We start from the raw sequence: 111,955 nt of genomic DNA on the forward strand, positions 1-111,955 counted from the left end.
CCTGGGACGCGACGATCTCGGTGCGGCGGGCGTCGCCGAACTCGGCCTTCACCTTTTCCAGCTCCTCGCGGATGACTTCCATCAGGCGCTCGGGGTTGGTGAGGATGCGGATCAGCTCACCGATCAGGGTGAGGATTTCCTGGTACTCGGCCAGCAGCTTCTCGTGCTCCAGGCCGGTCAGGCGGTGCAGGCGCAGTTCCAGGATGGCCTGGGCCTGCTCTGGCGACAGGTAGTACTTGCCTTCGCGCAGGCCGTATTGCGGGTCCAGGTCTTCCGGACGGCAGGAGTCGGCACCCGCACGTTCGACCATGGCCTCCACGGCACTGGATTCCCAGGCAGTGGCGATCAGGCGCTCCTTCGCTTCGGCCGGAGTCGGCGAAGACTTGATCAGTTCGATCACCGGGTCGATGTTGGACAGGGCTACGGCCTGACCTTCGAGGATGTGCCCGCGTTCACGGGCCTTGCGCAGCTCGTAGACGGTACGGCGAGTCACCACTTCTCGGCGGTGACGGATGAACACTTCGAGCATGTCCTTCAGGTTCAGCGTGCGCGGCTGGCCATCGACCAGGGCCACGACGTTGATACCGAAGACGCTCTGCATCTGGGTCTGGGAGTAGAGGTTGTTCAGCACCACCTCGCCCACTTCGCCACGGCGCAGCTCGATCACTACGCGCATGCCGTCCTTGTCGGACTCGTCACGCAGTTCGGTGATGCCTTCGATCTTCTTCTCTTTCACCAGCTCGGCGATCTTCTCGATCAGACGCGCCTTGTTCAGCTGGTAGGGCAGCTCGGTGACGATGATCTGCTGGCGACCACCGCCCTTTTCCATGTCTTCGATCTCGGCGCGGGCGCGGATATAGATGCGGCCACGGCCGGTACGGTATGCCTCGATGATGCCGGCGCGACCGTTGATGATGCCTGCTGTCGGGAAGTCAGGACCCGGGATGTACTGCATCAGCTCGTCGACCGTGAGGTCGGCGTTGTCCATCAGCGCCAGGCAGCCGTCAATGACTTCACTCAGGTTGTGCGGCGGGATGTTGGTGGCCATGCCAACGGCAATGCCGCTGGAACCGTTGACCAGCAGGTTGGGGATCTTGGTCGGCATGACCGCGGGAATCTGTTCGGTGCCGTCGTAGTTGGGCACCCAGTCCACGGTTTCCTTGTCCAGGTCGGCCAGCAGCTCGTGTGCCAGCTTGGACATACGCACTTCGGTGTATCGCATGGCCGCGGCGTTGTCGCCGTCCACCGAACCGAAGTTGCCCTGGCCGTCCACCAGCATGTAGCGCAGCGAGAAGGGCTGAGCCATACGTACGATGGTGTCGTAGACCGCGGTATCACCATGCGGGTGGTACTTACCGATCACGTCACCCACCACACGGGCGGACTTCTTGTAGGGCTTGTTCCAGTCGTTGCCCAGTTCGCTCATCGCGTAGAGAACGCGACGGTGCACTGGCTTCAGGCCGTCGCGCGCATCCGGCAAGGCGCGCCCGACGATCACGCTCATCGCGTAGTCGAGGTAGGACTGTTTCAGCTCGTCTTCGATATTGACCGGGAGGATTTCTTTGGCCAGTTCGCCCATGAGAAGCCTGGTTCCTTTTTCTGATGAAACTCCGCCCCTCTCGTCCTGAGCGGCGCGAAGCTCGTCACTGCGGCCAGATGCTGCAGCGACTCACGACAAATCAACGAGTTAAGCCAAGGATCTGTGCAATTGGGCCGCCTCAACAGAGGGGCGGCAATAACTGCCGGAGCTTACCACAGTCACCGTCTCGCACCTACCCCGCCGGGCGGCCTGCCGGCAGGGTGAAATAGCCGCCCTGATGGCTCAATGAAGGCGCTTGCGACACATGAGCTGAGCCATCTTGGCGGCGTCGGGACGCTCGACCACTCCCTTCTCGGTCACAATGGCATCGATCAAGTCCGCCGGAGTCACATCGAATACCGGATTGACCGCATGAACTTCCGCTGCGACGCGACGACCACCCAGGTCCAGCAGCTCAGAGCCATCGCGCTCTTCGATCGGGATGTCATCCCCGCTTTCGAGGGACATGTCGATCGTGGAGCTAGGCGCGACCACCATGAAGCGCACACCGTGGTGCATGGCGTTGACCGCCAACTGGTAGGTACCGATCTTGTTGGCCACATCGCCATTGGCGGTAATGCGGTCGGCACCGACGATCACCCAGGTGATCCCGGCGGTTTTCATCAGGTGAGCTGCAGCGGCGTCGGCATTGAGGCTCACGGGCACACCTTCGTTGGCCAGCTCCCAGGCCGTCAGGCGTGCGCCTTGCAGCCAGGGACGGGTTTCGTCGGCATAGACCCGCTCCACCAGACCATCCAGATGGGCCGCCCGAATCACCCCGAGGGCGGTGCCGAAACCTCCGGTGGCCAAGGCGCCAGTATTGCAGTGGGTCAACAGCGCCTGCGGACTGCCCTGGTGCTTGCGAATCAGCTCCATGCCCAGCTGCGCCATGGTCAGGTTGGCTTCGCGATCGCTCAGATGGATGGAAATGGCCTCGGCTTCCAGCGCCTGCAGCGGGGTTTCGCCCTCACGCACGCGCTCCAGACGCTCGCGCATGCGGTTCAGTGCCCAGAACAGGTTGACCGCCGTCGGCCGCGATTCGGACAGCACCTTGAAGTCCGCTTCCAGCGCCGCGCGCCAATCACCACCGGCGGCGATACGCGCCCGGGCGCCCAGCACCACGCCATAGGCGGCACTGATACCGATGGCCGGCGCACCGCGCACCACCATCTGGCGAATGGCCTGTGCGACGCCTTCGGCGGAATCGTAGGACAGCCAGACTTCCTCGGCAGGCAGCACGCGCTGGTCGAGCAGATGAAGTACGCCGTCACGCCAGTCGATCGCCTTGACCTTCTCGGCTGCTAACAGTTGTTCACGCATCGACCACCTCGCCACCCCGTAACTCGCGGAAAAACCGCAGATTATAGCGAGCCGGAGGTCTTCTGGCTCGGGTATACTGCCGCCACTTCGATTTGCGCCCAGGATGCGCCGCCATGCCCAGCTCCAATGCCCCGCTCGACCTGCTCCTGCTCCCATCCTGGATAGTCCCGGTAGAACCCGCCGGCGTGGTGCTGCGGGATCACGCGCTAGGCATCCGCGACGGTCGCATCGCCCTGCTCGCCCCCCGGGACGTGGCACTGCGCGTTGAGGCGCGCGAGCGCCGTGAACTGCCGGGCATGTTGCTGGCTCCCGGCCTGATCAACGCCCACGGCCACGCTGCGATGACCCTGTTCCGTGGACTGGCCGACGATCTGCCGTTGATGACATGGCTACAGGAACACATCTGGCCTGCCGAGGCCAAGTGGGTCGATGAGACTTTTGTCCGCGACGGCACCGAACTGGCCGTGGCCGAACAGATCAAGGGCGGCATCAGCTGCTTCTCGGACATGTATTTCTTCCCGGCCCAGGCCAGCGCCGTCATCCACACGACAGGCATCAGGGCACAACTGGCCATTCCGGTGCTGGATTTCCCGATTCCCGGCGCCGCCGACTCCGCCGAGGCCATTCGCCGTGGCGTCGAGCTGTTCAGCGATCTCAAGCACCACCCTCGCATCAAGGTCGCCTTCGGCCCTCACGCACCCTATAGCGTCAGCGATGACAAACTGGAGAGCATTCGCGTACTGGCAGAGGAACTGGACGCCGGCATTCATATGCACGTTCAGGAAACCGCCTTCGAGGTCAAGCAAAGCCTGGAACAACGCGGCGAACGCCCCATGGCCCGCCTGGCGCGCCTCGGCCTGCTGGGCCCGCGCTTCCAGGCCGTGCACATGACCCAGGTGGACGATTCCGACCTGGCCATGCTGGTGGAAAGCAACAGCAACGTGATTCACTGCCCCGAATCCAATCTCAAGCTGGCCAGCGGCTTCTGCCCGGTAGAGCGTCTGTGGCAAGCCGGCGTGAACGTCGCCGTCGGTACCGATGGCGCGGCCAGCAACAATGACCTGGACCTGCTCGGCGAAACCCGCACAGCCGCCCTGCTGGCCAAGGCGGTAGCTGGCTCGGCCAGCGCCCTGGATGCCCATCGCGCGCTGCGGATGGCCACCCTTAACGGTGCGCGGGCCCTGGGAATTGAGCAGGACACCGGCTCCCTGGAACTGGGCAAGGCCGCCGACCTGGTAGCCTTCGACCTTTCCGGGCTAGCCCAGCAACCGGTCTACGATCCGGTTTCCCAACTCATCTATGCCACCGGGCGCGATTCGGTGCGGCACCTCTGGGTCGACGGCAGGCAACTGCTGGACGACGGCCGCCTGACGCGCCTGGACGAAGAGCGCCTGGGCGCCACTGCCCGCGCCTGGGGCGAACGCATCGCCGGCCGCTGAATTCTGTTTCGAGGACATTCCATGACCAACGTCGATCACGTCGAAATCGCCAAGTTCGAGGCCCTCGCCCACCGCTGGTGGGACCGCGAGAGCGAGTTCAAACCCCTGCACGACATCAATCCCTTGCGAGTCAACTGGATTGACGAGCGCGTCAAGCTGGCCGGCAAGAAAGTGCTGGACGTCGGCTGCGGCGGCGGCATCCTCAGCGAATCCATGGCCCAGCGTGGCGCCACCGTGACGGGCATCGACATGGGCGAAGCGCCTTTGGCGGTCGCCCAGTTGCACCAGCTGGAATCCGGCGTACCGGTGGAGTACCGCCGCATCACCGCCGAAGCACTGGCTGCCGAGATGCCTGGCCAGTTCGACGTGGTCACCTGCATGGAAATGCTCGAACATGTGCCGGACCCGGCCTCGGTGATTCGCGCCTGCTACACCCTGGTCAAGCCGGGCGGACAGGTATTCTTCTCCACCATCAACCGCAATCCCAAGGCCTACCTCTTCGCCATCGTCGGCGCCGAGTACGTCATGCGCCTTCTGCCGCGCGGCACCCACGACTTCAAGAAGTTCATCCGCCCGTCAGAACTCGGCGCCTGGAGCCGCGCCGCCGGCCTCTCGGTGAAGGACATCATCGGCCTGACCTACAACCCGCTTACCAAGCACTACAAGCTGGAAGCAGACGTCGACGTCAATTACATGATCCAGACCCTGCGCGAGGAATGACCGGCATGCGTCTTCAAGCGGTACTTTTCGATATGGACGGCACCCTGCTCGACTCGGCGCCGGACTTCATTGCTATCTGCCAGTCCATGCTCGCTGAACGCGGCCTACCAGCCCGGGACGAGAAGGCGATCCGCGACGTGGTTTCCGGCGGCGCCCGCGCCATGGTCGCCTGCGCCTTCGAGATGGACCCGGAATCCCCGGAGTTCGAACCCCTGCGCCTGGAATTCCTGGAGCGCTACCAGAAGCATTGCGCCGTGCTCACCCGTCCGTTCGACGGCATCGACGAGCTTCTGGCGGATATCGAACAGGCCAAACTGATCTGGGGCGTGGTGACCAACAAGCCGGTGCGATTTGCCGAACCCATCATGGAGCAGCTCGGCCTGGCCGGACGATCCGCCGTGCTGATCTGCCCCGACCACGTAAAGAACAGCAAGCCGGACCCGGAAATGCTGCTGCTCGCCTGCAGCAAGCTGAACCTGGACCCGGCTGCAGTACTCTTCGTTGGTGACGACCTGCGCGATATCGAATCCGGCCGCGCCGCCGGCACCCGCACCGCTGCGGTCAGCTACGGCTACATCCACCCCAGCGACAACCCCGCGCACTGGGGCGCCGACGTTGTAGTCCACCATCCGCTCGAACTGCGCGCAGTGCTCGACCGCGCGCTGTGCAGCTGCTGAAACCCGGAGCGCCCCGTAGGAGATTCAAATGTTCCAGTATTCCGCCCGCCCCGATCTGCTCAAGGACCGGGTCATCCTGATCACCGGTGCCGGTCGCGGCATCGGCGCCGCCGCCGCCAAGACCTTCGCTGCCCACGGTGCCACCGTGCTTCTGCTGGGCAAGACCGAAGCCAGCCTGAACGCGGTGTATGACGAGATCGAGGCCGCCGGCCACCCGCAAGCCGCCGTGATTCCCTTCAACCTGGAAACCGCCCAGCCGCACCAGTACGACGAACTGACGGCAACCCTGGAAACGGAATTCGGCCATATCGACGGCATTCTGCACAACGCCTCGATCCTTGGTCCGCGCACGCCCATCGAGCAGCTCTCGGGCGACAACTTCATGCGCGTCATGCAGGTCAACGTCAACGCCATGTTCATGCTGACCAGCACACTGCTGCCGCTGCTGAAACTGTCCAAAGACGCCTCGGTGGTCTTCACCTCCAGCAGCGTCGGCCGCAAGGGACGCGCTTACTGGGGCGCCTACGCGGTCTCCAAGTTCGCCACCGAGGGACTGATGCAGGTCCTGGCTGACGAAGTTGACGGCATTGCCAGCGTGCGCTCCAACAGCGTCAATCCCGGTGCTACCCGCACCGATATGCGCGCCCAGGCCTATCCCGGTGAAAATCCTGACAACAATCCGGAACCCGCCGAAATCATGCCTGTCTACCTCTATCTCATGGGGCCAGACAGCGCTGGTGTTAACGGCCAGGCTTTCGACGCGCAATGACCTCCCTCCGCGGCGGTCATCCGATCGCCGCAGCCTCCGCCAGTTTTCCGGCGGCGCTTCCCTGTGACCGGCATCACATTGCCATGATTTCGCCACCAGGCCGGCAATGGCTTGCCGCACGACATGGCAGATAACAGCTAAACACCTGAAATTAAAGCAATTTTTAATAGCCAGAAACTCCTGGCACGAAAATAGCTCTACCCCTGGTGTCGTCGCACATAGCGTCAGAGGTTCAACTCAATGGTTCCTCCCTCCCAGTCCAACACCATCGATTTCGACGCCGCCAAGCTGCAGCGCCTCGGCTTCTCCAGCAAGCGCCAACCCAAGCTGCGTCCAATCAGCCTGGCCGAACTACGTCGCCAGCTGAACCTGCAGTTGCAGACCAGCCTGGAGGTGGAACGCATCGTCAGCCTGTTCTTCGCCGAAGTGCAGCGCCTGGTCTCTCTCGACGCCCTGGGCTATCAGCACCAGAGCAGCGATCTGCGCCTGGAATACGGCAACCGTTCCAGCCACTCCGCGGGCTATCGCCTGACTCACGAAGGTGAGTACCTGGGGGAACTTATCTTCCGCCGCAATCAGCGCTTCGACGAACACGAACTCAACCAGCTCGAGTCCCTGCTATCCACCCTGCTCTTCCCGCTGCGTAATGCCCTGCTCTACCGTGCGGCGGTCCAGAGTGCCCTGCGCGATCCGCTGACCGACACCGGCAATCGCATTGCCATGGAGCAGACGCTGCAACGCGAAGTGGACCTGGCCCGTCGCAACCTGCAGCCGCTGTCAGTGCTGATGCTGGACATCGATCACTTCAAGCGCATCAACGACGAGTTCGGTCATGGCACCGGCGACGAAGTATTGAAAGCGGTGGCCAACACGCTCAAATCGCGCCTGCGCAACGTCGACATGGTGTTCCGCTTTGGCGGCGAGGAATTCCTCGTGCTGCTCTCCGGCACCTGCCGCGACGCAGCGGCGATAGTGGGCGAACGCCTGCGAATGGGCATCCTCGAACTACAATGCCTGGCGCAAGGTCACCCGCTGGACCTATCCATCAGCCTGGGCTGCGCCACCCTACTGCCTGCGGAATCGGTGGAAAGCCTGCTGCGTCGTGCGGACAACGCCCTCTATGTGGCCAAGCGTGAAGGCCGCAATCGGCTGTCCATGGCTGGCTGATCGACGTGCTCGCCGCACAATAGACAGACAAAAAGAAGGGGCTCAATCGAGCCCCTTCTTCATTACACCGTCAATCAACGCTTACGACCGAAACCCGGACGCTGGCCGTCACCGCCAGCGGGCCCACTGCGCTTATGCTGCGGACGCTGGGGCTTACGGGCCGGACGGTCGGCCAGCTCAACGGCCGGACGCTCACCCTGGGGCTTGGCCGGGCGCTTCTTGTTCACGTCACGCGGACGGTCGGCCACCGGCGTGCCACGGGGAGCACGAGCCGGGCGTTCATCACCGTCGCGACGCGGACCACGGGCGGGACGCTCGCCACCTTCGCTACGCGGACCACGAGCGGGACGCTCATCGCCTTCACGGCGAGGACCGCGGGCGGGACGCTCACCACCTTCGCTGCGCGGGCCACGAGCCGGACGCTCATCGCCCTCACGGCGCGGACCGCGAGCCGGACGCTCACCACCCTCGCTGCGCGGGCCACGAGCCGGACGCTCATCGCCTTCACGGCGCGGACCACGAGCCGGACGCTCATCACCCTCGCTGCGCGGGCCACGAGCCGGACGCTCATCACCCTCACGGCGAGGACCACGGGCCGGGCGTTCGTTGTCATCACGACGCGGCGCGCGAGCACCAACAGGCTTGGCGGACTTGCGCTGCAGGCGATCCAGCTTTTCGCGGAACTTGCCTTTCATGGATGGGAGGGCCACCGGCTTGAGCCCGACTTCGGTGCTGAGGATATCCACTTCGTTCTGGCTCATTTCGCGCCAGCGCCCCATGGTCAGGTCGGAAGTGATGAACACGGGACCGAAACGCACTCGCTTCAGGCGGCTGACCACCAGCCCCTGGGATTCCCAGAGACGGCGCACTTCGCGGTTACGACCTTCCATCACCACGCAGTGGTACCAGTGATTAAGTCCTTCGCCGCCTGGGGCTTCCTTGATGTCGGTGAACTTGGCTGGGCCGTCGTCGAGCATTACGCCCTTCTTGAGGTTCTCCAGCATTTCCTCAGTGACTTCGCCACGCACACGCACCGCATACTCGCGGTCCATCTCGTAGGAGGGGTGCATCAGGCGGTTGGCCAGCTCGCCGTCGGTGGTGAACAGCAGCAGGCCGGTGGTATTGATGTCCAGGCGACCGATGTTGATCCAGCGACCGGCCTTGAGGCGCGGCAGGCGCTCGAACACCGTGGGACGGCCTTCCGGATCGTCACGGGTGCAGACTTCGCCTTCGGGCTTGTTGTAGATCAGGACGCGGCGGACGCTCTCGACCTCTTCTTCGCGCTTGAGCAGGCGACCATCGACGCTGATCGCGTCATGGGTATCGACGCGCTGGCCAAGGGTAGCGGCCTCGCCGTTGACCTTTACCCGGCCTTCAGTGATCCACGCTTCGATATCGCGGCGCGAGGCCAACCCCATACGGGCCAGGACCTTCTGCAGTTTTTCCCCTGCGGGGCTGAATTCGACTTCACTCATCTGGGCACCTCCCGGTGTATCAGTAAAACGGCCGCGCATCATACGCGGCCGGTGGCACTCAGGCTAGTTGAGCAAAGTCCCGACGTCAGCCCTTCCGCTGACCGGTGGTGTCAATGCAGGGTTTCGTCCGGCAGCGACTCTCCGTCCTCTTCAGCGGCAACGGTGTCCGCTTCATCAGCCTCGGTGCGCAACAGGTCGTCGAAGTCGGTCTTCAGGCCCTCTTCCATGATGTCCAGCTCGGCCAGCAGGGAACGGAAACTGGTTTCTTCACGCGGCTCGGTCGGCTGCTCGGCATCAGCGCGGGCCTGCAGACCATCGGGCACCGGCGCCTCACCGTCCTCCAGAGCCAGCACCGGCTCGGGCTCCAACTCGCGCAGGGCAGCCAGCGGTGGAAGTTCTTCGAGGCTTTTGAGGTTGAAGTGGTCGAGGAAAGCGCGGGTTGTAGCGAACATCGCCGGTTTTCCGGGTACGTCGCGATAACCGACTACGCGGATCCACTCGCGCTCCAGCAGCGTCTTGACGATCTGGCTGTTGACCGCGACGCCCCGGATGTCCTCGATCTCGCCCCGAGTGATGGGTTGCCGGTAGGCCACCAAAGCCAGGGTTTCCAGCATGGCGCGGGAGTAGCGCTGCGGGCGCTCCTCCCAAAGTCGGCCGACCCAGGGCGAAAATCGCTCGCGCACCTGCAGGCGATAGCCGGAGGCCACTTCGCGCAGTTCGAACGCACGCCCCTCGCAGCTCTTGGCCAGAATCGCCAGGGCGGAACGAATCACCGACAACTCGGGCCGTTCGGCCTCTTCAAAAAGTTCGGCCAGGCGCTCCAGCGACAAGGGCTTGCCGGACGCCAGGAGAAAGGCTTCCAGCAGCGAGGCGAGGTCGTTGGGGTCGTTGAGATTCATCTACTCGGCCCTGGCGCGCACGTGGATGGGGGCAAAGGGCTCATTTTGCACGAGTTCCACCAACTGTTCCTTGATCAGTTCCAGCACGGCCATGAAGGTGACCACGACTCCGAGGCGGCCCTCCTCCGCAGTGAACAGCATGACGAAGGGTACGAAGGCGCCACCCTTGAGCTTTTCCAGCACTTCGCTCATACGCTCGCGAGTGGACAATGCCTCGCGGGTTACCTGGTGACTTTCGAACATGTCGGCGCGGCGCAGCACTTCAGCCATGGACAGCAGCAGCTCTTCCAGTGCGACGTCCGGCAACAGCTTGCGCGCCCGCGCCTCTGGAGCATCGATCCGCGGCACGGTGACGTCACGCCCTACCCGCGGCAACTGGTCGATGCCTTCGGCCGCGGCCTTGAAGCGTTCATATTCCTGGAGACGGCGAATCAGTTCGGCACGCGGATCGTCTTCCTCTTCCTCCGCTTCGTTCGAGCGCGGCAGCAGCATGCGTGACTTGATCTCGGCCAGCATGGCGGCCATCACCAGATATTCGGCGGCCAGCTCCAGGCGCACCGACTTCATCAGCTCGACATAGGCCATGTACTGGTGGGTGATGGCTGCCACCGGGATGTCGAGGATGTCGATGTTCTGCTTGCGTATCAGATACAGCAGCAGGTCAAGGGGACCTTCGAAAGCCTCGAGGAAAACCTCCAGGGCATCCGGCGGAATATAGAGGTCCTGCGGCAGCTCGGTCACCGCCTGGCCGTACACCAGGGCAAAGGGCAGCTCCTGTTGAGCACCCGCCTGGGGATCTGGCGACTCGGATGGCGGTGTTTCGTGCATCTATTGCTCTCGCTGCGGCGCTACTTCCGGGGGGTGAGGCCCATCGACAAGGACCGGTGGGCGGGAAAACGGGCAAGTTAGCACCATGTGCCAGACTTAAAAAGTGTGACGCAGCACCCCTGGTCAGGTCTGGAGCCAAAGGCTCATGGAGGTTCCGATGAAACTCTTTACCCTGATGTTCAGTGCCTTCCTGGTGTCCCTCTGCCTCGCCGTCGTGCCCGTAACTACGGCACAGGCGGGCATGATCGGCACGGACGAAGCAGTCTCCGCCCAGCCGCAATCCACCGATCACGCAAGAATCGATGCTTTTCTGAGCAAATCCGAAGTTCAGGACCAAATGCGCGCAATGGGCGTGGATGCCGCTACGGCCCGTGCCAGGGCGCAGGCCCTGACCAGCGCGGAGGCGGCCCAATTGGCGCAGAAGATGGACTCAGTGCCCACAGGCGGGAACATCAGCACTACCGACTTCATCATCATCCTGCTGGTGATCATCCTGGTGGCGATCCTGCTTTGAGCGACGCCGTCACTCCTCATCGAGGAAGGGCTGCGGGTCACCGCAGCCCACTCGTACCACGTCTGGCTTGCCTTCCGACAGGTTGATGACAGTGGAGGCGGCCATGCCACCGTGGCCGCCATCGATGATCAGGTCCACCTGGTGCTCGAGGATCTGCCGCATCTCGTAGGGATCACTCATCGGCAAATCTTCCCCCGGCAGGATCAGGGTAGTGCTCATCAGCGGCGCACCCAGCTGTTCCAGCAACGCCAGCGTGATGGGGTGGTCCGGCACCCGCAGGCCAATCGTGCGCCGCTTCGGATGCATCAACATGCGCGGCACTTCACGGGTGGCATTGAGGATGAAGGTGTAGGGCCCCGGCGTATGTGCCTTGATGAGACGGAACGCTGTGGTATCCACCTTGGCGAACACACCGATCTCGGAGAGATCGCGGCAGAGCAAGGTGAAGTTGTGCTTTTCGTCCAGTCGGCGCAGTCGGCGAATGCGCTCCACTGCGCCCTTGTCACCAATCAGGCACCCCAGGGCGTAAGAGGAATCGGTGGGATAGACGATCACCCCGCCCGCCTTGATGATTTCCACGGCCTGCCGGATCAGGCGCGGCTGTGGATTCTCCGCGTGTACCTGGAAAAATTGACTCACAACGTCTCCCTGTTCAGAGGGCAGCAGTAGGGCTGTGTGCATGGCGGAAGCGCCCCCAGATCGGCGGCAGATCATCCGGCAAGGGTCGGTACATGCCCAGCTCCGACCAATCGCAGGGTGCATGGAAGTCACTACCGGCACTGACCAACATGCCGAATTCGCGCGCGAGCACGGCCAGGCTTCCCACCTGGTCCGCCGGTTGCAGGCCATTCACGACTTCCAGTGCGTGACCGCCGGCCTGAATGAAGTCCGCCACCAGCTTGCGTCGTTTCGCGCCGGTGAAGTTGTACTGCCAGGGGTGCGCCAGGCTGATCCAGGCGCCGGCGGCACTCAAGGTGCCCACCGCTTCGGCGAGGGTCGGCCAGTGCTGTTTCACATCGCCCAGCTTGCCGGCTCCCAGCCATTTGCGGAATGCCTCGGCGCGGTCGCGCACATGGCCCGCTCGAACGAGGAACTCAGCGAAGTGCGGGCGCGCCGGTGCATTGCCGCTGTCGCCCAGCTCCTGCTGCACCGCGCGCGCACCTTCCAACGCTCCCGGCATGCCTTTGGCGGCGAGGCGTCGGGAAATTTCTTCTGCCCGAGCCCAACGCCCGTGATGCAGGCTGGCAATGGCCTCCAGTAGAGAAGGCGCATCAGCGGCAAAGGCGTATCCCAGAACATGGATGGTGGCGCCCCCCCAGGTGCAGGACAGTTCGATACCGTTGATCAGCTGCATGTCCAGCGCCACGGCCGCTTCGCGGGCTTCGTCCAATCCCTCCAGGGTGTCATGATCGGTCAGCGCCAACAGGCGAACCCCCCGCTCATGGGCGCGGGCGACCAGGGCCGCGGGGGCCAGGGCACCGTCGGAGGCCGTACTGTGGCAATGCAGGTCGATCTGCATGGGGTCTGCTTTCGCTAGGGGAATGGTTTGTTATTATGCCGCCACATCCCGCTTCTGGCTGCTGCCGTGAAACAATTCATCGACTTCATCCCGCTTGTCCTCTTCTTCATCGTCTACAAACTGGAACCGCGTGCCGTCGAACTGGCAGGGCACACCTATATGCTAGGCGGTATTTTCAGTGCCACAGCCGTTCTGATAATCAGCTCGGTGATCGTCTATGGCGCCATCTTCCTTCACCAGCGCCGCCTGGAAAAAGGCCAGTGGCTGACTCTGGTCGCCTGCCTGGTCTTCGGCGGCATGACCCTGGCCTTCCACAGCGAGACTTTCCTCAAATGGAAAGCGCCGGTCGTGAACTGGCTTTTCGCCCTGGCCTTCGCCGGCAGCCACTTCATCGGTGACAAACCCCTGATCCAGCGCGTGATGGGCCACGCCCTGAGCCTGCCGCAGGTCATCTGGGTGCGCCTGAACCTGGCCTGGATCTCATTCTTCCTGGTCTGCGGCTTCGCCAACCTTTTCGTGGCTTTCACCTTCCACGAGTTCTGGGTCGACTTCAAAGTCTTCGGCAGCCTCGGCATGACCGTGCTCTTCCTGGTTGGCCAAGGCGTCTACCTGGCCCGTCATATCCATGACGGCGAAACCGAAAAGCCTCAACAATAAGGACTGTCATGCTCTACGCCATCATCGCCACCGACGTTGCCAATTCCCTGGAAAATCGTCTCGCTGCCCGCCCCGCGCACCTCGCACGCCTGGAGCAGCTGAAGGCCGAAGGCCGCATCGTGGTGGCCGGTCCGCACCCTGCGGTCGACAGCAATGATCCGGGCAGTGCAGGTTTTACCGGCAGCCTGATCGTCGCCGAGTTCGACTCCCTCGAGGCGGCCAAGGCCTGGGCCGACGCCGACCCGTATCGCGCCGCCGGCGTCTATGCCGACGTTGTGGTCAAGCCGTTCAAGCAGGTATTCCCCTAAGCCAGCACCTTCTATCAGTCAGCCCCTGCCAGGAAAAAGGAGTTCCCATGCACGTCGGTCAATTGCCCCTGCTGTTAACCGCCGCGCTGCTCTGCAGCCTGGCCCAGGCTGAAGAACTCCAACCTGCAACACCGGAGACGGAAAGCACTCCGGTGATGACGGAAGCTGCCCGAGAGCCCATTGCCGCCAACGACGCCCTGCTCGCCCAGGTCGACCAGTTGCAGCGGCAACTGGCTGAAAGCGAGCGTCTGCGCAACGAACTGACCACCCAGGTCGAAGCTGTCGGCAATGAGCGCGAGAACGCCCAGCTCACCCGGTTGCGTCAGGAAAACCAGCGCCTCAAGCTGCAACTCAAGGAAGCACAGGCCTCGCAAGCGCCGCGCCTGCTGAGCGAGCAACAGACCTGGTTCGCGGTGGGCGGCGGCGTTGCCCTGCTCTCCCTGTTTACCGGCCTGATCGCCCGCGGCGGGCGTCGCCAGCGCCGCCAATGGATCAACTGACCGCACCATGAGTGAACTGCTGCTTATCGATGACGATCAGGAACTCTGCGAGCTCCTGATCAGTTGGCTCAGCCAAGAAGGCTTCGTCGTCCGCGCCTGCCATGACGGCCACTCGGCACGTACCGCCTTGGCGGAGCACGCGCCATCCGCAGTGGTGCTGGATGTGATGCTGCCGGACGGTAGCGGCCTGGAACTGCTCAAGCAGTTGCGCAGCGATCATCCGGAGTTACCCGTCCTCATGCTCTCCGCCCGGGGCGAACCATTGGACCGCATCCTCGGCCTGGAGCTGGGCGCCGACGACTATCTGGCCAAGCCTTGCGACCCCCGCGAGCTCACCGCCCGCCTGCGCGCCGTGCTTCGCCGCAGCCAGCCGCCGCAACCATCCAGCCAACTGGAGCTGGGCGACCTCTGCTACAGCCCGGCGCGGGGCGTGGTCACCATTGGCAATCACGAGGTGACCCTGACGCTCTCCGAAGGCCGCCTACTCGAAGCCCTGCTGCGTCAACCCGGCGAACCACTGGACAAGCAGCAACTGGCGCAGCTGGCGCTCGGCCGCAAGCTGACCCTCTACGACCGTAGCCTGGACATGCATGTCAGCAACCTGCGCAAGAAGCTCGGCCCCCATGCTGACGGGCGCCCTCGCATCCTCGCGCTGCGCAGTCGCGGCTACTACTACAGCGCCTGAGAGTCTGTTTACGATCTCGCGCAGCAGATCGTCATCAGGCTCTGCGTCTTTACCCAGCCTTTACCCACGACTGACCGCCCTTGACCTTGCCATCCCTAGACTGGGCACATCCGGCAACCGGCCGGAATCGAGACTAGGAGAACCACCATGCGCAAGACCCTTACCGCCCTGTTGCTCGCCGCTACCCTGCCGACCCTGGCCATGGCCATGCCGGAAGGCGGCCCGCGCCACGAGCGCGGTTTCGGTGGCCACATGTTCAAGGAACTGAACCTGACCCAGGAACAGCGCCATGAGATCGGCAAGCTGATGCGCGACCAGATGAAATCCCGTCACGACATCACTCAGCGCTACCTGGACAAGCTGCCGGCTGCCGAGAAGAAGGCCATGCAGGACGAACTGAAGGCCGCCGAGACCAAGAACCGCGAAGCCATCCGCGCTCAGCTCAAGCCCGATCAGCAGAAGACCTTCGACGACATCCAGAAGAAAATGGAAGAACGTCGCGCTGAACGCGCCGAGTTCGAAGCCTGGAAGGCCGAGAAGGACAAGAAGGCCCAGTAATCGCCTTGCGGCATCCGCCGCAGGCACCGACCACACACCCATCAGGCCAGCCGGCCTGATGGGTTTTGCCGTTCAGGAGCAACCCCGTGCGTTCACTCTTCTGGAGAATCCTGGCCACCCTCTGGCTGGCGCTGGCCCTGGTAGCCGGCCTGTCCATCCTGCTGGGCCGCGCCCTCAACCAGGATGCCTGGATCCTCAGTCACCACCCCACCCTCCAGGGGCTGGCCGAGCGCCTCGTGCAACGCTATGAAGGGCAAGGCCCGCACGACACGCAGCGATACCTGGAGCACTTCCGTCATCGCGCACGGATCGACATTCAGATACTCAACGACACCGGCCAACCGGTAGTAGAAGGTACGTTCCCTCCGCGTGCTGCAGCCTTCGAGGCCCGCCAGCAGAACTCGCGCCGACTGCCCTGGCGTCGCCTGACCGAGGAATACACCAGCCCAGCCAGCGGCGAGTCCTATCTGCTCATCTACCGCATTCCCTACCGCGAACTGGATGCCTGGCACCGCGGCAGCCTGCTGTGGCCCTTTAGCGCGCTGGGCATCGCCCTGGTAGTACTGACGCTGTTCAGCCTGGCCCTCACCCTGTCCATCACCCGGCCGCTGGACCGCCTTCGCCGCGCCGTACACGACCTCGGCCAGACGGCTTACCAGCAAGACAGCCTGGCGCGCCTGGCACGTCGACGGGATGAGCTAGGCGTGCTGGCCGGCGACTTCAACCGCATGGGGCAACGCCTGCAAGGCTTGATTGGCAGCCAGCGCCAACTCCTGCGCGACGTGTCCCACGAACTGCGCTCGCCACTCGCGCGTCTGCGCATCGCCCTGGCGCTAGCCGAGCGCGCAGAGCCCCATCAACGGGACGCCCTGTGGCCACGCCTGGGCCAGGAATGCGACCGCCTCGAAGCCCTGATCAGCGAAATCCTCGCCCTGGCCCGGCTCGATGCGGAACCTGGCGCTCACCGTCCGATCACAATGCGGCCACTGCTGGAAAAGCTGAAGGACGACGCCCGTCTGTTGGCGCCGGACCAGCAAGTCCGCATCGATTGCACCGGCGACCCAAAAGTCGAGGGCTGGCCCGACATGCTGGAACGCGCGCTGGACAACCTGCTGCGCAACGCCCTGCGCTTCAATCCCCTAGGGCAGCCGGTGGAAGTAACGGTCAAGGAACAGGAAGGAAGCCTGGTGATCCAGGTCCGCGACCACGGCCCAGGTGCCGCCAACGAACACCTGGCATTGCTGGGCGAACCCTTCTTCCGCGCCCCCAATCAGACCGGAGCTGGCCATGGCTTGGGACTGGCCATCGCCCGTCGGGCAGTGGAGCGCCACGGCGGCAGCCTGTCCTTGGGCAATCACCCCGAGGGCGGCTTCATCGCCACCCTGGAGTTACCCACTGTATTGAAGGCCTGATCAGCCCCAGGCCTGAACGAAGTCTGCCGAAGCCAGTTCCGGCGCTGCACGGCGCTCACCCTCGACACTGCCCAGGTAGAGGAAACCCACCACCCGCTCGTTCTCGGCCAGCCCGAGGCCGGTGGCGACGGTGCGGTCATACGCCATCTCGCCGGTACGCCAGATGGCCCCCAGTCCAAGCGCATGAGCGGCCAGCAGCATGCCGTGAGCGGCGCAACCGGCCGACAGCAATTGCTCGACTTCCGGCACCTTGTGGCCGGCCTGCAAGGTAGCGATCACCACGACCATCAGGGGTGCCCGCAGCGGCATATTGCGCGCCTTGGTAGTAGCGGCTTCCGACGCCTGGGCATCCTTGGCGAGCACAGCGGACACGAACAGCTCACCGAGCTTCTCGCGACCTTCGCCTTCGATGGTCAGGAAGCGCCAGGGACGCAGATAGCCATGGTCTGGTGCACGCAAGGCCGCGCGGAACAGCACCTCGCGCTGGGCGGCGTCCGGGGCGGGTGCCTGCAGGCGAGCCAGGGATACGCGGTTAAGCAGAGCGTCGAGAGCCTCCATCGGCCACCTCCATAAATCAGGGAGCCGGCATTCTAGCCGATAACGCGACTCAGTCCCGGATCTGCGGTAATCAGTCTGACTTCCAGCGATGGCAACAGTCCATCGAACACTACGTACCTGGAACCGCGCAAGGGCAACTATCCAGTTCTGCACCAGCTCCCTGAAGCGGCTTTGATCTGGGCGTTTCAGGGGGGGCAAAGGCCGGATAGAATGCCGCGTCCGAACACCGTCCAGAGAGCTCCATGTCCCTGCCGACACTGCGCACTATCGGCTTCATCATCGGCCTGTTTCTCATCACGCTGGCAGTGAGCATGGTCATTCCCATGCTCACTCTCCTGCTCTTCGAGCGCACCGACGACATCTTCGCCTTCCTCTGGTCGAGCCTGATCACCTTCGTCGTCGGCCTGGCACTGGTCGGTCCCGGACGCCCGGAACACATCAACCTGCGGCCGCGCGACATGTACATGCTGACCACGGCGAGCTGGGTGATCGTCTGCTGCTTCGCGGCACTGCCCATGGTGCTGATCCAGCACATCAGCTACACGGACTCGTTCTTTGAGACCATGTCCGGCATCACAACAACCGGTTCCACAGTGCTCACCGGCCTGGACCATGCTTCGCCTGGTCTGCTGATCTGGCGCTCCATGCTGCATTGGCTTGGCGGTATCGGCTTCATCGGCATGGCGGTGGCGATTCTGCCGCTGCTGCGGGTCGGCGGCATGCGCCTGTTCCAGACCGAGTCATCCGACTGGGGCGAGAAAGTCATGCCACGCTCACACATGGTGGCCAAGTACATCGTGCTGATCTACACCGGGCTGACCATCCTCGGGACCGTCGCATTCTGGCTCGCCGGCATGACGCCATTCGAGGCCGTCAACCACTCGATGTCGCTGATTTCCACCGGCGGCTTCTCCACCTCCGACGCCTCGCTGGCCAACTGGAGGCAACCCGCTGTGCACTGGGTGGCAGTGGTGGTGATGATACTTGGCAGCCTGCCCTTCACGTTGCTCGTCGCCACGCTGCGCGGCAACCGTACCGCCCTGCTGCGCGATCACCAGGTCCACGGCTTCGTCGGTTTCCTGGTGGTCACCTGGCTATTTGTCGGTACGTGGCTTTGGGCCAACTCCGACAACGCCTGGCTCGACGCCGTAAGGATCGTTGCACTGAACGTTACCTCGGTCGTCACGACGACGGGGGTGGCGCTTGGCGACTACACCCTCTGGGGCAGTTTCTCGGTGCTGCTGTTCTTCTACCTGACCTTCGTCGGCGGCTGTTCGGGCTCAACGGCCGGTGGACTGAAGATCTTCCGCTTCCAGGTGGCCTGGCAATTGCTGATGGCCAACCTGCAACAACTTGTGCACCCGCGCGCGGTGATCAAGCAGCAGTACAACGGCCATAACCTCGACGACGACATCGTCCGTTCGCTGATCACCTTCTCGTTCTTCTTCACCACCACCATTGCCATAATCGCTCTCGGCCTCTGCCTGCTGGGCCTGGACTGGGTCACCGCCCTTACCGGAGCCGCCACGGCGGTGTGCAACGTCGGACCGGGCCTGGGGCCCATCATTGGACCGGTGGGCAACTTCTCCACCCTGCCGGATTCGGCCAAATGGCTGCTGACCATCGGCATGCTGCTCGGCCGTCTCGAGATTCTCACGGTACTGGTGCTGTTCACACCGAAGTTCTGGCGGCACTGAAGCCGTCATGCCCGGTTTTACAGGATGCGGCGCAGGGTTAGAATTGCGCCTTTCGCCCCTTGTCTGAAGCGGACCCCATGGCCCTGCCGACACTTCGCATCATCGGCTTTCTCAACGGTATCTTCCTGATCACCCTGGCGGTCAGCATGGCCATTCCCGTGCTGACACTGGTGACCTACGACCGCACAGGCGACATCAATTCCTTTGTCTGGTCGAGCTTGATCACCTTCATCGCGGGACTGGCGCTGATCATTCCCGGGCGCCCCGAACACGTCCACCTGCGCCCTCGCGACATGTACCTCCTGACAGTGTCGAGTTGGATCGTCGTTTGCGTTTTCGCGGCCCTGCCCTTCCTGTTCACCCAGCGCATCAGCTACACCGACGCCTGGTTCGAGAGCATGTCCGGCATCACCGCCACTGGCGCCACGGTACTGAGTGGCCTGGACAACATGTCGCCAGGCATCCTCATCTGGCGCTCGCTGCTGCACTGGCTCGGGGGCATTGGCTTCATCGGCATGGCGGTAGCGATCCTGCCACTGCTGCGCATTGGTGGCATGCGCCTGTTCCAGACCGAATCGTCCGACCGCTCGGACAAGGTCATGCCGCGCTCCCACATGGTGGCCAAATACATCGTCGCCATTTACGTGGGCTTCACATTGATTGGCTCCCTGGCCTTCTGGGCCGCCGGTATGAGCCTGTTCGATGCGGTCAACCACGCCATGTCGGCTATCGCCACCGGCGGATTCTCCACGTCCGATCAGTCCCTGGCCAAGTGGGACGCGCCGGCGGTGCACTGGGTAGCGGTGGTCGTGATGATCCTCGGCAGCCTGCCCTTCATGCTCTACGTGTCGGTCCTGCGGGGAAATCGCAAGGCCCTGATCAAGGATGAACAGGTACGCGGCTTCATCGCCCTGCTGCTTGCGACATGGCTGGTGCTAGGCACCTGGTACTGGCTGACCACCGAACTTCACTGGCTGGATGCGCTGCGCCACGTGGCGGTGAACACCACATCCATCCTCACCACTACCGGTTTCGCCCTGGGCGACTACAGCCTCTGGGGCAACTTCTCACTGATGTTGTTCTTCTACCTGGGCTTCGTCGGCGGCTGCTCCGGCTCGACCGCCGGCGGCATCAAGATCTTCCGATTCCAGGTCGCCTACATCCTGCTGAAAGCCAACCTGACGCAACTGGTGCATCCGCGCGCGGTGATCAAGCAGAGCTACAACGGCCACCGGCTGGACGAAGATATCGTCCGCTCGATCCTGACCTTCTCGTTCTTCTTCACTCTAATCATTTGCGCCATCGCCCTGGGCCTTTCGCTGATGGGGCTGGACTGGATCACCGCACTCACCGGCGCCGCGGCGACGGTTTCCGGCGTAGGCCCCGGGCTGGGCGAGATCATTGGCCCGGCGGGCAACTTTTCCAGCCTGCCGGACGGCGCCAAGTGGCTGCTGACTCTCGGCATGCTGATGGGCCGCCTGGAGATCCTCACCGTCCTGGTCCTGCTCACGCCTTATTTCTGGCGGCACTGAGGCTCAGTGCGCTAGCGGTTTAACTGTGGGAGCGATTTCAATCGCGAATGAATTCGCTCCCACAGGCTTTCGTAGGTTGGTGCGGGCGGCGTTCCGCTAGAGCGCAGCGAAAGGCAACGCTTCGGCGCCTGTAACTGACTGCGTTGGGCCTCATAGACTCGGACCAACCCACGGGGCCGCTAATTTCCCACGGCGGGCGCGGATCAGACCTCTTCCAGGCGCGCTCGGTATTCTCCCGGTGTGCTGTCGAACCAGCGGCGGAAGGCACGGAAGAAGTTGCTCGGATCAGCGAAACCCAACAGGTAGGCAATCTCCAGCAAGGTCAGGTTTGCCTGTGCCAGGTACTGCTCGGCCAGCTCGCGGCGCGTGTCGTCCAGCAGTTGCTGGAAGCTCACACCCTCTTCCTGCAAGCGCCGTTGCAGGGTGCGTTGCGAAAAGTGCATCAGGCTCGCAACCACCTCGCGCTTGGGCTCGCCCTGGGGCAACAGGCGGCAAAGCACCTGCCGCACCTGGTGGGTGACGCGGGTACCGGAGAAGCGCGCCAGGTAGTCACCGGCGAAGCGATCGTGTAGCTGGGCCAGAGATTCGTTCGCGGTGGGCAATGGCGTATCCATGTCAGCGCGACTGAACAGCAAGGCGCAGTGCTCGGCATTGAAACGCAACGGGGCCTGAAACACCTGGCGATAGGGTTCGAGGTCCGTGGGCGCCGGCCCCTGGAAACGAATCTCCAGCGGGTTGATCGGTCGCCCGGTCATCCACCGGCAGAATGCCAGGCAATAAGCCATGGACGCCTCGGCGCTCTGCCGCGCCGGCGGCAGCCGATCGCCATGGATCGACAGCCGCAGCTCGTAGCCTTCCGGCGTGCCGCCGAAGCTGAGGTCGGCGCCCTCGGCGATGATTCGCTGGTAGCGCACCAGCCGCGCGAACCCCTCCTTGAGAGTGCGGCTGGACATCAGCGCATAGCCGACCACGTGGAAGGATGCCGGCCGTACGACCTTGGCCATGTTCAGGCCGATGGCCGGATTACCGGACAGCTCGACCGCGCGCAACCAGAGGCGTGTCATGCCGTCCTGGGGGAAACGGGCTTCAGGATCATTCAAGGCCTGGTAGTCGAGACCGAGTTCGGGAAACAGGTTGCGGCAGTCCACACCGCCCATTTCCAGGGCCTGGACTATCCCCAGGGCCCAGCTCGAAGAAGTCGTGCGTTCGCTCATGGCGCCTTCTTGTTCTGAAGTTCAAGGCAGCCGCCAGCAGGGCGGCGTGCCGGCAAGGATACTAAAGTGGCGCCCATTGTCACTGGCCCCCGGAGACAGCCGTCCTACACTGCTCCAGACAACAAGAACCTGGAGCAGCCACCATGCCCGCCGAGTCCGTCCATCGCTTCCAAAGCTTCGCCGAGTTCTACCCCTACTACCTGCAGGAACACAGCAACGACACCTGCCGCCGTCTCCACTACGTCGGCAGCCTGCTGGTGCTCAGCATCCTCGGCTATGCACTGGCTACCCAGCAGTGGATCTGGCTGCTGGCCATTCCCTTCGCCGGCTACGGCTTTGCCTGGGTTGGCCACTTCGTCTTCGAGAAGAACAAGCCGGCCACGTTCAAGTATCCGCTTTACAGCTTCATGGGCGACTGGGTGATGCTGAAGGACGCGCTGACCGGGCGCATCCGTTTCTGAGCCCGGAAACTCGGAGGGACTGGCGCCAGCTTGGCCGCCAGTCCCTCGCTTGGTTATGATCCCGCACCAGCCAAAGCCATGGCCCAGGACTTGCAGCATTTCGCTAACGCTGCAAACCCGCGTCAAGAAAGCACCAGGGACAGACCCAAGCCATGAAGCCTGCCATGCTCGATCCTTCCACAGCGACGCCCGTCCTGCGTGAGTACTACTCGCGTGTGCTGGCCTATATGGCCATCGCCGCCAGCATCGCTGCCGGCACCTCAGTCCAGCATTTCGGCTTCGACATCCTCTGGATGGTGCCCTACGCCCTGCTCTATCCACACCTGGCCCACCATCTGAGCCTGCGCTTCCCAGGCAAGCGCACGGACCGCATCCTCCTCGGCATCGACACCTTCCACGCTGGCGCCGCCGTCGCCCTGCTCGGTTTTTCCGTCGTGCCTACGCTGATGGTCGTGCTGACCCTCTGCTTCAGCGCCATGATCCTCGGCGGGCTGCGCCAGATGGCCCTCGTGCTGGGCGGTTCACTGATCAGCATGACCCTCGTCGGCCTGGCGCTGCAGCCGGCCATCAAGGGCGGCACCCCAGCCCTGGTGTCCGTGGTCAGCGTGTTTTTCACCACTCTTTACATCTGCATCACGGCCTATTTCGTGCACCAGCAGGGCCTGCGCCTGGCCCAGGCACGCAGTGAGATCAAGCGCGAGCAGGAAAAGGCGGCGCGACTGGCCCGCAACCTCGCCAAATACTTGTCGCCCCAGGTTTGGGAAATGATCTTCAGCGGCAAGAAGAGCGTGCGCCTGGAGACTCAGCGCAAAAAGCTCAGCGTGTTTTTCTCCGACATCAAGGGCTTCACCGAGCTCTCCGAGGAACTCGAAGCCGAAGCCCTGACGGACCTGCTCAACAACTACCTCAACGACATGTCGAAGATCGCCCTCAAGTACGGCGGCACCATCGACAAATTCGTCGGCGACAGCGTCATGGTGTTCTTCGGCGACCCCTCCACCCAAGGCGCCAAGAAGGATGCCGTGGCAGCCGTCTCCATGGCGGTGGCCATGCGCAAGCACATGAAGGTTCTACGCCAGCAGTGGCGCGCCCAGGGCATCACCAAGCCGCTGGAAATCCGCATGGGCATCAACACCGGCTACTGCACCGTGGGCAACTTCGGCGCGGACACGCGCATGGACTACACCATCATCGGTCGCGAAGTGAACCTGGCCAGCCGCCTGGAAACCGCGTCGGAAGCTGGCGAGATCCTTATTTCCCACGAGACCTACTCGCTGGTGAAAGACGTGATCATGTGCCGCGACAAGGGCCAGATAAACGTCAAGGGCTTCACCCGTCCAGTGCAGATCTACCAGGTGGTGGATTTCCGTCGCGACCTGGGCGCCGCCTCCAGCTACGTCGAGCACGAACTGCCCGGCTTCTCCATGTACCTGGATACCAACAGCATCCAGAACTACGACAAGGCCAAGGTCATCCAGGCCCTGCAACTGGCCGCGGAAAAACTGCGGGACAAGATCATTCCCTGATCAATCACCAACTTGTAGGGGCAAACTCATTCGCCAAGCAGGCCGAAGGTCTGCCCATAGAGTTTGAAAGGGAGCAGCTGCGCTGCCCTTGGCGAATGAATTCGCCCCTACAGTTCGGGAACCGCGTCCGGGAAAGATTCGCCATCCAGTAATGGTTGCCGCGCCAGGAATTCCAGGGCCGAAGCCCGCCAGGAAAGCCGTCCCGCCCTCTCAGCGCATAGTTCGCGATCCAGCTCCAGCGCTGCCAGGCAGGCCGTTTGCAAGTCTTCGTCCATGCAACCGGTCGTGCCGGACTCCAGCACATCCAGCGGACCGGCCACCGGAAAGGCCGCCACCGGCGTGCCGCAGGCCAGGGCTTCGAGCATCACCAGGCCATAGGTATCGGTCAGCGAGGGAAACACCAGGACGCTGGCCTGGGCATAAAAGCGCGCCAACTCCTCGCCCTGGCGGAAACCAAAGAAGCGCGCAGCGGGATAGCGCGATTCAAGCTCGCGCCGCAACGGGCCGTCTCCTACCACCCATTTCTCGCCAGGCAAATCCAGTCCGAGGAATGCCTCGACGTTCTTCTCCGTGGCCAGTCGGCCAACGTAGAGGAACACCGGCATCTCCGGCTGGGGCAACGCCACGGGGCGAAACAGCGCCGTGTCCACGCCCTTGCGCCACAAGTTGAGCCAGACCAGGCCATGTTCGGCGAACGTCTCGCGCATGCGCTCGGTAGTCACCAGTACCGCCTGGCTGGGACGGTGGAACTGGCGCAGGAAGGCATAGCCCCAGGAGAGGGGCAGCCAGGGCCAGCGGCCATGAACGTATTCAGGGAAACGCGTGTGGATAGCGCTGGAAAAGGCCAATCCGCGCTTGACCAGCCAGTGCCTTGCGGCCCAGCCGAGAGGCCCTTCGGTGGCCAGGTGCACACAGTCGGGCTGGAACGCCTCGATCATCGGCCCCACCCGCCAAAGGTCCCAGGCCAGAGGGATTTCCGGATAGCTCGGACAGGGCCGGCAACGAAACCCCTGGGGAGACAGCAACAGCACTTGGTGCCCAAGGCCTTCCAGTTCTCCCACCAGCGCCTGCAGGCTGGTGACCACGCCATTCACTTGGGGCAACCAGGCATCGCTGACGATCAGTATCCTCATGCCGCCGGCTCGACCAGCCCCACGGCGCGCTCTTCCAGCTCCCGCGCCTGTGCGTCAGCCAGTCGGTAGAGTTCGATGCTGCCGTCCCAGTGCTCGATCAGTGCCGTGCAGGACTCCACCCAATCACCGCAGTTCAGGTACTCCACCCCACCCACCTTGCGGATTTCCGCGTGGTGGATGTGGCCGCAGACCACGCCATCCAGGCCACGCTTGACGCATTCGTGGGCGATGGCTTCCTCGAAGTCGCTGATGAAGTTCACCGCGCTCTTCACCTTGTGCTTGAGGTAGGCCGACAGCGACCAGTAGCCGTATCCCCAACGCTCGCGCCAGTGGTTGAGCCAACGGTTCAGGGTAAGGGTGAACTCATAGGCGGAATCACCGAGAAATGCCAGCCACTTGTGGTAGCGAGTGATCACGTCGAACTGGTCGCCGTGGATCACCAGCATGCGGCGGCCATCGGCGGTCTCGTGTACCGCCTCGTCCACCAGCTGGATGTTGCCCAGCATCAGTGCCGAGTAGCGCCGCAGGAATTCGTCGTGGTTGCCGGTGACGTAGATAACCTCCGTGCCACGCTTGCTCATGGTCAGCAGGCGGCGGATCACGTTGGTGTGCGCCTGTGGCCAGTAAATGCCGCCCCTGAGCTTCCAGCCATCGATGATGTCACCGACCAGATAGATTCGGTCGGCGTGGTACTGCTTGAGGAAGCGCGCCAGGTGCTCGGCCTGGCAGTCGCGGGTGCCCAGGTGGACATCGGAGATCCACAGGGTACGCACGCGTTGCTTGCGCGGCTTGGTCTTGTTGACGGGTTCCAGGCGTTCGACGCTGCTCATGGGCGACCTCCGGCGGGGTTTCGCCGATGGTGAGCTTTCGCGGTGAACCGGGAATGAACGCTAGGTTGCAGGCCTGTGACAGGCGCCGCGCAACAGGGAGTAGAATGGCCGCCTGCCCGAGGTAAGCGCCATGCATTCGATCCTGTCCCTGCGCCAGTACAACCACGACCTGCTGGTCCACAGCCATGACTACGCCCAACTGGTATTTGGCCTGACGGGCAGTCTGGACTTCGAAGTGGATGGTCTCGGCGCAAGGGTCGAGCGCCAGACCCTGGCGGTGGTACCGCCCGAAGCCAGGCACGCCTGCGGCAGCCCGGGTGGCAGCCTCTGCCTGGTTGTAGATGTGCCCGACGACGACTGGCTGCGGCACACCCTGGGCCGTCATTTCGATGCCGGCCGACGCTTGCTGGAGCGCCCAGGTGCGCTGAACCTGAACCCGGCCCAAAGTCAGCTGGTCAGCTGGATCGCCGCCTGCCCCCTGGCCGATGAAGTGATTTCTGGCCAATCCGCCGGATTGCTGCTGGCCAGCCTCGCCGCTCCCGGCATGCAAGTGGAGGACAGCAGTGTCCTACCCCTGGTCGCACTCGACGCCCATATCGACCAGCATGCCGCCCACCCCTTGCAAGTCGCCGATCTGGCGCGCCTCTGCGGCCTTTCGGTGGCACGTTTCCACACCCGTTTTCTCAGCGAAACCGGGCAAACGCCCATGGACTACGTGCGCGCCCGGCGTCTTCATCTCGGCCGCCAACTGCTGCTGGAAAGCCGTCTGGCCGTGGGCGAGATCGCTGCACGAGTCGGTTACAGTTCCCAGAGCGCCTTCACCGCGGCCCTCTCCCGCGAATTCGGTCTCACCCCTCGTGCCCTGCGCAGTGGTCGCGAGTAACGCGACAAAGCCCGCGAGCCTGACGACAGACAAGGCCGTTCGTCGTCACTAGACTGGTGCGACTGCCAACAGGGAGAACCCTATGTCCACCATCGAATGGGCCGACTTCGAGCGCGTCGAGTTGCGCGTCGGCACTGTATTGTCCGCCGCCCTCAACACCAAGGCGATCAAACCGGCCTACGTGCTGGAAGTGGACCTGGGCGAACTCGGCGTGAAAACCTCCAGCGCCCAGATCACCGCCCATTACCAGTCTGAAGAGCTGGTCGGCCGCCAAGTGCTCTGCGTCTGCAACTTCGCGCCCAAGCGCATCGCCGGCATCCGTTCGGAGATTCTCGTCACGGGTGTGCATGACGACGAGAACAAGGTGGTGTTGGCCAGCTTCGACAAGCCGCTGCCCAACGGGGCACGCTTGGCATGAAGGAGCGTAACGCGTTGCTGGCCATTCACCTGGGCGCCTTGCTGTTCGGGCTTTCGGGCATCTTTGGCAAGCTCGCCAATACCGCGCCGATGATCATCACCTTCGGTCGCGGGCTGTTCGCTGTGATCGCCCTGGCGCTCTTCGCCCAGCTCATCACGCGTGGCAAGAGCCCGAATCCAAGCCTGCGCCAACTGGCCATGCTGGCGCTCGGCGGCCTGCTGCTGGGCGCTCACTGGATCACCTTCTTCCACGCGGTGCAGGTGGCCGGAGTGGCCATCGCTACCCTTGGCTTCGCCAGCTTCCCGGCCTTCACCCTGCTGCTGGAAGGGTTGCTGTTCCGCGAGCGCATTCGCGTCCAGGAATTTCTGATAGTCGCCCTGGTAAGCCTGGGCCTGGTGCTGGTAACGCCCAGCTTCGACTGGGGCAGCGCGGCCACCCTGGGTCTGTTGTCGGCGATTCTTTCGGGCCTGCTGTTCTCGCTGCTGTCACTCCTCAATCGCGTCAGCGTGAAAGGCCTGGACCCGGTGAAGGCGGCGCTCTGCCAGAACCTGACCATTGTGTTGTGCCTGGCGCCCTTCAGTTGGCCACTGCTACATGCGGTGCAGCCAATGGACTGGTTCTGGATCGCCCTGCTCGGGGTGTTCTGCACCGGCCTCGCCCATAGCCTGTTCGTCGCCAGCCTCAAGGTGCTGAAGGCGCGTACCACGGCGGTCATCTTCGCCCTGGAGCCGGTCTACGGCATCGCCTTCGCCTGGTGGTTGTTCGACGAGCAGCCCGGTCTGCGCATGCTGGCCGGCGGCGCGCTGATCATCTTCGCCATCGCCCTGTCGGCGCGCAAAGGTGCGGCTGTCGAGGCAAAGCCCGCTACAGCCTGAGGATCGCGGAACTGGGCGGGCGAGCGCTACCCGCAGCCTGCCGTCTGGGGAATGGCAACACCCGCCCGGTTCCGCGAAACACGTTCAGGCAGCCTGCCCCACTTCCGGCAGCCCGCCGCCCGATTCCTGTTCCAGCAACCAGCGGCAATAGCGTTCCACGCCCTGCTGCACGTCCAGCATCGGCTGACGGAAGCCGGTTTGGCGCAAGCGGCTGATATCGGCCTGGGTGAAACACTGGTACTTACCGCGCAGGGCATCGGGAAACTCGCTGTAGGACAGCAGGCCTTGCTCGCACATCGCCGACAGGCTGAGCGGCGGCAGGCCTTCATCGGCGCGCAAGGCGTTGACCATGCTCCAGGCCACATCATTGAATGGCTGGGCCCGTCCGCTGCCGAGATTGAAGATGCCGGAGCGCTGTGGCTGGTCGAGAAAGTGCAGGTTCACCCGCGCCACGTCCTCCACTGAAACGAAGTCCCGCAGGTGCTCGCCGCCACCATAGCCTTCGTAAGTACCGAACAGGCTGACCTTGCCGCTCACGCGGTACTGTCGAAAGCAGTGAAAGGCCACCGATGCCATTCGCCCCTTGTGGCACTCGCGCGGGCCGTAGACGTTGAAGTAGCGCAGGCCAACCACCTGGCTGCGTGCCTTTGGTAGCAAGCGCCGCACTCGCTGGTCGAAGAGGAACTTGGAATAGCCGTAGACGTTCAGCGGCCGTTCCGCCTCGCGTTCCTCGCGGAAGACTCGATTTCCACCGTAGACAGCTGCCGACGACGCATAGATGAAGGGCACGCCCTGGGCCAGGCAGGCCTCCAGCAGCTCGCAGCTGTAGCGATAGTTGTTGTCCATCATGAAGCGTCCATCGCCTTCCATGGTGCTGGAGCAGGCACCCTGGTGGAACACTGCGCTCGGCCGACTCAGACGCCCCTCGCGCAGAAGCGGGAGCAGATCCCGCTTGTCCAGGTAGTCGGCGATCTCGCCATCGGCAAGGTTGCGGAACTTGTCGCCCTCGGTCAGATCGTCGACGGCGATGATGTCGGTCTCACCGCGGCCGTTGAGTGCCTGAACCAGGTTGCTACCGATGAAGCCGGCTGCACCGGTGACGATGATGCTCATGACGGACTGCCTCCACAAAGATGGAAATGCCGTCAGGCTATGCCTCGAAAGGCGCCATCCCGTTGATCTGAGGCAAACGCGGAAGGATCAGGAACGGTCGTTGTGACCGAGGTCCCGCGCCGGGTCGATCTGGTCACGCACACGCTGCTTGAGCACCTTCGCCTCGGGGAAACCGCCATCGACCTTGCGCTCCCAGATCTGCACGCCGTCGCAGGTAATACGGAACACGCCGCCGGTGCCAGGCTCCAGGCTCACCCTGCCGAGGTCGTCGCCGAAGGTGCTGAGCAGTTCCTGGGCCAGCCAGGCGGCACGCAACAGCCATTGGCACTGGGTGCAGTAGGTGATGACGATTTCGGGCTTGCTTGCGGACATGGCTGGGCTCGGCGACAGGTTGGACGCCCTATAATAGCCGGCTTCGGATCTTCGCCTGACCAGGGATGCGTTATGCGCCGCCTTCTGCTTTGCCTGCTGTTTTTCCCCCTCCTTTGCCTCGCCCAGCCCGAACCTCGCATCGGTCTGGTGCTCTCCGGCGGCGCCGCCCGCGGCCTTGCCCATATCGGCGTACTCAAGGCGTTGGAGGAACAGGGCATCAAGGTCGACGCCATCGCCGGCACCAGTATGGGGGCGGTCATCGGCGGGCTATATGCTGCTGGCTACCCGGTGGAGGAGCTGGAGCAGATCGCCGTCAACATGGACTGGCAGCAAGCGCTGTCCGACGACCCGCCGCGCCAGGAAGTCCCCTTCCGCCGCAAGCAGGACGACCGTGATTTCCTGGTCAAGCAACGCCTGAGCTTCCGCGACGACGGCAGCCTCGGCCTGCCGCTGGGTGTGATCCAGGGCCAGAACCTCGCCCTGCTGCTGGAGAGCTTGCTGGTACACACCAGCGACACTCGCGATTTCGACCAGTTGGCCATTCCCTTCCGCGCTGTCGCCACGGACATTGCCACCGGCGAGAAGGTGGTATTCCGCAAGGGCCACCTGCCACAGGCGATCCGCGCCAGCATGTCGATACCCGCAGTTTTCGCCCCGGTGGAAGTGAACGGGCGACTGCTGGTGGACGGCGGCATGGTGGATAACATCCCGGTGGACGTGGCGCGCGAGATGGGCGTGGACCGCGTGATCGTGGTCGACATCGGAACGCCGCTGCGCTCACGCAAGGAACTGGCCACGGTGGTGGACGTCCTCAACCAGTCGGTCACCCTGATGACCCGCACCAACTCCGAAGCCCAGCTGGCCACGCTCGAGCCCACTGACGTTCTCATCCAGCCGCCGCTCGCCGGCTACGGCGCCACCGATTTCGGCCGATCCCACGAGATGATCGACGCTGGCTACCGGGCCACACAGATACTCGCCACCCGGCTGACAGAGCTGCGCCCCCTGTCAGCCAGTCGCGACCAGGAACTGGACAGCGCGCGCCTGCCCAGTGAGCGCACGCCGGTGATCCGCAGCATCCTCATCGAGAACGACTCGAAGATCGGGGACGCGGTCATCCGTCGCTACATTCGCCAGCCCCTGGGCCAACCTCTGGATCTCGACCGTCTGCAGAGCGACATGAGTACCCTGTATGGCCTGGACTACTTCGAGCAGGTGCATTACCGGGTGGTCAAGCGCAAGGACGGCAATGCCCTGGTAATCAATGCACGCGGCAAGCGCGCCGGGACCGACTACCTGCGCCTGGGCCTGAACCTTTCTGACGACATGCGTGGCGACAGCGCCTTCAACCTGGGTGCCAGCTACCGCAAGAACGGCATCAACGAACTGGGCGCCGAATGGCTGACGCGTCTGCAACTGGGCGACCATCAGGAGCTCTATAGCGAGTTCTACCAACCGCTGGACGCCGGCTCGCGCTATTTCGTCGCCCCCTATCTGTTCGGCGAGGCACAGAACGTCGAAGCCATCCTCGACAACGACCCCATCGCCGAATACCGCCTGGAGCGCTACGGCTACGGCCTCAACCTGGGCCGGCAGATTGCCAACAACGGTGAAATCCGTTTCGGCGTCGGCCAGGCCTGGGGCCAGGCGGATGTGCGGGTGGGCGAGCGCGACCTGCCCAGCTTCGAGTTCACCGAGGGCTACTACGAGCTGAAGTACTCCTTCGACACCCTGGACAATGTGGACTACCCCCACGAAGGTGAGGACATCAGCCTGACCCTGCGCCAGTTCGATCCCGGCCTGGGTTCCGACGAGCGCTATCGGCAGTGGCAGCTGAGCCTCGACAAGGCGCTGGGCGCAGGTCCGGACACCTTAGTCCTTGGTGGCCGCTACGGTCGTACCCTGGATGATGCCGAAGTGATCACGTCGAGCTTCCTTCTGGGCGGTGCACGCCAGCTCTCGGGATTTCGCCAGGACTCCATCGCAGGACAGAACATCGGTCTGGCGCGGGCGGTCTACTACCGCCGCCTGACCCAGCGCTCCTTCCTGCCGCTGGACTTCCCGGTGTATGTCGGCGGTAGCCTGGAGCGTGGCCGGGCCTGGAACAACGACAACAGCTTCGACAGCGGCTACATCAACGCCGCCAGCGTGTTCATCAGCTTCGACACTCCCTTGGGGCCCCTGGACTTCAGCTACGGCCTGAATGACGAAGCCGAACGCGCGCTCTACCTCAATCTCGGCCGAGTGTTTTGATGAGCTGTCGCAGGTTGGCGCAGAGCGCGGCGAAGCCCAACATTGCAAGCCTCGGCTTCGCGTGTCGGGCCTCGCACAGCTCAGCCACAACCGACAAGAGCTGACTGCGCGAATGGAAATAACCAAATGACCTTTTAGTATTAAAAGCCCATAAGGCCATCAGCTATAGTCGCCCGCTCACACTGCCTAGAAGGAACGCCCTGTGAAACGACTGTTCTCCGCCTCCCTCCTTGCCGCCGGCCTCGCCCTGGCCAGCGCTGCCCAAGCCGCGCCGACCCTGCTCAACGTTTCCTACGACGTGATGCGCGACTTCTACAAGGACTACAACGCCGCCTTCCAGAAGCACTGGAAAGAGGAGAAAGGCGAGAACATCACCCTGCAGATGTCCCACGGCGGCTCCAGCAAACAGGCCCGCGCGGTGATCGACGGCCTGCCCGCCGATGTCATCACCATGAACCAGGCCACCGACATCAACGCCTTGGCCGACAACGGCGGCCTGGTGCCGCAGGACTGGGCCGCCCGCCTGCCGAATAACAGCGCGCCGTTCACTTCGGCCACCGTATTCATCGTGCGCAAGGGCAACCCCAAGGGCCTGAAGGACTGGCCGGATCTGCTCAAGGATGGCGTGCAGGTCGTGGTCCCCAACCCCAAGACCTCCGGCAACGGCCGTTACACCTATCTTTCCGCCTGGGGCTACGTTCTCAAGAACGGCGGTGACGAGAACAAGGCCAAGGAGTTCGTCGGCAAGCTGTTCAAGCAGGCGCCGGTGCTGGACACCGGCGGCCGCGCCGCCACCACCACTTTCATCCAGAACCAGATCGGCGACGTGCTGGTGACCTTCGAAAACGAAGCCGAGATGATCGCCCGCGAGTTCGGCCGTGGTGGTTTCGAAGTGGTCTACCCCAGCGTTTCCGCCGAGGCCGAGCCGCCGGTGGCCGTGGTCGACAAGGTAGTGGACAAGAAAGGTACCCGCGTTGCCGCCGAGGCCTATCTCAAGTACCTGTGGAGCGACGAAGGCCAGACTATCGCCGCCAACAACTACCTGCGCCCGCGCAACCCGGAGATCCTCGCCAAGTACGCCGACCGTTTCCCGAAAGTGGAATTCCTCTCCGTGGAGAAGACCTTCGGAAACTGGCGTGACGTGCAGAAGACCCACTTCAACGACGGCGGCATCTTCGACCAGGTCTACACCGGTCAGTAAACCTCCGGCCTGCCCGCATCAGCGGGCAGGCTTCCCCCTCCAGCCCTGTACCTTCAAAGCCTCCAGCAGGGTCTCCCCGTCCAGCGCCGGAACTCGCCGGCCGTCCGCGCAGACCATCTCGCGCCCGGCCAATAGCGCATTGATGATGGCCTCCTCCACCGCCTCCGCAGCCGCCGCGAACAATGGCGAGATGTGATCGTTGTTGACCATGGCGAGCGGCGTGCTGAACGGCAGGCCTTTGCGCGCGTAGTCCGCCGCAGGCATGTCCCGGTTGCCGGTGGCGAAGGCGAGGAAGATGTCGCCGCTGGAGTCCTCGGTACCGCCACCGGTGCGGGCGATTCCGATGGAGGCACGCTGGGCCAGGCGCTGGCATTGGTGCGGCAGCAGCGGCGCATCGGTTGCCAGAATGACCACAATGGAACCCATACCGGGGGTATCACGCTCGGCGAAGGGTGACTCGATTTCCCGCAGCGCGCGGCCGACCGGATAACCATCCACGCGCAGCTCCTGGCGCACACCATGGTTCGCCTGTACCAGGGCACCCACGGTCCAGCCCCCCTGCTCCGCGGCGAGACGCCGGGAAGCGGTTCCGATACCGCCCTTGAACTCGTGGCAGATCATGCCGGTACCACCGCCCACCGGACCTTCGCTCACCGCACCGGAGCGAGCCCCGACCAGCGCCTCGGTCACCTGTTCCGGCCCTACATGCTGACCCCAGATATCATTCAGCAGGCCATCGTAGGTTTCCATCACCACCGGCATGCACCAGTACACCGCATCCCTGGCCCCGTCCCGCTCGGCAGCCACGAGCGCATCGCGCACCACGCCGACGCTGTGGGTATTGGTAATGGCGATGGGCGTGGTCAACAGGCCTGCCTCGCGAATCCACTCCAGTCCGGTGGCATCCCCATTTCCGTTGAGCACATGGCAGCCGGCGAAGCAGGGCTGCTCGCGCGCCGAACCGTCACGGGGCTGCACCACCGTCACACCGGTGCGCACTGGCTTGTCGTCGCGCTCCTCGCAGATCGTGCTGTGGCCGACCCGCACACCCGGCACATCCGTGATGGCGTTGAACTCACCCGGCGTACCGAGTCCGATGGTGATACCAAGTTGACGCGCGCGCATAGCGACTCCTGTGAATCAGAGTTTCTGGAAAGCTGGGCTGAGTTTGCCGTAGGTGCCATAGAGGATGGCCGATACAGCCAGCAGCCCGAAGATGATCAAAAGATCCCGGCTGGATGCTTCCTGGGACAGGTTGAGCAGCAAGTACCCCGCACCGGTGACTGCCAGCAGCGCAGGCAGCGGCCAGAGCGGCATGCGGTATCCGTGCTCGACATCACGCCGCAATACGCGACTGAAGAGCGCACAGAGGCCGACGATCAGGTAGACCAGGACGATCAGCAACACCGTGAAGGAGGTCATCTCCGCCAGGTTGGAACTGAAGCTGAGCAGCGCCGACGGCACGGCCAGGAACAGCGTGGCCAGCCAGGGCGACTCCCAGCGTGGATGGATGCGGGTGAAAGCGCGATTGAGGGAAGGCATCCACAGCTCGTCGCGGCCGCTGCTGAAGATCACTCGGCCGATCTGGATGACGATGGCGATGATGGCGTTGAACACGGAGAGGAAAATGCCGGCACTGACCAGTCGCGACAGCGTCTCGTTGCCATGGCTCGTGAGCAGGTAACCGATGGGGTCGGGGCTGGCGATCATTTCCGAGAGCGACGGTGCGCCGATGAGGATGGCGGTGAGCGGGATCAGCTCGATGGCGACCACCAGCAGCAGCGACCAGAGCACAGCACGGGGAACCCCACGACCGCCACATTTCATGTCTTCGGCCATGAGCACCGCCCCACCGAAGCCGTTGTAGGAGAACAGCGCCATGCCGACTGCACTCAGCACCAGCGCCATGGGTGCCACGCCCAGTACGCCGTTGTCGACGATCTGCGGATGCAATAGCACGCTGGCCGGCTGCGAGGCATTACCGAAACCGAGCGCGACTATCACCAGCAGGGCCGCCACTTCCAGAAGCAGGCAGGCGCCAGTGACCCAGGCATTGAGCTTGATGTTGAGGATACCCAGCAGGTAGCTGGCGGCCACGACCACCAGTGCGACCACTTGCGAGTCGAGCTGCGTGCCGAGCGCGACGTTGAGGTAGGTCGCAGCCCCGGTGGCCAGCACCGGCGGGATGAACAGCAGCATCGCCAACACCAGGAGGAAGGTCGCGTAGCCGGGCAGGCCGCCGAACACGCGCTTGGCGTAGACGTATTCGCCACCGGCAGACTTATGGGCACGCCCCAGCTCCGCGTAGGACCAGGCGAACATCAACGCCAGCACGCCGGCAAGCGCGTAGGAAAGGAAGGCACCGCTACCAGCCTGCTGGATGGCGAAGGGCGCGATGACGAAAACTGAACTCGCGGGGGTGACACTGGAAACAGTGATGGCAACTACGTCAGCGGTGCTCAGCCTGGGCTTGAGCACGCCGTTCTCCGGGGTGGGGGCGGGCATATCCTGATCCTCTGGTTGTTATTGGTGGTTGAGGCAGTAGGAATTGGTAAGGTGCGTCGCGTGATGGGGACGCTGTCGTTGTGGGCAGATTCTCGGCAGACCTCCCGGAAACGCCAATCACCCTATTGGAGTACGCCCCTTGACGATGCCCGCCCCGGATCAGCCAAGCTTGGGTACCCCTTCCCCTCATATCGATAGGAGAACCGGATGGACAGTCTGTTCAGGGAAGCCGCCCTGCACGCCGGCCTGGGCCGCACAATCGGACAGCTCGGTGGCGACCGCTTCTGGAAACAGCTCATCCTGCTGCTGCACCAGTGGCTGCCCTTCGACAATGCGCTGGCGACCTTCTACCCAAGCGACGGGGCGCCTCAACCCCAGGAGGAGTACGACGCTGAACCGCAGGCCGGGCCGGCCTCCATGCCTGTCTACCTGGACGGTTTGTACCTGCTCGACCCGTTCTACCAGGCTTGCCGCGAAGGCCTACCCAATGGTTTCTACCGGCTGGAAGAGATCGCACCTGACCATTTCCGCCAGAGCGAGTACTACCTGAACTACTTCCACGACAACGTTCTGGAAGACGAGGTGCAATTCATCGTCCAGCTGGAGAGCCAGGGCAGCCTCTCATTGTCGCTGGGCATGCGTCGCCGCTTCAGCGCCGAGGAGTGTGGATTGCTGGGGTTGCTGTCGGGATGGGTCTTGCCACTGATGAAACAGCACTGGCTGCAGCGCACCCATGTTCCGTTGCTGACACGCCAGGATGAAGTGGCCTCGCAGGTGCGCGACGCCCTGAGCCAGTTCGGCGCCGGTGTGCTGTCGGATCGGGAGCTGGAGATCGCCCGACTGATCCTCCGGGGTTACTCGTCCAAGGCCATGGCCGAGCGACTGGCGATTTCACCGGAAACGGTGAAAGTGCATCGTCGGCATCTCTACGCCAAGCTGGACATTTCTTCCCAACCGGAGTTGTTCTCGCTGTTCATCCAGGCCCTGGGACACGACCCGGAAAACCCCTGAGCTCTACTTGAAAGTCTCGGCCCACTCGGCGAACTGCATGCACTGGCCGAACGTCAGCACGTCCTGCGTATCGGCCAGGCAGTCGATGGAAACCCGGCTCTTCTCGCTGGCAACGTACTCGCTCACGCATTCACGCTCGTTGCGCTTCAAGCCCTTGTAGAAGTCGTCCATCTTGAACATGGCCTTGTCCAGCTGGTTCTGGGTGATCTTCTGCTTGCGCACTGCATCGCGACCGAGCTTTTGCGTCTCATTGATCAAGGTGGGCATACGCGCGATAGCCGTAGAGCACTGCTGCATGCCCTTTTGCTGGAGCTGGGCGGGTGTGAGCGATGGTGACTGCGCCGCGGCGTCCACAGCAGGTTCCGGCTGCTTGGGCGGGAGCGCATCCATGCTGTTCACCTGGAGGTTGTCGCTCTGTACGGCGCGGCTCTGGGGCGGCGGAGTGTCGGTGAAGTGCAGCTTCCCATCGGCATCGCGCCACTGGTAGACCTGGGCGGTAAGGGGTTGCGCCAACAGCAGGGCAATGGCGGCAAAAGCAAGACGGGGCGGCATCCTCGGCCTCCTAGATAGCGCAGTGCCAGCACACTACATAAGGTGCTCGTCGAGGGCAACTGGCGGGGGCAAGGATGTGTAGATCTTCTCTTATGGCCCGGCGCGGCCAGGGGACGTGGAGCGGGCAGCGGGCTCGCTCCACAACGCCGGAATCAGTGGAAATGCCGGCCTAGACCTGCCGGAACGCCGCTGGCGTCGGTGGGCTGCCAGGGTCCCTGCGGGCTATTGGAGTAGCTCCAGCCATTATCCCAGCGATAGTAAACGCGCTCGCGATAGAAGACGTTGCGCTCACCTTCGAGCACATAGACGCCCAGGCCGGTATCCCAATAGCAATTACCACCGGGTGGCGGAGCGAAGCGCGGGTGGGCCTTCATGCGCGGGGCCTGCTTGGGAGGCTGCGGCTGCACCGGCGGAATGGGGCGATTCTGCGGCGGCGGAGTCTGAACCGCTGGCGGCTTGCGGGAAGGCTCCCACTCCGGCTCATCGGGTTCATGGTACGGACCCTGGCCAGCACAGCCGGCCAGGGTCAGCAGGAGACAGATCAGGGGCAGGCCGAAGCGAGTGCTCGGCGCTGCCGAAAGTGCAGTTTGGATGGTCATTTCTTGTCCGGGCTGTCGATGGTCAGTCGTTGGGTATCCGACGTACCAGTAGACAGCGGCGAACTGCTTCCTATCCATTCACCTGCGGTCGCATTGCCACTACGGGAGATCCGGGCGACCAGTTGCACCTGTGGGAAGTTGGACAGCTTTAGCTGCGGCATCATCGCGTCCGCGTCGCTCAGGCTTACTTCCACCGGCAGGTCGGCCACAGTCATGCGCTTGACCGCCAGTGGCATGGGCGGACCGGAGGTGGCGCGGGCGAAGATGAACACACTGTCGCCCGGCTGCACCTTATCCTTCAGTGCTGCCGCCAGATCGACATGGACCTTGAGCTGGGCACCGGTTGGAGCCGGGGCTGCGGCGGGCTCTTCTACTGCCACACCGCTTTCCTTGAGCTTTTCGCGCGCCTTGTCGATACCGCCCTGCAGGGCAGCGCGGGACGGGTCGTCAGCCGGAAGCTGGGTGATCAGGCGCTCCCAGTAGGTGATCGCATCCTGGAAGCGGCCTTCCTCGAAGCCTGCAATACCAAGCAGTCCGAGACTGGTGATTTCGTTGGGGTCGGCCTTCAGGGCCTCTTCAGTGAGCGCCTTGACCTCGGGGGTCAGCTTCTTCTGGCTGGCGAAGTACAGGGCCTGTGCCCACTGGCCAAGCAGCTCGGGCTCACGGCCCCCGCGCTTGACCGCCTGCTCGTAGGCACGCGCGGCGTCCGCCGGCCGATCCTGGGCCATGTAAGTACGACCAAGGAAGTACCAGCCTTCAGCGGATTCCGGCTGTGCCTCGACCACCCGCTCCAGGCGCGAAGTCATTTCTTCGATGCTGCGCGGCTGCTCGCGCAGTTCACGGGCCAGCTCCACCTTGTTGCTGGCGCCCCAATGCAGGTACAGGCCAAAACCGAGTGCCGGTGCAAGGATGGCGGCCACCAGCGGCAGGGCCTTGCCCAACCGGGAAATGCGGTTGATGTCGGCACCTTCGGTATCGGCCAACAGCTCACGGGCTGCTTCTGCGCGGCCAGCCTCGAACTGCTCGGCCGTCAGGGTGCCGGCGGCGTGCTGGGAGTCCAGTTCGTCCAGGCGCTCCTGATAAAGGGCCACGTTGAGGGCGGTGCGGTCTTCCTCGGTCTGGGCCTTGCGGCCGCGGAGCACGGGGATCAGCAGGAAAGCCAGGGCGACCAGCAGAAGCAGGCCGGCGGCGAGCCAGAAATCGATCATGAGTCTTTCTTGTCCTGGTTCTCGGAGTTCAGCAGGGCATCGAGGCGGGCCTGCTCATCGGCGGAAAGCAGCACCTGCGCAGGGCTGTTCTCTACTCGGCGGCGGCGGACGACGATGATGCCCAGCACCACCAGCCCTCCTATCAGCAGGCCAGCGGGGCCATACCAGAGCAACACGGTGCGGGCGTTGACCGGCGGCTTGTAGCGCACGAAGTCGCCGTAGCGCGCCACCAGGTAGTCGACGATCTCGTCGTTGTTCTTGCCCTCCTCCAGCATGCGGAAGATTTCCCGGCGCAGGTCGGTGGCAATCGGTGCGTTGGAGTCGGCGATATTCTGGTTCTGGCACTTCGGGCAACGCAGTTCTTCGGTCAGGACGCGGAAGCGCTCGCGCTCGGCCTCATCCTTGAACTGGTAGGTATCGATGGCGGCCTTGGCGACACCGGTAAGGGCCAGCCCCAGCAGGGCAGCAGCGATCAGACGCTTCATTTGCCGCCCTCATCCGCCAGGGACTGGTACAGAGGGGCCAGTTGCTCGCGCCAGACCACTTCGTCGATCACGCCGACGAACTTGTGGCGAATGATGCCGTCCTTGTCGATCAGGAAGGTTTCCGGCGCGCCATACACGCCCAGGTCCAGACCGAGGCTGCCCTGTTCGTCGCGGATGTCCAGCTGATAAGGGTTGTGGAATTCCTTTAGCCATTTCAGCGCGGCGGCGTTGTCATCCTTGTAGTTGACGCCGTAGATGGTCACGCCCATCTGTGCCAGCTTGTTCAGCACCGGGTGCTCGACGCGGCAGGAGACACACCAGGTGCCCCAGACGTTAACCAGCGCCGGCTTACCTTTGAGATCGGCCTCGGTGAGGGTGCGCTCGCCGGTTACATTGGGCAGCGAGAAGGCCGGGAACGGTTTGCCGATCAGGGCCGAGGGTAACTCGGCCGGGTCAAGGAACAGCCCGCGATAAAGGAATACCGCGATGGCAAGGAAGCCCAGCAGCGGCAGGACGAGGATCAAACGCTTCATGCTTGGGCTCCAGCCATCCCCAGCGCCTCACGGACGCGGGTCTTCACTTTCACGCGGTAGCGGCGGTCGAAGGCCGCCAGCAGGCCGCCAAGGCCCATCAGCAAGCCGCCCAGCCAGATCCAGCGGACGAAGGGTTTGACGTGAACGCGCACAGCCCAGGCGCCATTGTCCAGGGGTTCGCCGAGCGCGACGTAGAGATCGCGGGTGAAGCCAGCGTCGATGCCGGCTTCGGTCATCACCGATTGCTGAACGGTGTAGAGCCGCTTCTCCGGGTGCAATACCGTCACCTGGTTCTCGCCCTCATAGACGGTCACGGTTCCCTTGTCGGAGGTGAAGTTCGGGCCTTCATGATGCGCAGCGCCCTCGAAGAGGAAACGATAGCCGCCCAACTCCACCGACTCGCCCGGAGCCAGCCGCAGGTCGCGCTCAGCGCTGTACTGGCTGGATAGCACTACGCCCAGGGCACAGACGGCGATACCGGCGTGGGCCAGTTGCATGCCCCAGTAGCTACGGGTCAGGCCAGCGGCGCCTTTGAGCAGGCCCTTGTGACGGGTCTTGTCGAGCAGATCGCGAACACCGGCCAGCACGACCCAGGCGGACAACGCGCCCACAGCCAGCACCGCCCAGTGGAAGTCGCCATAGAAGAAGGCGGCCAGCACACCCAACAGCAGGCTGCCGATCAGCACCGGACCGAGCATGCCCAGCAGCCATTTCACCGGCGTATCCTTCCAGCGCACCAGCACGCCGACCGCCAGGGCCAGCATGACGAGGCCCATCAACGGCAGGAACAGGGCATTGAAGTACGGCGGGCCCACCGACAGCTTGGCGCCAGACAAGGCATCCAGTACCAGCGGGTAGAGGGTGCCGAGCAGGATCATCGACGCCGCCACCACCAGCACCAGGTTGTTCACCAGGAGCAGGGTCTCGCGGGACCAGAGAGCGAAGCCCACCTGGCTCTTCACAACGGGAGCACGCACCGCGAACAGCGCCAGCGAACCGCCCACTACCAACAGCAGGAACGCCAGGATGAACACACCGCGCTCCGGGTCGGAGGCAAAGGCGTGTACAGAGGTCAGCACGCCGGAACGGACCAGGAAGGTGCCCAGCAGGCTGAGGGAGAACGCCGCGATGGCCAGCAGCACGGTCCAACTCTTGAACACGCCGCGTTTCTCGGTCACTGCCAGGGAGTGAATCAGCGCAGTGCCCACCAGCCATGGCATGAAGGAGGCGTTTTCCACCGGATCCCAGAACCACCAGCCGCCCCAGCCCAGCTCGTAGTAGGCCCACCAGGAGCCGAGCACGATGCCGACGCCAAGGAAAGCCCAGGCGATGATGGTCCATGGCCGCGACCAGCGCGCCCAGGCGGCATCCAGCCGTCCGCCGAGCAATGCGGCGATGGCGAAGGCGAAGGCCACCGAGAAGCCCACGTAGCCCATGTACAGCATCGGCGGATGGACGATCAGGCCGAAGTCCTGCAGCAACGGATTGAGGTCGTTGCCGTCAGCCGGCATGTTCGGCAGCAGGCGATTGAACGGGTTGGAAGTGACGATCAGGAACAGCAGGAAGCCGATGCTGATCATCCCCATGACCGCCAGCACACGAGCCAGCATCACTTCCGGCAGTTGCCGGGAGAAGATCGAAACCGCGAAGGTCCAGCCACCGAGGATCAGGGCCCACAGCAGCAACGAGCCTTCGTGGGCGCCCCAGACGGCACTAAACTTGAAGTACCAGGGCAGTGCACTGTTGGAGTTACTGGCGACATAGGCGACGGAGAAGTCATCCACCATGAACGCGTAGGTCAGGCAGCCGAAGGCAAAGGCCAGGAAGGTGAACTGCCCCCAGGCAGCCGGCTGAGCCAGGCTCATCCACTGGCGGTCACCACGCCAGGCGCCGATCAGCGGCAAGGTCGCCTGCACCACAGCCATGCACAGGGCAAGAATCAGGGCCAGGTGGCCGAGTTCGGGAATCATCAGGTCACCCCTCCTTCTTCGGGAGTTGGCCACTTTCCTTGAGGGCCTTGGTCACTTCCGGCGGCATGTAGTTCTCGTCGTGCTTGGCCAGCACTTCGTCAGCCACCAGCACGCCATCGGCATTCAGCTTGCCAAGGGCGACAATGCCCTGCCCTTCACGGAACAGGTCGGGAAGAATGCCGTGGTAGCGGATGGTCACGTTCTTCGCGAAATCGGTCACGACGAACTGCACGTCCAGGGAGTCGCCGCTGCGTTGCACCGAGCCCTTTTCCACCATGCCGCCAGCACGAATACGGGTGTCCTGCGGGGCCTCGCCATTGGCGATCTGAGTGGGGGTGTAGAACAGGTTGATGTTCTGTTGCAGCGCGGACAGCGCCAGCGCCACGGCGATGCCCACACCCGCCAGGATGGCAAGGATGATGAACAGGCGCTTCTTGCGAACCGGATTCACTTCGACTCCTCCCGGCGCAAACGACGCGCCTCGTCTTGCAGGTAACGGCGCCGCGCGATCAGCGGCATGGCGACGTTGATGGCCAGTACCACCAAGCTGATGCCGTAGGCGGTCCAGACATACAGGCCATGGTTACCCATGGCGAGAAATTCGGTGAAGGAAGAAAAACTCATCAGACCTTACCCACTTGTGCCTGAATCTCGGCCTTGGCCCAGCTGGCGCGGGACTCGCGCTTGAGCACTTCCAGGCGCATGCGCATCAGCATCACGGCGCCGAAGAAGCAGTAGAAGCCGAGCACCATGATCAGCAGCGGCACCCACATTTCCGCCGGCATGGCCGGCTTCTCAGTGATTTTGAAGGTGGCAGGCTGGTGCAGGGTGTTCCACCACTCCACCGAGTACTTGATGATCGGGATATTGATCACGCCGACGATCGCCAGCACCGCACAGGCCTTGGCAGCACTGTCACGATTGCTGATCGCCTGCCCGAGGGCAATGAGACCGAAGTACAGGAAAAGGAGGATGAGCATCGACGTGAGGCGGGCATCCCACACCCACCAGGCGCCCCAGGTCGGCTTGCCCCAGATGGCGCCGGTAACCAGAGCCACGAAGGTCATCCAGGCACCGATAGGCGCGGCGGCCTGCAAGGCGACATCGGCGAGTTTCATCTTCCAGACCAGACCCACTACCCCGCACACGGCGAGCATGATGTAGCAGGACTGGGCGAGGAAGGCCGCCGGCACATGGATGTAGATGATTCGGAAGCTGTTGCCCTGCTGGTAGTCCGGCGGCGCGAAAGCCAACCCCCAGACCAGGCCGAGGGTAATCAGGATCACCGCTCCCCAGGCGAGCCAGGGCAGCCAGCGACCGCTGATCTCATAGAACCACTTCGGCGACCCGAGCTTGTGGAACCAGGTCCAGTTCATCGGGGCCACCTGCTCGGCGCTGCGGCCTGTTCGGACATCGGCAGTTTTCTCATCAGGGCAACTCTATTTCTTATTCGCCGACGCTGATGGTCAGGCCAGCGGCAATGGCAAAGGGTGTCAGGGTCACCGCCAGGGCGGTGAGGCTCGCCAGCCACAACAGGTGGCCGACGGTCGGCAATCCTTGCAAGGCCGCCTGCAACGCCCCGCTGCCGAGAATCAGCACCGGGATGTACAGCGGCAGGATCAGCAGCGCCAGCAAGAGGCCACCACGCTTGAGACCGACAGTCAGCGCGGCGCCGACGGCGCCCAGCAGGCTCAAGACCGGGGTACCCAGCAACAGCGAAATCAGCAGGACGGGCAGGCATCGTGCCGGCAGGCCAAGCATCAGTGCCAGCAACGGGGCCAGCAGCACCAGGGCCAATCCGGAAAAGAGCCAGTGTGCCAGCACCTTGGCCAGGACCAGAAGCGGCAGGGGGTGCGGCGAAACGACCCACTGTTCGAGGGAGCCGTCTTCGAAGTCACTGCGGAAAAGCCCGTCCAGCGAGAGCAGGACGGCCAGCAGGGCCGCTACCCAGACCAGGCCGGGGGAAAGGCTTTGCAACAATTGGGTCTCGGGGCCGACGGCCAGCGGAAACAATGCGACCACTATGGCGAAGAACACCAGCGGGTTGGCCAATTCCGCCGGACGGCGTACCAGCAGGCGGGCTTCGCGGGCGACCAGCAGTGTGAAGACGTTGCTCATGCGCGGCGCTGCCCCAGGTCGAGTTCACGGTAGCCGGTGGGTACCTGGCCCATGGTGTGGTGAGTCGTGAAGACAACCAGGCCGCCCTGCTCGCAATGGCTCGCCAGATGAGCCTCTAGCTGGGCAACACCCTGCTTGTCGAGGGCGGTGAAGGGTTCATCGAGAATCCACAGCGGTGGCGCGTCCAGGTACAGGCGTGCCAGCGCGACGCGGCGCTGCTGCCCGGCAGACAGGGTGTGGCAGGGTACATCTTCAAAACCACGCAGGCCGACCGCTTCCAGTGCCCGCCAGATGGCGTCGCGCTCGGCGGGCTGGTGCAAGGCGCAGAGCCAGCGCAGGTTTTCCTCCGGGGTCAGCAAACCCTTGATACCGGCGGCATGACCGATCCACAGGAGGTTGCGCGCCAGCTCGCTGCGCTGGCTGGCCAATGGCTTGCCGTTCAGGCGAACTTCACCGGCAGTGGGCTGCATCAGACCGCAGAGGAGACGCAGCAGGCTGGTCTTGCCACTGCCATTGGGGCCGGCGACCTGGAGCATCTCGCCACGGGACAGTTGCAAGTCCAGCCGCTCGAACAGCAGGCGCCAATCCCGCTCGCAGGCGAGGGCCACGGTCTCGAGATAGGGACTGGTCACGGCATGAGTACCCGGGATGTATTCAAGTCAGGAAGGTGCCGGCCGCTATAATGGAGAACTCCAAGGCTCGCAGCCGGCCCGGACGGGGCGGCATTATACATGCCATATCCCCCCCCCGAAGCGAGCTTTTTCGACAGGTTGTAACCCCTTCATGACCGAAATCAGCGGCGCGCGCCCTCTCCCACCCAGCCAGCCCGTTTCCCGCCCCGTGCAAAACGCGGCGGACATGGCGCTCAAACTGCTTCAGCCCCTGGACGGACTGCTGGCCGCCGGTGAAAGCGCCGACGCCGAAGTCATCGCCCTGAAGGAAACCGCTCAGAGCTTCCAACTGCTGCTCAAGCTGACCCTGGCCAATGGCACTCAGACCACGCTTGAGGCCAGCAGCACGCGCCCTTTGGCCCAGGGAAGCCTGCTCAACATCACTGCCCTGTCGGATACCCGCCTGGCCATGGCACTAAAAGGCGGCGAACGTGCCCTCGGCAGCCTCGATCTCGACCTGCTGCCGGTGGGCACCCTGGTCCAGGGCAAGGTCGTGGCAAGCGAACTGGCCACCCAGGGCAAGGCCCAGTCGGCGGTCTACAAGGTACTGGTGAACGTGCTCAACACCCCGCTGGCCGGTAGCCAACTGAACATCGAAAGCCCGCGCCCGCTGGCCATCGGCAGCCTGCTGAGTGCCCAGGTCCAAGGTAGCCAGATGCTGCAGTTCCTGCCCCTCGCCGCTCAATTGGACCAACTCGAACTCACCCAGCAACTGGCCGGGCAGCAAAGCCGCCAGGGCTCCCTCGACGCCTTGCTCGGCGCTCTGCAAAGCACCGGCCGGGAGAGCCTGCCGGAAAACCTGCGCGCGGCCATGGACAAGCTGCTTGGCGCATTGCCCGACATCCGCCAGCTTGGCGACCCCAAGGTCCTGGCAGCCGCCCTGGAGAACAGCGGTGCCCTACTGGAGTCACGACTCCTGGCCGGGCAGTCCGGCTCCCTGGCCCAGGACTTCAAGGCCAACCTGCTGCGCCTGGTCGCCCAGTTGCTGCCGTCTTTGCCTACCGCCACCAGCCTGCCGACCATCGGCACCAGCAATGCCATGGCCCAGGCACTGCCGGCGTTCATCCGCAACGCTCTGGGTGCCCTCGGCCAGGCCAATGCCCGCCAGCAGGCGCTGAGTTTCCCCCTGCCCTCGCGCCTGGCGCAGGCCGCCGAAGAAGAAGGCGACCTGGAAACACTGCTCAAACTGGCCGCCGCTGCCGTTTCCCGACTGCAGACGCATCAACTCTCCAGCCTCGCCCAGACCCAAGTGACGCCAGAAGGCAACCTGCTGACCACCTGGCAGCTCGAAGTGCCGATGCGCAACCAGCAAGACATCGTCCCGCTGCAGATCAAGCTGCAACAGGAGCAGGAAGGCCGGCAGGAAAAGAACGAGCGCAAGGAAAGTCTCTGGCGTATCGAACTGGCCTTCGATCTGGAGCCCCTAGGGCCACTGCAGGTCCAGGCGCAACTGGCACAGGGCAGCCTGTCCAGTCAGCTATGGGCGGAACGCGCCGGTACCGCCGGATTGATAGATCGCGAACTGCCGAACCTGCGTGAGCGCCTTCAGGCCGCGGGCCTTACCGTCGGCGAACTGGCCTGCATCCAGGGCCAGCCACCGCGCGGGCACCGCACCACACTCGAACAACGCTGGGTGGATGAGACCGCATGAGCAAGAGACCGCGCCAGGCCATTGCCCTCTCCTACGACGGTACAAGCGCCCCCAACCTGACCGCCAAGGGCGACGACGAACTGGCCGAAGCCATCCTCGCCATCGCCCGCGAGTACGAAGTGCCCATCTACGAGAACGCCGACCTAGTACGTCTGCTTGCACGTCTGGAACTGGGCGATGCCATCCCCGAGCCGCTCTACCGCACCATCGCTGAGATCATTGCATTCGCCTGGTACCTGAAAGGCAAATGCCCGGACGGCTTCGACCCCGATGCCGAACGTGATGTCACCCCTGCCCTGCCACTGCTCAACGGTCCGGGTTACTGAGTACCAGGCGTTCCCCCGCCAGTCCCTTACCCTGGGGGAAGTCCTGCAATTGCCACGCAAAGTACCCTTCGCGGAAATAGAACACCTGCCGATAGCCCCAGCTGACGGCCATCTTCACCGCCTGAGCACCGTGGGGGCAGACCTCGCTGTCGCAATAGATCACCAGGGGTATCTGGCGCGGCCATTGTGGCTGGGCCAGGTCACTGAACCGATCGAGCAGGTCAAGGTGCAGGGCGCCATGAATATGGCCCCAGGTCCACTCGCGCGTAGGCCTTACATCGATGAAGATCGCGCCGCGCTCATACAGGTAACGTGCCTGCAACACGTTGACCGTCATTGCGCCCTTTACTTCCATGGGGGCTTCCTGGGCCTGCAGGCAGGACATCAGGCATAACAACAGAACTGGAAGCAGACGCATCGCCGGACCTCCCCGGAGAGAAGCCCCGGAATTTCAGCTTAGGTCAAGCGCATAGCCAAGAATTGGAACGATTGGAACGGACGGCGATAGCGCTAAGAACAGCTCGCGCTAAAGCAGCTGACGGAAAGTGAGGTTGCCCGTGCATGAGTGGTGGCCAGCGCAACCCTCGCTGCCGGTATCAGTCATGCTCCGACTTTGCCTGATGGAGCCTGCTCACCAGTTCGGCTTCGGCCTTGGTCAGCCCACAGGAATGGGTGAGGTCATCGACGCTGGCGCCGAGACCTACCAGACGCGCCGCCTGGGAGAAGGAAAGGCTCGTGGGGTCGCGCTGCTCCATCCGGCTCAGTTTGTCCGGCAGCGGAGCCACTACGCGACGCAGCTCCTGAAGGTCTTCGCCCATACGCACGCTGCCGTCGAAATAGGCTTCGAGACGGCGCCCCAGCTCCTTGATCTTCTGGTCGCGCACTGCGTCGCGCTTGGCCTGCGCCTCCACTTCCTGGCGCAGGCGCTTGGCCAGCCAGTAGCAAGTCGCGCCCAGGCCAGCGCAGGCCAGGGCCAGAACCACCGCGAGCAGTGCAATCCAGATCAACTCAGATGCTCTCCAGCTCGGACCACTCTTCCTCGCTCATCATCTTGTCCAACTCGACGAGGATCAGCAGTTCGCCGTTCTTGTTGCAGACGCCCTGGATGAACTTGGCGGATTCGTCGTTACCGACGTTGGGGGCGGTCTCGATCTCCGACTGGCGGAGGTAGACGACCTCGGCCACGCTGTCGACGAGGATGCCCACCACCTGCTTGTCCGCCTCGATGATGACGATGCGGGTGTTATCGGTCACCGGCGCCGGGCCAAGGCCGAAACGCTGGCGGGTGTCGATCACCGTCACCACGTTGCCACGCAGGTTGATGATGCCCAGCACGTAGCTCGGGGCCCCCGGTACCGGAGCGATTTCGGTGTAACGCAGAACTTCCTGCACCTGCATTACGTTGATGCCGTAGGTTTCATTGTCCAGGCGGAAAGTCACCCATTGCAGGATGGGATCTTCGGCACCTTGAGCGGACGATTTCTTCATGTTCCCTAGCCTCTCTTGAGCCACCCTGGGCGGCGTACGCGGGTTAACCCGCTGTTGTGTTCATGGAGCTCCGTACGGCACGGAGCCACCCCTCAATTAAGTGACATGCGCTTGATGGCGCCGCTGGCGATCAGCTCGGCGAGGGCCGAGACGTCCAGCAGCGCACACATGTGTTCGATTACGGTACCGGCCAACCAGGGCCTTTGGCTACGCTGGCTGCGCCATTTGATTTCGTTCGGGTCCAGGCGGATGGAACGGCTGACCTGATGAACCGCCAGCCCCCACTCGTAACCCTGCACCGAAATCACGTACTGCAGGCCCTCGCGGAAGTCGTCACGGTAGCGCTCGGGCATGACCCAGCGCGCGGTATCCAGCACTTTGAGGTTGCCCGCCTGGCACGGCAGTATGCCGAGGAACCAGTCCGGCTGTCCGAACAAGGGCGTCAGCTCCTGACCGGCCAGAGGGTAGATGGAGCCAAGCGACACCAGCGGAACGGCCAGTGTCAGTCCGGCGACATCGAACAGCAGGCACTCGAAAGGTTCTTCACCCCACGCGGGCCGCCCACCGGCAACGAGCGCGGGAACATCTGAATGGAGCGCGCCCGGCATGCCGAGCTCTACCAGCGGCTCGACGCGCGCCTGCGCGAGTTCCGGCGCGGTCACAACCTCAGCCGGCACAAGCACTTCGGGCTCCAGGACCAGCAGCGGCTCTACTTCCAACTCCGGCGCAACCGGGATCGGAGTAGCCAGCGGCGCCGGCGCTGCCTCCAGCACGTGAGTCAGGCGTGCGTCACGTACCTGTTCTTCCAGCACCGCGGCTTCGAACTCTTCCCGGCTGATGCTTTCCGCCAGCTCGACTGAAGCCTCTTGCAACAGCGCATCCAGGTAGGACTGCAGAGCCAGTTGCGGGCGGGTAGCTGTGGCGAGAGGACGACTCATGTTGGGAACCCACGGAATTGATCTGTAGAGCCTATCGGCAGGCGGCACACTTCACTTGAGCTCCAGCAGTCGGCGTTGCAGCGCATCTCAGGCCACCTGGGTGGCCAGTTGCTGGCTGAGCAGGTGCTTGAGCAAAGCGCGGTAGGCAATCACGCCGCGGCTGTTGGAGTCGTACTGCGACGGCGTGACGCCGGCGCGACTGGCATCGCGCAGTCGGGTATCCACCGGAATGTAGGCCTGCCAGAGATTCTCCGGGTAGTTGTTGCGCAGCACTTTGAGGGTATTGAGCGACGCCTGGGTCCGACGGTCGAACAGCGTCGGCACGATGGTGTAGGGCAGAGCCTGCTTGCGCGAGCGGTTGATCATGCTCAGCGTGCTGACCATGCGTTCCAGGCCCTTCACTGCAAGGAATTCGGTCTGCACCGGAATCACCAGCTGCTGGCTGGCCGCCAGGGCGTTGACCATCAGCACCCCGAGCAGCGGCGGGCTGTCGATGATTGCGTGGTCGAACTGCTGCCAGAGCTGCGCCAGGCTCTTGGCGATCACCAGACCGAGGCCATTCTGCCCCGGCGATTGGCGCTCGAGGGTCGCAAGTGCGGTACTGGACGGTAGCAGCGAGATGCGCTCGTTGCTGGTCTGCAGCAGCAGCTCGCGCGGCAAACCATCGGGCACGCTGCCCTGGTTGAGGAACAGGTCGAAGCAGCTGTGTTCCAGCGTGTCCGGATCATGCCCGAAATAGCTGGTCATCGACCCGTGGGGGTCGAGGTCAACCACCACGACGCGCTTGCCGGCATCGGCCAGCAGACCTGCCAGGGCGATGGACGTGGTGGTCTTGCCGACTCCACCTTTTTGGTTGGCTACTGCCCAGACTCTCATCTTCTTCATCCTCCCGGCTGCGCTGATGCACCGAGACTTTCAACCTGCCCTATGGGGCAGGTGACGGGGAATTGACGGCACCCGCTGCAGGGGCCTGTGCTGGCGCTGCTGGTGCAGGTTGCGTGCCAGCCCTCTGCAGCGCGGCATCCGGCTTGGCATTGGCGCTACCGACGCCGCTGACACTGCGGCGCACATCGAGATTGCGGGAGATCACCAGCACCACGCGCCGATTGCGCGCGCGCCCTTCGGCCGTGGCGTTATCCGCAACCGGCTGGAACTCACCATAGCCCACCGCTGCCAGGCGGCGGGGCGCCAAACCGTCCATGGCCAGCATGCGCACGATGCTGGCGGCACGCGCCGTGGAAAGCTCCCAATTGGAGGGGAACTGCGAGGTGGCGATGGGCAGGTTGTCAGTGAAACCTTCGACGTGAACAGGATTGTCGTAGGGCGCCAGAATCCTGGCGACTTTCTCGATCAAGGTGAAAGCCACGTCATTGGGAACGGCGTCACCACTGGGAAACAGCAGACTGGAGTTCATCTCGATCTCCACCCAGAGTTCGTTACCGCGCACATTCAACTGCTCGGATTTGATCAAGTCGCCGAAGGCATCGCGTACGCTCTGGGCGATCTCTTGCAGCGGATCGGCACCCGGATCGTCGATCGAGCTCTGGCTACGCTCGCTCTCTTCCACCATGCTGCGGTCAGGCTCGGTGGTACGCGGCTTTTCCTCGCCTACCGGGATCGGCTTGATCGAGCGGTCGGGCTGGTTGAACACGCCGACCAAGGTTTCCGAAAGGATCTTGTACTTGCCCTCGTTGATCGAGGAGATGGAGTACATCACCACGAAGAAGGCGAACAGCAGAGTGATGAAGTCCGCGTAGGACACCAGCCAGCGTTCGTGATTCTCATGCTCTTCCTGATGCCGCCTGCGCGCCATGGCCCGTTCCTCAATCCATGAAGCCTTGCAGCTTGAGTTCGATCGATCGCGGGTTCTCGCCTTCGGCGATGGAGAGGATGCCCTCCAGCAGCATTTCGCGGTAACGCGACTGGCGAATGGCGATGGACTTCAGCTTGTTGCCGATGGGCAGAAGCAGCAGGTTGGCGAAACCGACGCCGTAGATGGTAGCGACGAAGGCCACCGCTATACCGCCCCCCAGTTGGCTGGGGTCTGCCAGGTTGCCCATTACGTGGATCAGGCCCATGACGGCACCGATGATGCCGATGGTGGGTGCGTAGCCGCCCATGCTCTCGAATACCTTGGCAGCTTGCAGGTCGCGCCCCTCCTGGGTGAAGAGATCAACCTCGAGGATGCTGCGGATGGATTCCGGTTCTGCGCCATCCACCAGCAGTTGCAGGCCCTTGCGAGCGAATGGGTCGGGTTCGCTGTCGGCGACCGGTTCCAGGCCCAGCAAGCCCTCCTTGCGCGCGGTCATGCTCCAGTTCACCACACGAGTGATGCCACCGGCGAGGTCCACTTGGGGTGGAAAGAGAATCCAGCGGAAGATGGCCAGCGCTCGCTTGAAGATGCTCATGGGCGTCTGCAGGAAAGCCGCGCCCAGGGTGCCACCCAGAACGATGAGTGCCGCAGGTCCGTTGAGCAGGGCTGCGGCATGGCCGCCTTCGAGGTAATTGCCGCCGATGATGGCGACGAAGGCCAGGATTACCCCGATGAGGCTCAGTACATCCATTACCTGGGTTTCTCCATTACATGCACGCCTCGACCAGGTGGCGGCCAATATCGTCCAGGCCATAGACCGCATCGGCCAGGTTGGCCTTCACCACTGCCATGGGCATGCCGTAGATCACGCAGCTGGCTTCATCCTGTGCCCATATCTGGCTGCCGCCCTGCTTGAGCAGGCGCGCACCTTCGCGACCATCGGCGCCCATGCCGGTCAGCACCACCGCCAGGACCTTGTCATTGTAGGCCTTGGCAGCCGAGCCAAAGGTGATGTCCACGCAGGGCTTGTAGTTCAGGCGCTCGTCGCCGGGGAGGATGCGCACCACGCCACGCGTGTCGACCATCATCTGCTTGCCACCGGGTGCGAGCAGGGCCAGGCCCGGACGCAGGACGTCACCATCCTCCGCTTCCTTGACGGTAATCCGGCAAAGCTTGTCCAGACGTTCGGCAAAAGCCTTGGTGAAGGCCGCCGGCATGTGCTGGACCAATACCAGGGGGGCCGGAAAATTGGCCGGCAGCTGGGTGAGTACACGTTGCAGGGCAACCGGCCCGCCGGTGGAGGTGCCAATCGCCACCAACCGGTAGGCCTTACGCTTTGGGGCGGCGGAGGCTGCCGGCGTTGCCGGTGCAGCATGGCTGGGCTGCGCCGGGGCATGAGCCGGGCGCGCCGGGATGCTGGCGGCAGCTGCCGGGGCCGCATAAGCCGGTTGCGCCGGGGCACTGAAGCTGCTGTAGCGGCGGTTGCTGCGAGCGATGCTGTGCACTTTCTCGCAAAGCAGTTGCTTGACCTTCTCGGGGGTGCGCGAGATGTCCTCGAAATTCTTCGGCAGGAAATCCACCGCGCCAGCATCCAGGGCATCGAGAGTGACGCGGGCGCCTTCGTGGGTCAGCGAGGAGAACATCATGACCGGCGTCGGGCAGCGCTGCATGATGTGCCGCACTGCGGTGATGCCGTCCATCATCGGCATCTCGTAATCCATGGTGATGACATCGGGTTTGAGCGCCAGTGCCTGGTCAATGGCTTCGCGGCCATTGGTGGCAGTGCCCACCACCTGGATATTGGGGTCGGAAGAAAGAATTTCCGAGACGCGGCGGCGGAAGAACCCGGAGTCATCCACCACCAGAACCTTGACTGCCATAAGAAAAAAGCTCCTAGCGGGCGGCCGTTCCCGGCCACCCCAGATCAACCACGGCGTGCGTAATGCTTGAGCATGCTCGGCACGTCGAGGATCAGTGCGATACGGCCGTCGCCGGTAATGGTGGCGCCGGACATGCCCGGCGTTCCCTGGAGCATCTTGCCCAGTGGTTTGATCACCACTTCTTCCTGACCCACCAGTTGGTCGACCACGAAGCCAATGCGTTGGGTGCCCACGGAAAGGATCACAACGTGGCCCTCCCCCTGCTCCTCAACGGCGGCATCTCGCACCAGCCAGCGTTTGAGGTAGAAGAGCGGCAGGGCCTTGTCGCGGACGATCACGACTTCCTGGCCGTCCACCACGTTGGTGCGCGACAGGTCCAGGTGGAAGATCTCGTTGACGTTCACCAGCGGGAAGGCGAAAGCCTGGTTGCCCAGCATCACCATCAGCGTCGGCATGATCGCCAGGGTCAGCGGGACCTTGATGACGATCTTCGAGCCCGAGCCCTTCTGAGAGAACACGTTCACCGTGCCGTTGAGCTGGGAAATCTTGGTCTTCACCACGTCCATGCCGACGCCGCGGCCAGACACATCGGAAATCTCGGTCTTGGTTGAGAAGCCCGGGGCGAAGATCAGGTTGTAGCACTCCAGCTCAGTCAGGCGTTCGGCGGCATCCTTGTCCAGCAGCCCCTTCTCCACGGCCTTGGCGCGAAGTACGGCCGCATCCATGCCCTTGCCGTCGTCGGTGATCATCAGAAGGATGTGGTCGCCTTCCTGCTCGGCAGAGAGGACAACGCGGCCAGTGCGCGGCTTGCCAGCGGCCTCGCGCTCTTCGGGCGATTCGATGCCGTGGTCGACGGCGTTGCGCACCAGGTGCACCAGCGGATCGGCCAGGGCTTCGACCAGGTTCTTGTCCAGGTCGGTTTCCTCGCCCACCAGCTCGAGGTTGATTTCCTTCTTCAGGTTTCGCGCCAGGTCACGAACCAGCCGCGGGAAACGGCCGAAGACTTTCTTGATCGGCTGCATCCGCGTTTTCATCACCGCGGTCTGCAGGTCGGCGGTGACCACGTCCAGGTTGGACACGGCCTTGGCCATGGACTCGTCGCCGCTGTTGGAGCCCAGGCGTACCAGACGGTTACGCACCAGTACCAGCTCGCCGACCATGTTCATGATCTCGTCCAGGCGCGCGGTATCCACCCGTACGGTGGTTTCCGCCTCACTGGCCACTGCGGGGCCGGCAGCGCCATTACCAGCGGCGGCAGGTGCAGCGGACTGACGAGGTGCCGAGGCCGGCTCGGTCTTGGCAGCGGGTCTGGCAACTGGAGCTGGAGCAGCGACGGGGGAAGGACGGCTGACAGCGGGGGTCGCGGCCGGCTCTTCAGTAGCACCGTTGAACTTGCCCTTGCCGTGCAACTGATCGAGCAGCGCTTCGAACTCGTCATCGGTGATGTTTTCACCGCTCGCTGGTACGTCCGGTACGACGGGAGCGGCCGGGGCGATGGCAGCGACTTCAGCGGCGCCATTGAACTTGCCCTTGCCATGCAGCTGGTCCAGCAGGTCCTCGAACTCGTCGTCAGAAATTTCGTCGCCCGCGCCAGCACTCGCCAGGGCGCTCACCGGGGTGCTGGCCGCAACGGCGGCTTCCGGTTCAACCGCAGCTACGAACTTGCCCTTGCCGTGCAACTGGTCGAGCAGCGCTTCGAATTCGTCGTCAGTGATTTCATCGGCAGTGGCTGCAACCGGCTCAGCGGCACCACCAGCGTTATCGCCCAGCGCGTCGAGCAACTGCTCGAACTCGCTGTCGGTGATATCGGCTTTCGCTTCGACGGGAGCCGACTCCACGATCACCGGAGCAGGAGCTACCGAAGAAGCAACCACGGGCTCGGCGCCTGCCGGCTCAGCGAGACGCGACAAGGCAGCCAGCAGTTCCCGAGTCGCAGGCGTCGGTTCGCTGCGCTCACGTACTTCGCGGAACATTTCATTGACCGTGTCCAGGGCCTGAAGCACCACGTCCATCAGCTCGGCATCCACGCGGCGCTCGCCCTTGCGCAGGATGTCGAAAACGTTCTCGGCGATGTGGCAGCACTCCACCAGCGCATTGAGCTGGAGGAAGCCAGCTCCGCCTTTCACGGTATGGAAACCACGGAAAATCGCGTTGAGCAGGTCCATGTCGTCCGGGCGGCTTTCCAGCTCGACCAGCTGCTCGGACAGTTGCTCCAGAATCTCGCCGGCCTCTACCAGGAAGTCCTGGAGGATTTCTTCATCGGCGTCGAAGCTCATAAGTGGAGTGCTCCCTAAAACCCAAGGCTGGATAGCAGATCGTCGACGTCGTCCTGTCCGGACACTACGTCCTCACGTATATCGGCATGGATCTGCGGACCTTCACCCCTGGAAGGATTTTTTTGTTGTTCCAGCTCAACGCGTAGCGCGTCGTGGTCGTGCTCGATGCCGGCGTAGCGATCTACCTGGCTGGCCATCATCACCAGCTTGACAAGGTTGCTCTCCACTTCGGTAACCAGCTGGGTCACGCGCTTGATCACCTGGCCGGTGAGGTCCTGGTAGTCCTGCGCGAGCAGAATGTCGTTGAGCTTGCCGGACAGCGCATCGGTATCGCGCTGGCTGCGGGCGAGGAACTGCTCGATGCGGCGGGCCAGGTCACGAAATCCGTCCGCACCGATTTCCCGACGCATGAAGCGGCTCCATTCCTCACCCAGCTTCTGGGCTTCGTCGCTCAGGCCGTTGAGCAGTGGCGCGCTTTCCTCCACCAGATCCATGGTGCGGTTGGCGGCCTTCTCGGTCATTTGCACCACATAGGAAAGACGGTCAGTCGCATCGGCGATCTGCGACATTTCCTGGGCATGGGGCAGATGCGGGTCGATCTGGAAGTTGACGATGGCGTTGTGCAACTCACGAGTGAGCTTGCCGACTTCCTGGTAGAGGCCGCGATCACGGACGTGATTGAGTTCGTGGATGAGTTGCACGGCGTCGGTGAAGTTGCCTTTCTCGAGGCTATCCACCAATTCCCGCGCACGGACTTTCAGGGTCGACTCGAAGTCTCCCAGCAGGTGTTCTTTCTGGTCCATGGTGCCCTCGCGGCTGACATTCAGCCGTTGACCCGCTCGAAGATCTTCTCGATTTTTTCTTTCAGGACCTGGGCAGTGAAAGGCTTGACCACATAGCCGTTCACACCGGCCTGGGCCGCTTCGATGATCTGGTCGCGCTTGGCCTCGGCAGTCACCATCAGGACCGGCAGGTGCTTAAGGCGCTCATCGGCGCGTACCGCGCGCAGCAGATCGATACCGGTCATGCCAGGCATGTTCCAGTCGGTCACGAGGAAGTCGAAGTTTCCGCTGTGCAGCATCGGCAGGGCCGTGGTGCCGTCGTCCGCTTCGGCGGTATTGGTGAATCCCAAGTCGCGCAAGAGGTTCTTGATGATGCGTCTCATCGTCGAGAAATCATCAACGATGAGGATTTTCATGTTCTTGTCCAAGTCGACCTCCGTACAGTCTCAAACGCCCCTCTTGCCGGGGACGCCATTCAAATCCGAAAGCGGTGTACCGCTCAGCGCGCGCGCCATTCGCCCAGCCGTGCGCGCAGACGTGCCGCGCACTGGCTATGCAACTGGCTGACTCGCGACTCGCTGACCCCCAGCACTTCACCGATTTCCTTCAAGTTCAGTTCTTCGTCGTAATACAGCGCCAGCACCAGGCGCTCACGCTCCGGCAGGTTCGCGATGGCATCAGCCAGCGCGGCCTGGAAACGATCTTCTTCCAGATCATGGGAAGGCGAGAATTGGGTGACACCGGCGTCCTCGTGCACGCCGCCCTGCTCGCCGTCCTGCAACAGGTCGTCGAAGCTGAACAGGCGGCTGCCCAAGGTGTCGCTCAGGATGCCGTAGTAGTCTTCGAGACTCAATCCAAGTTCGGCAGCAACTTCCTGATCTTTAGCGTCACGGCCAGTTCTGGCCTCGATGGTGCGGATCGCATCACTCACCATGCGCGTATTGCGATGCACCGAGCGCGGCGCCCAGTCGCCCTTGCGGACTTCGTCGAGCATGGCCCCGCGGATGCGGATGCCGGCGTAGGTTTCGAAGCTGGCGCCCTTGCTGCCGTCGTATTTCTTCGAGGCCTCGAGCAACCCGATCATCCCGGACTGCATCAAGTCTTCCACCTGAACGCTGGCCGGCAGGCGCGCGAGCAGGTGATAGGCGATGCGCTTGACCAGGGGGGCATAGCGCTCGATCAACTGATGTTGCGAATCCCTTGCCTGTGCCTTGCCGTACATACGCAGCCCCGTGGCGGGTGTCATACAGGGGTTTCCGCAGACGGCTGCCGGACCAGCCGCTCGACGAAGAACTCCAGGTGGCCCCGCGGATTGGCCGGTAGCGGCCAGCTGTCGACCTTCTGCGCGATGGCCTTGAAGGCCAGGGAGCACTTCGAACGCGGGAAGGCTTCATAGACCGCGCGCTGCTTCTGCACGGCCTTGCGCACCGACTCGTCGTAGGGCACGGCACCCACGTACTGCAGGGCGACGTCGAGGAAACGGTCGGTAACCTTGGTCAGTTTGGCGAACAGGTTGCGCCCTTCCTGCGGGCTGTGGGCCATATTGGCCAGCACGCGGAAGCGGTTCATGCCGTAATCGCGGTTGAGCAGCTTGATCAGCGCGTAGGCGTCGGTGATGGAAGTCGGTTCGTCGCAGACGACCACTATCACTTCCTGCGCTGCCCGGACGAAGCTGACCACGGAATCGCCGATGCCGGCGGCGGTGTCGATCACCAGCACATCGAGGTTGTCGCTGATTTCACTGAATGCCTGGATCAGGCCGGCGTGCTGCATGGGCGAAAGCTGCACCATGCTCTGGGTGCCGGAGGCGGCCGGGACGATACGAATGCCCCCCGGTCCCTGCAACAGCACGTCGCGCAGGTCGCATTCGCCATTGATCACATCGGCCAGGGTGCGCTTGGCGGTGAGGCCGAGCAGGACGTCGACGTTGGCCAGGCCGAGGTCGGCGTCCAGCAACATGACGCGACGGCCAAGATCAGCCAGGGCCAGCGAGAGGTTCACGGACACGTTGGTCTTGCCGACGCCGCCCTTGCCGCCGGTCACCGCGATCACCTGTACGGGATGCATACTACCCATTTCAAATACCTTGCCTTAGGGGCCAGTTGGCGGTCCAGCACCGCCCCCCGAGGAGGCGGTTCACAATTCTTCAACCGGCGCGGCGCGCCGGATTCTGGTAAAGCCCGGCGAACAGGTCAGCCATGGCTTCTTCACTCGGGTCCTCCGGAGCCTGGAGGCTGACCGCACGGCTCACCAGTTGGTGGCTGCGGGGAACCTGCAGATCATCCGGGATTCGCGGGCCGTCGGCCAGATAGGCTACCGGGAGATGCTGGCCGATAGCCAGCCCCAAAACCTCGCCCAGGCTGGCCGCTTCGTCCGCCTTGGTAATGATGCAACCGACCAGGCCGCAACGCTTGTAGCTGTGATAGGCAGCCTTGAGCACCTGGCTCTGACTGGTGGCCGCCATCACCAGGTAATTCTTCGCGTTTATCGCACGGCTGGCCAGTGCTTCGAGCTGCATGGTCAGGGCCGGATCGTTGACCGGCAGACCGGCGGTATCGATCAGCACCACGCGCTTGCGGGCCAAGGGAGCCACAGCCTGGGTCAGGGACTGGCCAGGATCGACCAGGGTCACCGGCACATTGAGGATTCGGCCCAGGGTCTTGATCTGCTCCTGAGCACCGATGCGGAAGCTGTCCATGCTCACCAGGGCGACGTTTTGCGCGCCGTACTTAAGCACGTAGCGAGCAGCCATCTTGGCCAGGGTGGTGGTCTTGCCCATGCCGGCCGGACCGACCAGGGCGATCACTCCGCCCTCTTCCAGCGGTTCGGTCTGCGGGGTGCGAATGGCGTGGGACAGGTGCGCCAGCAGCATGCGCCAAGCCTGACGCGGCTCGCTGACCTTGGCCACCTTGTCCAGCAGGGCCCGGGCCAGTTCGGCCGGCAGCCCCATGCGTTGCAGGCGGCGCCAGAGGCTGGCCTGCTGAGGGCGGCGGCTCTGCATCTGGCCCCAGGCGATGGAGCCGAGTTGCACTTCAATCAGTTCGCGCAGGCCGCTCAGCTCGAAACGCATGGCATCCAGGGCAGCCTGATCCACGGCAGCGGGCTTGGGCGCGCTGACGGGCTCCGCGGCGCGGGGGACTGCGCGCGGACGACTCATGGCGGCGGCCAGGACGGATTCCGGCAGTTCGGATTCGATGGCGGTCAGCGGCTCGCCGGCGAACAATTGACGGTCCTTGCCGGCGTCAGCCTGGGCACGCGTGGTCAGCTCAGCCTGGGCTTCGGCGATGCGCGCCTGGGTCTTGCGCAATTCCGCCTCGAGGGCCGGGTTCGGCCTGCTCGGGGCTGCTGCCGGCATTGGGTAGTCCAGCGCCGCGGTCAGCTCGACACCGCCGGCGACACGGCGGTTACCGATGATGGCGGCATCCGCGCCCAGTTCATCACGCACCAGCTTCATGGCTTGACGCATATCGGCGGCGAAGAAACGTTTGACCTGCATGGCCGTTGACCTCGGTTAGTTCTGCCCCACAGTGGCAACTATGGTGACCTGCTTGTTGTCCGGTATTTCCTGGTAGGCCAGTACGTGCATGGTTGGCACGGCGAGCCTTGCGAAGCGCGACATCATCGCCCGGATCGGCCCGGCCACCAGCAGGATCGCCTGCTTGCCGAGCATCTCCTGGCGCTGCGCCGCTTCCACCAGGGAACGTTGCAGCTTCTCGGCCATTCCGGGTTCGAGGAGAACGCCATCTTCCGAACCCTGTCCGGCCTTCTGCAGGCTATTCAGCAATATCTGTTCCAACCTGGGTTCCAGAGTGATCACAGGCAGCTCCGGCTCTAGTCCCACAATGCTTTGCACGATTGCGCGGGCCAACGAGACGCGGACGGCAGCCACCAGCGCGGCGGGATCTTGACTCTTGGGCGCCATGTTTGCGATGGCTTCGGCGATGGTGCGGATGTCACGCACCGGCACCTGCTCCTGCAGCAGGGCCTGAAGTACCTTGAGCAGGGTCGAAAGCGACACCATGCCCGGCACCAGCTCTTCGGCCAGGCGCGGCGAACTCTTGGACAGGTTCTGCATCAGTTGCTGGACTTCTTCGTGACCCAGCAGCTCGTGGGCATGTTTGTGCAGCACCTGGTTCAGGTGAGTGGCGACCACGGTGCTGGCATCGACCACGGTGTAGCCGAGCGACTGCGCCTGGTCGCGCTGGCTGGCGTCAATCCACACGGCCTCCAGACCGAACGCCGGATCCTTGGCGGCGACACCATTGAGGGTGCCGAACACCTGGCCGGGGTTGATCGCCAACTCGCGGTCCGGATAGACCTCCGCTTCAGCCACGCTTACCCCCATCAGCGTCAGCCGATAGGCGTTGGGCAGCAGGTCGAGGTTGTCGCGGATATGCACCGAGGGCATCAGGAAGCCCATTTCCTGAGAGAGCTTCTTGCGAACACCCTTGATCCTCGCCAACAACTGGCCGCCCTGGTTGCGATCCACCAGCGGAATCAGGCGGTAGCCCACCTCCAGCCCCACGAGATCCACCGGAATCACATCGTCCCAGCCCAGTTCCTTGGTTTCCTGGGCACGCTGGGCCGGCAGCAGCTCCTGCTGACGTTGTTCTTCCTTCACAGCCTGATCCTTGACCTGTTTCTGCCGATGCCAGATCCACCAGGCACCGCCGCCAGCCACAAGACCCAGACCGATGAAGGAGACGTGCGGCATGCCCGGCACCAGACCCATGGCAATAAGGATGGTGGCGGACACCGCCAGCGCCTTGGGCGAGGCGAACATCTGGCGATTGACCTGCTGGCCCATGTCTTCGGAGGAAGACACTCGGGTCACCATGATGGCCGCAGCGGTAGATAGCAGCAGCGACGGAATCTGCGCCACCAGACCGTCACCGATGGTCAGCAGCGAGTAGATGCGGCCGGCGTCACTGAAGCTCAGGCCATGCTGCAGCATGCCGATGGCCATGCCGCCAATGAGGTTGATGAAGAGAATCAGCAGGCCGGCGATGGCATCGCCGCGCACGAACTTGCTCGCGCCGTCCATGGAACCGTAGAAGTCGGCTTCCTGGGAAACCTCGGAGCGGCGCTTCTTGGCCTCGGCCTGGTCGATGAGGCCGGCGTTGAGGTCGGCGTCGATGGCCATCTGCTTGCCGGGCATGGCGTCCAGGGTGAAACGCGCACTCACCTCGGAGATGCGCCCGGCACCCTTGGTGACCACCACGAAGTTGATGATCATCAAGATCGCGAAGACCACGGCACCGACGACGTAATTGCCGCCCACCACGACATCGCCGAATGCCTGGATCACCTTGCCCGCGGCGTCATGACCGTCCTGGCCGTGGAGCAGCACCACGCGGGTGGAGGCGACGTTCAACGCCAGGCGCAACAGGGTGGCGACCAGCAGGATGGTCGGGAAAACCGCGAAATCCAGGGGACGCAGGGCATAGACGCTGACCAGCAGCACCACGATCGACAGGGCAATGTTGAAGGTGAAGAACACGTCGAGCAGGAACGGCGGCACCGGCAGGGTCATCATGCCCAGCATCACCAGCACCAGCAGGGGCACCCCGAGGTTGCCACGACCCATGCCGATCAGGTTGTTGCGGACATTGCCGATCAGTTGCGTACGATCCACTGCTACTCCCCTACCCCTTTCGCGAAGCATCGCTTCGCACATCCAATCTTTTGACGCCAGGTGGCGTCGCAATCCCCTTTGTGCAAGAAGCTTTCCAACTTCGTTAAGGGGCTGAATGAAAAGGACTAATTCGGGGAATGGCCTGTAAGTGCGAATGAATTCGCCCCTACAGGATGGTGACTGGCGTCACTCATCCCGCCGCAAATCCGGCGGGATCGGCAGGTTGTTCAGCGGCGCCGGGCGCTTGCCGCGGCCGGCACGGAATTGCTTGAGTTGATAGACGTAGGCCAGGACCTGGGCAACGGCAAGGTAGAGTCCGGCGGGGATTTCCTGGTCCAGTTCGGTGGAGTAATACACCGCCCGCGCCAGGGCCGGGGACTCCAGCACCGTCACCTGGTTCTCCTGGGCAATCTCGCGGATCTTCAGTGCGGTGAAGTCATTACCCTTGGCCAGCAGCAGCGGCGCGCCGCCCTTTTCGGCGTCGTACTTCAACGCCACGGCGAAGTGAGTCGGGTTGGTGATGACGACGTCGGCCTGAGGCACGGAGGCCATCATGCGCCGCTCGGCCATCTCCCGCTGAAGTCGGCGGATACGCGACTTGACCTCAGGCTTGCCCTCGGAGTCCTTGTACTCGTCGCGCACTTCCTGCTTGGTCATCATCAGCTTCTGCTTGTTGTCCCAAAGCTGGAAGGGCACGTCCACGGCGGCAATCAGGATCAGGCCGCAGGCGAGCCAGACAGCACTCCAGCCCACTACCTGGACGCTGTGCAGGATGGCCATGTCCAAGGGCTCATGGGCAATGGCGAGAAGATCGTCACGGTCTGAATTGAGCACCGCGAGCGCCACCAGCAGGATGAGTGCGAATTTGGCCAACGCCTTGAGCAGTTCCGCCAGTGCATGCAGGGAGAACATTCGCTTGAGCCCGGAAAGCGGGTTCATGCGACTGAACTTGGGCATCAGCGCTTCGGTCGAGAACAGCCAGCCGCCCAGGGAAATCGGGCCGACGATGGATACCACCAGTAGGGTTATCAACAGCGGCAGCAAAGCGTCCAGCGCCATCTTGCCCGAGGTGAGCAGGAACAACCCCATGCTGCGCTCATCCATCAGCACCTCGCGCGGCAAGTCGAAGTTGCTGTGCATCAGCTTCATCAGCATGTCGGCAATGCCACCACCGGTTGCGAGGAGGCCACCCGCGCCAGCCAGGGTCACGGCTAAGGTATTCAGCTCCCGGGAACGGGCGATCTGTCCCTTCTCGCGGGCCTCCCGCAGCCGTTTCCCTGTGGGTTCCTCGCTCTTATCCGCCCCGCTCTCACTTTCTGCCATGGCTCACCTCAGCAGTAGGCCCGCGTAACCGCCGGGACGGGTAAGGAGTTGTTCATCGCGCCCTCGCCAGCTCACGCATGAGCTGCAGGGCGTCACTGGCCAGTACCTGGTACTGGGAGAGGATGTCGGCCATGCCGATCCAGACGATCACAAGGCCCAGCGCCAGGGTCAGTGGGAAGCCGATGGAGAAGATGTTCAGCTGGGGTGCTGCGCGGGTCATCACGCCGAAGGCCAGGTTGACCACCAGCAGCGCGGTGATCGCTGGCAGCGACAGCAGCAACCCTGCCCCCATCACCCAGCCGAGCTTGCCGGCCACTTCCCAGTGATGATTGGTCAGCAAGCCGCCGCCTACCGGCAGGGTGACGAAGCTCTCGGCGAGTATCTCGAAGACCACAAGATGGCCGTTCATGGAGAGGAACAACAGGGTTACCAGCATCAGGTAGAACTGGCCAAGCACCGGCACCGAAACACCGTTGGTGGGGTCGACCATGGAGGCGAAGCCCAGGCCCATCTGCATGGAGATGATCTGCCCCGCCACCACGAAGGCGTGGAAGAACAGTTGCAGCACGAAACCGAGCAAGGCGCCCACCAGAATCTGCTCGCCCACCAGCAGGATGTTGCCGAGGTTGATGGCGTCGACCTGCGGCATGGGGGGCAGCGTGGGCACCAGCACCACGGCAATCGCCAGCGCCAGGTACAGGCGAACGCGTGTCGGCACGAGCTGCGTGCCGATGATCGGCATGGTCATCAACAGCGCGGCAATGCGGAACAACGGCAGCAGGAAGCTGCCGATCCAGCCGCCGATCTGCGCGTCGCTGAGTTCGAGCATGGTCAGCCGATCAGCATCGGGATGTTCTGATAGAGCGTCTGGATGTACTCCATCAGTTGGCGGGTCAGCCAGGGGCCGACCCAGATCAGGGTGAGCAGCATCACCAACAGACGCGGCAGGAAGCTCAGGGTCTGTTCGTTGATCTGCGTGGCGGCCTGGAACATGGCCACGATCAGGCCGACCACCAGGCTCGGCACCACCAGGATCCCGACGATGATGCAGGTCAGCCAGAGCGCATCACGGAACAGGTCGATTGCAACTTCCGGAGTCATCGCAACTCTCCTAGACGCCGCCGAAACTGCCGGCAAGGGTGCCGATGATCAACGCCCAGCCGTCCACCAGGACGAAGAGCATGATCTTGAACGGCAGGGAGATGATCAGGGGCGAGAGCATCATCATGCCCATTGCCATCAGCACACTGGCCACCACTAGGTCGATGATCAGGAAGGGGATGAAGATCATGAAGCCGATCTGGAATGCTGTCTTCAACTCGGAGGTGACGAATGCCGGGACCAGGATGGTCAGCGGCGCAGCATCCGGGCTGGGTATATCAGTACGCTTGGACAGGCGCATGAACAGGTCGAGGTCGCTGGCGCGAGTCTGCGCCAGCATGAAGTTCTTGATCGGCACTTCAGCTTTCGCTATCGCGTCCTGGGCCGTCATCTGCTCATTGAGATAGGGCTGCAGCGCCTCGCGGTTCACCTGGTCGAATACCGGCGCCATGATGAACATCGTCAGGAACAGTGCCAGGCCGATGAGGATCTGGTTCGACGGCGTCTGCTGCAGACCAAGCGCCTGGCGCAGGATGGAGAAGACGATGATGATTCGGGTAAAGCTGGTCATCAGCATGACGAACGCAGGAATGAAGCTCAGCGCCGTCATGATCAGCAGGATCTGCAGGCTTACCGAGTATTCCTGCTGACCTTCGGGATTGGTGGACAAGGTAATGGCGGGCACCGACAGCGGATTGTCGGCGCCAAGGGCCAGGGGCGCAGCCAGCACCAGCAGCAGCGCAATGAGGAGGCGGGGCATCAATGCTTGTCCTTGCCGAGCAGTTCCATCAGTCGTTGAGCGAATTCCGGGCTAGCCGCCTCGGCGTCAGCCTGTTGCACGGGCTCTTTCAGTACATGCAGCGGCGTGATGCGTCCAGCACTGATGCCGAGCAGGATCTGCTCACCCCCCACCTGCACCAGCACCAGCCGATCACGCGGACCCAGTGCCTGACTGGCTACCAGCTTGATCACCTGGCCACCACGCGGCCCGAGTTGCTGCACCCGACGCAGAAGCCAGGCAAGCAGGAAAATCAGTCCGACCACCAGCAACAGGCCGATGGCCAGTTGCCCCAGTTGCGCAGCCATACCGCTTCCAGCCTGGGTAGCCGCCGTAGCGGATGCCGGAGTGGTCACAGCGGTTTCGGCGGCAATGCCGCTGATGGGCAGAAGCGACAGCCCGGCAAGAAGAAAACGGTGCATGGTTTCAGCGCAGCTTCTTGATGCGTTCACTCGGGCTGATCACATCGGTCAGCCGGATACCGAACTTCTCGTTGACCACCACCACTTCGCCATGGGCGATCAGGGTTCCATTGACCAGCACGTCCAGCGGCTCGCCGGCCAGGCGGTCAAGCTCGATCACCGAGCCCTGGTTGAGCTGCAGCAGGTTACGGATGGTGATGTCGGTGTTGCCCACTTCCATGGAAATGGACACCGGGATATCCAGGATCACGTCAAGGTTCGGGCCGTCGAGGCTTACCGGACCGCTGGCCTTGGGTACGCTGCCGAACTCCTCCATCGGCGCGCGTGGCGAACTGGGAGCTGTGCTGCCCTGATTCATCAGCGCGTCGATATCGTCCTGGGAAGCATCACCGGCTTCGGCCAGGGCCGCGGCCCACTCATCGGCCAGGGCCTGTTCTTCTGGGGTAGTGTCCATGTCGTTTGCCATCGCTTGACCTCGGCTGGCTCTGAATTCGTGGGAAACGCGCGATCAGCGCTGGCGTTCGATCGGTTCGAGGATCTGCAGGGACAGATTGCCCTTGTGCGATCCCAGCTTGGCCTTGAAGGCCGGCACGCCATTGGCGCGCATGATCATGTGCTCGGGCAGCTCCACCGGGATCACATCGCCGGGCTGCATGTGCAGGATGTCTCGCAATTTGAGTTGGCGACGTACTACGGTGGCGGCCACCGGCACGCTGACGTCGAGGATGTCCTCACGCAGCGCCTTGATCCAACGCTCGTCCTGGTCATCGACGTCGGATTGGAAGCCGGCGTCGAGCATCTCGCGGATGGGCTCGATCATCGAGTACGGCATGGTGATGTGCAGGTCGCCGCCACCACCATCCAGCTCAATGTGGAATGTGGATACAACCACCACTTCGCTGGGGCTGACGATGTTGGCCAGGGCCGGGTTCACTTCCGAGTTGATGTACTCGAAGTTCACATCCATCACTGCGTGCCAGGCCTCGGCCAGGTCGACGAAGGCCTGGTCCAGCACCATGCGCACGACGCGCAATTCGGTCGGTGTGAACTCACGCCCCTCGATCTTGGCGTGACGACCGTCGCCACCGAAGAAGTTGTCCACCAGCTTGAACACCAGCTTCGCATCGAGGATGAACAGCGAGGTGCCGCGCAGGGGCTTCATCTTCACCAGGTTGAGACTGGTGGGCACATAGAGCGAGTGCACGTACTCGCCGAACTTCATCACCTGCACACCGCCCACCGCCACGTCCGCGGAACGACGCAGCAGGTTGAACATGCTGATGCGGGTATAACGGGCGAAGCGCTCGTTGATCATTTCCAGGGTCGGCATGCGCCCCCGGACGATGCGGTCCTGGCTCGTCAGGTCATAACTCTTGACGCTGGCAGGGTCCGCGTCGGTTTCGGTTTCAACCAGGCCGTCATCGACACCGTGCAGTAGCGCGTCGATCTCATCCTGGGACAGCAGGTCTTGAACAGCCATGGTTGTACCTTGCCTACTGCAGTACGAAGTTGGTGAAGAGCACTTGCTCGACGGTGATCGCCCCGGTTTCCTGCTTGGCCAGCTCCTGCACGGTGGCGGTGGCCTGCTGGCGCAGCATTTCCTTGCCCACCGGGGTGACCAGGTTGTCGAAGCTCTGGCTGGAGAACAGCATGACCAGCTTGTTGCGCAGAACCGGCATGTGCACTTTGAGTGCATCCATCTCGGCCTGGTCACGGGCCATCAACGCGACGCTGACCTGCATGTAGCGCTGGCGACCGTTCTGGCTGAAATTGACTACGAAGGCTGGTGCCAGCTCTAGATAGATGGCGGGCTGTTTGGTCGGCGCTGCGGCCGCGGCTTCTTCCTTGGCCGGCTCAGCGGCCTTGTCGCCGCGACTGAGGAAGAACCAGGTGGCGCCGACCGACAGACCGATCGCCAGCAACAACGCCACGACGCCCAGGATAATGAGCTTCAGCTTGCTCTTGCCGCCTGCCACAGCGCCCTCTGCCGGGGCCTTCGCTTCTTTCTTCGCCATGCCAATAATCCGTCGCCTGGCGGGGAAAACCCGCCTTTTCCTGGGGAATGAGCAAGTGTTATGCCAGCTCGCCGGCCAACCAGCGGTTCAGGCAAATGCTTCAGGGCTGCGGATATACCAGTGTCAGGGGCGGCTGTCACGAAGTCAGGCGTAGAAGTCCACCAATCCGCGTCCACCACCCGCGCTGGCCGGGCGGATCTCGCTATGGCTCACGCTGATTTCCTCATCGCCCCCACCGCCAAAGTCGGCACGGCCACCGCCGGAGCGCCGCTCGCCGTCGCCACCCTGCCCCTGCCAGCCACGGTTGAGCGACTGGTCGGAAACGTTCACGTCGGGCTGGTTCATGCCCTGCTGGGCGAACATATCGCGCAGTCGATGCATCTGCCCTTCCAGGGCATCGCGAACGTTGGCGTTGGGACTGGCGAAGGTTACCTGGGTCTGATCCTGGGTCATATGCACGCGTACCTCGAGTCGCCCCAATTCCTGCGGATCGAGCTGGATCTCAGCGGACTTGAGGTTCTGGCTGGACAGCCACATCACGCGGTCCACGACCGCCTCGCTCCAGCCGCCCTGCTGCATGGCAACCGGCTGTCCGGGCACCAGTGCCGGCGCGCGCTGGGCCTGGGCAGTCTGCTGGCTGATGGACTGGCTCAGCGCATTGAGACGACTGGCCAGCAACTCGTTGCGCACTTCACCTTTGTTTTCGCCAAGGCCTTCCGCCAGTTCCACCGACAGCTCGGTGGATGAAAGGGCCTTGTCCAGCTTGCCCTCACCGGTCTCCAGCGGCTTGTCTGCGAAGGCCGCCAGGGCATCGGCGAAGTCCTGATCTGCGGTCGGCGCTGTCTGCGCCGCCTGGGTGGCCGCGCCTTGCGCCTGCTGGGCGGCCTGAGCGCCCTGGTCCAGTGCCATTTTCACGGCCGGCAAGCCATTGAGCTGGTCCAGGTCCGGATCGAGACTGGCTTCGGTCAGGGTCGCCGGCGCACTGCTGGTCACCTGTGGCGTCACCGGCAGTGCCGGTAGCGCTTCGCCGGAACCATCCGCCGCTACCGACGCGGCATCGGCAGCCAGTTGGCCGGTCATCGCCATGAGCAGCAACGGGTCCATTACCGACTCATCCGGTTTCTCTTGGGCTTCACCGTCTTCCTCGCCCGGCAACGGCTTGCCGCTTTCGGCAACCGCCGGCTGGTTAGTGGCAGGATCTACCGCCGGCTTTTCCTGGCCAGCTGCCTCATCCGACCTGGTCTTGGCTTGCCTTGCAGCCGCCTCGCTCCGTTCGACAGCTTTTGCCTGGCGTTCTTTCGCGTACATCTGGGCGAAGCTGGAAGCCTCGCCCTTGTTGGTTTCCGCCGGTTTTTCCGGGGCTTTTGCGGCCGGTGCTTTCGGCTTCACTTCAGGCCTGGCCTGAAGAAGCAGATCGGGGGCAACGGGCATGGGCACTCTCCGCTCGGGTTGGTTCGTGCCAGTGTGACTGCAAGGGACGGGCCAACATGTCCGACAGCGAGTGGAAGCGTTGATCAGTGCGCCAGTCCGCTTCGCGCGTCCTGCAAGAGATCACGGACGATGAGAAATTCCTGCTCGATCAGCAGGATGACGCCTGGCGCATCGGACAGCTGGTCACGGCGGGCCATGTCCTCCAGTTGCTTGCACAGGCTCGCCAGCTCAAGGGCCCCCATGTTGCTGCAGCTACCCTTGAAGCTGTGGGCGGCCAGGCGCAGGGCCTGGCTATCGGACGCGGCGTTGGCCTGACGGATCTGTCGCAAGCGCTCCGTCGAGTCCGCCAGGAAGGTATCCAGCAGCACCGGAAACTCGTCCTCCATGACGTCCCGCAAGGCGGACAGCACTGAATGGTCGAGATGGATATCGGACAAACCCGTCGCTCCCTCTACTGAACGTCAGAAAATTATGCCTTAACGGGCCAGCGGAATTCGACGCGTATGCCCCTGCCATCCTCGGCGGGCTCACAATAGGCGGTGAGCTGCCTGATCAGGGTCAGGCCGCGGCCGCAGAGGCCGTCCATCATTGGCTCACGAGCCAGGACAGTCCCCAGGTCGAAGCCTTTGCCGCTGTCTTCCACATGCACCAGCAAGCGCCCTCCCCTGCCCTCCGGGACCAGCTGCAGATTGAAGCGCACGTAGCCATCGTCCAGCCCGGCAAGGCGTTCGCTGCGCTCGCGATAATAGCGGGCGAAACCTTCGGCGTTGCGCTTGAGGGAAGAATCCAGCCCCAGTACGCCGTGCTCCAATGCATTGGAGTAAAGCTCAGCCAACACCGTATAAAGCGCTCCCCCCTGGTCGCGCAGCCCCTGGACCTCCAGCAGCAACTGCAGGAGGAAGGGCAGCGGGTTGAAGCGTTTAAGCGTCTGGGCGCGAAACTCGAAAGAGGCCGACCAGTCAAGCGGGCTGGCCTGGCCGCTGTCGGTGAAGGCCAGCTTGGCACGCTCGGTGGAGTCATCGAGCATGCGCACTTCGATCATGCTCACGTCGTCCTGGGCATGGCCCCGGAAGGCGCTCAGGGCCAGCTGGATTTCGTCGAACAGCCGGTTGCCGTCGCCATTGGCATTGAAGACTTCGCGCAAGCGCTGGTCCCCAAAGGTTTCGTCGCTGTCATTACGGGTTTCCAGCACCCCGTCCGAGACCAGGAAGATGCGGTCGCCCGTTTCGATGGGATAAGACTCGAAATGCGCATTGAAACTGCCCTGGTCAAGCACGCCCAACGGCAGGTGGCGCGACACGAGCGGCACCAGTTCGCCGCTATCGGCGCGGCGCAGATACCCTTCGGGAAGGCCGCCGTTCCATACCTCGACCAAACGCCGCTGGAAACTCAGATTGAGAAAGGTCGCACAGCAGAACACGCCAACCGGCAGGATGCGTTTCAGCTTGGCGTTCATCTCCCGCAGGATGTCGGCCATGGCATAACCCTTGGCGGTCATGCCGTAGAACACCTCGGCCAGCGGCATGGCACCAATGGCTGCCGGCAGACCATGGCCGGTGAAGTCGCCGAGCAGCACATGCATGCCACCCGAGGGCTTGTAGGCGGCCAGTAACAGGTCGCCATTGAACAGCGCATAGGGCGATTGCAGATAGCGGATGTTCGGGGCACTCAGGCAGCCGGAGTGCGCCACCTTGTCAAACACCGCCTTGGCCACCCGCTGTTCGGTGACCAGGTGTTCGTTATGCCGGGCGATCAGGTCACGCTGCTGCAGCACTGTGTCTTGCAGACGGCGCAGACGGTCGAGCGCCTTGATTTTGGCTTCGAGGATGACGCGGTTGTAGGGCTTGGCGAGGAAGTCATCCCCGCCCGCCTCCAGGCAACGCACCAATGCCTCGTTCTCGGTGAGGGAGGTGAGGAAGATGATCGGCACCAGGGCTTCGCCGGCCAGCTGCTTGATCTGGCGGGCAGCTTCGAAGCCATCCATCACGGGCATCAGGGCATCCATCAGCACCAGTTGCGGCTGTTCTTGCTGGAACAGCGCCACGGCCTCGCGGCCATTGGCGGCCGTCAGGGCCCGGTGGCCCTGGCGGTTGACAATGGTGGACAGCAGCAGCCTATCCGCTGCGTTGTCCTCGGCAATCAGGATCGTCAGCGGCGACGGCATGGCAACAGGCCTCAGGCGATCTGGAACAGTTGTTCGAAGTTGGAGATGGCGAGGATTTTGCGGACGTCGGGGTTGCAATTGGCAAGGCGAATCTGGGCACGCTCGCCACCGGCGTGGTCACGCAGCAGCAACAGCATGCCAAGTGCGGAGCTGTCGAGGTAGGTGGTGCCCTTGAGATCCACGACGTAGCGCTTGGGGGTGAAATTGACGCGCTCGTAGGCGTCGCGGAATTCCTGGTGGGCGCCGAAATCGAAACGTCCCTGGATAGTGATGGTCAGCTCCTGCCCATCGTCTGAGGGCATCGAGGTGATGGCCATGCAAAGCTCCTTGTTCAAATTCGGAATGCGCGTGGTGAAGATTTAGCACCCACCATCAGGCACGGCAACTGGAAAGCGGCGAGCCGGGAGAATTTATGGTTCTGAGATGACACGTTGAAGAATGCATTCGCTTTCGCGCTGAACGGTTGGTGTGCACGGCGCACCCTACTCCTCACCTCTGGCGGGCAAGCGTTGCACCAGTTCGTCCAGCAGCTTCTGCTCGCGCTTGTCCTCGGCTGCCCGGGCCTCGTCGAGGTAACGCTGCACCAGCTTGCGCAGCCCCTCGAGACGCGCATAGCGCTGTTGCCAGGCCGCGCGGGCCTTGTCGAGGTTCTCGCGGTGCCATTTGACGCTCTGCAACTGCTGGCCGATGGCGGATTCGAGCTGCGACAGGAAGCGCTGGTAGTTCATCAGCCATTGGCCGGAAACACCGCGCCGCCCTTCCTCGATCCATTGCTGCTGGTAGTCGGAGCGATAGCGCTCCAACTCGCCCAGTTTCATCTCCGCCTGAGTGACCTGCGCCTGACAGCGACCGAGCATGCGCGCGGCTTCACGCTCGGCGCGCTCGGCCATTTCGACCACCGGCGCCAGGCGCGCCGCCCGATTGCGTGACATGTGCTATCAGCCCTGGATACCCAGGGCTGCCGCAAGACGCTGGGCGCTCTGGGGAAGGCTCTCGCTCTCGTCGAGGCCCTGGCGCAGAAAGGCACTCATGGCCGGCTGGCGAGCGATGGCCAGGTCGGTATCAGGGTCGCCGCCTGCGACGTAGGCGCCCACGCTGATCAAGTCACGGCTCTGCTGGTAGCGCGACCAGAGCTGCTTGAAGCGCTGGGCCATCTTCATGTGTTCGGGGCTGACCACCTGGGGCATAACCCGGCTGATGGACGCCTCGATGTCGATGGCCGGGTAGTGGCCCTCCTCGGCCAGGCGGCGGGATAGCACGAAGTGGCCGTCGAGTACGCCGCGCGCGGAGTCCGCAATCGGATCCTGCTGGTCGTCGCCTTCGGAGAGCACGGTGTAGAAGGCCGTGATCGATCCACCACCCTGTTCGGCATTGCCGGCGCGCTCCACCAGCTTCGGCAGTTTGGCAAATACTGATGGCGGATAGCCCTTGGTGGCCGGCGGCTCGCCAATGGCCAGGGCGATTTCGCGCTGGGCCTGGGCAAAACGGGTCAGGGAGTCCATCAGCAACAGGACGTTCTTGCCTTTGTCGCGGAAGTACTCGGCAATTCGGGTGCAGTACATGGCGGCACGCAGGCGCATCAGCGGCGCATCGTCCGCCGGGGACGCCACGACCACGGAACGTTTGAGGCCTTCTTCACCGAGGATGTGCTCGATGAACTCCTTCACTTCGCGACCCCGTTCACCGATCAGGCCGACGACGATGATTTCCGCCTCGGTGAAGCGGGTCATCATGCCGAGCAGCACGCTCTTGCCCACGCCGGTACCGGCGAACAGGCCGAGCCGCTGGCCACGGCCGACGGTAAGCAACGAATTGATTGAACGAATGCCCACATCCAGCGGCTCGCTAATGGGGTGGCGCTTGAGCGGGTTGATGGTGGGGCCGTCCATCGGCACCCAGTCTTCAGCCTTCATGCCACCCTTGCCATCCAGGGCGCGACCGGCGCCATCGAGCACGCGGCCAAGCATGGACATTCCCATGGGCAGGCGGCCGGTATCCGGCAGTGGCACGACGCGGGCGCCCGGGGCAATGCCGGAAAGGCTGCCCACCGGCATCAGGTAGATCTTGCTTCCGGCAAAGCCCATCACTTCAGCTTCCACCTGCACCGGGTGATAGCTGTCGTCGTTGATTACCAGGCAGCGACTGCCCACTGGTGCGCGTAAACCCTCGGCCTCCAGGGTGAGCCCCACCATACGCAGTAGGCGGCCTTCCACCATGGGTTGCGAAGGCAGATCGATGACATCGTTGTAACCCGCCAGCCGCTTGGCGAAGCTGGCGCGCTCAATACGCATGATCGAGGCTGTCCGGAGAGTCCAGGTCGACCACCAGATCGGCCGATGGCGGATGGACCTTCTGCTCGCGTTGTTGCTCGAAGAGCTGCTTCATGGCCAGGTTCAGGCGCGTCTCGATGCTGGCGTCGATGCGCGAATGTTCGGTCTCGACCCGGCAGCCGCCGGGCTCAAGCGCTTCGTCTTCGAGGATGCGCCAGCTTTCTTCATGGCGTTCGCGCAGGGCCTTCACCTGTTCGAAGTCCTGCGGGTTGATGTGGATGCGCACGTTGCTGGCGCCCATCGGCAGCAGCTTCAGCGCCTCGCGCAGCACATGGCGGATCTGTCCGGAATCCATGCGCAGCTCGCGCTGAATCACCTGGCGGGTGATCAGACTGGTGAGGTGCACCAGGGACTCCTCGATCTGCCGGTCCTGCTCGGCGATGGGGTCCAGCAAGTGCCCCATCAACGCGTCGAGCTGGGCCAGTCGGGCATTCACGGCAGCCTCCGCTTCCTGACGGGCCTTGAGCTGGCCGGCATGGAAACCGTCGCGCTCGCCGGTGGCGAAGCCTTCGTTGTAGGCGTCCTGGCGAATGGCCTCGAGCTCGTCCAGCGTCAGCGGCTTGACGTCCTCGACCGGCACTTCCTCGATCTGCGATTCAGGCTCCGGCTCGGGCACCGCCGCAGCCAACGGCTCTTCCGGCTCGGCGGGTTGCGGGGCGTCCGGATCGAAACTGGGCAGCGACCAGCGATCGAAGACGTTGACGTCCTTGGCGCGGATCAGTTCGCTTGCCGAATCCTTGTTGGCCATGGGCGCCGCCTCAGATCATTTCTTCGCCGCCCTTGCCGCCGAGGACGATTTCCCCGGCTTCGGCCATACGGCGGGCGATGGTGAGGATTTCCTTCTGCGCCGACTCGACGTCGCTGACACGCACCGGGCCCTTGGCTTCCAGGTCGTCGCGCAGCAGCTCGGCCGCGCGCTTGGACATGTTCTTGAAGACCTTCTCCTTGATCGCGTCGTCCGAGCCCTTGAGAGCCAGGACCAGCACGTCGGAGGACACTTCGCGCAGCAGCGCCTGGATGCCGCGGTCATCGACGTCGGCCAGGTTATCGAAGACGAACATGAGATCTTCGATCTGCGTAGAGAGGTCCTCGTCCACTTCGCGGATGGAGTCCATCAGTTGGCCTTCGACCGAGCTGTCGAGGAAGTTCATGATGTCCGCCGCGCGCTTCACGCCGCCCATGGTGGTGCGGGTGGTGCTGGCGTTGCCGGCGAACTGCTTCTCGAGGATCAGGTTGAGTTCCTTGAGCGCGGACGGTTGCACGGTATTGAGCGACGACACGCGCAGGACGATGTCCAGGCGGACCTTGTGGTCGAAGTGGCTGAGCACTTCGGCGGCCTGGTCCGGGTCGAGATAGGCGACCACGATGGCCTGGATCTGCGGGTGCTCGTAGCGGATCACGTCGGCCACGGCACGCGGCTCCATCCACTTCAGGCTGTCCAGGCCACTGGTGCTGCCGCCTAGCAAGATGCGGTCGATCAGGTTGTTGGCCTTGTCCTCACCCAGGGCCTGGGTGAGCATCTTGCGGATGTAGCCATCGGCACCGACGCCCAGGCTGGTCTGGTCGCCGACGATCTCGACGAACTCGCTCATCACCTGTTCCACCTGTTCGCGATGGATATTGCGCATCTGTGCCATGGCGACGCCGACCCGCTGCACTTCCTTCGGCCCCATGTGACGGAGCACCTGGGCGGCGTCGGTCTCGCCCAGGGACAGCAGCAGAATGGCGGCCTTGTCGACCTTGTTCAGCTTGGCGGGAGCGCGGTTATCACTCATCGGCGTTGATCCACTCTTTGACTACCAGGGCCACACGGCCAGGATCTTCGGCCACCAGGCTCTTGATGGCGTTGAGCTGCGCATCATACCCGTCGCTCGGGCTGGGCAGGAGGATGCTTTGCGGGCCGCCCAGGCTGACGCGGTCATCCGACAGCTCGCCCGATAGCCCCATCTCGCCCAGGTCGGCATCGCCGCGACCGCCGTCCAGGTCCCTGGACTTGCCGGTGCCACTGATGTTGTTCAGCACCGGGCGCAGCACACCGAATACCAGCACCAGGATGAAGAGCACGCCCAGCACTTGCTTCACCACATCCCAGAACCAGGGCTGGGTGTAGAAGGGAATGTCGATGACTTCTTCGCCGCTGTCGTTCATGAAGGCGGTGTTGATCACGCTGACGCTATCGCCGCGGCTGGCGTCGTAGCCCACCGAGTCCTGCACCAGGCGGGTGAAGCGAGCAATCTCGTCGGCGGTCCAGGGCACTCGCGTGGTTTCGCCAGTCTGTGCGTCGACCTTCACCTGATCGTCCAGAACCACCGCGACAGAAAGCCGGCGCAGGCGGCCCTGCTGCTGCTTGGTGTAACTGATGGAACGGTCCAGCTCGAAGTTGCGGGTGGTCTGATCGCGCTTGTCTGTCGGGTACGGCGCGAGCATCGGCTTGCCAGTGGCTGGGTCGATGATCTGCTGGCCGTTGTCATCCAGCAGCGGCTGTCCCGGCTGCACGCCGGCCGTTGCTGACCCGGTGGCTTGCTGGGGTGCGGCGCCCGGCGCCGGTGGCTGGTTGGACAGCGCACCCGGCACGCCTTGCGGACCGCCGTTGTTCTGGCGCTCTTCGGCGAGCTTCTGCTCGCTGCGCAGGGCCGGTTGATCCGGGTTGTACATTTCGGAGGTGGATTCGACCGCGCTGAAATCCACGTCCGCGGATACTTCCGCCTTGTAGCGGCCATTGCCCAGCACCGGCTGCAGGATGCTGTGCACGCGCTGGGTGTACAGGGTTTCCATACGACGGGTGTAGTCGAACTGCTTGCCGGCCATAGTCAGCTCGGACAGTTCCTGCTGGTCGGACAGCAGGTTGCCTTTCTGGTCGACGACGGTGACCTGCGACTTCTCCAGTTCCGGCACGCTGGTCGCCACCAGGTTGACGATCGCCATTACCTGGCTCGGCTCAAGGGAGCGGCCCGGATAGAGTTCGACCAGAACCGAAGCGGTTGGCTTGCGCTCGTCACGGACGAACACCGAGCTCTTCGGAATGGCCAGGTGCACACGCGCACCCTTGACGTTGTTCAGACTGGAAATGGTGCGTGCCAGCTCTCCTTCCAGACCGCGGCGATAGCGGGTGGCCTCCATGAACTGGCTGGTACCGAGGCCCTGTTCCTTGTCGAGGATCTCGAAGCCGACAGTATTGTCGCTCGGCGCAACACCAGCGGCGGCGAGCTTCATGCGGGCACGGGCCAGGTCGTCTGACTTGACCAGCAGGGCGCCGGAGTTGGGCTCGATCTTGTAAGGGATGTCGGCCGCCCCCAGGGTTTCCACCACCTGGTTTGCGTCCATCCCGGACAAACTGCCGTACAGCGGGCGATAGTCCGGCTGCTGCGACCAGAGCACCACGGCAAAGCCGATGGCGACACTGGCGGCCAGGCCAACCAGGAGGCCAACCTGACGCAGCATGCTCATCTGCGAGAGGTTTTCCAGGAAGGACAGGCCGAACAGCGGCTTCTTCTCTCCCTGCGCTTCCGGCGCATCAGCCTTGGCAGGAACCTTTGCAACAGCGGCTTCAGCCATTTCTCAATCCGTCCTCAAACCGGCATCTGCATGATGTCTTGGTAGGCCTGGACCAGTTTGTTCCGCACCTGGGTCATGGCCTCGAAGGACACGCTGGCTTTCTGCGAGGCGATCATGACATCGGTGAGATCGACACCCTTCTGACCGACCTCGAATGCGGTGGCCATGTCGGTGGAAGCCTTCTGGGTTTCCGAAACCTTGTCGACCGCCTTGCCGAGCATGTCGGCGAAGCTCGGCGCACCGGCCTCGGGGGCTGCCACAGGGGCAGGCTTGGCACGGGCCATTGCGTCCATCTGCATGGAGCGCATTTCCAACATCAGGCGATTGAACTCAACACCCTGGCTCATCTCATTCCTCCAACTGTCGCGCTTTTTTGACGCTACGCGATCCGATGAAGGGGTATCTGCAACAAGGGTGCCAAAAGCTCAGGGACGGGTGTTACGGGGAAGGTTGCGAACTTGTAGGAGCGAGCTCTGCTCGCGAAAAAAACGCGCTCGGGCCGTTCGCAAGCAGAGCTCGCTCCTACGAAAGGTTTGCCGGGACTGGCCTTTCCGCCTCCGGCGTCAGCTGGCGTAAAGGTAGGCCTCTACATCCATTCCGGCGTCGCGCATCTGGGCCAGCTTGTAGCGCAGCGTACGCGGACTGATGCCGAGACGCTCCGCAGCTTCCTTACGACGGCCACGCTCGGAACGCAGAGTGTCGATGATCATCTGGAACTCATGGCGGCGCAGGTCATCGCCCAGCGCGCTTGGCGCCTCGGCAGGCATTGCGGCAACCGGTAGCGATACCACGGGGGCGGCAATCGGAAGCGACGTCACTGTCGGCATGGCCGGGATGATGGCCATGCCGATAGGCGCGGTCAGGCACAGGTCGTGGGGCTGGATGAGCCCGCCCTGCTGCAGGATCAGCGCGCGCTGCACGGCGTTGTCCAACTCGCGGACGTTGCCCGGCCAACCATGGGCCAGCAGGGCCGCATGAGCTTCGACGGAGAAGCGCACGGCAGCGTGATTCATTTTTTTGACGTGTTTCGCAAGCAGGCGCTCGGCCAGCGGCAGGATATCCGCCGGACGTTCCCGCAGCGGGCGCCAAGCCAGCGGGAAAACCGAAAGGCGGTAATAGAGGTCTTCGCGGAAACGCCCCGCCGCCACTTCCCCGGCGAGGTCGCGGTTAGTGGTGGCGAGCACGCGGATATCCAGGCTGATCGGCCTGCGCGCGCCGACCCTTTCCACTTCGCGCTCTTGCAGTACCCGCAACAACTTGGCCTGCAGGCCCAATGGCATTTCGGAAATCTCGTCGAGCAGGATGGTGCCGCCATCGGCCATCTCGAACTTGCCCGGAGCACTGGCAATTGCGCCTGTGAAGGCACCCTTCTCGTGACCGAACAGAGTGGCTTCGAGCATGTTGTCCGGAATCGCCGCGCAGTTGATGGCGATGAAGGGGCCGTTGGCACGGGTCGACTGCTGGTGGATGTACTGCGCCAGCACCTCCTTGCCAGTGCCAGACTCGCCCGAGATGAGCACTGTGGAGTCACTGCGCGCCACACGAGCGGCCAGTTCCAGCAATTGACGGCTGGCCGGCTCCAGGGCGACCGGACCATCGCTGGTGAGCTGGGTTACACGCCCCAGCGCATGGCGCGCCACAAGGTCCAGCAGGGTGTTGGGTTCGAACGGTTTTACCAGGTAGTCGGCGGCGCCCTGACGCATGGCATCCACCGCTCGCTCCACCGCGCCGAATGCAGTCATCAGCAATACCGGAAGCTGCGGGAAACGCTGGCGAACGACGGCGAGCAACTGGTGGCCGTCCATGCCGGGCATGTTGACGTCGCTCACCATCAGGCCGAAGGACTCTTCACCCAGTGCCACCAGCGCGGTTTCGGCACAGTCCACGGCGCGGAAGTCGTAACCACCGATCAGCAGCGTGTCCGCCAGGGCTTCACGCAGGGCGCGGTCATCTTCGACCAGCAGAATTTTGGCAGTCATCGTCCTTACTCCTGTGTAACCGACTGCGCCGCGGGAATCAGCGGCAGGACCAGGGTGGCGCAGGTACCGCGACCGGGTCGCGAGCGCAACTTCAGCTCGCCCTGATGGGCACGCGCCACCGCTTTGACCACAGCCAGCCCGAGGCCGGTACCGGTGGTCTTGGTGGTGAAAAAGGGTTCGCCCAGGCGCGCCAGGGTAGCGGCGTCGATGCCCGGGCCGTTGTCACTGATGGACAGCCGCAAGTCGCCGCCGCGCCTATAGAGGTGGACCTTGAGACGCAGATCACGTCCTGCGGCCTGGTTGGCGTTCTCGATCAGATTGAGCATCGCGCCCACCAGGGTGTCGCGATTGCACAGCACCTCTCCCCCGGTCAGATCGCACTGCCAGCGCACTTCCTTGCCTTCCACATGGGACTCCGCCGAGGCGCGCAGTGCGGAGAACACGGCAGATGGTGCCAGGCGATCCGGCAGCGGCAGTTCGCCGCGCGCAAACACAAGCATGTCGCGGACCTGGTGCTCCAGCTCATGCAGGCGCTCTTTCAGGCGCCCGGCAAACCGCTGCTGCTGATCCGTCGGCAAGACCTGCTGGGTCAGGTGGCTGGCATAGAGCAAGGCCGCAGAAAGCGGCGTCCGAATCTGATGGGCCAGGGAGGCGACCATGCGCCCCAGGGCGGAAAGACGCTCATGACGGGACAGCTGATCCTGCAGGCGACGGGTTTCCGTCAGGTCTGTGAGCAAGACCAACTGGCCGGGTTCGGCATTCAGGGAGCGAGTGGCAATGGAAAGGCGGCGGCCGTCCTTGAGGGAGATTTCATGGCCGTCGTCTTCACGCGGGGCAAAGTTACGAGCGATCACTTCGCGCCAGAGCATGCCGACCAGGGGCTGGCCAAGCAGGTTGCGCGCCACCGGATTGGCTTCCCGCACCACACCCTGCCCATCGATCACGATGACGCCACCCGGTAGCAGGTCCAGCAGGCTTTGCAGGCGGTTGGCCAGGCGTTCCTTCTCCGCCAGCTCCTGCATCCGCTGGGCACTGACCAGGGCCAACTGCCCCTTCAGTTCAGTGACTCGCGCCTCCAGCATGCTGTAGGACTCACTGAGCTGAGCCGACATCTGGTTGAACAGCGCGAACGCCTGCTCAAGGCCGGCGCGGCTGGCCTGCTCAGCGGGGGCGTTTTCCGGATTCTGTGCGGGGGTTACTGCCTGGCTCATTGCTCTTCTCTCGCTCCATCGACCGTCAGCAGACGGTCGGTCGAGGGAGAGATAGCAATACTCGTGCCTAAAATTTAGTCCTTCAAAAACAAGGACTTGGAAAAAGCGGAATTATTCTTCCGCCAATTCCTCGTCGCGACGGCTCATGCCGTACTTTCGCATCTTCTCCACCAGGGTGGTGCGGCGGATACGCAGGCGCTCGGCGGCACGGGCCACTACGCCGGAGGCGTCGTCCAGCGCCTGCTGGATCAGACCTTGCTCGAGGTTGCCGAGGTAGTCCTTGAGATCCAGCCCCTCGGGCGGCAGCAGCGCCGGCGAGGCAACGCCGGGCAGGCCGGCGCCGATGGCCGAACGCTCTTCGATTTCCTCGCGCAAACTGGCCTTGAGCTGCTCATCCTCGTCATCCACATGGCGGAATTTCTTCGGCAGTTCGCTGACGCCGATGACGCCATAGGGATGCATGATCGCCATGCGCTCCACCAGGTTCGCCAGTTCACGGACGTTGCCCGGCCAGTCGTGGTTGCACAGGGACATGATGGCGGCGGAATTGAAGCGAATCGAACCGCGCTTCTCGTGCTCCATACGCGAGATGAGCTCGTTGATCAGCAGCGGAATGTCTTCCACCCGCTCGCGCAGCGGCGCCATCTCGATGGGGAAGACATTGAGACGGTAGTAGAGATCTTCGCGGAAGCTGCCCGCCTCGATCATCTGCTCGAGGTTCTTGTGGGTGGCAGCGATGATGCGCACATCGACATTCTGGGTCTTGTTGCTACCCACGCGCTCGAAGGTACGTTCTTGCAGCACCCGCAGCAGCTTGACCTGCATCGGCAGCGGCATGTCGCCGATCTCGTCGAGGAACAGGGTGCCGCCGTTGGCCAGCTCGAAGCGCCCTGCCCGGCTGGTGATGGCGCCGGTGAAGGCCCCCTTCTCATGACCGAAGAGTTCGCTTTCCAGCAGCTCTGCCGGAATGGCGCCGCAATTGACCGGTACGAACGGGGCTTCGCGACGCTTGGAATGGTAGTGAAGGTTACGCGCCACAACTTCCTTGCCGGTGCCGGACTCACCAAGAATCAGCACGCTGGCGTCGGTATCGGCCACCTGCTGCATCATCTGCCGGACTTGTTGAATGGCGCGACTAGTGCCAACCAGGCTGCGGAACAGGTTGGGTTCGCGCTGGCGGCCACGCTCGCGGGCGTGATCGTACATTTCGCGATAGACCTGGGCGCGATGCAGGGAGTCGAGCAGCTTGTTGTAGCTGGGCGGCATCTCCAGGTTGGTCAGCAGGCGACGGCGCAAATCTTCCGGCCAATCCATCTGGGGCTGGTCACCGATCAGCAGCACTGGCAGGAACTCGTCCCAAGCCAGCAACTGCTTGATCAGCTCGAGCACGCCACCCTTGGCACTCACCTCGCCGAGCATGACGCAAAGAACGTCACGGCTGGAGTTCAGGGAACCCGTCACGTCGCGCCAGTCGTGGCTGGCACAGTCCAGGTACTCTTCCCCGAGGAAATTCAGGATCACCGCGAAGTCGCGGCGGCGATCGCTATTGTCGTCGATCAGCAGAATCTTGGTTTCACGCCACATTGTCTAGTTCTTGCTTTTAGGGCTGAACGCCGCGCTCCGCGACGCATGGACAGACGGTGCTTCCCGAAGGTGGGTTTGACCGGCAATTGGCCACTAGTAAAGTGAAAAACCCTTGCCGAGTCAATTTTATGGCGTGCTTTTTTTGGTCGAGCCGACGGAATGGCTAAGCGGTTGTCGGAGCAATATCGAACTAATGGCAGATGGGAACTGTCCAGCCATCAGCCGAACAACTTGTAGACCTTGGCGCCCTGCTGAGCCTGATTGATCTGAACCAGCTCGCAGGCAATGCGCTGCTGTTCGGCCTGGCAGATCTCCACCAGTTCACGGTAGAGCGACAGCAGCTCCTGCATGCGAGCGCCGAGTACCTCGACATCGTCCACGGCATCGACCATGGCGTCATCGACGGCCTGGCGGCAGAGCTGGTCCAGCTCACCGATGGCTGCCCAGTCCTGGCGAGCCAAGGCATCGCGCAGGGCGCTGCCGGTTGCTTCAAGACGCTGGACTGATGCATTCATTGGAATTCTCCTGCCAACCCGGACGGCATCACTGGGCAATGCCATCCCATCCGGTTTTCACGTTACGCAGCAACCCTGCCACTTCGTCCACCAGCGCAGCGTCGCTTTTCAGGTTCGCTTCGAGCAGGCGGGACACCATGTACTCGTAGAGTGCATCGAGGTTGGCTGCGATATCGCCGCCCTGCTCGAAGTTCAGGCCATCACGCAGACCGCCAATGATAGCGATTGCTTTGCCGATCAGCTCGCCTTTTTGCGCGAGCTGACCACGCTCGATGGCGCCGCGAGCCTGGGCCAGGCGAGTAAGGCCACCTTCCATGAGCATCTGGATCAGCCGGTGGGGGCTGGCATCCACGGCCTGGGCCTGGGTGTTCACGGATTGGTACTGCTTGAGGGCCGCCATCGCGTTCATGGTGTTTTGCCTTGATGTCTGACTGAATACCTTGTGTATCGGTCAGCCCAGGCAAAGCTTTAGCCAGGAATTACATCAATCTCATGACTTTCATCCTGGCTGATGGCATCCCAGGCCGACTTGATTTCGCTAAGCAAGGACTCGACTTCATCCAAGCGGCGGGACGTTGTGTCAAGAGCGACACCAGCGAGCCGGCGTGTCATGTAGTCGTAGAGCGCATCCAGGTTATCGGCGATCTCACCACCCAACTCCCTGTCCAGGCCGGATTGCAAAGCAGCGATAATGCTAAGTGTGCTGCCCACAGCCAGCCCACGAACCTCGGCGTTGCCTTCCTGTAGCGCCAGGCGCGCCAGCGATACACGCTCCAAGGCACCGCCCAGCAGCATCTGCACAGCCTGATAAGGCGAGACGCAAGAATTAGCCTTGACCTGTTTGTAGGTCTCGATTGGATTGCTCACGAACTTTTCACCAGGCCGGGGAGGCTCTTGAAGGCCTGCTCCATGCGACTACTGGTCTGATTCAACTGGCCAACCAGGCTGTCCATGGCGTTGAACTGCGCAAGCAGGCGAGTTTGCAGCTGCTCAACGCGGCGATCGAGCGCCTCGCGCTGCTCATCCACTGATTTCATCGTGCCATTAAGGCCAGTCATGCGCTGCTCGAGCACACCACCTGTCTGAGTATAGGGATCGAGCTTGGCGTTGAGCCGTCCCATCAGTCCGCTATCACCGGTAAAGAAGCTGGCGACTGATTCGTAGTTCTCGGTCAGTGCCTTACCCAGTTTGGCCTCATCGATTTTCAGGGTGCCATCCTGCTGTGTGGTGATACCCAGGTCGGCGAGAATACGAATGCCTCCATCGCCCGAAGCCTTCACTAGTTCGTTACGCACCGACGAGAGTAATGTGCGCACACTGGCATCCCCAACCAGCGCGCCAGTTACCGGTGCCTTGTCTTCCCCTACCTTGGTCACCGCGGTTAGCGACGACGTCGTACTGATCAGTTTGTTGTAAGCATCGACGAACTTCTGGATGTTGGCTTTTACGCCTGCAGTATCCTTGTCGACAGTCAAGGTGATCGGCTTGTTCGCCTCTGTGGGGGCAACCAGGTTTAGCGTTACACCCTCGATAGAGTCGGCGACACTGTTGCTAGCACTCTCCATGGCCAGTCCGTCAATGCTGAATCTTGCATTGGCCGCAACGGAGAGATGCACATTTGCCACCGGCGGAATGCCGCTATCAGGGTCGTACTGTGCGATATCCAGGGCGGCCAAATCGCCTGTGCCAGTCATCCCCAGATTGGCGTCGTCGCCGGTCTTGGCCGAGGCCAGCACGAGGCGAGACGTCGCCGGACTAGTGGAAGAGTCGGTCACGATATTGGCAGTGACACCCTTGTCCTTGAGCTGGGTGTTTATAGCATCGCGGATGTCCTTGAGCGAAGCGTTCGCAGCGATATTGACAGGGGCGAGGTCGGTGGCACCTAGCTTGATGGTCAAGGTTCCGCCACTCGCGAAGGTTGTGGAGGACGTACCGTTGATGGCGGCCGTTGCCACCTTGCTGGACGAGGCCAGGCGCTCGACATCGATCTTGTAGGTGCCCGCCAGCGCGGCCTGGGTGGTGGTAGCACTCACCAGCTTGGAGTCGGAAGAGGTCGCGGTGCGCTTGGAGAACAGCTCCGGCTTGTTCAAGTCCTTGAGGGCGCTCTGCAAGTCGGCAATTGCACTCTTGAGTTGACCGACTCCCGTGATCTTGGCTGTAGTGGCCCTCTCCAGGCGCGCAAGTTGCGACTCTTTGGGCGCCTTCTCCGCGGCAACCAGGCTGGACACAATCGACTGGATATCCAGGCCTGAGTTGATGCCGCTGATGGTAGTCGATGCCATTTTTCCTTACCTCGTCAGTGCATTGACGCTGAGCCGTCGATTGGCCACTTGAATCAAAAACCGTGCCGTCTTTCCACACGCCGGCTTACCGGCGAGACGGCCTGCGTCCCTGGAACCTCAGGCCTCCGCCTTGAACAACAGACTGCGCGCCTCTTCAAGACTCTCAGCCAACTGCAGCGCCTCTTCCGAAGGGATCTGCCGGATCACTTCACCGGACGCCGCATCGGTCACCTTGACCACCACGCGCCCAGAGGAATCGTCCAGCGTAAAACTGAGATTGCGGCTGATGCTCTGGGTAAAGCTTTCGATGGTCGAAACTGCCTGCTCCACCGACCGTGTGGCTGCCGTGTGGCTGCCGATGGCATCCACAACATTGCTTAGTACGGCAACTCGGCTGGCACCGTCTGGTTCTTTGGTGGATTCACTGACAACCAACCGACGTGCGGAGCTGGCGGGCAATCCATTCAAACTGATTACGTCCATTTCTTTACCTCTCATGGCAAGACGGGGAGAAGCGCAAGCGCTTCCCCCCGTTGTGAGGCCTTACCAGCTCCGAGGTTAGCGGAGCAGGCTCAGTACCGCCTGCGGCAACTGGTTGGCCTGAGCCAGGATCGCCGTACCAGCTTGCTGCAGCACCTGGTTCTTGGTCATGGTGGCAGTTTCCGCTGCGAAGTCGGTGTCCTGGATACGGCTGCGTGCAGCAGTTGCGTTCTCACCGATGTTCTGCAGGTTGGAGATGGTGTTGTCGAAGCGGTTCTGCACGGCACCGAGCTCGGCACGGGAGCTATCGATGAAGCTCAGGGCGGAGTCGAGCACATCCAGGGCCTTCTGGGCACCGATGGCGGTGGTGATGTCGACCTTATCGACGGTCGCCATGGTGCTGAGCTGGGCGTTTGCCGCATCAACCGCGGTGTTGGATGCAGTCGAGGTAAAGGCCTTGCTGCTGTTCAGTTTGACCACACCCATGGCACGAGTCGAGTCGTTGGTACCTTGAGTCAGGCCAACGGTGTCGACAGCGGCACCGGTGCCGTCGTAACCATAGGTGGTCAGGTTGACGGTGGCGCCGGCTGTGGTGTGGTTGAAACCTTCGATGACAATGTCGTCACCGCGTTCACTGGTCATCTTCAGCACGCCAGCGTCGATAACAGCAGAGATACCGGTCTGCCCTGTCTTGGAGTTGATCTCGGTAGCCAGCGCGCTCATGTCGGTGGTGGTAACGGTGGCGCGAATGGCGATGCTGCTGGAGTTGGCGCCGGTCAGGTTGAAGGCCACTTCGCCACCGGCGCTCAAACCGCTCAACCCCACCACGGTACGCGCATCAGCGGATACGTTGGTGGTACCGGTCTCGGCGTTGATCGAGTCGGCGGCAGCCTTGGCGCTGCTACCGGCAACGCTGATCGCGGTGCTGGTGCCGGCGGAGCCGTTGATGGTCACGGTGCCGGCAACGTTGTTGGCGGCGGCGGTAGCAGCAGCCGCGGTGGCACGCCCCAGACCAATGTTGGCTGCGGTACCGGCCAGGGTGCGACTGTTGTTGCCCAGGTTGCTAGCGCGGTAGTTGCCCAGGGTCACGTTGATAGTTTCAAAGGCGTTTGCACCAACCTGGAAGGACTGCGAGCCAAAGGTACCGTCGAGGATCTTGCGGCCGCCGAAGCTGGTGGTGTCAGCAATTCGGTTGAGCTCCTGCTGAAGTTGGGTCACTTCGTCCTGCAGGGCGCGACGTTCAGTCGAAGCGTTCGAGCCATTGGCGGACTGCAGGGACAGGTCGCGCATGCGCTGCAGGATGTTGGTGGACTGCTGCATGGCGCCTTCAGCGGTCTGTGCCAGCGAGATACCGTCATTGGCGTTGCGCACGGCAACGTTCAGGCCGTTGACCTGGCTGGTCAGGCGGTTGGAAATCTGCAGGCCAGCGGCATCGTCCTTGGCGCTGTTGATGCGCAGCCCAGTGGACAGGCGTTGCATGGAGTTGTTCAGCGCATTGGACGAGTTGTTCATGTTGCGCTGAGTATTGAGGGACGCGATGTTGGTATTGACGGTCAAAGCCATGATGTTGTCCTCCGAGGACTTCGTGTTTGCCTGAGCCTGCGACCTTGGGCGGGCAGTACCCAGGCTCCCTTAAAGTTCGCATTCGTGATTTGTATCGGCGCCTGATCGGAGAGCTTTAGGCTGATTTCAGAATTTTTTCTTTTTTTTTGTTTTGCCTGTATTGACAAGCACTTAGCCTGCTGTGACGAGCGGAGAAGTACCGCAGATCAACGCATCTGATTGAACAGGTTCAGGCTGCTGATCTTCATGTAGCTCTGCTGAGCCGCTTCGAGAATGATCGACTGGAAGGACAGGCGCGACAGCGCCTCGGCATAGTCCAGCTCGCGCAACTCCGCCTGCACGGCCTGGTTCACCAGGGTCACGTCTTCATTGTCGGTCTGGGTGGACTCCATCACGTTCAGGCGCGCACCAATGTCGCCGCGCACCGAGTCCACAACAGTGATGCCGTTGTCCAGGTTGAGCAGCGCCTCCGCAACGGAGTCACGAACCTGGCGGTTGCCGGTCGGCGTGTCGGGCGTGCTTTCCAGCGCCCTGCGCAGGGTGGCAATAGTGTCGAGGATGCCTTGCTTCTGCCGGTTTGGTTGAGGCGTGATCTCGAGGGTCTCGCCGCCCACTGCCAATCCGTCGAACTTGATATTGACGCCTCGGAAGACCACCTGATCCGACGTACTGACGTCAGCGTCGATTGCCCCGCTGGCAAGCACAGGAGTGGTAGTGCCCAGTTCAAAAATTTCGTAACTGCTTGCGTTCGGGTTGCCAAACACGATCTGCACGCCGGCATCAGGAAATGGCGGGGTGCCAGAGAAGGAAACCTCGTCCTGCACCAATGCCGCCGAGGGCGTCAGGGTGGAGCCCGCAGGGCTGGTGGTCAGGGTGCTGTCCAGCCGTCCTGCGTTGATCACGTTCTGGAAAACACGCTTGCCGTTGTCACTGATGGCCAACTGCAAGGAGCTTGCGATCTGCAACTTGCGCTGGCCTTCGTCGCCTTCGTAGCTATAGCTGCCGTCGGCATTGCGCACGAACGGCTGGGTCTTGCCCTGGAAGCCGGCGAAAAGATATTCGCCGCGCGAGTTGCGTGTATTCATCAGGCTCAGCAGCTCGTCCTCGCGCTCCTCGAGTTCAGCCGCAATGGACCGTCGGTCCTCGGCGCTGAGGGCGCCGTTGCCTGCCTCCCCCGCCAGCTCGCGCACGCGCTGGAGCACGGTATTGACCGAGTTCAGCGTCACCTCTTCCTGGGTCAGGCTGTTCTTGGCCGCCGTCAGGTTGGAAGCGTATTGATCCAGAACGCCCTGCTGCTGGTCCAGTTGCAGCAGGCGCACCGAAGCCACGGGATCGTCCGCCGGCGTGAGGATGCGGTTGCCGGTGCTGATCTGTTCCTGGGTACGGGTGACGTTCGCGTAATTCCGCTGCAGGCCCGACACCCCATTGTTGTACTGCTGAATGGTGGAAATGCGCATCGCAGGCTCCGTTAGCGGAAGGTGCTCATCAAGGTATCGAACAGGCTTCGGGCAACTTGAATCACTTGCGACGAGGCGTTGTAGTACTGCTCGAACTTGATCAGGTTGGCTGCCTCTTCGTCGAGGCTCACCGCCGAGAGCGAGTCACGGTTATCCGTGGCCTGCTTGAGGATCGCCGTACTGGCTTCGCTGTCTACCCGGGCCTGAGCGGTCAGGGTGCCTACGCGCTCCACCAGGTCACCATAGCTGTCGGAGAAGCTGGAACCGGTGCCGCCAACCAGGGCGTCGACACCGACTGCGGCCTTGTTCTGCAGGTCCACCAGCTTGAGCGCGTTACGGTTATCGGAGACGCCATTGGTGCTCATGGCGAGGCTGAAGGTGTCGCCGGTTTCCGCACGTCCGCTGAAGCTCTGCGTGATCTGGTATTCCTGCGTGGTGGCCGGCGTGCCGGTGGTGACCGAAACGGTATAGCTCAGTTGGTTGGTCTGCCCCGGCGTCACGTTCAGGGTTCCGGACGGCGGCTGGGTGATGGTCACGCCAGGCGGCAGGCCAGAGAAACTCAAGCTCCCCGGAGTGCCCGCCGTGTAATTCATGGTGATGGATGAGATCGCTGCCAGGTGCGCCTGGCTCATGGGGTTGAGCGTATTGGTGATGCTGGGCTGGCCGATAGCGCCGGTGCCCTTGTTCTGTACGTTCGCCTCGGAATGCAGCGGTGCGGCGAATGCCAACTGGTCCGCCTGGTCCAGCACGGTATTGATGTCCTTGGCGGCGGTGCGCGTCGGCTGCAGCAGGAACTTGTCGCCGGTGGTGGGCGTCGGCACACCCAGGGCGATCTGGAAGCCCTGGTCGCGACCTGCGCTGTCTTTGATCGTCAGCGTGCCGGACGGCGTGCTGTCACTGACCACCATCTCCTGGTTGTCGCTCAGGCGGCGCACCGTATAGGGCGGCGTCGCCGTGGCGTCGTACTCCATCTGGTAGTCGCTGGTGCTGAGCAGGCTGGTATTGGTGATGTTCAGGGCTGGCTGGGCATTACTGTTGCCGGCGAAGGCCTTGACCCGCAGCGCCGCCAGGGCCGGGTCGTTGTAGTTGCCGAACAGCGCAGCCCCCACCTTCCCCTTCAGGTCCAGGCCCTGGCCGAGCTGGGTGTTGACCTGGTCGCTGATCGACATGGCCAGGCGCCCCAGTGTGTTCAGGCTGGAGTCCAGGGTCTCGTTGCGGTAGCGGATCAGGCCACCCAGTTCGCCGCCGCTGAGCAGCGTGGTGACGCCCTGACGGGAATCGCCGCTGACGAACTCCAGCTCGAAACGGCTGGGGTCGCCCTTGCCGGGCACCGCTTCCAGGCGGTTGGCGCTGCTACCCACCACCAGCGGCTGTCCGGTGCCGACGAAAATGCTCTGGGTGCCGTCACTCTGCGGTACCACGCTGACGCCCACGTAGGTGGAAAGCTGACGGATCGCCTCCTCACGGGAGTCCAGCAGGTCATTGGGTACCTGGCCGTTGGATGACGCGACCGCGATGGCATCGTTGAGACTGGCGATGGAGCCGGCCAGGCGGTTCACCTGGTCCGCCACCGACGACATCTGCTTGTTCAGCGAGTCGTTCTGCGCGCTCAGCCGGTCGTAGACGGTATTGAAACGTCGAGCCAACCCTTCGGCCTCGGACAGCACCAGTTGCCGCGCCGGCATATTGGCGGGGTCTTCGGCGGCGGTCTGCATGGCCGCGAAGAAGCTCTTCAACGACGGTGTAATGCCGGTGGTGGTGCCGGACAACAGCGAATCGAGCTGGTCGATCTGGCTCTTGTAGGCATCCACATCGCTGCTCAGCGACGTGGTGTTGCGCAGCTGGGCAGTGAGGAACTCGCTATAGCTGCGACGGATATCCGTCAGGGTGACGCCGCTGCCGATGTAACCCGAGCCGGAGAACTGCGGCAGGGTCGTCGACTGGGTCGCGCTCTGCCGGGTGAATCCGGGGGTGTTGACGTTGGAGATGTTGTGGCCGGTGACGGTGAGCTGCGTCTGGCTCACGCGAAGCCCCGACAGGCCAATGTTCAGTAAGTCAGCCATGACTCAAGCCTCATATCCTGGTGGTCGTGCTGTCGACTGCAGCAACGGCCTGGTAAACCTGCATACCGCGGGCAATCTGGGAAATCTTGCGGGCGTACTGCGGATCAGTGGCGTAGCCGGCCTTCTGCAGTTCGCGGACGAACTGCTCCGGCTTCTCGGCGGAATCCAGCGCGTCCTGGTAGCGATCGTTGTTCTGCAGGAAGCTCACGTAGTCGTGGAAGCTCTGCTCGAAGGAGTTGTAGGAACGGAACGATGCCGCTTCCTTGACCGCTTTGCCGCCCTTGTACTCGGTGGTCATCACCCGCGCCGAATCGCCGTCCCAGCTCTTGTGCGCCTTGATGCCGAACAGGTTGTGACTGCTGGTGCCATCGCCCTCGCGGATGATCGACTTGCCCCAGCCGGTTTCCAGGGCGGCCTGGGCTACCAGGTAACGGGGGTCGACGCCGATTCGCTCGGCGGCCTTCTCGGCCATTGGCAACAGGGTTTCGATGAACTCGTTGCGCGACGCGAACACGCGCTTGCCCGTTCCTTTGGCGCTTTCAACTTCTTCGGCGCCGACTACTTCGCGCTCGGGCGCGGCATAGGTCTTGGCAGGGGTCCAGTCACTGCCGGCCAGCGAAGTACCGGCAAGCTGCTCGGGCGACGGCACGATACCCGCTGCCTGGCGATCGCTCAGCTTGCCGGGCAATGCCAGGCGACGCTGATTGAGCAGCCTGGAATCGTCGCGCTCGGCGAAGCCCGAGGCTTCCGCCTTCGCCACCTGCTTGCTGCCCTGCGCAGGCCAGTTGGCCTGGACGCCGGACTGCACTTGCGCGAAGGGGTTGGGCCCCGTCGACTTGTTGGTCTTGGACAGCTGTCGGGTCAGCACATCGGCCAGGCCGACGCCGCCCTGCTTCGACAAGGTCACGGCCAACTGCTGATCGTGCATTTCCTGGTAAGTCTTGGTTTCGTTGCTGTTCAGGTAGTTGCCTTCGGCGAAGGCTTCACCCGCCTGACGCATGGACTTCATCATTTCGTTGAGGAACAGCGACTCGAACTCCTGGGCCACCTTGCGGATGTTGCCCTCGCTGTCGCGATCCTTGCCGGCCTTGAATTGGCTGAGCCGGTTCAGGTCGGTATAGGCGCCGCTATCCAACCTGGAGCCGGAAGCGAGGCCTGCGGAGAGTTTCGAGTTCATCGCCTTTCCCTTAAATCACGATCAGGTCGGCCTGCAGGGCACCGGCCTGCTTCAGCGCTTCCAGGATGGCCATCAGGTCGGACGGCGCCGCGCCCACCTGGTTAACTGCACGCACGATTTCGTCGAGGGTGGTGCCAGGGCCGAACTTGAACATCGGCTTGGCTTCTTCCTCGGCGTTCACCTTCGAGCGCGGCACTACTGCGGTCTGGCCACCGGAGAAGGCTTCCGGCTGGCTGACGATAGGGTCTTCGGTAATGGTCACGGTAAGGCTGCCATGGGTCACGGCAGCCGGCTGCACCTTCACGTTCTGGCCGATGACGATGGTGCCGGTACGCGAGTTGATGATGACCTTGGCCACGGCCTGGCCCGCCTCGATTTCCAGGTTCTCGATCACCGAGAGATAGTCCACGCGCTGGTTCGGATCGAGCGGCGCACTGACCCGTACCGAACCGCCATCGACCGCCTGGGCAACGCCCGGGCCGAGCAGTTCGTTGAGCTTGTCGACGATGTTCTTCGCTGTGGTGAAGTCCGGGCGATTGAGGTTCAGGGTGAGGAAGTTGCCCTGCTCGAAGCCACTCGGCACCGGACGCTCCACGGTGGCGCCGGAAGGAATGCGCCCGGAGGACGGAACGTTGACGGTGATCTTCGAGCCGTCGCTGCCCTCGGCGTCGAAGCCGCCCACCACCAGGTTGCCCTGGGCAATGGCGTAGACATTGCCGTCGATACCCTTGAGCGGTGACATCAGCAGGCTGCCGCCGCGCAGGCTCTTGGCGTTGCCGATGGAGGAAATGGTCACGTCGATGGTCTGACCCGGCTTGGCGAAGGGCGGCAGGTCCGCGTGGATGGACACCGCCGCGACGTTCTTCAGCTGCACGTTGCCGACGTTGGCCGGGACCTTGATGCCGAACTGCGCCAGCATGTTGTTGAAGGTCTGCAGGGTGAACGGCGTCTGGGTGGTCTGGTCACCTGTGCCGTTCAGGCCCACCACCAGGCCGTAGCCGATCAGCTGGTTGGTCCGCACACCCTGGATGCTCGCCAGGTCCTTCAGGCGCTCGGCCTGGGCAAGGCCGGCAACCAACAGCAGGCAGAGAGCGGAAATCAGTCGCTTCATGGTCGGTCTCATCAGAACGGGAACAGCGGGCTCATGAAGAACCGGTCGAACCAGCCCGGCTGGCTGGCGTCGGCGAAGGCGCCGGTACCGGAGTAGGTGATGCGCGCATCGGCCACACGGGTGGACGGCACGGTGTTATCGGTGCCAATGTCATCGGCGCGGACCATGCCGGCAATGCGCACCAGCTCGTCGCCGGTGTTCAAGGTCAACCACTTCTCGCCGCGAACCGCAAGGATGCCGTTGGGCAGGACTTCGGACACGGTGACGGTGATGGAACCTGACAGGCTGTTGCTCTGCCCTGCCTTGGAATCACCCTTGGTATCGCGGGTGGCGTTGTACTCCGCATCCAGGGACAGTCGTGCGGCATCCAGCGGATTGAGGCCGCCATTGGGGTTGTTCACCGAGACGCCACCACCGAACAGCGAAGTCAGGCCGATGTTGGCGTTGCTGTCCTTCTGGATCTGCGAGTTGGCGTTCTTGCTGGCCTGGGTGCGCTCGTTGAGGGTGATGGTGATGATGTCACCCACACGATAGGCCTTGCGGTCGTCGTAGAGGTTGGTCTCGAAACCGGCCTGGTAGATGGCGCCGTTGCTCTGCGCGGCAGGCAGCGGAGTGCGCGGCAGCACGGGCGCGTAATAGGGATCGTTCGGTCGCGGCGCAGGTTGCACGCAGCCCTGGATGAGGGTGATGCCGAGCAGCGGGAGGAGAATGATCAGCCGGTTCATGACAACTACCTCAGGGCGTTACAGGTTCTGCGTGACGAAAGCGAGCATCTGGTCGGCTGTGGAGATGACCTTGGAGTTCATCTCGTAGGCACGCTGGGTGGTGATCATGTTCACCAGTTCCTCGACCACGCTGACGTTGGAGTTCTCCAGGGTGTTCTGCTGCACCACGCCCAGGCCGGTCAGACCCGGCGTACCGACCTGCGGCGCGCCACTGGCGGCAGTCTCCAGGTACAGGTTGTTGCCGATGGATTGCAGGCCGCCGTAGTTGACGAAGTCGGCGGTCTGGATATTGCCGATTACCTGGGCAGCGGGGTTGCCGGTGGTGGTCACGGAGACGGTGCCGTCTTCGCCGACGGTGAAGGTCTGCACTTCGGCGGGCAGGACGATGGCCGGCTCCAGGGCGAAGCCCTGGGAGGTGACGATCTGGCCGTCGGAGTTCAGGTGGAAGCTGCCATCGCGGGTATAGGCGACGGTGCCATCGGGCATCAGCACCTGGAAGAAGCCGCGACCGTTGATGGCCATGTCCAGCGGCTGCTCGGTGGTTTGCAGGCTGCCCTGGGTGAAGATCTTCTGGGTGCCGGCGATGCGCACACCGGTACCCAGTTGCAGGCCGGTCGGCAGTTCGCTGTCCTGGCTGGTCTGGCCACCCGGCTGGCGACGGATCTGGTACAGGAGGTCCTCGAACTCTGCGCGATCGCGCTTGAAGCCCGTGGTCGAAACGTTCGCCAGGTTGTTGGAAATGGTGGTCAGGTTCATGTCCTGGGCGGACAGGCCGGTCTTGCTGACCCAGAGTGCCGGAAGCATTTTCTTCTCCTCGGGCGCCGGAAACATGGCGCCGCGTACTGGTGATTAGCTGAACTGCAAGACCCGCGCCATTGCCGACGAATTGTCTTCGGCAGTACGCATCATCTTCACGGAAAGCTCGAACTGGCGGGACAGAGACAGGATCGCGGTCATCTCTTCCACGGCATTGACGTTGCTGGCTTCGATAAAGCCGGAGGTCACGCGGACATTGGCGTCGGCTTGCACCGCCTGCTGCGGGTCCTTGACGCGGATCAAGCCGTCGGCGCCCTTCTCCAGCTGCTTGGGATCGGGATTGACCAGTTTGATGCGATCCACCTCGGCCACCACGTTAGGGGCTTCACCCAGGGCACGGATGCTGATGGTGCCGTCCTGGCCGATCTCGACTTTCTGCTCCGGCGGAATGGCGATGGGACCGGCATTGCCCATGACCGGCAAACCATTGCCGGTGCGAAGCTGGCCAAGGGCATCGATCTGCAGGCTGGCGGTGCGCACATAGGCTTCACTGCCGTCGGGGGCTTGCACGGCAACCCAGCCCTCCCCTTCGATGGCCACATCCAGGTCGCGACCGGTTTCCTGCAAGGCACCAGGCGTGAAGTCGGTGCCGGGACGCTCGGTCATGGCATAGACCCGCGACGGGAAGCTGTCGCCGAACACAGGCATGGAACGCGCCTGTTCGAAGTCGCGGCGGAAACCGGAAGTCGAGATGTTCGCCAGGTTATTGGCATGAGCGCGCTGGGCCAGGCTGTTCTGGCTGGCTCCGCTCATTGCGACATAAAGCATCTTGTCCATGAATCTCTCCGAGTGGGCGTTGCCGCCCTTGGCGCTGTGCAAGCTATCCAGCAAGCCGCGTGCCAAACCCGAAAATCACGAGCAAGCAATTGACAAATAAGGGTTTTTTTAAAAAAGAAAAGGCCCCTTACAGGGCCTTGTCAAAGCGCCGGCGGCGAGGGGCTGCCGCCAACGGCAAGGGGAATTGCCGCCAGTAGGAGCGGGCTTGCCCGCGAATGGGCAAACCTTCGCGAGCAAGCTCGCCCCTACAACAGCAGTTCATCAGCGCAGGTTGATGATGGTCTGGGTTACAGCGTCTTCCGTCTGGATGGTCTTGGCGTTCGCCTGGTAGTTGCGCTGGGCCACGATCAGGTTCACCAACTGGTCCGACAACTCGACGTTGGAGTCTTCCAGGGCACCGGCCTGAAGGGCACCCAGGGTGCCGGAGCGCGGCGTACCAACCACCGGCTCGCCGGATTCGAACGACTGCACCCAGCCGGTCTTGCCTACCGGGCTCAGGCCCTGGACGTTGGCGAAGTTGGCGAGGATCACCTGGCCCTGCACTTTGGACTGGCCATTGGTGTAGCGAGCGAAGATCACGCCGGTATCGTCGATTTCCAGACCGGCCAGTTGGCCGGTGGTATAGCCGTCCTGGCTGATGCTGTTCACCGCGAAAGCGCTGGAGTACTGGGAGGAGCCGCGAATGTCGATGCCGATGCCGCCGGCGTTGGCGGTGGCGCCGTTGGCCGACCAGTTGGCCGGCGTGCCGCCATCGGAAACCGCAGGTACCCAGTCATCCAGGTTCATCAACCCGGTAGCGGGGTCGTAGTTCAGCTCGCCACCTGCCGCCATGCCGGCAGTGTTCAGGCTGCCGTCGGCATTGAACAGCAGGTTGGTGGTGTGCGGGTCTGTGCTGGTCGGGTTGGATGGGTTACGGCCATCCACCAGCACGGCCATGGTCCAGTTGTTGGTCACCGGCGGCGTCGCGGCCGGGTCGGAGTTGTTGATGAAGTACTGGGTCATGACATGGGCATTGCCCTGGGAGTCATAGATGTTGACCGAGGTGGACGAGGTGTAGGTCGTCGGATCGCTCGGATCGAACGGGGTATTGGTCGGCGCCTTGGTGGTGGAGTTCAGGTTGAACTTCTGGGCGACCTGGGTAGTGGCCTTGGGTGCCTGGTTGGCGGTCTGGATCTGCAGGTCGCTGACCACGCCGTTCTGCACGTTGCCATTGCCGTCGATGCCATAACCCTGCAGGCGGTAGCCGAAGTTGTTGACGATGTAGCCATTGCGGTCGGTCCCGAAGTAGCCGGCGCGGGTGTAGCTGACTTCACCGTTGTTGCTGGTCTGGAAGAAGCCGTTGCCGTTGATGGCCAGGTCCAGGGCGTTCTGGGTGTAGTTGATGTTGCCCTGGTTGAACAGCTGGGACACATCACCCAGCAGCACGCCGCTACCCTGGGCGTTCTTGCCAGTGCCAAGCACCGAAGCGGCGTAGACGTCAGCGAACTCCGCTCGGGACTGTTTGAAGCCAGCTGTGCCGGCGTTGGCGATGTTGTTACCGGTGACGTTGAGGTCGCTGGTCGCTGCACGCAGGCCGCTGAGACCGATGTTGAACGCCATTTAAATCTCCTTTGCCGGTGCTTCCCGGCGCTCTGAACCGGGAAGTTACTGACCGATGACCTGGACCTTGGAGAGGCCGACGCTGCCGATACCCGCAAGGTTGAGCATCAGTTCGCCGCCATTCTGGCCCAGGGTGACGCTGTCGACGTTAGCCGGCAGCATGGTGTAGAGGGCTTTGGTCTCGCTGCCGTACTGGGCCTGGGCTTCGAACTTGTAGGTGCCGGGCGGCATGACCTTGCCGCTGGAGTCCTTGCCGTCCCACATGAAGCTCACGCTGCCGGCCGGCTGCTCTCCGAGGTTGACGCGGTTCACCAAGGTGCCGGCGCTGTCGTAGACGTTGACCCAGACGTTGCTGCTGGAAATGGGCAGGTTGGCGCTGGCCTTGAAGGTCTCACTGGTGTCCACCACCGCCTTCTCGCTCGGCACGATCACCTTGCGGCCCACCAGCGAAGAAGCCTGCAGAGCCTGGGAAGACTGGTAGCCGGACAGCAGCGAACCCATGCTGGTGTTGAGCTTCTCGATGCCTTCCACCTGGCTGAACTGCGCCAGTTGGGCGATGAACTCGCCGTTCTCCTGGGGAGACAGCGGATCCTGGTTGTTCAACTGAGCGACCAGCAGCTCGAGGAACTCGTTCTTGCCGAGGTCCTTACTCTTGGTTTCGCTCTTGATGGCGTACTGATCGAGAAACGACTGGCCATCGGTGGACGCTACGTTGCTGACACTCATGCTGTTCCCTCGCGCGCTATCACTGACCCAGGGTCAGCACTTTCTGCATCATCTGTTTGGCGGTGTTCATCATTTCCACGTTGGTCTGGAAGGACCGGCTGGCGGAAATCATGTCGGCCATTTCTTCGACCACGTTCACATTCGGGTAATAGACGTAGCCATCCGCGTTGGCCGCCGGGTGGTTCGGCTCGTAGCGCGGGGTCAGGGTGCTCTGGTCCTCGATCACGCCGAGCACCTGCACGCCAGCGCCGGACTGGTCCTGGTCGGCGAACAGCGAGCCACGGTCGCCGTTGCCCAGGCTGTCCTGGAACATGGTGGCGAACACCGGATGGCGGGCGCGGTAGGTCTGGTCGAGGCTGGAGGAAACCGTTTCGGCGTTGGCGATGTTGCTGGAGATGGTGTTCAGCCGAGTGTTCTGAGCACTCATGCCGGTGCCGGCGATATTGAAGATGCTGGACAGTGACATGGCTTGGCTCTCCGTTATTCGCCGCGCAGGGCGCCGATCAGCCCTTTGAACTTGCTGTTGAGGAAGGTGAAGCTGGCCTGGAACTGCATGGCGTTCTCGGTGTAGTTCGACTGTTCCAGCTGGGCGTCGACGGTGTTCTGGTCGACGGCCGCCTGGAAGGGAATGCGGTACTTCAGCGAGGCGTCAGCCATGTCGAAACCTTCGGCGACGATGTGGCGCTCGCTGGTCCGGGCGGCCTGGAAGCTGCCGTGGGCGGCCTTCTCCGACTGCTGGGCCAGCACGCTGGCGAAGTCCAGGTCACGAGCCTTGTAGTTCGGGGTGTCGGCGTTGGCGATGTTGTTGGCCAGCACCTCGCCACGCTGAGCGCGGAAGCTGAGGGCTTGCTGATGGATGCCGAGGGCCTTTTCGAAGCTGATGCTCATGTCCGGAACCTTTGCCAGTGGCAATCTGGTTTGCTTGCCATACATTCAGCAAAGGCCGTGCCAAACTATTTTTCCCTTTATTTTCAATTACTTGATTTAAAAATGAGCGGCAAAAAGCGGCAATGGACGCTGGACGGGCGGCAAAGCGGCAAGGGCAACTTGCCGCTGGTTGCCGCTTTGCCGGGGGCATCCGGCGATAGAACCGGTAGGAGCGAGCTTGCTCGTGAATGAGCACGCCCGCTACTTTCGCGAGCAGAGCTCGCCCCTACAAAAAGAGTTCAGCGCAGAAAGAAGAAGGCCGCCCTCGGGCGGCCTTGGTGCTCTCAGTGCTCTCAACGAGTCAGTGGATACAGCCTGTCGTCGAACTGGTCCAGCCGGGGAAACCGGAGCGGTACGTCCTGATCCAGCCCCTGCAACCGATCCTGATAGGCGCGCAGAAAATCCTGGCGCGCATCGCTGCTGATGTAGGGCACGTGCCACGCCACGAAAGGTGGCAGAACTTCCAGGCCGACATAGGCCAGGGTGCCACGTAGCAACGGCCGCAGCATGTCCTCCAGCGGACCGTGGATGGCGCCCTCACCGAACATGTGTTCGCGGCCGCCCAGGGTCAGCGTCACCAGCGCCTTCTTGCCGGCCAGGCCGCCCTGATCGTAGAAACGCTTGCCGCCGTAGCAGACGCCGGATACCAGCACCCGGTCGATCCAGCCTTTGAGAATGGCCGGAACCGAGAACCAGTAGAGCGGGAAGTTGAGTATCAGCAGGTCGGCCCAGAGCAGCTTGTCGAGTTCGCGCTGGATGTCCGGCGCGATATTGCCGGCCTTAACGCCTTCGCGTTGCTCCAGGGCATAGACCAAGTAATCGGGGTTCTGCCGCTCGCTGAAATCGGCGGCACTGGCGACCGGGTTCCAATCCAGCGCGTGGAGGTCGGACTGCCGGACTTCGTGCCCCTGCCCTTGCAGGGTTTCCACCGCCAGGTCGCGCAAGGCGCTGCAGAAGGACTGCGATTCCGGGTGGGCATGGACGATCAGGATCTTCATGGGTGTTCCTTATGGGACGGTCCGTCGGTTGGTGCAGAGCGTAGCGAAGCCCAACAATCAGGGATTCGGTGCGTAGCGCCAAGCATCATTCACAGGGTTTTGCGCTGTTCAATCAGCTCGGCCGCGCAGCGGGCAATGCGACGGCAGGCCTCTTGCAGCGGCTCGCTGCCCAGCACCAGCCCCAGGCGGATATGCCCGGCCGCGCTAGGTCCGAATGCTTCACCCGCCAGAACCGAAACGCCATGGTTGTCCAGCAGTCGGTCGGCGAATTCCTGGGCGGACAACCCGGTCGGGCGGATATCCACCATCACGAACATGCCGCCGTCCGGTTTCAGCGCGCGCAGGCCGGGGCAGCCTTCCAGGCTCGCGCACACCAGATCGCGTCGCTGGCGATAGGCCTCGCGCATGGCTTCCAGCTCGGGCAGGCGAGTGTCCAGTGCGACGCAAGCCGCATCCTGAACGAAGTCAGGCGAGCCGTAGAGCATGCACAGGGCGAGGTTTTCCAGGTGCCCGGACAGCTCCTTCGAACCCACGACCCAGCCCACCCGCCATCCGGTCATGGCGTGGGACTTGGACAGGCTGTTGATGGTGGCGGTGCGTTCCGCCATTCCTGGCAGGCTGGCCGGGCTGATGTGCTGGCCCTCGAAGAGCAGTTCGCTGTAGACCTCGTCGGAGATCATCCAGAGATCATGGGCAATGCAGAGCTCGGCCAGGGCTTCCCAGGTGGTGCGCGGCAAACTGGCACCGGACGGGTTGTGCGGGCTGTTCAGGGCCAGTGCCCGGGTGCGCGGGGTAATGGCGGCGGCGACATCCTCCGCCTGGATGCGGAAGCCGTTCTCCGAACGTACCGGTACCGGGACCACCTTCGCTCCACAGGCACCAAACACCGCTTCGTAGGTGACGTACATGGGCTCGGCGACTATGACCTCATCGCCCGGATTGAGCAGACACTGCACGACGCAGAACAACGCGCACTGCGCACCGGCCAGCACCACGACTTCGTCCGTGCCGACATTCTGCCCACTGCGCTGGTTGTGCCAGTCGGCGATACGCTGACGCAGGGTGATCTTGCCGCGCACGTCGGAGTAATGGGTGTTGCCATTGAGCAGGCTGTCGATGGCGGCCTGGACGATGGGCTGCGGCGTGTCGAAATCGGGATCGCCGACCGACAGCAGGAGAATGTCGTCGCCCCGGGCCTGGCGCTCCAGCGCACGGTAGTGAATGTTCCAGGCTGCCGCGCCATCGCCGGCGATACGTTGGGTGAGGTCGGAAAAGCGCATGGTTATCTCCTTGACCCAGGCTCAACGAGCACAGGCGTGTTTCAGTTCGATCAGGGTGACGCCGGGGTGGTCGAAGCCTGTGCGCAGGTCACGCTCCAGCTCGTCGAGGCTCCGCGGCTGCATCACCGTGCAACCGAAGGCCCGAGCGAGGGCGGCAAAATCGGGGTTGCGCGGCAGCACGCCCACCGGTTCGATGTCCAGGGCCTGCATGTCGTCGCGAATCTGGCCCAGGGCGTCGTTGTTCCACAGCAGCACCACCAGCGGGCTGTCGAGCTCTTCCGTCGCTGTGGCCAGTTCCTGCACGGTGTAGAGGAATCCGCCATCGCCAACGAGCACCAGGCCGGCCCGCTCTGGCGCACCGAACTTGGCGCCGATGCCGGCCGGCAGGCCGTAACCGAGCGTGCCGTAGCCCGTAGGGTGCAGCCAGCTGCGCGGCGCCCGGCTGGCGAATGCGTAGTTGCCGGTGTAGGCAAGCTGGGTCATGTCGGTGCTGATGAAGGCACTGGCCGGCAACGTGGCGGCAATGCGGTCGAGGATGGCTTGGTGAATACCCTGCAGAGGGGCGTGGCCATTGCGTATCGCCTCATGCAGGCGAGCTACGCGGGCGGCGGCTTCCTGCCCTGCCCTGCCTGCTTCGGGAATGCGTGCCAGCAGCGCCTCGAGCGACTGTCGGGCGTCGCCCCGAAGCGCCACGGCACAGGGGTAGAAATCATTGAACTTGCGCGGGTCGACATCGATTCGGATCAGTTCGCCGGACAGCGGCAGACGCTCACGCCAGAAGTCCGTATCAGCCATTTCGGTACCCACGGCCAGCACCAGGTCAGCCTCGGCGATCATTTCCCAACCGGGCGCCATGCAAAGGCTGGAACCGGCGTTGAGCGGAGCATCCGGCGGCAACAGCCCCTTGCCAGCCACGCTGGTGAATACGGGGGCAGCCAGACGTTCGCTGAATGCCTGCAGGGCGTCGACAGCCCCGAGGGCGCCACCACCCGCGATGATCATCGGTCGCTTGGCCATGGCCAGCCGCTTGGCCGCCGCATCCAGGGACGCGCTATCCGGCAAGCCACGGCCGGGGCGGCGTACCACCTCGGCGGTCCAGTCCCGTGCCACCGGGGCGGCCAGCACGTCGAGCGGTACGGAGATATGCACCGGGCGCGGACGTTCGCCGTCGAACACGGCATAGGCGCGCGCCACCAGTTCGGGCAGGTCTTCCGGAGTCAGGGCCACGGCCGAGAAAGCGGTGATGGGGGTGGTAATGGCGCGCTGGTCCTGGGTTTCGTGCAGGCAGCCCCAGCCTTTGCCGAGGCTCGCCGTGTGGTTGACGCTAGAGATCACCAGCATCGGGATCGAATCGGCGTAGGCCTGGCCGATGGGGGTAGCCGCATTGGTCACGCCGGGACCGGTGATGATGAAGCAGACACCGGGTTTGCCACTGACCCGCGCATAGCCGTCAGCCATGAAACCGGCACCCTGCTCGTGCCGGGTCAGCACGTGCCGGATGCCACTGCCGGGCAAGCCGCGGTACAACTCCAAGGTATGGACGCCGGGGATACCGAACACGGTATCCACGCCATAGTTGGCCAGGAGGCGAACCAGGGCCTGGCCGCCGGTGAGGCTATTCTGTTGTTGCATGTGGTATTCCCTCGAATCGATGCCAAGACCTGTAGGAGCCAGCTTGCTGGCGAAACTCTCGTGCTCCGCCGCTCGCGAGCAAGCTCGCTCCTACAGGGGGGGGATGTCATTCCGCGATACGGATCAGTGCATCCACCGCCACGGCGCCTTCCGCGCAGACCAGCAGTGGATTCACGTCCAGCTCCAGCAAGCGTCCGGCGTTCTCGCAGGCGTAATCCGCCACAGCGCGAATGGCGGCCACCATCACCTCCAGGTCGGCCACCGGCCGCCCACGGAAGCCGGTAAGCAGCGGCGCGCTACGCAAGCTCAACAGGGCATCGCGGATTGCCGCATCGTTGGTGGGCAGCAGCAGGCTGCGGCTGTCCTTGAGCAACTCGACGAGAATGCCACCGGCGCCGATCACCAAAGCCAGGCCGAAACCTTCTTCGCGTTTGACGCCCACAATCATCTCCGCCAGAGGCGGTGCGGCCATGCGCTCCAGCAATACCTGGTCGAAGGCCACGCCCGGTGCATAGGCGGCAATACGTTGCCGCATCTCGCCCAGGGCCTGGTCCAGGGACTCGGCGTCGCGCAGGTTGAGCGCAACCGCGCCGGCTTCGGTCTTGTGCGGCAAATGGGCGCTGACGGCTTTCAGTACCAGCGGATAGCCAAGCCTCCCGGCATCCTCCAGCGCCCGCTCAGGAGTACTCAGCAGCGCCTGCGGCACCGGGAGGCCGAAAGTGCGCAGGGCTTGCTTGGATTGCCACTCGTCGAGCAATTCGCCCTCTGCCACAGGAGCCGGGCTCAGGGGCACCAGGGCCGACTCACCTCGCGCCAGCAATCGGTCGCGGCGCTGCCGGTAGGTGGCGATGCGGCCCCAGGCGGCCAACCCATCTTCCACCCCTTGCAGGGCGGCCACGCCACGAGCATGCAGGTATTCACGGGCATGGGGCGGCAGCAGTTCGGGCAAGGCCGAAGCGATGAAGCCAGTCTTGCCGTGACGCGCGAGGGCGTCGCAGTAGAGCTCCAGCAGCAGGTCGCACTGAGGGCGCTCTCCGGTATCTTCGCCCGGGTAGTCGAGCACAAGCAGCGCGGCGTCGGCGGGACTGTCCATAGCGCTGTCGAGCATGCGCGCCAGTGCAGCACCATCGCCCCAGATGGCAGTGGTGAAGTCCAATGGGTTGGCGATGTTGGCGTAAGCCGGCAGGACCTGCGCCAGCTCGCGACATTGACCGTCGTCCAGCTTCGGCAATTGCAGACCGTTGAGTTCGGCGTAGTCGGCGATCAGCCCGGCATCGCCGCCGGAACAGGCCAGGGCGATCAGGCCGGGACCGCTTGGCAGCTTGCCGCAGGCCGCAGCCTTGAGGGTTTCCATGAAACTCACCGGGCCACTGACACGAATCACTCCGAGACGCTCGAAGAGGCTGTCGTACAACGTATCGGAGCCAGCCAGGGAGCTGGTGTGGCTGAGGGCGAGTTCAGCGCCGATCTGCGACACGCCGGTCTTCAGGGCGATGATCGGGATGCCCTTCTCCAACGCCTTGTGCGCCGCGCGGGCAAAGCCCGGTACGTTCTTCAAGCCCTCGAGGTGCAGACCGATGGCTGTGACGCGGGGTTCATCCAACAGCACATCCATCAGTTCGGCCACGCCCAGTTGGGCCTGATTGCCCACAGAGGCCATGTAGGCCACGGGCAGGGAGCGGTCACTCATGGACAGGTTGTAGGCGAAGTTGCCACTCTGCGTGAGCACCGCCACGCCCTTCTCCACCAGTTGGCCGCCATGGGCTACTGGCCAGAGAGCCGCGCCATGCAGGTAGTCCAGCAGGCCGTAGCAGTTCGGGCCGAGCAGCGCCATTTCGCCGGCCGCCGCAAGCAGTTGTGCCTGCAGGGCCTGGCCTTCGGCACCGGTTTCGGCAAAGCCGGAGGCGTAGCAGATGGCGCCTCCCGCTCCCTTTGCGGCAAGCGCGGCAACGCTGTCCAGGGTCTGCTCGCGGTTGGTGGCGATGAACACCGCATCCGGCCCGCAGGGCAGTTCGGCGACACTGGCCACGCAATTCACGCCTTCCAGTTCGGCGTGCTGGGGATTGACCAGCCACATCTGGCCGGCAAAGCCGCCCTCGGCGCAGCGCTTGAGCGCACGGGCCATGCTGCGACCGCCGATGAAGGCCAGATGCCGGGGCGCCAGCAGGCGCTTGAGGTTGTCTCTATTCATGTCAGTTCTCGGCTTGGGACTTGGCAGGATTTCCCTCAACCCCTGCCCCGCTCCGCACCCCGGCGCGATCGCTTCGAGATCAATCGCTCATCGACACCGAAGGGAGCGGGGAGCTGAGGCGTCAGCGCAGCAGCGGCCGCAGCAGTTCGCGGGAAATGATGTGGCGCTGGATTTCCGAGGTGCCTTCCCAGATTCGCTCGATCCGGGCGTTGCGCCAGATGCGCTCCACCGGACCTTCATCCATCAGGCCCATGCCGCCGAAGATCTGCACGGTCTCGTCGGCCACCTTGCCCAGCACTTCGCTGGCGAACAGCTTGGCCATGCCGGCCTCGCCGTCAGTCATGCTGCCCTGGTCCATTTTCCACGCGGTGTGCAGGGTCATCAGCTCGGCCGCGCGAATTTGCGTGGCCATGTCCGCGAGCTTGAAGGAGATGCCCTGGTAAGTACCTATGGGCTGGCCGAACTGTTTGCGGTCGGCGGCCCATTGCAACGACAGATCGAGGGCGCGTTGAGCCTGGCCAACACAATTTGCCGCCACCATTACACGGCCGGCGGTGAGCCAGGCGTTGGCCACTTCCCAACCCTTGTCCACTTCGCCAAGGACCTTGGAGGCCGGCACGCGGCAGTCATCGAAGAAGATTTCGTAGGTGTGATAGCCCTTGTTGCTGACACACCGGGGACCACGGCGCACGGTCATGCCGGGAGTGCCCTTGTCCACCAGGAAGGCAGTGACGGCATTACGCTTCTTGCCGTTGCGCTCGTAGGTGTCGGTGACGGCGAAAACGATGGCGAAGTCGGCATGACCGGCGTGACTGATGAAGTGCTTCGCACCGTTCAGGATGAAGTCGTCGCCATCGCGCACTGCGCGGGTCTTGATGGAGTTGGCGTCGGACCCGGCACCCGGTTCGGTCAGGGCGAAGCAGTCGATCTTTTCTCCCTGGATGCAGGGCAGCAAGTACTGCTCGATCTGCTCGCCCTTGCAGGCCATGAGGATCTTCGAAGGCCGCGCGACGAACACATGCAACGCCCAGGACACCTTGGACAGCTCGCGCTCGACCAAAGCCTGGGACAGGTAGTCGAGTCCGCCTCCACCTACCTCTTCCGGCATGTTGAAGGCATAGAAGCCGGCGGCCAGCGCCTTGCCGCGAATCTGCGCAGCCAGCTCCGGGGAGACGGCGTCGGCGCGGTCCACTTCCTCTTCATACGGCAACAGTTCCTTCTCGACGAAGCTCTTCACCGCCTCGACGAGCATTTCCTGTTCCTGGGTCAGTTTGAAATCCATGGGAGTCACCTGCCCGCGCTTAGCGGCCTTTGAATTGAGGGGAGCGTTTCTCGGCCACGGCGCGCAGCGCTTCGGCGGCGTCTTCGCTGCGGCCACACAGCAAGCCGGCAGCCTGTTCGGCTTCCAGTTGCTGGGCGAGGCTACGGCTGGCGCCATCACGAATCAGCGCCTTGGCCTGGGCAAAGGCGAAGGTGGGACCAACTGCCAGGCGCGCAGCCAGCTCACCGGCGACAGCCTGCAGTTGCTCGTCGGCGCAGACTTCACCTACCAGCCCTGCCGACAGCGCGCGGTCGGCACTCCAGAGTTCATCGAGGAACAGCAGGCGCTTGGCCTGTTCGGCGCCAATCAGGCGCGGAAGGTGCCAACTGGCCCCCGCATCCGGCGAATAGGCCATGCCGGTGTAGCCAGCCTTGAAGCGCGCCGAGGCGGCGGCAACGCGAAGGTCGCAGCACAGCGCGAGGTCCATCCCCGCGCCGACGGCGGTTCCATTGATGGCGGCGATGGTAGGTTTGGCCAGGCCATGCAGCCGGCTCATCAGGGCGTGGGCTGTTTCGGTCCAGCCATAGGTTTCCAACTCGCCGCGGGCTTCCGCGTCGGCCCATTCGGCAAGATCGGCGCCAGCGCAGAAACTGCGCCCTTCTCCGGTCAGCATCACAACGCGCACGGCCGGATCGACTTCATGGGCAGCAAGCAGTTCAAGCAGGGCGTTCAGGGTGGGAATGTCCAGCGCATTGCGCTGTTGGGGGCGGTTCAGGGTGATCCGGGCGACACCGGCTTCGACCTGGCTGAGCAAGGTGGTCATCGCAACCCTCGTCTTGTTGTGATTGGTGGTGAGGAATTCAGGACGATCCTAAACGAGTGTTCAGGAAGCCGGCAATCCCGCCCAAATGGGGTATGTAACGTCGAAGCCATACACCTAAGTGTTTGTTTTAAATTGATTTAGCCCGGAGAGAAACGTAACGGGAGCGACGGTTGTTACATCTTTGAACAACTCGAAACCGACAATCCTTTCCCTCAAAATGGGCAGGAAGCTCGAGCTGAGGATTGGCCCCCTCCCCCAGAGGGAGAGGGGGCAGTCCGTGTGAGGTTGAAGATTTGCACGCTTTCTGTAGGCGCGAAGTCATTCGCCAATAGCGCGCGAGGACGTTACACCGCAGGAGCAACCATCGCCCGGCGCTGACGCTTGAATTGCAGGAAGTAGTAGACGGCGTAGCAGATACCGACGAAGCCGAAGCCCCAGTAAAGCGACGGCCGTTGTGTCGGGTCCATTGCCAGGAAGACGAACAGCGAGCTGCACAGCAGGATGCAGGCCAGAGGCAGGATGGGATACAGGGGCGCTGCGTACTTCAGGTCCTGAACGGTACCGCCGGCCTTGTAGTGCGCGCGGCGGAAACGGTACTGCGCCAGAGCGATGACGATCCAGGTCACGGTGCCGGCCATGCCGCTGACGGCCATCAGCACCATGAACAGGGTGTCGGCGGCTACGACGCTGGTCAGCAGCGACAGCAGTGCGAAGCACAAGGTGATGCAGAGGGCACGCAGCGGTACACCGCGCTTGCTGAGTGTTGCCAGGCTACGCGGCGCCATTTCGGTTTTGGACATGGCCCAGAGAATCCGGGTTGAAGCATAGAGACCTGAGTTTCCCACCGAGAGGATGGCGGTGAGGATGACGAAGTTCATCAGGTCGGCTGCAAACGGAATTCCGACCATATCGAACACCTGGACGAACGGACTTTCCATCAGGCCCGCCTCCTGCCAGGGAACGATGGCCGAAAGCACCACGATGGCCAGCACATAGAAGATCAGCACGCGAAACACTACGTTGCGCACAGCGCGCGGAATGCTTTTCTCCGGCTGATCCGTCTCACCGGCGGCCACACCCATGATCTCGCACCCCTGGAAGGCATAAACCACCGCCATCATCACGGCGAACACCGCAGAAAGGCCGTTGGGGAACAGGGTGTCACCGATCAGGTTGGAGAACTTCGGCGCCGGTTCGCCACTGGCTAGCGGCAGGCCGCCGAAGATTGCCAGGAGGCCGACGACGATGAAGCCGAGAATGGCCGCCACCTTGATTCCAGAGAACCAGTACTCCGCCTCGCCAAAGGCGCGAGTGGCCAGGGCATTCAGGGAGAACAGCACCACCACGAACAGTGCCGACCAGTACCAGATGGGGACTTCGGGGAACCAGCGCGTCATCAGCATGCCGGCTGCGGTGAATTCCAGGCCAACCGTGGTGGCCCAACTCATCCAGTAGACCCAGCCGATCATGAAGCCGGTACCGGGACCGATGTAACGGGTGGCATGGGCCTGGAAAGAGCCGGATACCGGCATCTGTACCGAGAGCTCACCGAGGCAGACCATCACCAGGTACATCAGCAGGCCGGCTACCAGGTAGGCCAGCACCGCGCCTGCGGGGCCGCCCTGGTGGATGGTGATGCCCGAGCCCATGAACAGGCCAGTGCCGATCACCCCACCGAGGGACAGCATGAAGATATGGCGGCTTTTCAGCGCGCGGGTGAGCTGGATGCGTTCTTCAGACATGGCGCACCTCGGTGAAGGTACGACGGGAGAGGCGGGCTTTGCTGGTCATTATTCTTGTCTCCAATAGGCCACGAGGACCGCGTTGGACGCGGCTCGGACCGATTATTGGAAGGACTTGTAAGACGCCGTTGAATGCGGGGATCGAAATTGTAAAAAGTCGTAAGGAATTTGTTCGACGCTCACTAGGCGCGCTGCAATTGCTCGTCCAGCATCTGGACAGAGCGCGCCAGCAGCTCTTCCAGGCGCGGTGTCAGCGCAGGCAGGGCGAGCGCATCGCCGGCCTGCGCCAGGTCTTCCAGCTCTCGCAAGCAGCTCGCCAATGCACGTAGCCCGAGGGACTCACTGCTGCCGGCGAGGCGATGGGCGAGGTGCCCGACTTCGGCGCAATCCTGTGCCTCCAGAGCATCCAGCAAGCCGGTACGCTGTTCGTCGAGCATGCGTCGCAGCAGGACCAACAGCCCCTGGACCTTCTGCTCTCCGAGAAGGCCGCGATGGGTGTCCAGCAATTGCTGGTCCAGCAGCTCGTCACTCTCCACCTCTACGGCCACCGTTCCTGGCCTGGTCAGGGCACGGCGCAGGTCGTCGAGCTTCAACGGCTTGGCCAGCGCACCATCCATGCCGGCGTCCAGGCAGCTGCGCACCAGGGCCGGCTGCAGGCTGGCGGTAAAGGCGAGGATGCGGGTGCCCCGGTTGGCACCCTCGAAGTCGCCACGGATCAGCCGGCATAGCTCGGTGCCGGCCATGCCCGGCAGGTGAAGGTCCAGCAGGATCAGGTCGAAGCGTCGCTGCCGGCAAAGCTGCAAGGCCGGCTCGGCGTCCTCTGCCAAGGTGACGCTGTGGCCATCACGCTCCAGTAGCCCGGTCACGACTTCGCGGTTGAGGGCGACGTCCTCGACCACAAGCACATCCAGCGGCTGGCCCGGTGCCGTGATAGCCGGGATGCTGTTCTGATTTCGTGCGACTGGCAATGTCAGCTCGAACCAGAAACAGCTTCCCTCACCTTCCACGCTCTCGACACCGATACTGCCCCCCATCAACTCCACCAGACGCCTGCTGATGGCCAGCCCCAGGCCTGTGCCTCCGTAGCGTTGGGCGACAGCTTCGCTGGCCTGGGTGAAGCGCTCGAAGATTTTCTCCTGCATCTCAGGCGCGATGCCAATGCCATCGTCAGTGATGCTGATGCGCAGTCGTTGCCCATCGGGCTTCGACTCCAGCAGCCGCACATCCACCAGGATTTCCCCGTCCGTAGTGAACTTCACCGCATTGGCCAACAGATTGCTCAGCACTTGGCGCAGGAACTGTTCAGCGCCGTGGCAGCGCACCTGGACCCTCGGATCCAGGCGCGAACGAAGGATGGTGCCATTTGCACCGGCCCTGGGCTCCAGCAGGGTCAACACCTGGTCGAGCAGTTCCGGCAAGGAGAAGTCGACCCGCTCAGGCCTGCCCTCCCCTTCCTCCAGGCGGGCAAAATAGAGCACCTCATTGAGAATTGCCAGCAAGCCTTCCGCCGCCTTGTACAGGGCGTCCAGCCGCTTTCCGTCGCGCTCGTCCAGAGTAGCGCCACGCAGCAGCTCGGCCATGCCGAGGATGCCATTGAGGGGGGTGCGGATTTCGTGACTCATGGTGGCAAGAAAGCGCGACTTGGCGAGGTTGGCTGCCTCGGCATCTTCCTTGGCCCGTTGCAGGCTGGCAGTGCGCCGTTCCACCATGCCCTGCAAAGCGGCCCGATCCTCTTCGCGGCGCTGAATATCGTCGACAAAAGCCCGGCGCATGTCGTCGAGGGCCTGAGCGACCGTGTCGATCTCATCGGCGCCGCGCCCACCCCGGCGATCGAGGTGCAATGCCTCATGCCAGTCACCAGCGCCGATGCGCCGGGCGAAATCGGCCATGACCTGCAGATGGCGGGTGACCAGTCGATGGAACAGCCAGGACAGAGTTATCGCGAGACCACACAGGAAGACTCCCATCCACAGCAGGCTGGTGAGGCCAGTGGCATAAAGGCGCTGATAGACAGCCCCGAGGTCGATGGCGACTTCCAGTTCGCCCAACTGGCGTGGCTCGCCACTGGGCGGCTGGTAGGAAAGCGGAAAATGCTCGCGTCGCAGCGGACCGGTGGGGTCGCTGGCACCTTCCTGCAAATCGAAATCAGCGCTCGTCAGGCGAACCCTGGCGATATCGGGAAAGTCTGCCAGGCCGCGCAACTGCATCTTGAGCTGTTCCTGATTGAGATCCCAAAGGCTGCGCTCGAAGCTGGCCAAGTAGCCGACACGGATCAGATCCAGTCGCGCGTCGATGTCGCGCATCTCGCGGCGGTATTCCAAGTGCAGTTGCACTGCGCTGGCCACCAGCGTGAAGCACAGGCTGAACAACAGGATGAACAGCAGCAGCCGTCGCAGCAGGCCGCTGGCGGGTTTCGGCACGGTCATCGGCGCGACTCCGGCTGGGCGATCATGTCGCGGTAGGTGGCTTCGCTCTCCGCCAGCCAGCGCTCGATTTCACCGCTATCGGCCAGGTGCTGCAGCTCGCGGTCGATTTCCCCCATGCGCACCGCCAATGGGGAATGTCGTGACACCGCCAGACGCAGGTGGTCCACCGCCAGGGTCAGCGGCAGGGCCCGGATATCGCTGCCGCCTGGCAGGTGCTCGATATAGAGCAACCCGGTGCGCCGCTCATGGGGAATGAAGTCGATCCGGCCACGAATCAGCTTGCCGAAGTTCTGCTGGCTGTCGGACACCCATTCGATATTGCCAGCGCGGGCAACAGCCTGGTCGAACGCTTCGCCGTAGCTTTCACCAAACAGCAGACCTCCGCGATAGCGCGTGAGGTCTTCCAGCTTGTTCACCTCAAGCGGGCGCTGCCGGTTGTAGAACACCGCCACCTCCTCGCGCAGCACGGCGGTTTCGGCAAAGGCCAGCTCGGCCATACGCTCGGGCGTCCGGTACGCCAGCACCACATCCACACGTCCCTGCGCGGCATCCATCAGGCAGCGCTTCCAGTTACCCAGCACCACCATTTCCACGTCCAGGCCGAGTCTGGCGAACACTGCCTTGACCACTCTCGGCGCCAGGCCGCGTACCTGCTTGCCGTCGCTCCAGGAAATCGGCGGATAGACCGGATAGTCGCAGTAGCGCACGGCAGGCGCGGCATGGACGGTATTGCAGAGCATGAACAGCGCCAGCAGCCAGGTACGCGCCATGGATTCAGGCAGCGCTGGCCGTGGCGGTGAACAAATAACCCGTGCCGTGGATGGTGATGATCAGCTGCGGTTCAGCGGGATCGTCGCGCAGCTTGCGGCGCAGCCGCCCGACCAGCACATCGATGGAGCGGTCATTGGGTAGCCATTCGCGGTTGCGGATCTGGTCCATCAATTGGTCGCGGCTAAGGGTGTGCCCGGCATTGCGCAGGAACACGCTGAGCAACTGGAACTCGCCATGAGTTAGCAGGGTCTCGCTGCCGTCCTGATCGATCAGGCGGCGGCGGTCGTTGTCCAGCATCCAGTCGGCGAAACGCCGAAGCGGACTGCCGGGAACCGCAGCCGGTTGCTGGGCATGACGTACCCGACGCACCAGGTTCTTGGCGCGGGACACCAATTCACGGGGATTCAGGGGTTTGACCACGTAGTCGTCGGCGCCGCATTCAAGGCCGACGATACGATCGACTTCATCGTTGCGGCCAGTGATGAGGATGATGCCGACCTCGGAACGCACACGCAGTTCGCGGGTCAGGGTCAGGCCGTCCTTGCCGGGTAGGCGGATGTCGAGCATCACCAGGTCTACCGGGCTTTCCGCCAGCGAGGCTTCTGCCTGTTCGGCAGTGCTGGCGCAACGCACCTGGTAGCCCTCCTGGGCGAGGTAGGACTGGAGCAGTTCACGGATCAGCGGATCGTCGTCGACGATCAGCACACTGGGAGCCATTGCAAATGCCCTCCGCCGCCGCTGCTTGGCGGGGCGATCTTATTGTTGGAGTGGCTGGAGGTTATCGCCCGCTGAACGATCGATCAACAGCCGCCGACGGGACGCAGGAAGCGCTGCATGCCGCCAGCCTGGAGACCGTCGACCCACGCTTCGCAGATCTGCGCGCCTTGTGCCGGCGTAAAGGTGTGCGGGTTCAGCCCGGACTCCAGCCAGAGCCCATCGAGCAATGCACTGAGACTGATGGCGGCGAGCTCGGCGTCGAAACCCTGCCAGCCCTCCTCAAGTGCCAGTTCAGTGAGCACCTTGGCAAGAATGGCCCGGTACTCGCCATAGGACTGATCGTGAGCCTGATTGATGGCCTGGGCAGTCTTCACGGCTCCCCAGAAGGCCAGCCACGCCTCCAGCAGTTGGGGGTCCAACAGCTCTGCGCTGAAGGACGCCTGGAAGAACGCCGATAGTCGCGGCCGTGG

At 63.2% G+C, this 111,955-nt stretch carries 115 protein-coding genes (2 of these 115 cut by a window edge); 25 read left to right on the top strand and 90 right to left on the bottom strand.

Annotated elements, in window-relative coordinates; all coding sequences use genetic code 11:
- Window positions 1–1,579 carry the 5' portion of a DNA gyrase subunit A gene (gene gyrA, locus E8E75_RS25435; RefSeq protein WP_120650015.1) on the bottom strand. Its footprint begins 1,199 nt before the window's first position, so only the first 1,579 of its 2,778 coding nucleotides appear in the window; it begins with the start codon at window positions 1,577–1,579; the stop codon falls past the left edge of the window.
- Window positions 1,580–1,822: 243 nt separating this feature from the next.
- Window positions 1,823–2,899 carry an S-methyl-5-thioribose-1-phosphate isomerase gene (gene mtnA / locus E8E75_RS25440; protein WP_120650014.1) on the bottom strand — a complete coding sequence of 359 codons (1,077 nt, stop codon included), beginning with the start codon at window positions 2,897–2,899 and terminating at the stop codon, window positions 1,823–1,825.
- Between the two features lie 113 nt (window positions 2,900–3,012).
- Between mtnA and E8E75_RS25445 the strand changes: the two genes are divergently transcribed.
- From E8E75_RS25445 to E8E75_RS25465, 5 genes are all read left to right on the top strand, one after another.
- Window positions 3,013–4,338, top strand: coding sequence for a TRZ/ATZ family hydrolase (locus E8E75_RS25445; protein ID WP_120650013.1), 1,326 nt, complete (start codon window positions 3,013–3,015; stop codon window positions 4,336–4,338).
- Window positions 4,339–4,359: 21 nt separating this feature from the next.
- Window positions 4,360–5,058, top strand: coding sequence for a bifunctional 2-polyprenyl-6-hydroxyphenol methylase/3-demethylubiquinol 3-O-methyltransferase UbiG (gene ubiG / locus E8E75_RS25450; protein ID WP_120650012.1), 699 nt, complete (start codon window positions 4,360–4,362; stop codon window positions 5,056–5,058).
- Window positions 5,055–5,735: an N-acetylmuramic acid 6-phosphate phosphatase MupP gene (mupP, locus tag E8E75_RS25455; protein WP_174235565.1), complete on the top strand. Its 681-nt coding sequence runs from the start codon at window positions 5,055–5,057 to the stop codon at window positions 5,733–5,735. The genes ubiG and mupP overlap by 4 nt, the downstream gene beginning before the upstream one ends.
- 28 nt (window positions 5,736–5,763) lie before the next feature.
- Window positions 5,764–6,504: a YciK family oxidoreductase gene (locus tag E8E75_RS25460; protein WP_153917441.1), complete on the top strand. Its 741-nt coding sequence runs from the start codon at window positions 5,764–5,766 to the stop codon at window positions 6,502–6,504.
- Between the two features lie 240 nt (window positions 6,505–6,744).
- Window positions 6,745–7,671 (top strand): GGDEF domain-containing protein, encoded by a 927-nt coding sequence (locus E8E75_RS25465; protein ID WP_120650009.1) that lies wholly within the window; start codon window positions 6,745–6,747, stop codon window positions 7,669–7,671.
- A gap of 74 nt (window positions 7,672–7,745) precedes the next feature.
- On the opposite strand, the gene rluB is transcribed toward E8E75_RS25465, so the two are convergent.
- From rluB to E8E75_RS25480, 3 genes are all read right to left on the bottom strand, one after another.
- The gene (gene rluB / locus E8E75_RS25470; protein ID WP_120650008.1) at window positions 7,746–9,146 is read right to left on the bottom strand and encodes a 23S rRNA pseudouridine(2605) synthase RluB; all 1,401 of its coding nucleotides are present in this window, start codon (window positions 9,144–9,146) and stop codon (window positions 7,746–7,748) included.
- Window positions 9,147–9,256: 110 nt separating this feature from the next.
- Complete coding sequence (gene scpB, locus E8E75_RS25475; protein ID WP_120650007.1) at window positions 9,257–10,045, bottom strand: SMC-Scp complex subunit ScpB; 789 nt, start codon at window positions 10,043–10,045, stop codon at window positions 9,257–9,259.
- Window positions 10,046–10,744: a ScpA family protein gene (locus E8E75_RS25480; protein WP_162945884.1), complete on the bottom strand. Its 699-nt coding sequence runs from the start codon at window positions 10,742–10,744 to the stop codon at window positions 10,046–10,048.
- A 286-nt stretch (window positions 10,745–11,030) separates the two neighbouring features.
- Between E8E75_RS25480 and E8E75_RS25485 the strand changes: the two genes are divergently transcribed.
- Window positions 11,031–11,387 (top strand): PA2779 family protein, encoded by a 357-nt coding sequence (locus E8E75_RS25485; RefSeq protein WP_120650005.1) that lies wholly within the window; start codon window positions 11,031–11,033, stop codon window positions 11,385–11,387.
- 9 nt (window positions 11,388–11,396) lie between these two features.
- On the opposite strand, the gene E8E75_RS25490 is transcribed toward E8E75_RS25485, so the two are convergent.
- Both E8E75_RS25490 and E8E75_RS25495 read right to left on the bottom strand, forming a co-directional pair.
- Window positions 11,397–12,026: an L-threonylcarbamoyladenylate synthase gene (locus E8E75_RS25490; protein WP_120650004.1), complete on the bottom strand. Its 630-nt coding sequence runs from the start codon at window positions 12,024–12,026 to the stop codon at window positions 11,397–11,399.
- A gap of 13 nt (window positions 12,027–12,039) precedes the next feature.
- Window positions 12,040–12,906, bottom strand: coding sequence for a PHP domain-containing protein (locus E8E75_RS25495; RefSeq protein ID WP_120650003.1), 867 nt, complete (start codon window positions 12,904–12,906; stop codon window positions 12,040–12,042).
- A 66-nt stretch (window positions 12,907–12,972) separates the two neighbouring features.
- On the opposite strand from E8E75_RS25495, the gene E8E75_RS25500 reads away from it, so the two are divergent.
- The 6 genes from E8E75_RS25500 to E8E75_RS25525 all read left to right on the top strand — a co-directional run bounded on the left by E8E75_RS25500 (window position 12,973) and on the right by E8E75_RS25525 (window position 17,026).
- Entirely contained in the window at window positions 12,973–13,563 is a 591-nt protein-coding gene (locus E8E75_RS25500; protein ID WP_218569231.1) for a septation protein A, read from the top strand.
- 8 nt (window positions 13,564–13,571) lie between these two features.
- Window positions 13,572–13,871: a YciI family protein gene (locus E8E75_RS25505; RefSeq protein WP_120650001.1), complete on the top strand. Its 300-nt coding sequence runs from the start codon at window positions 13,572–13,574 to the stop codon at window positions 13,869–13,871.
- Window positions 13,872–13,918: 47 nt separating this feature from the next.
- Entirely contained in the window at window positions 13,919–14,371 is a 453-nt protein-coding gene (locus E8E75_RS25510; protein WP_120650000.1) for a hypothetical protein, read from the top strand.
- 7 nt (window positions 14,372–14,378) lie between these two features.
- On the top strand, window positions 14,379–15,056 hold the full coding sequence (locus E8E75_RS25515; protein ID WP_120649999.1) for a response regulator transcription factor: 678 nt from the start codon (window positions 14,379–14,381) through the stop codon (window positions 15,054–15,056).
- A 147-nt stretch (window positions 15,057–15,203) separates the two neighbouring features.
- Window positions 15,204–15,614 (top strand): LTXXQ domain protein, encoded by a 411-nt coding sequence (locus E8E75_RS25520; RefSeq protein ID WP_120649998.1) that lies wholly within the window; start codon window positions 15,204–15,206, stop codon window positions 15,612–15,614.
- Between the two features lie 86 nt (window positions 15,615–15,700).
- Window positions 15,701–17,026 (top strand): HAMP domain-containing sensor histidine kinase, encoded by a 1,326-nt coding sequence (locus E8E75_RS25525; protein WP_120649997.1) that lies wholly within the window; start codon window positions 15,701–15,703, stop codon window positions 17,024–17,026.
- On the opposite strand, the gene E8E75_RS25530 is transcribed toward E8E75_RS25525, so the two are convergent.
- A complete protein-coding gene (locus E8E75_RS25530) occupies window positions 17,027–17,584 on the bottom strand; it encodes a nitroreductase family protein (RefSeq protein ID WP_120649996.1) in 558 nt (185 codons plus the stop codon). It lies immediately after the preceding gene.
- 242 nt (window positions 17,585–17,826) lie between these two features.
- On the opposite strand from E8E75_RS25530, the gene E8E75_RS25535 reads away from it, so the two are divergent.
- Together E8E75_RS25535 and E8E75_RS25540 are read left to right on the top strand one after the other, a co-directional pair.
- Window positions 17,827–19,281 (top strand): TrkH family potassium uptake protein, encoded by a 1,455-nt coding sequence (locus tag E8E75_RS25535; RefSeq protein ID WP_153917433.1) that lies wholly within the window; start codon window positions 17,827–17,829, stop codon window positions 19,279–19,281.
- Between the two features lie 77 nt (window positions 19,282–19,358).
- Entirely contained in the window at window positions 19,359–20,813 is a 1,455-nt protein-coding gene (locus E8E75_RS25540; RefSeq protein WP_120649994.1) for a TrkH family potassium uptake protein, read from the top strand.
- Between the two features lie 203 nt (window positions 20,814–21,016).
- On the opposite strand, the gene E8E75_RS25545 is transcribed toward E8E75_RS25540, so the two are convergent.
- Window positions 21,017–22,027, bottom strand: coding sequence for an AraC family transcriptional regulator (locus tag E8E75_RS25545; RefSeq protein ID WP_153917431.1), 1,011 nt, complete (start codon window positions 22,025–22,027; stop codon window positions 21,017–21,019).
- Window positions 22,028–22,170: 143 nt separating this feature from the next.
- On the opposite strand from E8E75_RS25545, the gene E8E75_RS25550 reads away from it, so the two are divergent.
- Both E8E75_RS25550 and E8E75_RS25555 read left to right on the top strand, forming a co-directional pair.
- Window positions 22,171–22,488: an Mpo1-like protein gene (locus E8E75_RS25550; RefSeq protein ID WP_120649992.1), complete on the top strand. Its 318-nt coding sequence runs from the start codon at window positions 22,171–22,173 to the stop codon at window positions 22,486–22,488.
- A 152-nt stretch (window positions 22,489–22,640) separates the two neighbouring features.
- Window positions 22,641–24,014, top strand: a complete 1,374-nt coding sequence (locus E8E75_RS25555) for an adenylate/guanylate cyclase domain-containing protein (RefSeq protein WP_120649991.1) — start codon at window positions 22,641–22,643, stop codon at window positions 24,012–24,014.
- 107 nt (window positions 24,015–24,121) lie between these two features.
- Here E8E75_RS25555 and E8E75_RS25560 read toward each other — a convergent pair whose 3' ends face one another.
- Window positions 24,122–25,147: a glycosyltransferase family 1 protein gene (locus E8E75_RS25560; protein ID WP_153917429.1), complete on the bottom strand. Its 1,026-nt coding sequence runs from the start codon at window positions 25,145–25,147 to the stop codon at window positions 24,122–24,124.
- Window positions 25,144–25,977, bottom strand: coding sequence for a UDP-2,3-diacylglucosamine diphosphatase (locus E8E75_RS25565; protein WP_120649989.1), 834 nt, complete (start codon window positions 25,975–25,977; stop codon window positions 25,144–25,146). Before E8E75_RS25565 ends, E8E75_RS25560 begins: the two co-directional genes overlap by 4 nt.
- Window positions 25,978–26,107: 130 nt before the next feature.
- On the opposite strand from E8E75_RS25565, the gene E8E75_RS25570 reads away from it, so the two are divergent.
- The 3 genes from E8E75_RS25570 (at window position 26,108) to E8E75_RS25580 (ending at window position 28,153) form a co-directional block, all read left to right on the top strand.
- Window positions 26,108–26,860 carry an AraC family transcriptional regulator gene (locus tag E8E75_RS25570; RefSeq protein ID WP_120649988.1) on the top strand — a complete coding sequence of 251 codons (753 nt, stop codon included), beginning with the start codon at window positions 26,108–26,110 and terminating at the stop codon, window positions 26,858–26,860.
- An 82-nt stretch (window positions 26,861–26,942) separates the two neighbouring features.
- Window positions 26,943–27,278: a tRNA-binding protein gene (locus E8E75_RS25575; RefSeq protein WP_120649987.1), complete on the top strand. Its 336-nt coding sequence runs from the start codon at window positions 26,943–26,945 to the stop codon at window positions 27,276–27,278.
- Window positions 27,275–28,153 carry a DMT family transporter gene (locus E8E75_RS25580; RefSeq protein ID WP_120649986.1) on the top strand — a complete coding sequence of 293 codons (879 nt, stop codon included), beginning with the start codon at window positions 27,275–27,277 and terminating at the stop codon, window positions 28,151–28,153. Before E8E75_RS25575 ends, E8E75_RS25580 begins: the two co-directional genes overlap by 4 nt.
- 84 nt (window positions 28,154–28,237) lie before the next feature.
- Here the strand turns inward: E8E75_RS25580 and rfaD are convergent, their stop codons facing one another.
- Together rfaD and E8E75_RS25590 are read right to left on the bottom strand one after the other, a co-directional pair.
- Window positions 28,238–29,266 carry an ADP-glyceromanno-heptose 6-epimerase gene (gene rfaD / locus E8E75_RS25585; RefSeq protein WP_153917427.1) on the bottom strand — a complete coding sequence of 343 codons (1,029 nt, stop codon included), beginning with the start codon at window positions 29,264–29,266 and terminating at the stop codon, window positions 28,238–28,240.
- An 87-nt stretch (window positions 29,267–29,353) separates the two neighbouring features.
- The gene (locus E8E75_RS25590; protein ID WP_120649984.1) at window positions 29,354–29,638 is read right to left on the bottom strand and encodes a SelT/SelW/SelH family protein; all 285 of its coding nucleotides are present in this window, start codon (window positions 29,636–29,638) and stop codon (window positions 29,354–29,356) included.
- A 72-nt stretch (window positions 29,639–29,710) separates the two neighbouring features.
- Between E8E75_RS25590 and E8E75_RS25595 the strand changes: the two genes are divergently transcribed.
- Both E8E75_RS25595 and E8E75_RS25600 read left to right on the top strand, forming a co-directional pair.
- A complete protein-coding gene (locus E8E75_RS25595) occupies window positions 29,711–31,891 on the top strand; it encodes a patatin-like phospholipase family protein (RefSeq protein ID WP_153917425.1) in 2,181 nt (726 codons plus the stop codon).
- Between the two features lie 202 nt (window positions 31,892–32,093).
- Complete coding sequence (locus E8E75_RS25600; protein WP_120649982.1) at window positions 32,094–33,092, top strand: sulfate ABC transporter substrate-binding protein; 999 nt, start codon at window positions 32,094–32,096, stop codon at window positions 33,090–33,092.
- An 18-nt stretch (window positions 33,093–33,110) separates the two neighbouring features.
- On the opposite strand, the gene E8E75_RS25605 is transcribed toward E8E75_RS25600, so the two are convergent.
- The gene (locus tag E8E75_RS25605; RefSeq protein ID WP_120649981.1) at window positions 33,111–34,217 is read right to left on the bottom strand and encodes a P1 family peptidase; all 1,107 of its coding nucleotides are present in this window, start codon (window positions 34,215–34,217) and stop codon (window positions 33,111–33,113) included.
- A gap of 15 nt (window positions 34,218–34,232) precedes the next feature.
- Window positions 34,233–35,597: an APC family permease gene (locus E8E75_RS25610; protein ID WP_153917423.1), complete on the bottom strand. Its 1,365-nt coding sequence runs from the start codon at window positions 35,595–35,597 to the stop codon at window positions 34,233–34,235.
- A 207-nt stretch (window positions 35,598–35,804) separates the two neighbouring features.
- Between E8E75_RS25610 and E8E75_RS25615 the strand changes: the two genes are divergently transcribed.
- Window positions 35,805–36,608, top strand: a complete 804-nt coding sequence (locus E8E75_RS25615; RefSeq protein WP_153917422.1) for a helix-turn-helix transcriptional regulator — start codon at window positions 35,805–35,807, stop codon at window positions 36,606–36,608.
- Between the two features lie 3 nt (window positions 36,609–36,611).
- On the opposite strand, the gene E8E75_RS25620 is transcribed toward E8E75_RS25615, so the two are convergent.
- From E8E75_RS25620 to ccmA, 11 genes are all read right to left on the bottom strand, one after another.
- On the bottom strand, window positions 36,612–37,160 hold the full coding sequence (locus tag E8E75_RS25620) for a DUF4124 domain-containing protein (RefSeq protein WP_120649978.1): 549 nt from the start codon (window positions 37,158–37,160) through the stop codon (window positions 36,612–36,614).
- Window positions 37,161–37,312: 152 nt separating this feature from the next.
- The gene (locus E8E75_RS25625) at window positions 37,313–37,759 is read right to left on the bottom strand and encodes a hypothetical protein (RefSeq protein WP_153917420.1); all 447 of its coding nucleotides are present in this window, start codon (window positions 37,757–37,759) and stop codon (window positions 37,313–37,315) included.
- The gene (ccmI, locus tag E8E75_RS25630) at window positions 37,756–38,967 is read right to left on the bottom strand and encodes a c-type cytochrome biogenesis protein CcmI (RefSeq protein ID WP_120649976.1); all 1,212 of its coding nucleotides are present in this window, start codon (window positions 38,965–38,967) and stop codon (window positions 37,756–37,758) included. The genes E8E75_RS25625 and ccmI overlap by 4 nt, the downstream gene beginning before the upstream one ends.
- Window positions 38,964–39,452, bottom strand: coding sequence for a cytochrome c-type biogenesis protein (locus tag E8E75_RS25635; RefSeq protein WP_120649975.1), 489 nt, complete (start codon window positions 39,450–39,452; stop codon window positions 38,964–38,966). The genes ccmI and E8E75_RS25635 overlap by 4 nt, the downstream gene beginning before the upstream one ends.
- On the bottom strand, window positions 39,449–39,985 hold the full coding sequence (locus tag E8E75_RS25640; RefSeq protein ID WP_120649974.1) for a DsbE family thiol:disulfide interchange protein: 537 nt from the start codon (window positions 39,983–39,985) through the stop codon (window positions 39,449–39,451). Before E8E75_RS25640 ends, E8E75_RS25635 begins: the two co-directional genes overlap by 4 nt.
- The gene (locus tag E8E75_RS25645) at window positions 39,982–41,955 is read right to left on the bottom strand and encodes a heme lyase CcmF/NrfE family subunit (protein ID WP_153917418.1); all 1,974 of its coding nucleotides are present in this window, start codon (window positions 41,953–41,955) and stop codon (window positions 39,982–39,984) included. The genes E8E75_RS25640 and E8E75_RS25645 overlap by 4 nt, the downstream gene beginning before the upstream one ends.
- A gap of 4 nt (window positions 41,956–41,959) precedes the next feature.
- Window positions 41,960–42,406, bottom strand: coding sequence for a cytochrome c maturation protein CcmE (gene ccmE / locus E8E75_RS25650; RefSeq protein ID WP_120649972.1), 447 nt, complete (start codon window positions 42,404–42,406; stop codon window positions 41,960–41,962).
- Window positions 42,403–42,579 (bottom strand): heme exporter protein CcmD, encoded by a 177-nt coding sequence (gene ccmD / locus E8E75_RS25655; protein WP_120649971.1) that lies wholly within the window; start codon window positions 42,577–42,579, stop codon window positions 42,403–42,405. The genes ccmE and ccmD overlap by 4 nt, the downstream gene beginning before the upstream one ends.
- Window positions 42,579–43,331, bottom strand: coding sequence for a heme ABC transporter permease (locus tag E8E75_RS25660; protein ID WP_120649970.1), 753 nt, complete (start codon window positions 43,329–43,331; stop codon window positions 42,579–42,581). Before E8E75_RS25660 ends, ccmD begins: the two co-directional genes overlap by 1 nt.
- Before the next feature lie 70 nt (window positions 43,332–43,401).
- Window positions 43,402–44,073: a heme exporter protein CcmB gene (gene ccmB / locus E8E75_RS25665; RefSeq protein ID WP_120649969.1), complete on the bottom strand. Its 672-nt coding sequence runs from the start codon at window positions 44,071–44,073 to the stop codon at window positions 43,402–43,404.
- The gene (gene ccmA, locus E8E75_RS25670) at window positions 44,070–44,723 is read right to left on the bottom strand and encodes a cytochrome c biogenesis heme-transporting ATPase CcmA (protein ID WP_174235597.1); all 654 of its coding nucleotides are present in this window, start codon (window positions 44,721–44,723) and stop codon (window positions 44,070–44,072) included. The genes ccmB and ccmA overlap by 4 nt, the downstream gene beginning before the upstream one ends.
- Before the next feature lie 133 nt (window positions 44,724–44,856).
- Here ccmA and E8E75_RS25675 point away from each other — a divergent pair, with 133 nt between their 5' ends.
- The gene (locus E8E75_RS25675) at window positions 44,857–46,395 is read left to right on the top strand and encodes a flagellar hook-length control protein FliK (protein WP_120649967.1); all 1,539 of its coding nucleotides are present in this window, start codon (window positions 44,857–44,859) and stop codon (window positions 46,393–46,395) included.
- Complete coding sequence (locus E8E75_RS25680) at window positions 46,392–46,721, top strand: EscU/YscU/HrcU family type III secretion system export apparatus switch protein (protein WP_120649966.1); 330 nt, start codon at window positions 46,392–46,394, stop codon at window positions 46,719–46,721. The genes E8E75_RS25675 and E8E75_RS25680 overlap by 4 nt, the downstream gene beginning before the upstream one ends.
- Here the strand turns inward: E8E75_RS25680 and E8E75_RS25685 are convergent.
- From E8E75_RS25685 to flgB, 53 genes are all read right to left on the bottom strand, one after another.
- Window positions 46,702–47,139 carry a rhodanese-like domain-containing protein gene (locus E8E75_RS25685; protein ID WP_120649965.1) on the bottom strand — a complete coding sequence of 146 codons (438 nt, stop codon included), beginning with the start codon at window positions 47,137–47,139 and terminating at the stop codon, window positions 46,702–46,704. The genes E8E75_RS25680 and E8E75_RS25685 overlap by 20 nt on opposite strands.
- A gap of 178 nt (window positions 47,140–47,317) precedes the next feature.
- Window positions 47,318–47,728, bottom strand: a complete 411-nt coding sequence (locus tag E8E75_RS25690; protein WP_120649964.1) for a DUF2802 domain-containing protein — start codon at window positions 47,726–47,728, stop codon at window positions 47,318–47,320.
- Between the two features lies 1 nt (window position 47,729).
- Entirely contained in the window at window positions 47,730–48,209 is a 480-nt protein-coding gene (locus tag E8E75_RS25695; RefSeq protein ID WP_016493839.1) for a chemotaxis protein CheW, read from the bottom strand.
- A 92-nt stretch (window positions 48,210–48,301) separates the two neighbouring features.
- Window positions 48,302–49,147 carry a CheW domain-containing protein gene (locus E8E75_RS25700; RefSeq protein ID WP_120649963.1) on the bottom strand — a complete coding sequence of 282 codons (846 nt, stop codon included), beginning with the start codon at window positions 49,145–49,147 and terminating at the stop codon, window positions 48,302–48,304.
- 87 nt (window positions 49,148–49,234) lie between these two features.
- Window positions 49,235–50,023: a ParA family protein gene (locus E8E75_RS25705; RefSeq protein ID WP_120649962.1), complete on the bottom strand. Its 789-nt coding sequence runs from the start codon at window positions 50,021–50,023 to the stop codon at window positions 49,235–49,237.
- Between the two features lie 49 nt (window positions 50,024–50,072).
- Entirely contained in the window at window positions 50,073–50,960 is an 888-nt protein-coding gene (gene motD / locus E8E75_RS25710; RefSeq protein WP_120649961.1) for a flagellar motor protein MotD, read from the bottom strand.
- Window positions 50,961–50,970: 10 nt separating this feature from the next.
- Window positions 50,971–51,711, bottom strand: coding sequence for a flagellar motor protein (locus E8E75_RS25715; RefSeq protein WP_120649960.1), 741 nt, complete (start codon window positions 51,709–51,711; stop codon window positions 50,971–50,973).
- 16 nt (window positions 51,712–51,727) lie between these two features.
- A complete protein-coding gene (locus E8E75_RS25720; RefSeq protein ID WP_153917416.1) occupies window positions 51,728–52,840 on the bottom strand; it encodes a chemotaxis response regulator protein-glutamate methylesterase in 1,113 nt (370 codons plus the stop codon).
- Between the two features lie 44 nt (window positions 52,841–52,884).
- Window positions 52,885–55,116 carry a chemotaxis protein CheA gene (locus E8E75_RS25725; protein ID WP_153917415.1) on the bottom strand — a complete coding sequence of 744 codons (2,232 nt, stop codon included), beginning with the start codon at window positions 55,114–55,116 and terminating at the stop codon, window positions 52,885–52,887.
- A 14-nt stretch (window positions 55,117–55,130) separates the two neighbouring features.
- Window positions 55,131–55,919, bottom strand: coding sequence for a protein phosphatase CheZ (locus E8E75_RS25730; RefSeq protein WP_120649957.1), 789 nt, complete (start codon window positions 55,917–55,919; stop codon window positions 55,131–55,133).
- Between the two features lie 20 nt (window positions 55,920–55,939).
- On the bottom strand, window positions 55,940–56,314 hold the full coding sequence (locus E8E75_RS25735; protein WP_003083073.1) for a chemotaxis response regulator CheY: 375 nt from the start codon (window positions 56,312–56,314) through the stop codon (window positions 55,940–55,942).
- Window positions 56,315–56,397: 83 nt separating this feature from the next.
- Entirely contained in the window at window positions 56,398–57,144 is a 747-nt protein-coding gene (fliA, locus tag E8E75_RS25740) for an RNA polymerase sigma factor FliA (protein ID WP_028626565.1), read from the bottom strand.
- Window positions 57,141–57,974: a flagellar synthesis regulator FleN gene (fleN, locus tag E8E75_RS25745; RefSeq protein WP_120649956.1), complete on the bottom strand. Its 834-nt coding sequence runs from the start codon at window positions 57,972–57,974 to the stop codon at window positions 57,141–57,143. The genes fliA and fleN overlap by 4 nt, the downstream gene beginning before the upstream one ends.
- 70 nt (window positions 57,975–58,044) lie before the next feature.
- A complete protein-coding gene (gene flhF, locus E8E75_RS25750) occupies window positions 58,045–59,394 on the bottom strand; it encodes a flagellar biosynthesis protein FlhF (RefSeq protein ID WP_153917413.1) in 1,350 nt (449 codons plus the stop codon).
- Window positions 59,395–59,409: 15 nt separating this feature from the next.
- Window positions 59,410–61,533 carry a flagellar biosynthesis protein FlhA gene (gene flhA, locus E8E75_RS25755; protein WP_120649954.1) on the bottom strand — a complete coding sequence of 708 codons (2,124 nt, stop codon included), beginning with the start codon at window positions 61,531–61,533 and terminating at the stop codon, window positions 59,410–59,412.
- A gap of 186 nt (window positions 61,534–61,719) precedes the next feature.
- Entirely contained in the window at window positions 61,720–62,856 is a 1,137-nt protein-coding gene (flhB, locus tag E8E75_RS25760; protein ID WP_153917409.1) for a flagellar biosynthesis protein FlhB, read from the bottom strand.
- Between the two features lie 52 nt (window positions 62,857–62,908).
- The gene (gene fliR / locus E8E75_RS25765) at window positions 62,909–63,685 is read right to left on the bottom strand and encodes a flagellar biosynthetic protein FliR (protein ID WP_120649952.1); all 777 of its coding nucleotides are present in this window, start codon (window positions 63,683–63,685) and stop codon (window positions 62,909–62,911) included.
- A gap of 2 nt (window positions 63,686–63,687) precedes the next feature.
- A complete protein-coding gene (fliQ, locus tag E8E75_RS25770; protein WP_120649951.1) occupies window positions 63,688–63,957 on the bottom strand; it encodes a flagellar biosynthesis protein FliQ in 270 nt (89 codons plus the stop codon).
- A gap of 10 nt (window positions 63,958–63,967) precedes the next feature.
- The gene (fliP, locus tag E8E75_RS25775) at window positions 63,968–64,717 is read right to left on the bottom strand and encodes a flagellar type III secretion system pore protein FliP (RefSeq protein ID WP_077521919.1); all 750 of its coding nucleotides are present in this window, start codon (window positions 64,715–64,717) and stop codon (window positions 63,968–63,970) included.
- A complete protein-coding gene (gene fliO, locus E8E75_RS25780; protein WP_120649950.1) occupies window positions 64,717–65,157 on the bottom strand; it encodes a flagellar biosynthetic protein FliO in 441 nt (146 codons plus the stop codon). The genes fliP and fliO overlap by 1 nt, the downstream gene beginning before the upstream one ends.
- A gap of 4 nt (window positions 65,158–65,161) precedes the next feature.
- Complete coding sequence (gene fliN / locus E8E75_RS25785) at window positions 65,162–65,623, bottom strand: flagellar motor switch protein FliN (RefSeq protein ID WP_120649949.1); 462 nt, start codon at window positions 65,621–65,623, stop codon at window positions 65,162–65,164.
- A gap of 42 nt (window positions 65,624–65,665) precedes the next feature.
- Window positions 65,666–66,637 carry a flagellar motor switch protein FliM gene (gene fliM, locus E8E75_RS25790; RefSeq protein ID WP_120649948.1) on the bottom strand — a complete coding sequence of 324 codons (972 nt, stop codon included), beginning with the start codon at window positions 66,635–66,637 and terminating at the stop codon, window positions 65,666–65,668.
- Between the two features lie 13 nt (window positions 66,638–66,650).
- Complete coding sequence (gene fliL / locus E8E75_RS25795) at window positions 66,651–67,172, bottom strand: flagellar basal body-associated protein FliL (protein ID WP_153917406.1); 522 nt, start codon at window positions 67,170–67,172, stop codon at window positions 66,651–66,653.
- Window positions 67,173–67,316: 144 nt separating this feature from the next.
- Window positions 67,317–68,603, bottom strand: coding sequence for a flagellar hook-length control protein FliK (locus E8E75_RS25800; RefSeq protein ID WP_153917405.1), 1,287 nt, complete (start codon window positions 68,601–68,603; stop codon window positions 67,317–67,319).
- 83 nt (window positions 68,604–68,686) lie between these two features.
- Entirely contained in the window at window positions 68,687–69,040 is a 354-nt protein-coding gene (locus E8E75_RS25805; protein WP_120649945.1) for an Hpt domain-containing protein, read from the bottom strand.
- 32 nt (window positions 69,041–69,072) lie between these two features.
- The gene (locus tag E8E75_RS25810) at window positions 69,073–70,767 is read right to left on the bottom strand and encodes a fused response regulator/phosphatase (RefSeq protein WP_153917403.1); all 1,695 of its coding nucleotides are present in this window, start codon (window positions 70,765–70,767) and stop codon (window positions 69,073–69,075) included.
- Between the two features lie 11 nt (window positions 70,768–70,778).
- On the bottom strand, window positions 70,779–71,084 hold the full coding sequence (locus tag E8E75_RS25815; RefSeq protein ID WP_028626550.1) for an STAS domain-containing protein: 306 nt from the start codon (window positions 71,082–71,084) through the stop codon (window positions 70,779–70,781).
- 165 nt (window positions 71,085–71,249) lie between these two features.
- The gene (fliJ, locus tag E8E75_RS25820; protein WP_120649943.1) at window positions 71,250–71,699 is read right to left on the bottom strand and encodes a flagellar export protein FliJ; all 450 of its coding nucleotides are present in this window, start codon (window positions 71,697–71,699) and stop codon (window positions 71,250–71,252) included.
- A gap of 6 nt (window positions 71,700–71,705) precedes the next feature.
- Complete coding sequence (gene fliI, locus E8E75_RS25825; RefSeq protein WP_120649942.1) at window positions 71,706–73,058, bottom strand: flagellar protein export ATPase FliI; 1,353 nt, start codon at window positions 73,056–73,058, stop codon at window positions 71,706–71,708.
- Entirely contained in the window at window positions 73,048–73,845 is a 798-nt protein-coding gene (gene fliH / locus E8E75_RS25830) for a flagellar assembly protein FliH (protein WP_153917401.1), read from the bottom strand. The genes fliI and fliH overlap by 11 nt, the downstream gene beginning before the upstream one ends.
- 10 nt (window positions 73,846–73,855) lie before the next feature.
- Window positions 73,856–74,872: a flagellar motor switch protein FliG gene (gene fliG / locus E8E75_RS25835; protein WP_120649940.1), complete on the bottom strand. Its 1,017-nt coding sequence runs from the start codon at window positions 74,870–74,872 to the stop codon at window positions 73,856–73,858.
- Window positions 74,865–76,652 (bottom strand): flagellar basal-body MS-ring/collar protein FliF, encoded by a 1,788-nt coding sequence (fliF, locus tag E8E75_RS25840; protein ID WP_153917399.1) that lies wholly within the window; start codon window positions 76,650–76,652, stop codon window positions 74,865–74,867. The genes fliG and fliF overlap by 8 nt, the downstream gene beginning before the upstream one ends.
- Before the next feature lie 14 nt (window positions 76,653–76,666).
- On the bottom strand, window positions 76,667–76,999 hold the full coding sequence (gene fliE, locus E8E75_RS25845) for a flagellar hook-basal body complex protein FliE (protein WP_120649938.1): 333 nt from the start codon (window positions 76,997–76,999) through the stop codon (window positions 76,667–76,669).
- A gap of 216 nt (window positions 77,000–77,215) precedes the next feature.
- Window positions 77,216–78,631 carry a sigma-54 dependent transcriptional regulator gene (locus tag E8E75_RS25850; protein ID WP_120649937.1) on the bottom strand — a complete coding sequence of 472 codons (1,416 nt, stop codon included), beginning with the start codon at window positions 78,629–78,631 and terminating at the stop codon, window positions 77,216–77,218.
- Window positions 78,632–78,636: 5 nt separating this feature from the next.
- Window positions 78,637–79,842: an ATP-binding protein gene (locus tag E8E75_RS25855; protein ID WP_120649936.1), complete on the bottom strand. Its 1,206-nt coding sequence runs from the start codon at window positions 79,840–79,842 to the stop codon at window positions 78,637–78,639.
- 111 nt (window positions 79,843–79,953) lie between these two features.
- Window positions 79,954–81,426, bottom strand: a complete 1,473-nt coding sequence (locus tag E8E75_RS25860; RefSeq protein WP_120649935.1) for a sigma-54 dependent transcriptional regulator — start codon at window positions 81,424–81,426, stop codon at window positions 79,954–79,956.
- A 218-nt stretch (window positions 81,427–81,644) separates the two neighbouring features.
- Window positions 81,645–81,941 carry a flagellar protein FliT gene (locus tag E8E75_RS25865; RefSeq protein ID WP_120649934.1) on the bottom strand — a complete coding sequence of 99 codons (297 nt, stop codon included), beginning with the start codon at window positions 81,939–81,941 and terminating at the stop codon, window positions 81,645–81,647.
- 28 nt (window positions 81,942–81,969) lie between these two features.
- Window positions 81,970–82,350, bottom strand: coding sequence for a flagellar export chaperone FliS (fliS, locus tag E8E75_RS25870; protein ID WP_028626539.1), 381 nt, complete (start codon window positions 82,348–82,350; stop codon window positions 81,970–81,972).
- Window positions 82,351–82,409: 59 nt separating this feature from the next.
- On the bottom strand, window positions 82,410–82,808 hold the full coding sequence (fliS, locus tag E8E75_RS25875; protein WP_280359887.1) for a flagellar export chaperone FliS: 399 nt from the start codon (window positions 82,806–82,808) through the stop codon (window positions 82,410–82,412).
- A complete protein-coding gene (gene fliD / locus E8E75_RS25880; protein ID WP_153917397.1) occupies window positions 82,805–84,223 on the bottom strand; it encodes a flagellar filament capping protein FliD in 1,419 nt (472 codons plus the stop codon). Before fliD ends, fliS (E8E75_RS25875) begins: the two co-directional genes overlap by 4 nt.
- 117 nt (window positions 84,224–84,340) lie before the next feature.
- Window positions 84,341–84,706: a flagellar protein FlaG gene (locus E8E75_RS25885; protein WP_153917396.1), complete on the bottom strand. Its 366-nt coding sequence runs from the start codon at window positions 84,704–84,706 to the stop codon at window positions 84,341–84,343.
- 75 nt (window positions 84,707–84,781) lie between these two features.
- The gene (locus E8E75_RS25890; protein WP_153917394.1) at window positions 84,782–86,266 is read right to left on the bottom strand and encodes a flagellin; all 1,485 of its coding nucleotides are present in this window, start codon (window positions 86,264–86,266) and stop codon (window positions 84,782–84,784) included.
- A 206-nt stretch (window positions 86,267–86,472) separates the two neighbouring features.
- A complete protein-coding gene (gene flgL / locus E8E75_RS25895) occupies window positions 86,473–87,723 on the bottom strand; it encodes a flagellar hook-associated protein FlgL (protein WP_153917392.1) in 1,251 nt (416 codons plus the stop codon).
- 11 nt (window positions 87,724–87,734) lie between these two features.
- Window positions 87,735–89,786, bottom strand: coding sequence for a flagellar hook-associated protein FlgK (flgK, locus tag E8E75_RS25900; RefSeq protein WP_153917390.1), 2,052 nt, complete (start codon window positions 89,784–89,786; stop codon window positions 87,735–87,737).
- Between the two features lie 10 nt (window positions 89,787–89,796).
- On the bottom strand, window positions 89,797–90,963 hold the full coding sequence (gene flgJ, locus E8E75_RS25905) for a flagellar assembly peptidoglycan hydrolase FlgJ (RefSeq protein WP_153917388.1): 1,167 nt from the start codon (window positions 90,961–90,963) through the stop codon (window positions 89,797–89,799).
- Window positions 90,964–90,973: 10 nt separating this feature from the next.
- Window positions 90,974–92,074: a flagellar basal body P-ring protein FlgI gene (locus E8E75_RS25910; protein ID WP_120649915.1), complete on the bottom strand. Its 1,101-nt coding sequence runs from the start codon at window positions 92,072–92,074 to the stop codon at window positions 90,974–90,976.
- Window positions 92,075–92,085: 11 nt separating this feature from the next.
- Window positions 92,086–92,799: a flagellar basal body L-ring protein FlgH gene (gene flgH, locus E8E75_RS25915; protein ID WP_120649914.1), complete on the bottom strand. Its 714-nt coding sequence runs from the start codon at window positions 92,797–92,799 to the stop codon at window positions 92,086–92,088.
- Between the two features lie 18 nt (window positions 92,800–92,817).
- Window positions 92,818–93,603 (bottom strand): flagellar basal-body rod protein FlgG, encoded by a 786-nt coding sequence (flgG, locus tag E8E75_RS25920; protein ID WP_120649913.1) that lies wholly within the window; start codon window positions 93,601–93,603, stop codon window positions 92,818–92,820.
- A 45-nt stretch (window positions 93,604–93,648) separates the two neighbouring features.
- Window positions 93,649–94,392 carry a flagellar basal-body rod protein FlgF gene (flgF, locus tag E8E75_RS25925; protein WP_153917386.1) on the bottom strand — a complete coding sequence of 248 codons (744 nt, stop codon included), beginning with the start codon at window positions 94,390–94,392 and terminating at the stop codon, window positions 93,649–93,651.
- A gap of 261 nt (window positions 94,393–94,653) precedes the next feature.
- A complete protein-coding gene (flgE, locus tag E8E75_RS25930; RefSeq protein WP_153917384.1) occupies window positions 94,654–95,991 on the bottom strand; it encodes a flagellar hook protein FlgE in 1,338 nt (445 codons plus the stop codon).
- Window positions 95,992–96,036: 45 nt separating this feature from the next.
- Complete coding sequence (gene flgD, locus E8E75_RS25935) at window positions 96,037–96,717, bottom strand: flagellar hook assembly protein FlgD (RefSeq protein WP_120649910.1); 681 nt, start codon at window positions 96,715–96,717, stop codon at window positions 96,037–96,039.
- 19 nt (window positions 96,718–96,736) lie between these two features.
- A complete protein-coding gene (gene flgC, locus E8E75_RS25940; RefSeq protein ID WP_077521856.1) occupies window positions 96,737–97,183 on the bottom strand; it encodes a flagellar basal body rod protein FlgC in 447 nt (148 codons plus the stop codon).
- 14 nt (window positions 97,184–97,197) lie between these two features.
- The gene (gene flgB, locus E8E75_RS25945) at window positions 97,198–97,605 is read right to left on the bottom strand and encodes a flagellar basal body rod protein FlgB (RefSeq protein WP_153917382.1); all 408 of its coding nucleotides are present in this window, start codon (window positions 97,603–97,605) and stop codon (window positions 97,198–97,200) included.
- 57 nt (window positions 97,606–97,662) lie between these two features.
- Between flgB and E8E75_RS25950 the strand changes: the two genes are divergently transcribed.
- Complete coding sequence (locus E8E75_RS25950; protein ID WP_178123431.1) at window positions 97,663–97,836, top strand: hypothetical protein; 174 nt, start codon at window positions 97,663–97,665, stop codon at window positions 97,834–97,836.
- Between the two features lie 101 nt (window positions 97,837–97,937).
- Here E8E75_RS25950 and E8E75_RS25955 read toward each other — a convergent pair whose 3' ends face one another.
- The 11 genes from E8E75_RS25955 to E8E75_RS26005 form a co-directional block, all read right to left on the bottom strand.
- Window positions 97,938–98,642 (bottom strand): NAD(P)H-dependent oxidoreductase, encoded by a 705-nt coding sequence (locus E8E75_RS25955; protein WP_120649908.1) that lies wholly within the window; start codon window positions 98,640–98,642, stop codon window positions 97,938–97,940.
- A gap of 89 nt (window positions 98,643–98,731) precedes the next feature.
- A complete protein-coding gene (locus tag E8E75_RS25960; RefSeq protein WP_153917378.1) occupies window positions 98,732–99,922 on the bottom strand; it encodes a pyridoxal phosphate-dependent aminotransferase in 1,191 nt (396 codons plus the stop codon).
- Window positions 99,923–99,943: 21 nt separating this feature from the next.
- A complete protein-coding gene (locus E8E75_RS25965) occupies window positions 99,944–101,554 on the bottom strand; it encodes a 5-guanidino-2-oxopentanoate decarboxylase (RefSeq protein WP_153917376.1) in 1,611 nt (536 codons plus the stop codon).
- Window positions 101,555–101,660: 106 nt separating this feature from the next.
- A complete protein-coding gene (locus tag E8E75_RS25970; protein ID WP_153917373.1) occupies window positions 101,661–103,745 on the bottom strand; it encodes an acetate--CoA ligase family protein in 2,085 nt (694 codons plus the stop codon).
- Between the two features lie 121 nt (window positions 103,746–103,866).
- Window positions 103,867–105,027: an acyl-CoA dehydrogenase family protein gene (locus tag E8E75_RS25975; protein WP_120649904.1), complete on the bottom strand. Its 1,161-nt coding sequence runs from the start codon at window positions 105,025–105,027 to the stop codon at window positions 103,867–103,869.
- 19 nt (window positions 105,028–105,046) lie between these two features.
- A complete protein-coding gene (locus E8E75_RS25980) occupies window positions 105,047–105,829 on the bottom strand; it encodes an enoyl-CoA hydratase-related protein (RefSeq protein WP_153917371.1) in 783 nt (260 codons plus the stop codon).
- A gap of 344 nt (window positions 105,830–106,173) precedes the next feature.
- A complete protein-coding gene (locus tag E8E75_RS25985) occupies window positions 106,174–107,571 on the bottom strand; it encodes an amino acid permease (protein WP_120649902.1) in 1,398 nt (465 codons plus the stop codon).
- Between the two features lie 182 nt (window positions 107,572–107,753).
- Window positions 107,754–109,997, bottom strand: coding sequence for an ATP-binding protein (locus tag E8E75_RS25990; protein WP_153917369.1), 2,244 nt, complete (start codon window positions 109,995–109,997; stop codon window positions 107,754–107,756).
- Window positions 109,994–110,767, bottom strand: a complete 774-nt coding sequence (locus E8E75_RS25995; RefSeq protein WP_120649900.1) for a transporter substrate-binding domain-containing protein — start codon at window positions 110,765–110,767, stop codon at window positions 109,994–109,996. Before E8E75_RS25995 ends, E8E75_RS25990 begins: the two co-directional genes overlap by 4 nt.
- A 4-nt stretch (window positions 110,768–110,771) precedes the next feature.
- Window positions 110,772–111,485: a response regulator gene (locus E8E75_RS26000; RefSeq protein ID WP_120649899.1), complete on the bottom strand. Its 714-nt coding sequence runs from the start codon at window positions 111,483–111,485 to the stop codon at window positions 110,772–110,774.
- Between the two features lie 83 nt (window positions 111,486–111,568).
- On the bottom strand, window positions 111,569–111,955 hold the 3' portion of the coding sequence (locus tag E8E75_RS26005) for a TetR family transcriptional regulator C-terminal domain-containing protein (RefSeq protein ID WP_120649898.1). 264 nt of this gene lie beyond the right edge of the window; only the last 387 of its 651 coding nucleotides appear in the window; the start codon falls outside the window, past its right edge; its stop codon occupies window positions 111,569–111,571.

It is taken from the genome of Pseudomonas sp. BN606, assembly GCF_029873115.1.
GTDB lineage: Bacteria > Pseudomonadota > Gammaproteobacteria > Pseudomonadales > Pseudomonadaceae > Metapseudomonas.

Bases quoted from the DNA above. Each gene is read 5' to 3' on its own strand.
- E8E75_RS25580 (WP_120649986.1), top strand. From the start codon at position 27,275: ATGAAGGAGCGTAACGCGTTGCTGGCCATTCACCTGGGCGCCTTGCTG.
- rfaD (WP_153917427.1), bottom strand. From the start codon at position 29,266: ATGAGCATCATCGTCACCGGTGCAGCCGGCTTCATCGGTAGCAACCTG.
- fliG (WP_120649940.1), bottom strand. From the start codon at position 74,872: ATGAGTGATAACCGCGCTCCCGCCAAGCTGAACAAGGTCGACAAGGCC.
- E8E75_RS25550 (WP_120649992.1), top strand. From the start codon at position 22,171: ATGCCCGCCGAGTCCGTCCATCGCTTCCAAAGCTTCGCCGAGTTCTAC.
- E8E75_RS25615 (WP_153917422.1), top strand. From the start codon at position 35,805: ATGGACAGTCTGTTCAGGGAAGCCGCCCTGCACGCCGGCCTGGGCCGC.
- E8E75_RS25995 (WP_120649900.1), bottom strand. From the start codon at position 110,767: ATGGCGCGTACCTGGCTGCTGGCGCTGTTCATGCTCTGCAATACCGTC.
- flgH (WP_120649914.1), bottom strand. From the start codon at position 92,799: ATGAACCGGCTGATCATTCTCCTCCCGCTGCTCGGCATCACCCTCATC.
- E8E75_RS25800 (WP_153917405.1), bottom strand. From the start codon at position 68,603: ATGCCCGTTGCCCCCGATCTGCTTCTTCAGGCCAGGCCTGAAGTGAAG.
- flgJ (WP_153917388.1), bottom strand. From the start codon at position 90,963: ATGAACTCGAAACTCTCCGCAGGCCTCGCTTCCGGCTCCAGGTTGGAT.
- E8E75_RS25810 (WP_153917403.1), bottom strand. From the start codon at position 70,767: ATGCCGTCGCCGCTGACGATCCTGATTGCCGAGGACAACGCAGCGGAT.
- E8E75_RS26000 (WP_120649899.1), bottom strand. From the start codon at position 111,485: ATGGCTCCCAGTGTGCTGATCGTCGACGACGATCCGCTGATCCGTGAA.
- E8E75_RS25535 (WP_153917433.1), top strand. From the start codon at position 17,827: ATGTCCCTGCCGACACTGCGCACTATCGGCTTCATCATCGGCCTGTTT.
- E8E75_RS25860 (WP_120649935.1), bottom strand. From the start codon at position 81,426: ATGTGGCGTGAAACCAAGATTCTGCTGATCGACGACAATAGCGATCGC.
- flgK (WP_153917390.1), bottom strand. From the start codon at position 89,786: ATGGCTGACTTACTGAACATTGGCCTGTCGGGGCTTCGCGTGAGCCAG.
- fliE (WP_120649938.1), bottom strand. From the start codon at position 76,999: ATGAGCCAGGGTGTTGAGTTCAATCGCCTGATGTTGGAAATGCGCTCC.
- E8E75_RS25595 (WP_153917425.1), top strand. From the start codon at position 29,711: ATGCGCCGCCTTCTGCTTTGCCTGCTGTTTTTCCCCCTCCTTTGCCTC.
- E8E75_RS25540 (WP_120649994.1), top strand. From the start codon at position 19,359: ATGGCCCTGCCGACACTTCGCATCATCGGCTTTCTCAACGGTATCTTC.
- flgL (WP_153917392.1), bottom strand. From the start codon at position 87,723: ATGCGCATTTCCACCATTCAGCAGTACAACAATGGGGTGTCGGGCCTG.
- E8E75_RS25970 (WP_153917373.1), bottom strand. From the start codon at position 103,745: ATGAATAGAGACAACCTCAAGCGCCTGCTGGCGCCCCGGCATCTGGCC.
- E8E75_RS25720 (WP_153917416.1), bottom strand. From the start codon at position 52,840: ATGGCAGTCAAGGTTCTGGTGGTGGATGACTCCGGGTTCTTCCGCCGC.
- E8E75_RS25620 (WP_120649978.1), bottom strand. From the start codon at position 37,160: ATGCCGCCCCGTCTTGCTTTTGCCGCCATTGCCCTGCTGTTGGCGCAA.
- E8E75_RS25530 (WP_120649996.1), bottom strand. From the start codon at position 17,584: ATGGAGGCTCTCGACGCTCTGCTTAACCGCGTATCCCTGGCTCGCCTG.
- fleN (WP_120649956.1), bottom strand. From the start codon at position 57,974: ATGGGTAGTATGCATCCCGTACAGGTGATCGCGGTGACCGGCGGCAAG.
- ccmD (WP_120649971.1), bottom strand. From the start codon at position 42,579: ATGAGTTTTTCTTCCTTCACCGAATTTCTCGCCATGGGTAACCATGGC.
- flhB (WP_153917409.1), bottom strand. From the start codon at position 62,856: ATGGCAGAAAGTGAGAGCGGGGCGGATAAGAGCGAGGAACCCACAGGG.
- E8E75_RS25645 (WP_153917418.1), bottom strand. From the start codon at position 41,955: ATGATTCCCGAACTCGGCCACCTGGCCCTGATTCTTGCCCTGTGCATG.
- fliQ (WP_120649951.1), bottom strand. From the start codon at position 63,957: ATGACTCCGGAAGTTGCAATCGACCTGTTCCGTGATGCGCTCTGGCTG.
- flgE (WP_153917384.1), bottom strand. From the start codon at position 95,991: ATGGCGTTCAACATCGGTCTCAGCGGCCTGCGTGCAGCGACCAGCGAC.
- mupP (WP_174235565.1), top strand. From the start codon at position 5,055: ATGACCGGCATGCGTCTTCAAGCGGTACTTTTCGATATGGACGGCACC.
- fliN (WP_120649949.1), bottom strand. From the start codon at position 65,623: ATGGCAAACGACATGGACACTACCCCAGAAGAACAGGCCCTGGCCGAT.
- E8E75_RS25700 (WP_120649963.1), bottom strand. From the start codon at position 49,147: ATGAGTCGTCCTCTCGCCACAGCTACCCGCCCGCAACTGGCTCTGCAG.
- E8E75_RS25675 (WP_120649967.1), top strand. From the start codon at position 44,857: ATGACCGAAATCAGCGGCGCGCGCCCTCTCCCACCCAGCCAGCCCGTT.
- E8E75_RS25685 (WP_120649965.1), bottom strand. From the start codon at position 47,139: ATGCGTCTGCTTCCAGTTCTGTTGTTATGCCTGATGTCCTGCCTGCAG.
- fliR (WP_120649952.1), bottom strand. From the start codon at position 63,685: ATGCTCGAACTCAGCGACGCGCAGATCGGCGGCTGGATCGGCAGCTTC.
- E8E75_RS25990 (WP_153917369.1), bottom strand. From the start codon at position 109,997: ATGACCGTGCCGAAACCCGCCAGCGGCCTGCTGCGACGGCTGCTGCTG.
- E8E75_RS25660 (WP_120649970.1), bottom strand. From the start codon at position 43,331: ATGAACTGGACCTGGTTCCACAAGCTCGGGTCGCCGAAGTGGTTCTAT.
- E8E75_RS25460 (WP_153917441.1), top strand. From the start codon at position 5,764: ATGTTCCAGTATTCCGCCCGCCCCGATCTGCTCAAGGACCGGGTCATC.
- E8E75_RS25965 (WP_153917376.1), bottom strand. From the start codon at position 101,554: ATGCAACAACAGAATAGCCTCACCGGCGGCCAGGCCCTGGTTCGCCTC.
- E8E75_RS25505 (WP_120650001.1), top strand. From the start codon at position 13,572: ATGCTCTACGCCATCATCGCCACCGACGTTGCCAATTCCCTGGAAAAT.
- E8E75_RS25865 (WP_120649934.1), bottom strand. From the start codon at position 81,941: ATGAATGCATCAGTCCAGCGTCTTGAAGCAACCGGCAGCGCCCTGCGC.
- flgC (WP_077521856.1), bottom strand. From the start codon at position 97,183: ATGTCACTGTCCAGCATCTTCAATATCGCCGGCACCGGCATGAGTGCT.
- fliO (WP_120649950.1), bottom strand. From the start codon at position 65,157: ATGCACCGTTTTCTTCTTGCCGGGCTGTCGCTTCTGCCCATCAGCGGC.
- E8E75_RS25515 (WP_120649999.1), top strand. From the start codon at position 14,379: ATGAGTGAACTGCTGCTTATCGATGACGATCAGGAACTCTGCGAGCTC.
- fliS (WP_028626539.1), bottom strand. From the start codon at position 82,350: ATGAACGCGATGGCGGCCCTCAAGCAGTACCAATCCGTGAACACCCAG.
- fliJ (WP_120649943.1), bottom strand. From the start codon at position 71,699: ATGTCACGCAATCGGGCGGCGCGCCTGGCGCCGGTGGTCGAAATGGCC.
- fliH (WP_153917401.1), bottom strand. From the start codon at position 73,845: ATGGCCAACAAGGATTCGGCAAGCGAACTGATCCGCGCCAAGGACGTC.
- E8E75_RS25680 (WP_120649966.1), top strand. From the start codon at position 46,392: ATGAGCAAGAGACCGCGCCAGGCCATTGCCCTCTCCTACGACGGTACA.
- E8E75_RS25715 (WP_120649960.1), bottom strand. From the start codon at position 51,711: ATGGATGTACTGAGCCTCATCGGGGTAATCCTGGCCTTCGTCGCCATC.
- E8E75_RS25730 (WP_120649957.1), bottom strand. From the start codon at position 55,919: ATGGACCAGAAAGAACACCTGCTGGGAGACTTCGAGTCGACCCTGAAA.
- E8E75_RS25850 (WP_120649937.1), bottom strand. From the start codon at position 78,631: ATGACTGCCAAAATTCTGCTGGTCGAAGATGACCGCGCCCTGCGTGAA.
- E8E75_RS25445 (WP_120650013.1), top strand. From the start codon at position 3,013: ATGCCCAGCTCCAATGCCCCGCTCGACCTGCTCCTGCTCCCATCCTGG.
- rluB (WP_120650008.1), bottom strand. From the start codon at position 9,146: ATGAGTGAAGTCGAATTCAGCCCCGCAGGGGAAAAACTGCAGAAGGTC.
- E8E75_RS25590 (WP_120649984.1), bottom strand. From the start codon at position 29,638: ATGTCCGCAAGCAAGCCCGAAATCGTCATCACCTACTGCACCCAGTGC.
- flgF (WP_153917386.1), bottom strand. From the start codon at position 94,392: ATGGACAAGATGCTTTATGTCGCAATGAGCGGAGCCAGCCAGAACAGC.
- fliP (WP_077521919.1), bottom strand. From the start codon at position 64,717: ATGCCCCGCCTCCTCATTGCGCTGCTGCTGGTGCTGGCTGCGCCCCTG.
- ccmB (WP_120649969.1), bottom strand. From the start codon at position 44,073: ATGAGCAACGTCTTCACACTGCTGGTCGCCCGCGAAGCCCGCCTGCTG.
- E8E75_RS25735 (WP_003083073.1), bottom strand. From the start codon at position 56,314: ATGAAAATCCTCATCGTTGATGATTTCTCGACGATGAGACGCATCATC.
- E8E75_RS25560 (WP_153917429.1), bottom strand. From the start codon at position 25,147: ATGAGGATACTGATCGTCAGCGATGCCTGGTTGCCCCAAGTGAATGGC.
- E8E75_RS25910 (WP_120649915.1), bottom strand. From the start codon at position 92,074: ATGAAGCGACTGATTTCCGCTCTCTGCCTGCTGTTGGTTGCCGGCCTT.
- fliA (WP_028626565.1), bottom strand. From the start codon at position 57,144: ATGACACCCGCCACGGGGCTGCGTATGTACGGCAAGGCACAGGCAAGG.
- ubiG (WP_120650012.1), top strand. From the start codon at position 4,360: ATGACCAACGTCGATCACGTCGAAATCGCCAAGTTCGAGGCCCTCGCC.
- E8E75_RS25955 (WP_120649908.1), bottom strand. From the start codon at position 98,642: ATGAAGATCCTGATCGTCCATGCCCACCCGGAATCGCAGTCCTTCTGC.
- E8E75_RS25980 (WP_153917371.1), bottom strand. From the start codon at position 105,829: ATGACCACCTTGCTCAGCCAGGTCGAAGCCGGTGTCGCCCGGATCACC.
- mtnA (WP_120650014.1), bottom strand. From the start codon at position 2,899: ATGCGTGAACAACTGTTAGCAGCCGAGAAGGTCAAGGCGATCGACTGG.
- E8E75_RS25485 (WP_120650005.1), top strand. From the start codon at position 11,031: ATGAAACTCTTTACCCTGATGTTCAGTGCCTTCCTGGTGTCCCTCTGC.
- flgB (WP_153917382.1), bottom strand. From the start codon at position 97,605: ATGAGCATCAGCTTCGAAAAGGCCCTCGGCATCCATCAGCAAGCCCTC.
- flhF (WP_153917413.1), bottom strand. From the start codon at position 59,394: ATGCAGGTCAAACGTTTCTTCGCCGCCGATATGCGTCAAGCCATGAAG.
- E8E75_RS25605 (WP_120649981.1), bottom strand. From the start codon at position 34,217: ATGCGCGCGCGTCAACTTGGTATCACCATCGGACTCGGTACGCCGGGT.
- E8E75_RS25855 (WP_120649936.1), bottom strand. From the start codon at position 79,842: ATGAGCCAGGCAGTAACCCCCGCACAGAATCCGGAAAACGCCCCCGCT.
- E8E75_RS25635 (WP_120649975.1), bottom strand. From the start codon at position 39,452: ATGAAGCGTCTGATCGCTGCTGCCCTGCTGGGGCTGGCCCTTACCGGT.
- E8E75_RS25975 (WP_120649904.1), bottom strand. From the start codon at position 105,027: ATGGATTTCAAACTGACCCAGGAACAGGAAATGCTCGTCGAGGCGGTG.
- E8E75_RS25495 (WP_120650003.1), bottom strand. From the start codon at position 12,906: ATGCAGATCGACCTGCATTGCCACAGTACGGCCTCCGACGGTGCCCTG.
- E8E75_RS25890 (WP_153917394.1), bottom strand. From the start codon at position 86,266: ATGGCTTTGACCGTCAATACCAACATCGCGTCCCTCAATACTCAGCGC.
- E8E75_RS25705 (WP_120649962.1), bottom strand. From the start codon at position 50,023: ATGAGAGTCTGGGCAGTAGCCAACCAAAAAGGTGGAGTCGGCAAGACC.
- E8E75_RS25815 (WP_028626550.1), bottom strand. From the start codon at position 71,084: ATGGCCATCACCTCGATGCCCTCAGACGATGGGCAGGAGCTGACCATC.
- fliL (WP_153917406.1), bottom strand. From the start codon at position 67,172: ATGGCGAAGAAAGAAGCGAAGGCCCCGGCAGAGGGCGCTGTGGCAGGC.
- E8E75_RS25640 (WP_120649974.1), bottom strand. From the start codon at position 39,985: ATGAAGCGTTTGATCCTCGTCCTGCCGCTGCTGGGCTTCCTTGCCATC.
- fliI (WP_120649942.1), bottom strand. From the start codon at position 73,058: ATGCGTATTGAGCGCGCCAGCTTCGCCAAGCGGCTGGCGGGTTACAAC.
- E8E75_RS25570 (WP_120649988.1), top strand. From the start codon at position 26,108: ATGCATTCGATCCTGTCCCTGCGCCAGTACAACCACGACCTGCTGGTC.
- flgD (WP_120649910.1), bottom strand. From the start codon at position 96,717: ATGAGTGTCAGCAACGTAGCGTCCACCGATGGCCAGTCGTTTCTCGAT.
- E8E75_RS25545 (WP_153917431.1), bottom strand. From the start codon at position 22,027: ATGAGCGAACGCACGACTTCTTCGAGCTGGGCCCTGGGGATAGTCCAG.
- E8E75_RS25885 (WP_153917396.1), bottom strand. From the start codon at position 84,706: ATGGACGTAATCAGTTTGAATGGATTGCCCGCCAGCTCCGCACGTCGG.
- scpB (WP_120650007.1), bottom strand. From the start codon at position 10,045: ATGAATCTCAACGACCCCAACGACCTCGCCTCGCTGCTGGAAGCCTTT.
- flgG (WP_120649913.1), bottom strand. From the start codon at position 93,603: ATGCTTCCGGCACTCTGGGTCAGCAAGACCGGCCTGTCCGCCCAGGAC.
- fliF (WP_153917399.1), bottom strand. From the start codon at position 76,652: ATGGCTGAAGCCGCTGTTGCAAAGGTTCCTGCCAAGGCTGATGCGCCG.
- E8E75_RS25575 (WP_120649987.1), top strand. From the start codon at position 26,943: ATGTCCACCATCGAATGGGCCGACTTCGAGCGCGTCGAGTTGCGCGTC.
- E8E75_RS25725 (WP_153917415.1), bottom strand. From the start codon at position 55,116: ATGAGCTTCGACGCCGATGAAGAAATCCTCCAGGACTTCCTGGTAGAG.
- E8E75_RS25610 (WP_153917423.1), bottom strand. From the start codon at position 35,597: ATGCCCGCCCCCACCCCGGAGAACGGCGTGCTCAAGCCCAGGCTGAGC.
- motD (WP_120649961.1), bottom strand. From the start codon at position 50,960: ATGGCGCGCAGGCGGCATCAGGAAGAGCATGAGAATCACGAACGCTGG.
- E8E75_RS25695 (WP_016493839.1), bottom strand. From the start codon at position 48,209: ATGAAGAAATCGTCCGCTCAAGGTGCCGAAGATCCCATCCTGCAATGG.
- E8E75_RS25565 (WP_120649989.1), bottom strand. From the start codon at position 25,977: ATGAGCAGCGTCGAACGCCTGGAACCCGTCAACAAGACCAAGCCGCGC.
- E8E75_RS25985 (WP_120649902.1), bottom strand. From the start codon at position 107,571: ATGTCTGAAGAACGCATCCAGCTCACCCGCGCGCTGAAAAGCCGCCAT.
- E8E75_RS25520 (WP_120649998.1), top strand. From the start codon at position 15,204: ATGCGCAAGACCCTTACCGCCCTGTTGCTCGCCGCTACCCTGCCGACC.
- E8E75_RS25555 (WP_120649991.1), top strand. From the start codon at position 22,641: ATGAAGCCTGCCATGCTCGATCCTTCCACAGCGACGCCCGTCCTGCGT.
- E8E75_RS25510 (WP_120650000.1), top strand. From the start codon at position 13,919: ATGCACGTCGGTCAATTGCCCCTGCTGTTAACCGCCGCGCTGCTCTGC.
- fliM (WP_120649948.1), bottom strand. From the start codon at position 66,637: ATGGCTGTTCAAGACCTGCTGTCCCAGGATGAGATCGACGCGCTACTG.
- fliD (WP_153917397.1), bottom strand. From the start codon at position 84,223: ATGGCATCGACTACCATCAGCGGCATCAACTCAGGCCTGGATATCCAG.
- ccmI (WP_120649976.1), bottom strand. From the start codon at position 38,967: ATGATCGATTTCTGGCTCGCCGCCGGCCTGCTTCTGCTGGTCGCCCTG.
- E8E75_RS25960 (WP_153917378.1), bottom strand. From the start codon at position 99,922: ATGCGCTTTTCCGACCTCACCCAACGTATCGCCGGCGATGGCGCGGCA.
- E8E75_RS25625 (WP_153917420.1), bottom strand. From the start codon at position 37,759: ATGACCATCCAAACTGCACTTTCGGCAGCGCCGAGCACTCGCTTCGGC.
- E8E75_RS25465 (WP_120650009.1), top strand. From the start codon at position 6,745: ATGGTTCCTCCCTCCCAGTCCAACACCATCGATTTCGACGCCGCCAAG.